The 93,919-nt window shown below is 61.9% G+C and carries 91 protein-coding genes; 69 read left to right on the top strand and 22 right to left on the bottom strand.

All coding sequences use genetic code 11. The annotated features are described in order from the left end of the window. The 6 genes from JHD67_RS06590 to JHD67_RS06565 all read left to right on the top strand — a co-directional run. Nucleotides 1–551 (top strand): lytic transglycosylase domain-containing protein (locus JHD67_RS06590; protein ID WP_199098374.1); only part of this gene is annotated, 551 nt, incomplete at its 5' end. A gap of 2 nt (nt 552–553) precedes the next feature. After that, the gene (locus JHD67_RS06585) at nt 554–1,279 is read left to right on the top strand and encodes a hypothetical protein (RefSeq protein WP_199039879.1); all 726 of its coding nucleotides are present in this window, start codon (nt 554–556) and stop codon (nt 1,277–1,279) included. 54 nt (nt 1,280–1,333) lie between these two features. Beyond that, nucleotides 1,334–1,639, top strand: coding sequence for an HU family DNA-binding protein (locus tag JHD67_RS06580; protein WP_199039876.1), 306 nt, complete (start codon nt 1,334–1,336; stop codon nt 1,637–1,639). Continuing rightward, on the top strand, nt 1,632–2,249 hold the full coding sequence (locus JHD67_RS06575) for a RusA family crossover junction endodeoxyribonuclease (RefSeq protein ID WP_199039873.1): 618 nt from the start codon (nt 1,632–1,634) through the stop codon (nt 2,247–2,249). The genes JHD67_RS06580 and JHD67_RS06575 overlap by 8 nt, the downstream gene beginning before the upstream one ends. An 87-nt stretch (nt 2,250–2,336) precedes the next feature. Further along, nucleotides 2,337–4,097: a DHHA1 domain-containing protein gene (locus JHD67_RS22865; protein WP_199098373.1), complete on the top strand. Its 1,761-nt coding sequence runs from the start codon at nt 2,337–2,339 to the stop codon at nt 4,095–4,097. A 15-nt stretch (nt 4,098–4,112) separates the two neighbouring features. After that, a complete protein-coding gene (locus tag JHD67_RS06565; protein ID WP_199039867.1) occupies nt 4,113–4,781 on the top strand; it encodes a DUF6694 family lipoprotein in 669 nt (222 codons plus the stop codon). Between the two features lie 133 nt (nt 4,782–4,914). Here JHD67_RS06565 and JHD67_RS06560 read toward each other — a convergent pair whose 3' ends face one another. Continuing rightward, nucleotides 4,915–5,655, bottom strand: coding sequence for a thermonuclease family protein (locus JHD67_RS06560; protein WP_199039864.1), 741 nt, complete (start codon nt 5,653–5,655; stop codon nt 4,915–4,917). Nucleotides 5,656–5,849: 194 nt separating this feature from the next. Here JHD67_RS06560 and JHD67_RS06555 point away from each other — a divergent pair, with 194 nt between their 5' ends. Next, nucleotides 5,850–6,914, top strand: coding sequence for a hypothetical protein (locus JHD67_RS06555; RefSeq protein WP_199039862.1), 1,065 nt, complete (start codon nt 5,850–5,852; stop codon nt 6,912–6,914). Here the strand turns inward: JHD67_RS06555 and JHD67_RS06550 are convergent. The 3 genes from JHD67_RS06550 to JHD67_RS06540 are packed head-to-tail and all read right to left on the bottom strand — an operon-like array spanning nt 6,904 to nt 9,978. Then, the gene (locus tag JHD67_RS06550) at nt 6,904–7,584 is read right to left on the bottom strand and encodes a hypothetical protein (protein WP_199039860.1); all 681 of its coding nucleotides are present in this window, start codon (nt 7,582–7,584) and stop codon (nt 6,904–6,906) included. The genes JHD67_RS06555 and JHD67_RS06550 overlap by 11 nt on opposite strands. Nucleotides 7,585–7,631: 47 nt before the next feature. Further along, nucleotides 7,632–8,594, bottom strand: a complete 963-nt coding sequence (locus JHD67_RS06545) for a hypothetical protein (protein ID WP_199039858.1) — start codon at nt 8,592–8,594, stop codon at nt 7,632–7,634. A 49-nt stretch (nt 8,595–8,643) separates the two neighbouring features. After that, nucleotides 8,644–9,978 carry a HAMP domain-containing sensor histidine kinase gene (locus JHD67_RS06540; protein ID WP_199039856.1) on the bottom strand — a complete coding sequence of 445 codons (1,335 nt, stop codon included), beginning with the start codon at nt 9,976–9,978 and terminating at the stop codon, nt 8,644–8,646. A 117-nt stretch (nt 9,979–10,095) separates the two neighbouring features. On the opposite strand from JHD67_RS06540, the gene JHD67_RS06535 reads away from it, so the two are divergent. The 22 genes from JHD67_RS06535 to JHD67_RS06430 all read left to right on the top strand — a co-directional run bounded on the left by JHD67_RS06535 (nt 10,096) and on the right by JHD67_RS06430 (nt 37,721). After that, complete coding sequence (locus JHD67_RS06535; RefSeq protein ID WP_199039854.1) at nt 10,096–13,233, top strand: DEAD/DEAH box helicase; 3,138 nt, start codon at nt 10,096–10,098, stop codon at nt 13,231–13,233. Continuing rightward, entirely contained in the window at nt 13,223–13,471 is a 249-nt protein-coding gene (locus JHD67_RS06530) for a hypothetical protein (protein ID WP_199039852.1), read from the top strand. Before JHD67_RS06535 ends, JHD67_RS06530 begins: the two co-directional genes overlap by 11 nt. A gap of 55 nt (nt 13,472–13,526) precedes the next feature. Continuing rightward, nucleotides 13,527–14,621 (top strand): WGR domain-containing protein, encoded by a 1,095-nt coding sequence (locus JHD67_RS06525; protein WP_199039850.1) that lies wholly within the window; start codon nt 13,527–13,529, stop codon nt 14,619–14,621. 78 nt (nt 14,622–14,699) lie between these two features. Continuing rightward, a complete protein-coding gene (locus JHD67_RS06520; RefSeq protein ID WP_199039848.1) occupies nt 14,700–15,305 on the top strand; it encodes a hypothetical protein in 606 nt (201 codons plus the stop codon). Further along, the gene (locus JHD67_RS06515; RefSeq protein WP_199039845.1) at nt 15,302–15,715 is read left to right on the top strand and encodes a PRTRC system protein C; all 414 of its coding nucleotides are present in this window, start codon (nt 15,302–15,304) and stop codon (nt 15,713–15,715) included. Before JHD67_RS06520 ends, JHD67_RS06515 begins: the two co-directional genes overlap by 4 nt. A 3-nt stretch (nt 15,716–15,718) precedes the next feature. Continuing rightward, on the top strand, nt 15,719–17,047 hold the full coding sequence (locus tag JHD67_RS06510) for a hypothetical protein (RefSeq protein WP_199039842.1): 1,329 nt from the start codon (nt 15,719–15,721) through the stop codon (nt 17,045–17,047). After that, entirely contained in the window at nt 17,016–17,789 is a 774-nt protein-coding gene (locus tag JHD67_RS06505; RefSeq protein ID WP_199039839.1) for a PRTRC system protein B, read from the top strand. Before JHD67_RS06510 ends, JHD67_RS06505 begins: the two co-directional genes overlap by 32 nt. Nucleotides 17,790–17,799: 10 nt before the next feature. After that, complete coding sequence (locus JHD67_RS06500; protein WP_199039837.1) at nt 17,800–18,414, top strand: DUF2016 domain-containing protein; 615 nt, start codon at nt 17,800–17,802, stop codon at nt 18,412–18,414. Then, nucleotides 18,414–19,217, top strand: coding sequence for a PRTRC system ThiF family protein (locus tag JHD67_RS06495; protein ID WP_199039835.1), 804 nt, complete (start codon nt 18,414–18,416; stop codon nt 19,215–19,217). Before JHD67_RS06500 ends, JHD67_RS06495 begins: the two co-directional genes overlap by 1 nt. A 131-nt stretch (nt 19,218–19,348) precedes the next feature. Then, the gene (locus JHD67_RS06490) at nt 19,349–19,600 is read left to right on the top strand and encodes a hypothetical protein (RefSeq protein ID WP_199039833.1); all 252 of its coding nucleotides are present in this window, start codon (nt 19,349–19,351) and stop codon (nt 19,598–19,600) included. A gap of 182 nt (nt 19,601–19,782) precedes the next feature. Further along, complete coding sequence (ssb, locus tag JHD67_RS06485) at nt 19,783–20,487, top strand: single-stranded DNA-binding protein (protein ID WP_199039831.1); 705 nt, start codon at nt 19,783–19,785, stop codon at nt 20,485–20,487. A 54-nt stretch (nt 20,488–20,541) separates the two neighbouring features. Next, on the top strand, nt 20,542–20,703 hold the full coding sequence (locus JHD67_RS06480; protein WP_199039829.1) for a hypothetical protein: 162 nt from the start codon (nt 20,542–20,544) through the stop codon (nt 20,701–20,703). Next, complete coding sequence (locus JHD67_RS06475; protein WP_199039826.1) at nt 20,703–22,715, top strand: DEAD/DEAH box helicase; 2,013 nt, start codon at nt 20,703–20,705, stop codon at nt 22,713–22,715. The genes JHD67_RS06480 and JHD67_RS06475 overlap by 1 nt, the downstream gene beginning before the upstream one ends. A 54-nt stretch (nt 22,716–22,769) precedes the next feature. Then, nucleotides 22,770–23,720 (top strand): hypothetical protein, encoded by a 951-nt coding sequence (locus JHD67_RS06470; protein ID WP_199039823.1) that lies wholly within the window; start codon nt 22,770–22,772, stop codon nt 23,718–23,720. Between the two features lie 120 nt (nt 23,721–23,840). Continuing rightward, nucleotides 23,841–24,938 carry a tetratricopeptide repeat protein gene (locus tag JHD67_RS06465; protein WP_199039820.1) on the top strand — a complete coding sequence of 366 codons (1,098 nt, stop codon included), beginning with the start codon at nt 23,841–23,843 and terminating at the stop codon, nt 24,936–24,938. A gap of 53 nt (nt 24,939–24,991) precedes the next feature. Then, nucleotides 24,992–29,899 carry a YadA-like family protein gene (locus JHD67_RS06460; protein ID WP_199098372.1) on the top strand — a complete coding sequence of 1,636 codons (4,908 nt, stop codon included), beginning with the start codon at nt 24,992–24,994 and terminating at the stop codon, nt 29,897–29,899. A gap of 332 nt (nt 29,900–30,231) precedes the next feature. Beyond that, the gene (locus JHD67_RS06455) at nt 30,232–30,963 is read left to right on the top strand and encodes a complement resistance protein TraT (RefSeq protein ID WP_199039814.1); all 732 of its coding nucleotides are present in this window, start codon (nt 30,232–30,234) and stop codon (nt 30,961–30,963) included. 183 nt (nt 30,964–31,146) lie between these two features. Then, entirely contained in the window at nt 31,147–31,683 is a 537-nt protein-coding gene (locus JHD67_RS06450) for an HAD domain-containing protein (protein WP_255556867.1), read from the top strand. A 121-nt stretch (nt 31,684–31,804) separates the two neighbouring features. Then, nucleotides 31,805–34,588: a MobH family relaxase gene (gene mobH, locus JHD67_RS06445; protein WP_233171681.1), complete on the top strand. Its 2,784-nt coding sequence runs from the start codon at nt 31,805–31,807 to the stop codon at nt 34,586–34,588. After that, nucleotides 34,585–36,501 carry a conjugative transfer system coupling protein TraD gene (traD, locus tag JHD67_RS06440; RefSeq protein ID WP_199039795.1) on the top strand — a complete coding sequence of 639 codons (1,917 nt, stop codon included), beginning with the start codon at nt 34,585–34,587 and terminating at the stop codon, nt 36,499–36,501. Before mobH ends, traD begins: the two co-directional genes overlap by 4 nt. A gap of 18 nt (nt 36,502–36,519) precedes the next feature. Further along, nucleotides 36,520–37,071, top strand: a complete 552-nt coding sequence (locus tag JHD67_RS06435) for a hypothetical protein (protein ID WP_199039792.1) — start codon at nt 36,520–36,522, stop codon at nt 37,069–37,071. After that, complete coding sequence (locus JHD67_RS06430; protein WP_199039789.1) at nt 37,068–37,721, top strand: DUF4400 domain-containing protein; 654 nt, start codon at nt 37,068–37,070, stop codon at nt 37,719–37,721. Before JHD67_RS06435 ends, JHD67_RS06430 begins: the two co-directional genes overlap by 4 nt. Before the next feature lie 272 nt (nt 37,722–37,993). Here JHD67_RS06430 and JHD67_RS06425 read toward each other — a convergent pair whose 3' ends face one another. Genes JHD67_RS06425 through JHD67_RS06405 form a run of 5 tightly spaced genes read right to left on the bottom strand, consistent with a single transcriptional unit; the run spans nt 37,994 to nt 42,097 of the window. Next, nucleotides 37,994–38,506 (bottom strand): hypothetical protein, encoded by a 513-nt coding sequence (locus tag JHD67_RS06425; protein ID WP_199039786.1) that lies wholly within the window; start codon nt 38,504–38,506, stop codon nt 37,994–37,996. Beyond that, nucleotides 38,499–39,113, bottom strand: a complete 615-nt coding sequence (locus tag JHD67_RS06420; RefSeq protein WP_199039784.1) for a hypothetical protein — start codon at nt 39,111–39,113, stop codon at nt 38,499–38,501. The genes JHD67_RS06425 and JHD67_RS06420 overlap by 8 nt, the downstream gene beginning before the upstream one ends. 23 nt (nt 39,114–39,136) lie before the next feature. Next, the gene (locus tag JHD67_RS06415) at nt 39,137–39,547 is read right to left on the bottom strand and encodes a hypothetical protein (RefSeq protein ID WP_199039782.1); all 411 of its coding nucleotides are present in this window, start codon (nt 39,545–39,547) and stop codon (nt 39,137–39,139) included. A gap of 28 nt (nt 39,548–39,575) precedes the next feature. Beyond that, nucleotides 39,576–41,309: an ATP-dependent helicase gene (locus tag JHD67_RS06410; RefSeq protein WP_199098370.1), complete on the bottom strand. Its 1,734-nt coding sequence runs from the start codon at nt 41,307–41,309 to the stop codon at nt 39,576–39,578. Then, nucleotides 41,309–42,097, bottom strand: a complete 789-nt coding sequence (locus JHD67_RS06405) for a hypothetical protein (protein WP_199039778.1) — start codon at nt 42,095–42,097, stop codon at nt 41,309–41,311. The genes JHD67_RS06410 and JHD67_RS06405 overlap by 1 nt, the downstream gene beginning before the upstream one ends. A 747-nt stretch (nt 42,098–42,844) precedes the next feature. Here JHD67_RS06405 and JHD67_RS06400 point away from each other — a divergent pair. The 8 genes from JHD67_RS06400 (at nt 42,845) to JHD67_RS06365 (ending at nt 49,025) form a co-directional block, all read left to right on the top strand. Next, nucleotides 42,845–43,150 (top strand): hypothetical protein, encoded by a 306-nt coding sequence (locus JHD67_RS06400; RefSeq protein WP_199039776.1) that lies wholly within the window; start codon nt 42,845–42,847, stop codon nt 43,148–43,150. Between the two features lie 150 nt (nt 43,151–43,300). After that, nucleotides 43,301–43,480: a hypothetical protein gene (locus JHD67_RS06395; RefSeq protein ID WP_199039774.1), complete on the top strand. Its 180-nt coding sequence runs from the start codon at nt 43,301–43,303 to the stop codon at nt 43,478–43,480. 278 nt (nt 43,481–43,758) lie between these two features. Continuing rightward, a complete protein-coding gene (locus tag JHD67_RS06390) occupies nt 43,759–44,382 on the top strand; it encodes a hypothetical protein (RefSeq protein ID WP_199039772.1) in 624 nt (207 codons plus the stop codon). Between the two features lie 89 nt (nt 44,383–44,471). Further along, complete coding sequence (locus JHD67_RS06385) at nt 44,472–45,611, top strand: hypothetical protein (protein ID WP_199039770.1); 1,140 nt, start codon at nt 44,472–44,474, stop codon at nt 45,609–45,611. A gap of 13 nt (nt 45,612–45,624) precedes the next feature. Continuing rightward, the gene (locus tag JHD67_RS06380) at nt 45,625–46,563 is read left to right on the top strand and encodes a PD-(D/E)XK nuclease family protein (RefSeq protein WP_199039767.1); all 939 of its coding nucleotides are present in this window, start codon (nt 45,625–45,627) and stop codon (nt 46,561–46,563) included. Between the two features lie 173 nt (nt 46,564–46,736). Continuing rightward, the gene (locus tag JHD67_RS06375) at nt 46,737–48,077 is read left to right on the top strand and encodes a hypothetical protein (protein ID WP_199039764.1); all 1,341 of its coding nucleotides are present in this window, start codon (nt 46,737–46,739) and stop codon (nt 48,075–48,077) included. A 349-nt stretch (nt 48,078–48,426) separates the two neighbouring features. Continuing rightward, the gene (locus JHD67_RS06370; protein WP_199039761.1) at nt 48,427–48,666 is read left to right on the top strand and encodes a hypothetical protein; all 240 of its coding nucleotides are present in this window, start codon (nt 48,427–48,429) and stop codon (nt 48,664–48,666) included. Nucleotides 48,667–48,737: 71 nt separating this feature from the next. Next, nucleotides 48,738–49,025, top strand: a complete 288-nt coding sequence (locus JHD67_RS06365) for a hypothetical protein (protein WP_199039759.1) — start codon at nt 48,738–48,740, stop codon at nt 49,023–49,025. On the opposite strand, the gene JHD67_RS06360 is transcribed toward JHD67_RS06365, so the two are convergent. After that, nucleotides 49,002–49,238, bottom strand: coding sequence for a hypothetical protein (locus tag JHD67_RS06360; RefSeq protein ID WP_199039756.1), 237 nt, complete (start codon nt 49,236–49,238; stop codon nt 49,002–49,004). The two genes, JHD67_RS06365 and JHD67_RS06360, sit on opposite strands and share 24 nt — an antisense overlap. A gap of 111 nt (nt 49,239–49,349) precedes the next feature. Here JHD67_RS06360 and JHD67_RS06355 point away from each other — a divergent pair, with 111 nt between their 5' ends. The 3 genes from JHD67_RS06355 (at nt 49,350) to JHD67_RS06345 (ending at nt 51,247) form a co-directional block, all read left to right on the top strand. Continuing rightward, nucleotides 49,350–49,640, top strand: coding sequence for a hypothetical protein (locus tag JHD67_RS06355; protein ID WP_199039753.1), 291 nt, complete (start codon nt 49,350–49,352; stop codon nt 49,638–49,640). Nucleotides 49,641–49,849: 209 nt separating this feature from the next. Then, the gene (locus tag JHD67_RS06350; protein ID WP_199039750.1) at nt 49,850–50,497 is read left to right on the top strand and encodes a hypothetical protein; all 648 of its coding nucleotides are present in this window, start codon (nt 49,850–49,852) and stop codon (nt 50,495–50,497) included. 87 nt (nt 50,498–50,584) lie between these two features. After that, nucleotides 50,585–51,247, top strand: coding sequence for a hypothetical protein (locus JHD67_RS06345; RefSeq protein WP_199039747.1), 663 nt, complete (start codon nt 50,585–50,587; stop codon nt 51,245–51,247). 112 nt (nt 51,248–51,359) lie between these two features. On the opposite strand, the gene JHD67_RS06340 is transcribed toward JHD67_RS06345, so the two are convergent. Further along, nucleotides 51,360–51,749, bottom strand: coding sequence for a hypothetical protein (locus JHD67_RS06340; protein ID WP_199039744.1), 390 nt, complete (start codon nt 51,747–51,749; stop codon nt 51,360–51,362). Between the two features lie 293 nt (nt 51,750–52,042). Between JHD67_RS06340 and JHD67_RS06335 the strand changes: the two genes are divergently transcribed. The 16 genes from JHD67_RS06335 (at nt 52,043) to JHD67_RS06260 (ending at nt 70,942) form a co-directional block, all read left to right on the top strand. Next, entirely contained in the window at nt 52,043–52,894 is an 852-nt protein-coding gene (locus JHD67_RS06335) for a hypothetical protein (RefSeq protein WP_199039742.1), read from the top strand. Nucleotides 52,895–52,962: 68 nt separating this feature from the next. Continuing rightward, nucleotides 52,963–54,051: an AAA family ATPase gene (locus tag JHD67_RS06330; RefSeq protein ID WP_199039740.1), complete on the top strand. Its 1,089-nt coding sequence runs from the start codon at nt 52,963–52,965 to the stop codon at nt 54,049–54,051. A gap of 9 nt (nt 54,052–54,060) precedes the next feature. Next, a complete protein-coding gene (locus tag JHD67_RS06325) occupies nt 54,061–54,747 on the top strand; it encodes a hypothetical protein (RefSeq protein ID WP_199039737.1) in 687 nt (228 codons plus the stop codon). Nucleotides 54,748–55,029: 282 nt separating this feature from the next. Next, nucleotides 55,030–56,037 carry a DUF3150 domain-containing protein gene (locus JHD67_RS06320; protein WP_199039734.1) on the top strand — a complete coding sequence of 336 codons (1,008 nt, stop codon included), beginning with the start codon at nt 55,030–55,032 and terminating at the stop codon, nt 56,035–56,037. Between the two features lie 13 nt (nt 56,038–56,050). Then, a complete protein-coding gene (locus JHD67_RS06315; RefSeq protein WP_199039731.1) occupies nt 56,051–57,898 on the top strand; it encodes a hypothetical protein in 1,848 nt (615 codons plus the stop codon). A gap of 258 nt (nt 57,899–58,156) precedes the next feature. Next, nucleotides 58,157–58,879, top strand: a complete 723-nt coding sequence (locus JHD67_RS06310) for a hypothetical protein (RefSeq protein ID WP_199039728.1) — start codon at nt 58,157–58,159, stop codon at nt 58,877–58,879. Between the two features lie 8 nt (nt 58,880–58,887). After that, nucleotides 58,888–60,153, top strand: a complete 1,266-nt coding sequence (locus tag JHD67_RS06305; RefSeq protein ID WP_199098369.1) for a toprim domain-containing protein — start codon at nt 58,888–58,890, stop codon at nt 60,151–60,153. Then, a complete protein-coding gene (locus JHD67_RS06300; RefSeq protein WP_199047341.1) occupies nt 60,153–60,449 on the top strand; it encodes a hypothetical protein in 297 nt (98 codons plus the stop codon). The genes JHD67_RS06305 and JHD67_RS06300 overlap by 1 nt, the downstream gene beginning before the upstream one ends. A gap of 130 nt (nt 60,450–60,579) precedes the next feature. Beyond that, nucleotides 60,580–61,341: a DUF6338 family protein gene (locus JHD67_RS06295; RefSeq protein WP_199047339.1), complete on the top strand. Its 762-nt coding sequence runs from the start codon at nt 60,580–60,582 to the stop codon at nt 61,339–61,341. A 489-nt stretch (nt 61,342–61,830) separates the two neighbouring features. Beyond that, nucleotides 61,831–64,221, top strand: coding sequence for an ATP-dependent helicase (locus JHD67_RS06290; protein ID WP_199047337.1), 2,391 nt, complete (start codon nt 61,831–61,833; stop codon nt 64,219–64,221). Nucleotides 64,222–64,311: 90 nt separating this feature from the next. Further along, nucleotides 64,312–65,697, top strand: a complete 1,386-nt coding sequence (locus JHD67_RS06285; protein ID WP_199047335.1) for a hypothetical protein — start codon at nt 64,312–64,314, stop codon at nt 65,695–65,697. A 47-nt stretch (nt 65,698–65,744) separates the two neighbouring features. Further along, nucleotides 65,745–66,254, top strand: coding sequence for a hypothetical protein (locus JHD67_RS06280; RefSeq protein WP_199047333.1), 510 nt, complete (start codon nt 65,745–65,747; stop codon nt 66,252–66,254). Nucleotides 66,255–66,330: 76 nt separating this feature from the next. Continuing rightward, nucleotides 66,331–67,215: a hypothetical protein gene (locus JHD67_RS06275; RefSeq protein WP_199047331.1), complete on the top strand. Its 885-nt coding sequence runs from the start codon at nt 66,331–66,333 to the stop codon at nt 67,213–67,215. 375 nt (nt 67,216–67,590) lie between these two features. Next, nucleotides 67,591–68,982 carry a replicative DNA helicase gene (gene dnaB, locus JHD67_RS06270; RefSeq protein WP_199047329.1) on the top strand — a complete coding sequence of 464 codons (1,392 nt, stop codon included), beginning with the start codon at nt 67,591–67,593 and terminating at the stop codon, nt 68,980–68,982. Nucleotides 68,983–69,137: 155 nt separating this feature from the next. Further along, entirely contained in the window at nt 69,138–69,776 is a 639-nt protein-coding gene (locus JHD67_RS06265) for a hypothetical protein (RefSeq protein WP_199047327.1), read from the top strand. Nucleotides 69,777–69,826: 50 nt separating this feature from the next. Beyond that, nucleotides 69,827–70,942, top strand: coding sequence for a toxic anion resistance protein (locus tag JHD67_RS06260; RefSeq protein ID WP_199048720.1), 1,116 nt, complete (start codon nt 69,827–69,829; stop codon nt 70,940–70,942). Nucleotides 70,943–71,191: 249 nt separating this feature from the next. On the opposite strand, the gene JHD67_RS06255 is transcribed toward JHD67_RS06260, so the two are convergent. The 4 genes from JHD67_RS06255 to JHD67_RS06240 form a co-directional block, all read right to left on the bottom strand. After that, a complete protein-coding gene (locus JHD67_RS06255; protein ID WP_199048706.1) occupies nt 71,192–72,622 on the bottom strand; it encodes a UvrD-helicase domain-containing protein in 1,431 nt (476 codons plus the stop codon). Then, complete coding sequence (locus tag JHD67_RS22860) at nt 72,615–74,324, bottom strand: AAA family ATPase (protein ID WP_199098368.1); 1,710 nt, start codon at nt 74,322–74,324, stop codon at nt 72,615–72,617. Before JHD67_RS22860 ends, JHD67_RS06255 begins: the two co-directional genes overlap by 8 nt. A gap of 13 nt (nt 74,325–74,337) precedes the next feature. Then, complete coding sequence (locus JHD67_RS06245) at nt 74,338–74,862, bottom strand: hypothetical protein (protein ID WP_199048622.1); 525 nt, start codon at nt 74,860–74,862, stop codon at nt 74,338–74,340. 133 nt (nt 74,863–74,995) lie between these two features. Next, complete coding sequence (locus tag JHD67_RS06240) at nt 74,996–75,973, bottom strand: DNA-binding protein (protein ID WP_199098367.1); 978 nt, start codon at nt 75,971–75,973, stop codon at nt 74,996–74,998. Nucleotides 75,974–76,143: 170 nt separating this feature from the next. Here JHD67_RS06240 and JHD67_RS06235 point away from each other — a divergent pair, with 170 nt between their 5' ends. Continuing rightward, the gene (locus tag JHD67_RS06235; RefSeq protein WP_199098366.1) at nt 76,144–77,289 is read left to right on the top strand and encodes a tyrosine-type recombinase/integrase; all 1,146 of its coding nucleotides are present in this window, start codon (nt 76,144–76,146) and stop codon (nt 77,287–77,289) included. Next, a complete protein-coding gene (locus JHD67_RS06230; RefSeq protein WP_199048656.1) occupies nt 77,286–78,449 on the top strand; it encodes a HEPN-associated N-terminal domain-containing protein in 1,164 nt (387 codons plus the stop codon). The genes JHD67_RS06235 and JHD67_RS06230 overlap by 4 nt, the downstream gene beginning before the upstream one ends. Before the next feature lie 121 nt (nt 78,450–78,570). Here JHD67_RS06230 and JHD67_RS06225 read toward each other — a convergent pair whose 3' ends face one another. The 4 genes from JHD67_RS06225 to JHD67_RS06210 all read right to left on the bottom strand — a co-directional run bounded on the left by JHD67_RS06225 (nt 78,571) and on the right by JHD67_RS06210 (nt 81,123). Beyond that, on the bottom strand, nt 78,571–78,930 hold the full coding sequence (locus tag JHD67_RS06225; protein ID WP_199048659.1) for a metalloregulator ArsR/SmtB family transcription factor: 360 nt from the start codon (nt 78,928–78,930) through the stop codon (nt 78,571–78,573). 70 nt (nt 78,931–79,000) lie between these two features. Further along, the gene (locus JHD67_RS06220; RefSeq protein ID WP_199048654.1) at nt 79,001–79,513 is read right to left on the bottom strand and encodes an arsenate reductase ArsC; all 513 of its coding nucleotides are present in this window, start codon (nt 79,511–79,513) and stop codon (nt 79,001–79,003) included. A 12-nt stretch (nt 79,514–79,525) separates the two neighbouring features. Further along, nucleotides 79,526–80,608 (bottom strand): ACR3 family arsenite efflux transporter, encoded by a 1,083-nt coding sequence (gene arsB, locus JHD67_RS06215; RefSeq protein WP_199048371.1) that lies wholly within the window; start codon nt 80,606–80,608, stop codon nt 79,526–79,528. Further along, on the bottom strand, nt 80,605–81,123 hold the full coding sequence (locus JHD67_RS06210; RefSeq protein ID WP_199048364.1) for an arsenate reductase ArsC: 519 nt from the start codon (nt 81,121–81,123) through the stop codon (nt 80,605–80,607). The genes arsB and JHD67_RS06210 overlap by 4 nt, the downstream gene beginning before the upstream one ends. 96 nt (nt 81,124–81,219) lie before the next feature. Here JHD67_RS06210 and arsH point away from each other — a divergent pair, with 96 nt between their 5' ends. The 7 genes from arsH to JHD67_RS06175 all read left to right on the top strand — a co-directional run bounded on the left by arsH (nt 81,220) and on the right by JHD67_RS06175 (nt 87,388). Beyond that, nucleotides 81,220–82,047, top strand: a complete 828-nt coding sequence (gene arsH, locus JHD67_RS06205) for an arsenical resistance protein ArsH (protein ID WP_199048363.1) — start codon at nt 81,220–81,222, stop codon at nt 82,045–82,047. Between the two features lie 11 nt (nt 82,048–82,058). After that, entirely contained in the window at nt 82,059–82,478 is a 420-nt protein-coding gene (gene arsC, locus JHD67_RS06200) for an arsenate reductase (glutaredoxin) (protein WP_199048373.1), read from the top strand. A gap of 14 nt (nt 82,479–82,492) precedes the next feature. Beyond that, complete coding sequence (locus tag JHD67_RS06195; RefSeq protein WP_199098365.1) at nt 82,493–82,684, top strand: hypothetical protein; 192 nt, start codon at nt 82,493–82,495, stop codon at nt 82,682–82,684. Continuing rightward, entirely contained in the window at nt 82,671–85,631 is a 2,961-nt protein-coding gene (locus tag JHD67_RS06190) for a Tn3 family transposase (RefSeq protein ID WP_199098364.1), read from the top strand. Before JHD67_RS06195 ends, JHD67_RS06190 begins: the two co-directional genes overlap by 14 nt. Before the next feature lie 142 nt (nt 85,632–85,773). Next, entirely contained in the window at nt 85,774–86,649 is an 876-nt protein-coding gene (locus JHD67_RS06185; RefSeq protein WP_199098363.1) for a hypothetical protein, read from the top strand. After that, the gene (locus JHD67_RS06180) at nt 86,649–86,918 is read left to right on the top strand and encodes a hypothetical protein (protein ID WP_199041319.1); all 270 of its coding nucleotides are present in this window, start codon (nt 86,649–86,651) and stop codon (nt 86,916–86,918) included. The genes JHD67_RS06185 and JHD67_RS06180 overlap by 1 nt, the downstream gene beginning before the upstream one ends. Next, on the top strand, nt 86,918–87,388 hold the full coding sequence (locus tag JHD67_RS06175) for a hypothetical protein (protein WP_199041317.1): 471 nt from the start codon (nt 86,918–86,920) through the stop codon (nt 87,386–87,388). Before JHD67_RS06180 ends, JHD67_RS06175 begins: the two co-directional genes overlap by 1 nt. Nucleotides 87,389–87,704: 316 nt before the next feature. Here the strand turns inward: JHD67_RS06175 and JHD67_RS06170 are convergent, their stop codons facing one another. Together JHD67_RS06170 and JHD67_RS06165 are read right to left on the bottom strand one after the other, a co-directional pair. Next, the gene (locus JHD67_RS06170; RefSeq protein ID WP_199098362.1) at nt 87,705–88,484 is read right to left on the bottom strand and encodes a hypothetical protein; all 780 of its coding nucleotides are present in this window, start codon (nt 88,482–88,484) and stop codon (nt 87,705–87,707) included. A gap of 70 nt (nt 88,485–88,554) precedes the next feature. Further along, a complete protein-coding gene (locus JHD67_RS06165) occupies nt 88,555–89,007 on the bottom strand; it encodes a glyoxalase superfamily protein (protein ID WP_199041308.1) in 453 nt (150 codons plus the stop codon). A 251-nt stretch (nt 89,008–89,258) separates the two neighbouring features. Between JHD67_RS06165 and JHD67_RS06160 the strand changes: the two genes are divergently transcribed. The 3 genes from JHD67_RS06160 (at nt 89,259) to JHD67_RS06150 (ending at nt 90,954) form a co-directional block, all read left to right on the top strand. After that, entirely contained in the window at nt 89,259–89,720 is a 462-nt protein-coding gene (locus JHD67_RS06160; RefSeq protein ID WP_199041305.1) for a hypothetical protein, read from the top strand. 153 nt (nt 89,721–89,873) lie between these two features. Beyond that, the gene (locus JHD67_RS06155) at nt 89,874–90,437 is read left to right on the top strand and encodes a hypothetical protein (RefSeq protein ID WP_199041302.1); all 564 of its coding nucleotides are present in this window, start codon (nt 89,874–89,876) and stop codon (nt 90,435–90,437) included. A 79-nt stretch (nt 90,438–90,516) separates the two neighbouring features. Beyond that, nucleotides 90,517–90,954, top strand: a complete 438-nt coding sequence (locus JHD67_RS06150; protein WP_199041299.1) for an H-NS histone family protein — start codon at nt 90,517–90,519, stop codon at nt 90,952–90,954. 357 nt (nt 90,955–91,311) lie between these two features. Here the strand turns inward: JHD67_RS06150 and JHD67_RS06145 are convergent, their stop codons facing one another. Further along, nucleotides 91,312–91,806 (bottom strand): hypothetical protein, encoded by a 495-nt coding sequence (locus JHD67_RS06145; RefSeq protein WP_199041296.1) that lies wholly within the window; start codon nt 91,804–91,806, stop codon nt 91,312–91,314. Nucleotides 91,807–92,266: 460 nt separating this feature from the next. Between JHD67_RS06145 and JHD67_RS06140 the strand changes: the two genes are divergently transcribed. Continuing rightward, the coding region (locus JHD67_RS06140) for a PHP domain-containing protein (protein ID WP_199098361.1) at nt 92,267–93,919 on the top strand (1,653 nt) is incomplete at its 3' end.

The raw sequence follows: 93,919 nt of genomic DNA, 5'->3' as shown, positions 1-93,919 counted from the left end.
TCGCCTCGGTGCCGAAGACCCTAAGGCTGACAACGCCGCCGGCCGAGCAAGTCCCGACGGAGCCGAGACCGAAAGTGGTCCCGGGCATCACCTTCCTCACCAAGAAGCCCCCGGCCAAGCCGAGGCCGTTCCCAGAGGATGACCCCCAGACTCGGATGTGCGTGGAGAAGGCCTCGACCATCTTCCACGTGGAGACCATGCCGCTTTACGTCATTCTCGACGTCGAAGGCGGTACCGTCGGCGAGAACTCCAAGCTAAACAAGGATCTCTCGTACGACATCGGAAAGGCCCAGATCAATTCTCAGCATCTGGGTAAGCTCGCAGCGCGGGGAATCGACGAAGCGACGCTACGGAACAATCTCTGCGTCAACATCTTCGTCCAGGCATGGCTATACAAGGATGGGAGGAGTCGGAGCAAGACCATGGCTGAAGCGATCGCGCTCTACCATTCGCCGACACCAGAAGTGCAAGCCGTGTACCTGCAGTTAATCGAACACGCCATCGAGCGCCGACAGGCGCGGATGGCCCAGCAATCCTCGGAGAAGATTTGATCATGGCCTATAAGCGTTCTGACATCTTGAGCCACCTGGCCATCATCCAGCACCACATTCCGCAGGCAATGTCGGTGACCACCGACATTGTCGGCAACGTCGTGAGCCAGTCCCAGAACTCGCTGACGATCCAACGCACGACTGGCGCAAAGAATCTGCGCTTGGACCTCACGCCGCATGCCATGCACGAAGGCCGCGCTATCGAGCGCCTCGTCGCTGCAACCAGCCTCAACAAAGCTGCGGCGGAGGAGATCTACTGGGCCGGACGGGAGCTGTTCAAGCTCAACCCGCGCGGCTCCTGGTGCGCAAGCACCACCGATGCCCCCGCAAAGGATTTCGGCACCCCGGAGTCCGTGACGGACCTGCACCCCTATGTGCGCGAATGTCTCGCGCGTCTGAGTCGCATGGTTCCGGCGGCTGATCTGATGATCTGCGACTCGTCGACCAAGAAGGGTCAGGACGGACGCCCTCGCAAGCGCCAATGGATCCGGTTCACGAAGGGTGACAAGTACGAGCTGGCTGCCATCGACACGGCTTCGATCTCGGCGCACGTCGCTGACGGGTTCGTGCCGCGCCCGAGCGAGTTCCTGCAGGCCAACCAGTTGCGCATGGCTGCATGGGCCAAGCAGCTGGAAGTGAGCCTGGACGATCTGCCGGAGATCTTGCACGTGGCCGGCTTTGCCGCGGTGCAACTGGGCTTCGAAGAAGTCGCTCTGCAGCGAGCCTAACCATCAACCGATGTTCGCCGTAAGGCCGCAGGAGGCCGGCCTTCAGGGGAAGAGATGACGAAGTCCGAGTTAGTAGAAAAGATCCACGCAGCAACAGGAATGAGCCGTTGCGCCGCTATGAAGGTGGTCAACGCGATGACGAGGATCATCACGCAACACGTCGCTGAGGGTGAGTCGGTCCAGATCTCCGGCTTTGGGCAGTTCCAGGCCAAGGCATGGCCCGCCCGTTCCGGGAAGGATCCGCGCACGCGCGAACCCGTATGGCTCCCGGAAACGAAAGTGCCAGCGTTCAAGCCCAGCGCACAATTCAAATCGGCCGTGCGCCTTGGCTACGCGGTCACGGGGGACGAGGATGGCTAATCGAGCGGGACACCGGCAGGCCTGGGCAGATTTCCTGCGCGAGTCGCATGGCACGTGCACGGCCGCGCGCGCGCCTCAGCCGGCAGTAAAGGCCGTTCGCCCGACGGCGGGTCCGCAGCGCTTACGCAGTCGTGCCACCGCTTCGTCGCTGCTTGCGAACCTCTTGAGCGCGACACGCGAGGACGCCGAGATCCCCGAGATCCAGGTTGTCGACGTTTTGGTGGTGGGCAAGCCGCGTATGACCCAACGCGATCGCTGGCAGAAGCGTCCTGCCGTGCTTCGGTACCGCGCCTTCTGCGACGAGCTGCGATTGCGCCGCGTTCGAGTCCCGAACCGGTCTGGGGCGATCTGCATCCTCCCGATGCCGCCGTCCTGGTCCGAGAAGACCAAGGCCGCCATGAACGGCTTGCCGCACCTGCAGAAGCCCGACAAGGACAACATCGAGAAGGCCATCGCGGACGCATTGAAGGCCAACGACCAGACGATCTGGGACGGCGCCGCGTGCAAGTACTGGGGCTATGCACCCAGGTTGATCATCGTGCGTAGGGACGCCGCCTCAACGTGGGTAGTGCCCGATAGATGCGATCCCGCGTGGTTGCCGGCGAAATGACGTGCCCACCGAACGCGATGCTGACCTTCTTTGCGCAACTGCGGTGCCGGGCAAGCTGACGTTCGGTGCCATCCCGAGACCCATGCCGTGAACGCAGAGCTTCGAACCCGACCCGTCGACAAAGCCGTGATGTACACAGCACTGCAGCAGGGCTACACGCCGTTGCAGGCACGCGTGATCGCTGGCCGAGTAGCAGGTGTCCAGGATGTGGCGGGTTTGATCAATCCGGCGGTGAAGTCGCTTGATCCGCCGGACCTGTTGCCTGACATCGACATCGCCGCGAAGGTGCTCGCGGACGCGGTGATGTGTCCCGACACGACAATCGTCGGTCTCACCGATCACGACTGCGATGGATCAACCAGCGGTAGCGTTTTTCGCTTAGCGATGATCGACTACTTCGGTGTTCCTGCTCACCGCGTCGTCAACATGCAGTCCCACCGCATGCGCGAAGGCTATGGCGTGAGTGAATCTGTGGTCGAGCGACTGCTGGAACGAGTCAAGTTGCCGTGTGTTGTGTGCACCGGAGACCAAGGCTCGGGGGATGAGCCGCGGATTGCGCAACTGAAGGCGGCAGGGATTCCTGTTGTGGTGACCGATCACCACGGGGTTGAAGGCAAAGGGCCGCCGTCTGCCGCTGCTTGCGTCAACCCAGCCCGTGAGGACAGCATTTTCCAAGACAAATTGATTGCCGGCGTCCACGTCATGTTTCTGGTGATGTGTGCAGTTCGGCGAGAGCTGATCGCACGCGGCGCACTTCCGCAGAGCGCGCCATCGCTCGCCCCGCTCCTGGCGTGGAGTTGCATAGGAACGACTGCTGACGCTGTATCGCTCGGCAAATCTCGGAACAACCGCGCCATCATTCGTCATGGCCTTCACCTCATGAATTCATCTGCGCGCGCGCCGTGGATTGCGGCAAAGCGCGTGCAGGGCAACGACGGTCCTTTTAAGACGAAGGACTTGTCCCACTTCTTATGTGCCATGGTGAATGCGCGCGGCCGCATGGGGGACGCAATCGCGTCTATCGATTTCCTCGTATCCAACGATCAGGCGCAAGCGGACTATCTTGCTGAGCTGCTCAAGGCCGAGAACGAGTCGCGCAAGCTCGTGGAGCGCGAGATGACGAAGGTCGCGCGCGAGATCGCAGAGGTCCAAGCAGAAGCGGGTGTTCCCGCTATCGTCGTCCACCTCGCCGACGGGCACAGCGGGGTGCACGGCATCACCGCCTCGCGCCTTGTCGAAGCCTTCGGCCGTCCAGTGTGCTGCCTCTCGCCCAAGCAGGGGCATCCCGGCCTGGTAACCGGATCGCTGCGGACCATCGAAGGTGTACACGTGCGCAGCGCTCTCGCTGAGGTGGACCGTGCTGAGCCAGGCTGCCTTCTCGGATGGGGTGGTCATGCCGGCGCTGGAGGCCTTCAGATGCAGGAGGCCAACATCGAGCGATTCCACGAAGCCTTCTGTCGCGCGGTGCTGAAGCAGCGGGACACCACGAACGCACAGCCGGTGGTTTGGTCGGATGGCTCCTTGGGGCGCCCGCCAACACTTGATGTCATCGCTGAGCTTGATGCGCTTGAACCCTATGGGCGTGAGTTCGAGTCGCCGAGCTTCACGGACGCGTTCCGCGTGCTGAGCGTCAAGCCGGTGGGAGACGGGTCCCACTTGAAGTTGGAGCTCGTCGATCAAGACGGCGTCGCTCAGCGCGGCATCTGGTTTCGGGCGATGGAGCCGGGGCACGAAGCGCCCGTCGCCGTGGGACAGCACATTGAGGCCACGTATCAGGTGGCCGCCAACACTTTTCGTGGGCGCACGTACGTCGACCTTCAGGTCGCACACGCCCGCGTGATCGCCTAAAGGACGGAGAGAGAGATGAGCAAGGGAAAGAAGCGGAAAGGGGCTGTCAAGTCACCTGCGGAGGCAGTGCCTGCGCCGACCCGCAATCGCGGTTGGATGCTCGTCGGTGCAGGGTTGGTGGCGGTGGCTGCGTGCGCCGCTATTGCGCTCTGGCCAAGCCCGGCGCCGGTAGCAGTGAGCAGCGCGGCGCCCGAGCGCCCGATTCGCGACACACCGTGGCCAGCGGAACACACGGACGTGCAGGTCGACTTGGCGAGCGGTTTGCGCCTGGCGTCGCCGGCGGTTATCGAGTCTAGCGAGCGGGACATCGACGCATCCGTGTCGAGGGCCGACCTTGACCAACCGGGTTTGTCCATCCGGATTGATGGCTCCTCTGTGGATACCATGGTCGACTCCATCAACCAGATCACCGCTGCCCTGCCGGAGACGCAGTCGAAGGCATTTCAGAAGGCTGTGCGGCTGATCATGGTGGCAAACCTGCCCATCGAGCAGATGCGCGCGCAGCACATTCTTCCCGAGACGGTGCCGCAAGAGAAATTGATCGCGGGGGCTCGCCGAGATCTCTCAGGTCGAAATGCACTGGAGGTTCTCCAGATCGCCCAGGCGAAGCTTGAGCGCTACCGTGCCCAGCAGAGTCAGTATGCCGCCGGCGAGATGCCAGCTGGTGCGGGCGGTGGGCAGTAATCGAGAAGGACCGTGAGCAGCTCGTGGGGCATCATGGCCGAGCTGCGGGTCCTAGTCGGACCGGATAGCATAAAATCTATTATACAATTTATGCTATCCGCGTCCGGCTCGTAACGTACGGAATTGATTGGGTTTACAGAGGAGCACCGAACGCGCCGACGAACGTCGACCGGTCGAAGTTCCCCGTCCAGATTCCTCGGCGCTTGAACTTGGCGTCCGACTCCTGCGGTGTGTAGGCCCGCGTGTAGTTCGAATCAGCAATCGCCCACCCGTTGCGCACCAGGTCGCCGGCCACATCCAGCGGGCCTACGAAGCACTGCGCGACCATCCGGCCGGCGTTGTCGTTGCCCTTGTCGAAACAGGCGACTTCGTGCAGGCCGAGGAACTGGCGGAGAGCGGTAAGCGACTCGGTCCCGCACGACCAGGAGACCTGGCCGGTCACGCACGGCACCTGGCTCTGGGGCACGGCAACTCCCCACAAGACGACGGTGCGCCCCTGCAGCTGGAAGCTGTTCGCCGACACCACTGCCGGTAGGCCAACGATGGCGCCGCGCTTGGCGTTCTCTCTCGTCTGCTTGTCCGTGGGGTCAACAGGTGCCGGTGGGGCGACCTGGCGCGTCACCGCCGAGCCGCCGCTGCTGGTCGACGAGCTGCGGGTGGCAGGCTGTACCACATCCTTGAGGGCACGACCCACGGCATTCGTGTCGTCGATACGGTCAAGCATGTGTTCGTCGGCCGCTACGGTGCCGTCGCCCGAGGGCAAGCCGTCATGCTTCGTCCATTGCTGGAACATCACGAAGCCAAAGACGGCAGTGCCCGCTAGCGCGAACGCGGTGAAAAGGCCCCGGTTCTGGGGCTTCGACTTCTTTGCCATTTCGTCCTTTCCTGTGACCAAGTGAAGAAAGGGTAGACGCGGAGGCTCCACGGCAAATGGCGAAACGGCGCGTTCTTTCGGGGGGTTTTTCTGTGGTCGTCGTTTGACTATTGCTGCATTATCGGTTCAGGAAAAGGCAAGCCGAGGCGAGCCTTTTCCGCGTCAAAACGGAAGCTCACCAAAGGAAGACAGGTATGTCCCGGACCAGCCGTGCAACGAACAAGAACGGCGAAACCAAGCGAGGGGAAAGTCGCCTGCCGATACCCAGCCCTGCCGAGGCGTACTACCTCGCCCAGGTGATGGATTCGCGCGAAGTGGCGACTCGCCTTGTCGGGCTCCTGCCGACCGACGGCCCGGAGACCGACTCGCATCGCCACATCCGCCGCGAGATCGAGCGCCTGCATACCCGGTCGGGCACTGCCTGGGACTCGTTTCTCCTGCAGGCCTGTTCCAATCCTGCCGAGCGCTCCGCACTAGATGCCATGGGCATGCCGGATCAGGTGGAGATCAGTGCAGACGATGGCATGCCAGTGGCGGTGTGGAACGACCTTGAGGAGGGTGCCGCTGGGATGTGGAACAACGGGCTGACGATCGCGGTCGCCGCTGGCGCCACGACCTTCACTCCGACCGTGCCCTTTCGCGAAGTCCGAACGGCTTCGCTTCCTGAAGGCACGGCGTTCATCCGAATCACGGATCACCGGCATGCGGCAACTGCCGCTATCGAGAACGTCCTCGCGGCGATGACGGTCGATATCGACACGCATGTGCGCAACTGCCCCCCGAACACCGCGTGGCGCCGTCTGGCCCACTTGGTTGGGTTCTACAACAAGGCGGTCCGCCTGACCGCCAAGTCGTTGGGCGAGGACGAGTACCGCGACTGGGAGCGTCGAGCGCCCAAGTCGGTGCAGATCGAAGTGATGGCGCAGGCGGTGGTTGCCGGCGCGTGGACCGCGCGGGCGCAGCAGATCGTGGCGCTGCAGCTGGTCGCCCAGCTCTTGGCCAACACGATGTCCGAATGCGAGCGGGCAGACCTGGAAGGCGGTGAGGAGGCATGGGTACCGGCCACTTTGGATGCCATGGACCGGTCCACCCGAGTGATCGCCGACATGATGCGCGGCTACAACATGGTGCTGATGGCCTGCAACGGGAAGAAGTCGCCGAACTTCGAGCCGATGACCATCGCCCGTCCGCTGCCCCGCGGCTTGCCGCTGCTTGCCGTCATCCCGAAGTCGGACGCCGTTACGCCGATCAGTCGGTAACGGCTCCCTTGATCACCACGCGCCGGAGCAAGTCCACGCGCACCCGCCTTGACTGCCGGCGGCCCGTCATCACCGTGATGATGTGGCCGCCGCGCTCTGCAGCATCGACCGTTGCCCGACGCTGAGCCGCTCTCCCGCGCGCTTGGATCCTCTCCGCACTTTCCCCAGTCCCAATGAGCGGCACCAGGAAGAGACGAGAGAGATCCTCCAGCTCGCCAGATCGGCGGGCGTCTGTGGCCAGCAGCGTGCGCCCGCCAAGGGTGATCTTCTGGGTGTAGGGGTCGAATCCCGTGATGTGCCACGGCGCCGCCGGTTCGGTCTCCAAGCGCTTGCGCGCGTCCGCGACCTGATCCTGTACTTCTTCAACGCGCTGGCGGATCTCGCGCGCCGCGGCGCTCAGGAGTTCACCCCACGCCCCGAGCGCGGCAAATCCGCCGAGTGCGTCGTCCGGTAGCGACAACGCGATAGCGAAGGTCGGATAGTCGGCGATTCCCAAGAGTTCGTTGGCCACTGTCGGGTGCCCAGCAAGCGAAAGGCCGTCTGGCACGAAGTCGCTCGACCGGATGCCGATGACGACCTTTGGCCCTTCCTCCTGGATGACTCGCACGCCGGGGAGCCCGGCGCGGGTCAGCAGGTGGCGGATATCTGCGCTGGAGAGTTGCTCAAGCATGGCCATAGATTACCCATGCGCAGGCTCCCGCCCAAGCCAGGGGCTGCTCAGCGAAAGGCGGGGTCGCCGGCGTTGTCACCCTCACGCTCGTCGAGCCAGCGCTCGTAGGGCATCACTTGGTCGAGCTGGAACCGTGCCAGATCCGCCAAGCGGCCTATGTGGTAGCTGCCCTCCCCAGTGCGGAGGGTTTCCACGGGGATCATGTCGTAGTTGACCGGGTCGGCGCTGTACGCCTTCTCGCCATTGTGCAAGACCGGCACAGCCTCTTCGCTGCCCATCCGCGCGAGATCGTCATCGGACATCGACTGCTTCTCGCCCTCGTCGATCATCTTCATGAGTTGCGTGTCGGACACCACTACAACGAACTCGGCTTCGCCGTGCCCGTCGAGGAACAGTAGACCGGTGGGCTCTGGCACGAGGTACATCTCGACGGGCTCGATGTTCAAGGACTTGATGATGGTCTCCATTGCCTCGCGGTCCCAGAGCACTCGGTAGTCCTCACGAGACAGCGCATGACTCACAGTCGAGAAGGCGCGAGCGAAGTACCGCCACTGCAGGTCAGCGATCGTCTTCATCAGAACGTCGGGCGCGTTGGAGTCGGACTTCTCTATGTAGCGATCGATCAGACCGTCGTTGAAGGCCTTGATCACCGTCGCCTTATCCGCCTGGCCAGTCAGCAGCACGCGGCCAATGTTGGCGGTGCCGCAGGTCTGTAGGAAATTGAGGCCGGTCATTTCAGGCATCGCATAGTCGGCGACCAGGACGGACGGCATGGCGAATCGGCGCTCGTCGTACATGATGCGCTTGATCATGGCCACATCGAGAACGAGCTCGTTGTCCGTGCCGTGCGCGTCCTTGCGGTGGTGGACTAGGCCCGCGAGCGCCGCCGGACCACCACGGGCGCTGTCGATGGCGTCGAGCGCGTCGCCTGCGGACGCGAAGCCCTCAACGAACACATCAGGTTCGAGGTGCGGACGCATGACGCGCAGGTACGTCTCGTGGTCGTCCACGTGGATGACGCGTGTCGGGAAGAAGAATGGCGGGACGGGGCTAGGTAGGTTACGGAGCACCGGTGTCGGCCTTGTTTGAGGTTGGGAAAGTGATGTCAAAGCGGGTGAAGATCCCGCTCTTGGAGGAGCACTTGATCTGCCCGCCCATCTGGGCCACGGCCTCCTGGCAGTAAGCGAGACCAATCCCCAAAGCGGTTTCTGGTCGTTCCTTACCGGACACGAAGCGATGGAAAATCCGAGGCAACAGCTCCGGAGAGATGCCTTGGCCCGTGTCGAAGATGGTGATGCGGCCGACGCCGGCATTGGGCCGGTCGACCTGGATATGCACGAGCGCTTCCTGCTTGCGCGCGGTGTAGTGAAGCGCGTTCTTCACGAGGTTGAAGATAACGTTCGTGAGCGCTGGCGCTGATCCGGTGAAGACGAAGGTGTCCTTGACGGCCACACGCACGCGATCGCGCTCTGTGGCGGATCCATAAGGGTACCGGTTCAGCGCAGCCTCGACCGTCGCGCCGGCGTCTACTTCCGTGTCCTTCCCGCGCTCGGCAAATTGCGCCGCGGCGAGCAACATCTCGATGGTCACCATCGCGTGCTCCGCCTCGTTGGCCACCGTATCGGCCATGTCGCGGATGACACCAAACGTGCTCGATCGCATCTTTGGCTTGATGAGGCCGGCCTTGACCGCCGCCTCGTACCCGCCCAGTAGCTCCGGGAGGTGTTTGGCCAGGCCGGTACCGGCCAGCCGGATGGACGCGAGCGGCGTGCGCATTTCGTGGGCGATGGTCGCGCTCGTCGCGCGTAGGCTGTCGCCGCGGGAGTGCTCAGCAATAGATCGGCTCAAGTTACACACGATGGCTGTGATCAAAGCGAACCCCCAGACCATGAAGAGTGGTCCGAGCGGATGCATGGGTACGTCGGGGTGGCCGCCGAGGAACCAGCAGAGCCCCGCAAGGAACCAGCCGATCAGAAGGGCGTAAATGCTCACCCGCACTTCAAACAGAAGGAAGACCAGAAAGGTAGATGTGAGCTGAGTCATCACCCACACCGTGGTCATGCCGTTCATCAGCATCATGTAGGTGGTGAAGAGGGGCAGGCTGACGATGATGCAAGGCAGCCAGTAAAGGGGCAGCAGGTCGCGCAAGCGCGGCGGCAGGTAGCCTGCCAGAAGGAGCGGGAGACTCAGGACGGCCACGACCAGGCGCCATCCGAGGTTCTCGTAGGGCTGCGGGAAGACGTAGCCCCAGATCAGGTAGAAGAGGGGGAAGGAGGCAACAGTCACCGCGCCGAGAAGCGGCATTCTCCGCTCGGCGAATCGGGCGCTGTGACGCAGGGTCGCGTTCAAGCGCATGAGAGCGCCATGAACCCGCGCCTTCAATCCTTCCAACACCAGCAGCTCCCTTGGCGGCCATCGGCGATCCTGGCGGGCCAGGACCCGCCGCGGCGTCCATTGTCGCCAAAACCGGCCGAACTTTGCCCGCCGGGCCCCGGATTCATGATCTGAGGGATGAACGAGACCGCCCCGCACCCCTCCGACTGGTACGCCCCGCTGCGGGACGTGCGCTCCCTCGGCTCCATGGCCCGCCGCCCGGGCTCCCTGGCCGGCCTGCACCTGGCCCGGCAGGAGCACCTGTCCCAGTTCTTCACCCCGGACAACGTCGCTGCCTTCATGTGGCGCCTCGCCCAGCCCGCGATGGCGGCTGCCCTGGAGCGGGCGCCGGGTAGCCGGGTGGCTGTGTTCGACAACTCGGTCGGCTCCGGACGGTTGCTCCAGTTCGCCGACCCCGAGCGGCACGTCATTGGCGGCGCCGACATTCACGCGCCCACCGTCGAGCAGCTGGTCGACCGGGCGACCTCCGCGGGCTTCGAGATGGAGCTGCGGACGCTTGCCCTTGAGGATCAGCGGGCCTCTGGTTGGGGGGTGGGTCTCATCAACCCGCCGTTTTCGGTACATCTGGAGTCGCCTTTGCTGGTTGGCGGCGAGACGACGTGCGCCGGCCGCTTTGGCCCGCATACGTCCGCCATTAGCCACGCCTACGCCCTCGAGCGAGCCCTTGACGCGTGTGATCTGGTGATTGCCCTGCTGCCCACCTCGTTCGCCGCCACCCTCAAGGGGCACGCGGCGTTCGGGGAGAAGCTCAAAGCGATATATCGGCTGGGTGGTTCAGTTTTTAAGTCCGAGACCGCCGTTGTTGACGTTTCGGTCGCTGTCTTCGGTGCCGGCCCGGCGCTGCCCGTGATGATGGACCTGGTTTCCCTGGACGCCGATCTGCCTCCGCTCCCGATCCGCTGCTCAAACACCCATGAACGGCCGCCCGAGCTGCGATCCATCCGTGTAAATCCGTCGGAGCCGGTGATCACCCTCGCCCCGACTGGCACTGACGCTGTACGCCTGACCCACAGCGGCCGAAAGCTGCAGCTGCATTTCCGCTGCGGTCTGGTCCAGGCGAAGGTGATGAACAGCCTGCTCCGATCCGTCCTGCCGCCTCGTTTGCCGGAGGAGGGCCGCTACCCAGTGGGCGTGAAATATGCCGGGCAGGGTGTCTTTGACCTTGAGCTCGTCCTTGCCCAGCCTGATCCGCTGGCGGCGTGGGGAGATATCCTCGAGGCAGTCCGCGCCGCCGGCGGCCGGCCACTCCCCGACCCGGGCATTTTGGGGTACCTGCGCCGCCGTCGCCGACTCTACGACCGCGCGGCTACCCCTCTGGGCCGTGTGGCGCTGATCCATGGGCCGGGCGCCAGTGGCAACCTGACCGCGACCCCGAAGGAAGCCATTCAATGTAACCCCGCTCGCTGGGGCTCCGGTCTTTTCCTGCCGGGACAGGAGGTCAGCTTCGCCTATGAGGGCGGCGTCTACACGGCCACGCACCCGACCTCCGGCGAGGTGCTCTCGCTCGAGGAGAGCGCCTTCTTGCGCAGCTTCCGGATGCTGAGCGAGGTCTCCTCTGGTCCGCAGTGGACGACGATTCACGACAGCCGCGAGATCAAGTACCCGGAGCTGGCCAAGCAGATCCGCTTGCGCCTGGAGCGGACGGGTGGCGCGGCGGTGGCGAGCTGGACCTATCAGCAGGCCGACGTCGTTGAAATGCTGGTGGCCCGTTCGGGCATCGTGGCCTTTCAGATGGGCCTGGGTAAGACGCGCGCGGCGATCGCGCTTTGCCTCGCGGGCGGCAAGCGCAATCTGATCTGCGTTGAGGCTCACCTCATCGACGAGATCCTGACCGAGCTGCGCGCGGTCGGCGTGCCGGCGGACGAGTACCAGGTGATCCGGTCACCGGAGGACTGTGCAAACCTGCGCCGAATTAACCTGATCTCGTATTCGCGCCTGCGGATGCCGATCAGTGATGCGCACGCCCGCCGCACCTATGCAAGCTTGCTGCGCCGTCGCATCGCGACGATGGTTTGCGACGAGGCGCACCTGTTGCGCAATCGCTTCTCGGCGCAGACGCGCGCGGTCTACATGGTCAGCCCCAAGCGTCGCTACGGCATGACCGGGACGCCCATCGCGAACATGCCGCGCGACCTCCTTCCCCAGTTGCAGTGGGTCGGCGGCGACGGTACGGCGATCCAGCCGTTCGGCTTCTATCGCCCCTACCTCACGCCTGATCTCCTGCATTCGATGCACTCGGCGCGACGCGGCACGGATGTCTTTCGTGATGAGCACGTGGTCACCGAGTGGGTTACCGCGCAATTTGAGGAGGATTTCACTGGCGGCAAGCGCGAGGTTCCGAAGCTGGCCAACCTCGCCGCCCTCCGAGCTTGGACCGCGCCTTTCATCAAGCGTCGCATTGCGCAGGAACCGGAGGTGTCGTCGTACATCAGAACGCCGGCCTACGATGTGCTTCACCACGAACTGAGCTGGGATGACAACCATCTCGGCTACTGGCTGACGATCGCTGATGACTTTGCCGCCTGGTATCGCGACATGCGCGCCAGGTCGGGGGACAGCGGCAAGCAAATCAACCTGGTGGCGCTGCTCGCGCGCATCGGCGCTGTGCTGATGGCCGGCAACTATCCGCAGTACGGCATCAAGGGGTTCCCGACGTACGGTCAGATGACCAGCAAGCAGCGCTTCACCGTGGAGCGCGCCGTGTCGTGTGCACAGGACGGTCACAAGACGATGGTGTTCGTGGAGAACCCAGGGCTTGCCGAGTGCTTGGCCCGCTCGATCAATCAACAGGGTGCGCTGGCCCGGGCGTTCCACGGAAAGATGTCGATCACGGAACGCAATCAGCTGCTGGCCAAGGGTTTCAGGCGTGGCCCAGTGGAAGTGTTGGTGTGCACCTATGGCGTGGTGCAGACGGGGCTGAATATCCCCGAGGCATCCCGAGGCATCTTCGGCTCCCGTGCCTGGACCACAAAGACCGAAATGCAGGCGCGCTACCGCATGCTCCGTCCGCAGCAGACGCAGCGTTGCCAGTTCGAAACGCTGGAACTGCCGGGGAGCCTCGATACCTATCAGGCAATGATGCTGGCCTTTAAGCAGGACGCCTCGGGTGCGGCGGTCGATTACCTCACGCCTGAACTCGACGATGCCGAGTTCCTTCACTTGGACACCGTCGTTGAACGCTTTGTCGAAGGCCTGGCCGCGCGCCGCGGGCTTAAGTCTCACGACCTCAGGGAGAAGTTGAAGCATGCAGCATAAGAAGAACACAGGTCGCGTCGTCCTGGGCGAGGACACTGCCACCTTTTACCGCCACGGTGTGTCGTCTCCCGACGTGGCGAAGATTCTCGGTCGCGAGACGACACAAGAAGCGGAGACGATCTATCTGGATCGCCGGGTTCACTTCGATGATGGCGCGGAATTCAGTGACGGGTGGATTGCGGCGGGTGCGTTCGTCACGCAGTTGACGCGGCCCTTGCAGAATCTCGCTCAACTATGAGAATCGCACCGCCGGGCCATTGTTGGGTCACTTCCCAGCAACATGGTGCCCGCGAATGCTCTCTGTCCGCCTCGAAAATACCAGCAACGGCAGCTTCAAGTTCTACGGCCTTTCGATAGCGACCGTCGCCGGTGGCCACGAAGTCAAAACCGAATACGGGCGCATCGGTGGTTCATCCAATCACGGGTCGGCAGGCATCTTCGCCAGCCACGCTGACGCGGTGCGCGAGCTTGAGAAGGTAGCCAAAAGCAAGGTCCGCAAGGGGTACGTGGAGACCGAGCGCACGGACGCGGCCGGTGTGGCCACCACGATTCCGAAGCCCGCCGCTTCGATGCAAGACCTGATCTTTCAGATTGACCTGCAACTGCTCGCACCGTCGTCGGTGGACTCAGAAGCGCTGATCGCCGATCCGGCTTACATGATGCAGGAGAAGCACGACGGCGAGCGCTGCCCGATTGGCTTCTGGCCGGGGGAAGTCCTCGCCGCCAATAAGAAGGGCAAGCAGCGCATCGTCCCAACAAAGGCAGTCGAGCTATCCAAGGTCTTCAACTTCACGGGTGAGACCGTCATCGACTGTGAGGTGGTCGGAGAGACCATCTACGTTTTCGACCTCCTCAAGTTCCAGGGCGAGGACATTCGCCAGCTTCCATTCCGCTCGCGCTACGCGAAGCTGGAACAGTGGATTCGGGAGGTTGGGGACTATCTGGTGCTAAGCCACGCGACGACGTTCACCGCGTCCAAGCGCCGAACCTACGAAGCGCTCAAGGCGGGCGGTGCCGAAGGCGTGGTGTTCAAGCGGGGTTCTGCTGCCTACATCGCCGGCATCAGCAAGTCCGATGGCGACGCGCTCAAGGTGAAGTTCGTCGAGTCTGCCACCGTGCGCGTGTGCAGCGTCCATCCGACTAAGCGCAGCGTGGGCATCGAAGTCCATGACGGGCAGACCTGGATCGACATCGGCAACGTAACCATTCCGCCGAACCACCAGGTGCCCGCAGTCGGTGCGCTTGTCGAGGTGATCTATCTCTACCTCGCGAGACAGGGGGGATCGCTGTACCAGCCCGTCTACAAGGGCGAGCGCGATGACGTGTCCGTTGACGACTGCACGCTCGCGCAAATCAAGATCAAGGGCGAGGCGCGCCAAGCCGCCTGATCGGCTCCGCAGTTTTGCTTGCATCTTTTTTCCGGGCTTCGGCGCGGTGAAATCAAAACACTTCCAACGGAGCTTGCCATGTCCTTTCTCAACTCTCTCAAGCCGCTGCTCAAGGGGCAGTCGGAGGTCACGATCACGCTGAAGCCGACCGACAAGGGCTTCAGCCTCCTCGTCATTCCGAAGCTGGCCGACATGCAGGCGGAGACGAACGACGACGAACTCGCTCACCTGCAAGCAGTGCTCGCGCTGCCCTTTGTCATCACCGCGCCCCAGGACGCCGACCTCGACGATCAGATGGCCTCCGCCATCGCGCTGTACGACGCAGAGCGTCAACCGGCGCTGACGGCCATCGAGGCATATCGCCAGAAGGTTGCCGAAGCCAAGGAGGCAGCAGCGAAGGCAGCGGCGGAAGCGAAGAACAAGCCCAAGCCGGGTGTGAAGCCCGCCAAAGCCTCGACACCCGCCAAGACCACCGCAGCGGCACCGGCACCTGCCGCACCGCCGGCAGCGGACTTGTTCAGTGTCGCGGCCGACGCGGCGGCGACGGCACCGGCTGCGGCGGACGCGACCAGCAACGAATCGTCCAGCAACAAAGAAAGCTCCGAGGCCGATCCGGCTGAAACCGCGACGGAGTCGTTGGACGAAAGCACCGATCAGGACACCGAGGAGGAGACCGAAGAATGAACACCGCCATCGACCCCACGCTCTCCCAAATTCAGCGCCTGCCGCGCCGATTCCGTCTCCCGACCGGCACGACGTTGGAGGACATTGACCCGAGCATGTCGCCTGAGCAGGTGCTGGCCGCGTTCGTCCCGAACTATCCCTACCTCGCGAACGCCACGCTCGGCGAGCCGAGCGAGGAAGCTGGTGCGCTCGTCTACTCGATCCGCAAGCCCACGGTGCAGACCAAGGGCGCACCGGGCAGCCGCGAGAAGAAGCGCGTGGCGGACACCATTGCGCGCCTAAGCAACTGGGCGGGTACGCCGCAGGAGGTATCCCGAACCTCCGCATGGAAGGCGGTGTTCGACCGTTGCCGTCACATCGCCGAGGAAGCCCCTTCGCCCGTCAAGTCCGCCTATCTGCCCTTGGTGTAAATCATGCTCTTGTCGATCCCCCGCCTCGACGCAGGCGCATACGTTCACACGCTGCGCATGTCCTCGGAAGTCCTCAGTGGCGTCTCAGACAACGCTCGCGCGACGGCTGCACGCACGGTCATCAAGGCCCTGCACGCGGGCGTGGTCAAGCCGAGTGACGTGGACCGCGCCCTACGTCAGCGGGGCAATCGACTGTTCGCACTCATGGCCGCGCACGCAACCCTGCCCGAGGTTCCCGCGCTGCCGCGCAAGGCGCTAAAGGCGACGAAGGACGTTAGGGTACTCACGCAGCAGGTCGTGGACGGGCTCGCGGCATGGCTGCGCGCGTTCCACCTGTCGGGTGACTTGACGGCGGAGGAGGTGACCGAAGCCGTTGAGTCCGGCGCGGACCAGAACCTGGCCGAATGTGCCATGCGAGGTTGGACGAGGTTCTTCGAGCGCACTTGCACGGAAGCCGCTATTCCTCATCCCGAGAAGGTCTATAGCTGCTACGACGTGCTGCCCGCGCCGTTGCACCGAGCTTTCGCGTGCATGAAGGACAGCTATGCCATCGACGGGGCGTTCAGCAATAGCGAGGGCGACGTGGGCGACGGCATCGTGGTGTTGATGGATGACACGCCTTTCGTTGGGTTCCCGGTGAATCCTGCGACTGAACCGGCTCTCTACGCCGAGGTGCATCGCCTGTGGGACCACATTTCCGCAGGCGGGCATGGTCTGACAATGATGGAGACTCAGCACGCCGCCAATTACGTTCTTGGCTCGATGGACGAAGGTCTGAGCGACCTTGAGCAAAAGGTGACGTGGGAGGGAAGCGAGCCGTCGTATGACGCCGACGCTTTGGAGGGCCTGACCGACTGCTGGGGATGGGGTGGCCCTGACGACATCGACCGGGACAATCTGCGTGAAATCCTGAAGTTTCGCCGCGCAGCCAGAAAGGCCGCTGACCGAGCGGCTGATGCCAACCGAAAGCCTCTGCCGAAGCGAGGGGCGGGCGCGCGATTGCTGAAGGGGTTGAACGCCGTTGCGGAAGCCGTGCACGCGACGGAGCGCACGCGCATCGACCGGGTGATACGCGACCACGCGGACGGCATGGCGTTCTACGCCACGATCACCCCAACGCAATGCGCACTGGACGAACTCTATGAACACGCGATGCAGGGGCATGGCGAGGAAGCCCATGCGGTTCACCTCGCGCCGAGCAGCATGAAGAAACCGAGCGAACTTTTGGCTGTGGCGAAGGCGGCAATTATCAGTGCGTCAGCCGCAATTGCCGCCATCAGCTACCTCGTGGAGTTTGAATATGCCCAAGGCCCTCGTATCGACCGCATCTGAGGAACAGTTCAAGAACTGCGCCGCCAAGTCCATCGCAACAAAGCTCGCGCTGCTCTTTCACTGCCGCCCCCACACCAACACCCTGGAGCTGGTTACGTCGCACACCGTGACCGACGTGAGCGGTGCTCCGATCATTGGACCAGGCAGCCCGCTGACCCGCGCTGATGAGGCCGAAGTCATCAAGCTTCTCCTGTCCCGTCTGGACGAGATCACAGAAGCGACGGTGTTCCCCGACTACCTGCTTTACAAAGACCCCTACAACCTCGTCTGGTGGTGGCCATCCACCCAGCGCGCGATGCACGTCCGCGACCCCGAGGGGAACCCGAAGACCCTCAACGTGGTCTGGCCGAATCTCGTGTTCAAGGTCGTCGAGCGCACTCTCTACATCGCTTCGTTCGCCGGGGATGGTGCGACGCGTCCCACCGGCGAGACGGAGCTGATGCAGTCGGCCCTACCGAACATCTACGCCGATGGGCGAGTGTGCACGGGCGACGCGGTTCTGCCACTCGGCTGCACGCTGGCGGACATGGAACAGTGGGAGGCGGTGATCTTCGACACCGCCTTCACCCATTCGAACAATCGCCACGCGCTGCAAGCGGACAAGCAGGGTGTCACGCAGGACGTGTGCGACTTCTGGGCGAAGCTTGACGGTGTGAATCAGCCGTTCCCTGAAGATCGACCCGCACCGTTGGGCGTGCGCCTGAAAGACTGGCTGGTCGGCAAGCCCTCGGATCACCACTGAGGGCCGCGCCATGACGACTGATAAGCGCGACGACGTGCTCGTCGCAGTGTGTCCTCCCATTCCGATTCCGCGATTCGGGTCGCTGGACGACCTGGCAGTCGGTCGCAAGCGATTCCTCTTGGCGGCGGACGGAGTGTATCTGGAGGTTCGCAGCGAGGCGCTCCACGCCCGTCTGCGCATATCGGCAGTGGCGCTTCCCTATGGGCCGACTGAGGAGTTCTTGCGCCCAACCGGCGGTCCGTTGGATGTCTCGTGGCTTGGCCAGCTTGCGAACATCGCTCTGCGCGACGGCACGCAGGAGGTGGCTGCGGGCGTGGTGCGGGGGGCGAATGGTTGGACGCTTGTGCAACCGCCCGTGCTCTCAGCTAGCGGAAGCCATGTGCGCTACATGGACGTGTTCGACGACAAGTCGCTCCTGATCGACATGCACAGCCACGGCGCGCACGCCGAGTATTTCTCCGCCACCGACGACCTGTCCGATCTGAGCCGTGAGGGTCCGTACATTGCGGTCGTTCTTGGGCGCTGCGAATCACGTGAGACGCTCAAATCGTGCATTCGGTTTGTATGCCCTCCCTATCTGATTCCTCTTTCGTCAGGCGATCTGACGCGCCTCGGAGTGCTCTGATGTCGAACGTGTTTCCAGCGCCCACGTCTTTGATTGGCAGCGAGCGCACCCGTGTCACCGTGGTAGGTCTGGGTGGCACTGGTAGCCACTTTGCGGAAGGGCTGGCGCGCCTTCAGCACACGCTCATGGCGCTCGGGCATCCGGGGTTTGACGTGACGCTGATGGATGGCGACACCGTGGGGCGCGCGAACGTGGGGCGTCAGCGCTTCTACGAGGCGGACATAGGTGCATCCAAGGTCATGTGCTTGGTCCAGCGCATCAACCAAGCGTATGGCTTCGCGTGGAAACCGGAGCATCGCTTCTTCGCTCCGAACGAGTTGCGCACCACGTACCGCGTGCCGGACCTTCTCGTGACCTGTACGGACAAGGCGGCCGTGCGCGCCGCCATCGGCCAGATGGGTACGAAGGCGGGGAAAGGGTTGCTCTGGCTCGACTTCGGCAACGGCCCGAAAACCGGGCAGGTGATGCTGGGGCACCTTGGCGACTGCGAAGCGCCGTTGCGCTTGCCCAACGTGTTCGACCTCTACCCCGAGCTGGCCAGCATGGAGCAGGTGGACAGCGAGGAGCCGTCGTGCTCAATGGAGGAGGCGATTACCCGGCAGGAGTTCCCCATCAACCAGCAGGTGGCCATGCTGGGAATCTCAATGCTGTGGACGCTGATCCGGCACGGTCAGCTCGACCATCACGGCTACCACGTCGAAACGCACCCGGCGGTCATCACGCGGCCGATGAAGATCGACCCGGAGGCATGGGCCTTCTATGGCTACCAGCCGAAGCCGAAGAAGGGAAGAAAGAAGGATTGAGGGCTGACAACCCGCGCGGCTGTCGGCTCGCGACGGGAAACCCCCGTTTAAGGACGGGGAGTTTTGGGCATGGATGACGAGGGGCGGCGGAGATACTGCCGTCGCCTCCGGACTAGGTAGAGGAGAGAGGAATGTCAGTGAGCGTCACGGTAATTCGCGCGGGTCTCCCCAAGACCTGCACCACCCAGGCCGAGTTTGCGTCGGCGCTGGGCATCGCCTGCACGGCAGACAACGGGCTCGGCGTGCCGCGCGCGTCACTCGACGACGTGGACGTGGAAGCCATCGCTTCTGCTGCAGGGTTTCGTGTAACCGATGAGCCGTATGGCACGGACTACACGCTGCGACCCGATGTCCAGCGTCAGCCGGCCGCTAGGGCCGCGTAGTTTCGATTCGAATTTTGCGCGGTGGTTTGATACCGCACGATGCTATTCAAGTGGTGCGGCGTGCCGGATCGTCCTTAGGGCACGAACTTTCCCGTTTCCATCAAGAGAAGGTCGCGTCGGTTGCTCCAACAAATGGAAGTAACCATTGCTCTAACAATTGGCACGAATGAGGAAAAATCCCTATGTCGCGTGGCATCAACAAAGTCATCATCGTTGGCAACCTTGGCGCGGACCCCGAGACGCGCTACACCGGGAACGGCACTGCGATCACCAGCATCCGCATCGCAACGTCCGAGAACTGGACCGACAAGCAGAGCGGCGAGAAGCAGGAGCGCACCGAGTGGCATCGCGTGAAGCTGTTCGGCCGCTTGGCTGAAATCGCTGGCGAGTATTTGAAGAAGGGTCGCCAGATCTACGTCGAAGGGTCGCTGCGCACTGACAAGTACACGGACAAGGACGGTGTTGAGCGCTTCAGCACTGACATCATCGCCAATGAGATGCAGATGCTTGGTGGTGGCCAGGGTGACGGCGACGGCCAGCGTAGCAATGGCGGCGGCAATCGCCAGCAGCACAGCAACAACGGCGGCGGCAATCGCCACGGCAACGGCGGTGGAAACGGCAACGGCAATGGCGGCCACCAGCGCCAGGGTGGCTACGGCGGTGGAAACGGTGGCGGCAACGGTGGTGGCCAAACGCGCGGTGGCGACAACTATGGCGGTGGTCAGCAGCGCGGTGGCAACGGCGGTGGCAATGGCGATGGTGGGAACTACGGCGGTAACACCCGCTACGGCAACAGTGGCGGCGGTGGCGGTGGTGGCGGTGGTGGCGGATTTGGAGAAGACGACATTCCCTTCCACCAACATGCCTTTCGCTCGCTAGTTCTCTAACAATCCATTAGGTGTGGGCTTCGCGGCCCGCACCTTTTTCATGCGTGAGTCCTTATGTCATTCCTATTCTCTGTAGTCGTGGTGGCACTGCTGATTATCTTCGGCATTGGCATGCTGCTCGGGTTCGCGCGCCGTGAAGTCAATCGGCGCACACATGGCGCAGTTGCACCGTGGCAATCCAAATCGCCCGCGCCACAGGACGAGAAGCGCCAGTAATGGACAGCGCGACTGCATCTAAGCCCAATGCGGATAGTGCGGCCATCGCTGCGCTGCAGGCGTTTGGCGTCGAGCGGCCTTCGCAGATTCCCTTGCTCTTGCCTGTTGGATACGATGATTTTGCAGCACCGTACCGGACCGTTGAGTCATTGGAGCATGGCGTGCCTACAGCGGTCGAGGTTGTCGCCGTTGATTCACCGACGCGGTGCAGCGGCGGCATTGATCGCGTGCGCTTCAAGATCGTCGACGAGACGGGAAGCCGCTACACGGTCACGCTTTACGGGGAAGATCCAGAACTCGGCAAGGGCATCACGGAAGGCGTTGAGCTGTTGATGCTCGTGGTCGCGAAGCCCTGGCAAGGTGGACTCCACCTGACATGCAAAGAGATCGTGGATGCCCACTGGCGAGGTCATGCGCGGCCAACGTATCCGGGCCGAAAGGGCGGCGATACGCGAGAGCGAGTGCGCGCGGTAGTCGCCGGCTACCTGCGCCCGAACGTGCCGCGCGCCACGCAGCACGTCATCAGTCAGCTTGAACCCATCGCACCCATTTCAGACTTGCTCACCTCTGTTGGCTGTCCGGACTGGACGATCGAAGGGCTGATCTGGGAGACGCACCGACCCTCGAGTGCAGCGTCCGGTGAGCACGCTCGCCGCGCCTACATGGAGTTGGCGGCGCTGGCTGCCATTCATCGCAAGCACTCTGGACACCAGTCGCGCCGTGCCACTGCGCACACGGTGCGCTCTCTTGGTCGCCGCGTAGCCCAGCTACCACATCCGCTGACGAACGATCAGCGCGCGGCGGTGAAGGGTATTGCAGCGAAGCTGGCAGAGCCCGTGGCGATGCGCGCGATCCTCGCTGCGGATGTCGGTACCGGGAAATCCTGGGTCGCCCTCGTTCTTGCAGCTGCGCTTGCCGATGTTGGCGCCCGCACGATCATCATGGCCCCGACATATCCGCTGGCCGTGCAGCTCGCGGAGGAGTTCGCGCGTCTCTATCCCGACATCACGTCTTGCCTGGTCGCCGACAACCACGACGACACGCATGCGAGCACAGCAATGGTCGTCGTGGGAACCAGCGCCGTGCTTACCCGAGAGCTTGGCCAGTTCGACTTGGTGGTCGTTGACGAGCAGCAGCGATGGTCCCGCGCCCAGCGCGAGCATTACGTCGCCGCCAACACGCACCTCCTGGAAATGTCCGCGACCTGCATTCCTCGGACGCAGGCGTTGATCCAGTTCGGCAAGGTTGCGGTGTTCCCGATGCGTGAGACTCACGCGCCCAAGACGATCCACACGTACCTTTGGGAAGGCGATGGCGCGGAGATGTTCCGGCAGGTGGCCGGCGCTATCAATGCAGGGCGACCGGTGATGGTCATCTATCCAAAGCGCGAGTCCACTGACGACGGCGCTCTCAAGGGTGCGCGAAAGGACAGGGGGAAGAAGACGCCACAGGCCGGCGGCATCGATGACAGGCACAGCATCGAGAAGGCTCTGCCCCGCTGGGAGGCTAAGTACCCTGGTCGCGTCCGTGCGATGACGGGTGAGGATCTCAATGAAGTCAAAGCGGCAGCGATCGATGACATTCGCGATGGCCGGGCGCAGATACTGCTGACGACAACCGTCGTCGAGGTGGGCATTTCGGTGGCCAACCTGTTCGACATCGTGGTGGTGCATCCGGACCGGTACGGCGTGACGACGCTCCATCAGCTGCGCGGCCGCGTGGCGCGCAACGGTGGGGAGGGGCATTGCCACCTGTGGTGCCCTGGCCCAATCTCGGCAAAGACGCGTGACCGCCTGGATGCCGTGCTGTCCACGACCGACGGCTTCAAGCTGGCCGAAATGGATCTCCAGCAGCGGGGCACCGGCGATCTGGGCTCCGAGTCCAGTACCCAGTCCGGCGCGGACCAGACCATGCTCTTCGGTGTGCCCCTGACGGTGGAGCTGATCGAGTCGGTGATGCCGCACTGGGACTACTTCTCCGGGCGGTCAGTGTCCAGCCAGCCAGGCGACTAGTTGCGCCGGAGGGGCGTTGGCTGGCAGAAAGGGGCTCCACCATCGGAGTAACCCATGAGCATCTTCCCGGTCAGGCCGCGAGAAATTCGCTTTATCAAGCTTGGATCGGGAGGGAAGTGGGAGGCGGGTTGCCGAAAGGAGGGCATCATCCGCTTCGGGTTCGAGACGGCGGATCCGGAGTCCATGGCCATGTGCCGCGAAGGTCGCTGGGACGACTTGGCGGCGGCGTGGCAGGCGGCACGAAAGAGCAAGGGTAGGGGAACGACCGACGCCAATGAGATTCGTCGGTTCTGGACTGATCCTGGCGACATCCTCTGGGTAACGTTCGTTGGGGAGGATCTGTGCTGGGGGTTCCTCGAGCCCGGTGAGCCGGAGCCGTATTCGCCTGGAGACGCAGAAGACCTGTCGACCTTCCGTCGGATCAAAGGCGGTTGGCGTAGCGTCGACGCCGCCGGCGTGCGCCTCGGCAAATCCAACCTACCTGGCTATGTCACGAAGGTCACGGGCTACCGCGGCACGAGCTGCTCCATCGAGGGAAGTTCGCGTCTGCTCGGCCGGATCAATGGGGAGCGAGCGGAGGACGTGGAGAGGGTGGCTGTCGCGCGCCATGAACTGCGCGAAGCGCTCATTCCTCTCATCCAGCGGTTGAACCCGATCGACTTCGAGGTGCTGGTGGACATGATGTTCGCCCGAGCTGGCTGGCGTCGTGTGGGCCACATCGGAAAGACTCAGCGCGACAAGGATCTCGATCTCGAAATGCCACTCACCGGCGAGAAGGCAATCGTGCAGGTGAAGACACAGACGAGCGCAAGTGAGATTGAGGAGTACATCCAGCGCAGCCGAGAGTGGCTCGCATACTCGCGGCTGTTCCTGGTATTCCATTCGCTGAAAGGACAGTTCGCCGGGACGGAGGAGGATGGCGTCACCATCATGGACGGTACCGGTGTTGCTGACCGTGTCGTGGAATTCGGCCTGGTCGACTGGGTGATCGATCGGGTGTTCTGAAGACCACGGGTCTTGACTGGACGGAGGGGGAAACCCAGCCCGAAGATGCAGGTGTTTCCGCCCTCCAGACGAGGACGGGACCCCTAGCCTTGCCGAATCTCCACTCGGCACGGCTATCCCATGCGGAAAACACTGCTCGCCTTGGCAATCACTCTGTCGTTGCCGGGCTTCGCGCGTGCAAGCGCTTTCCTCAACGAAGCGGACGCCGCAGTCCCACCGATCTCGGCGGGTTCCCCGCGCCAAGAGGGCCTGGCTGAAGCGCGGGAGGCTATGGCGCAGGGCACTGATCCCGCGTCGGCAAAGCTCCATGCTCACCGCGCCGAGGAATTGCTCGCCCCCTACGTGTCCGATGGCGACTCAGCGGCATGCTGGCACCTTGGGTACCTCTATGCCTCTGGCCAAGGCCTGCCGCTGGACGTCCGCCGGGGAGAGGCGCTCGTTCGGGTGGCCGCCGACGGCGGTGACGCGGCGGCCGCCTACTGGCTGGCCTCGCGTGAGGTGGAAAGGAAAGGCCACCAGCAGGAAGCCATCAGGCTGTTCTCGCTTGCCGCCGTTCAGGGCCACCTGGGTGCACGCGAAGCACTGAATCGACTGCAGCCCGAGGGCCCTACACCCGAAGCACTGGCACCGACGCCAGCGGCGGTGAGCAGCGCCACCCCGATTCGCTACGAGCTGCCACAACACGCCGACCCGCTGCGCGCGCCGGTGGTGGTTCCCACGGTCCAACCCACCGCGGTAGCACCGACGGCCGCCTCGGACAGCGTGTCCCAGCAGCTGCTTGCGAAAGACGCGCGCATCGCACAGCTGGAAGCCGAAGTAGCCCGCCTCACGCAAAAGGCCGCACCGACCCCGCCCAACGCGGCAGACCTCAATCAGCGCGGCCTCGCGGCCGTGGCGATGGGCGACTACGACGGCGCCGTCACCTTCATGCGGCAGGCGGCGTCGATGGGCGACAGCAGTGCGCGCGCGAACCTCGCCGCGATGTACCTCAACGGTACGGGCGTTCCGCAGGACGCCCGTCTTGGCATCGCGCTGCTCGAAACATCCGCGAAGGACGGAAACGCCGTGGCCGCGGAGAACTTGGCCACCCTCTACGAGTACGGCATGGCCGGCCAGGCTGTCGACTTGGCCAAGGCCACGCGATGGAACAAGCGAGCCGCAGAACTCGGCAGCGGGAAGGCCCGCGCAGCCCTGCAACGCCTGCGCGCCCAGCTCTAACCCACCTACTTGAAGCCCCTCCGATGCACACTTTCGCTCGATCGATTCTCGCCGTGTCCGTTCTTCTTGCCATCAACGCGATGGCACAAGGAGGGACGGTGGACACTGGAACTGTGGCAGGCGCGGGCGTGCCAGATGCCAATGGCAATGTGACGCTCGGACAGTGCGCGGACGTCGGCGGTACATTCAACTTCGCCCTCTGCAGCAACGCATCGGTGGTGGTCCAGGCGTCCGGCACCGATGGGACCAACAACACGCTCATCGGCGGCACGCTGACTGCCTCCGGCAGCAATAACATCCTGCTTGGGCAGAACATCAGCTCCCTGGTGAATTCTGGCAGCACCACGGCCGACTGGAACGTGCTCGTCGGTAACAACATCAACGTCCAAGGGTTCGCCAATACCGGCCTTGGCAACGGGGTCCTGAGTTCGGGTCTTGCTGGCTACTCAACCGCTCTCGGGTGGGAAGCACTGAACGGGAGTACCGGCGGCAGCTATAACGTCGCCGTCGGCGTCCGCGCTGGCTATCAGGCAAAGAACGTCCAGATCTCCGACATCATCGGCTCGAATGCAGCGAACAACGCCCAGAGCGTTAGCGCAAGCACTGTCATCGGGTTCCAGGCAGGCTCCGGAGCGCCAAACATCTCGTCCAGCCAGATCATTGGCTCGGGGGCGGGCGTGGCGTCGAACGTGTCTCTGTCCCAGCTGATTGGTCTCAATGCTGGGCAGATGGGCCAGTTCACGAACAGCGTCGTCATCGGGTCGAGCGCCGGGCTGTACGGCACCGCGAGCTACTCGGTTCTCATCGGCGGGAACGCCAGGGTATCGAACGGATCGAATGCCACCGTCATCGGCTACAACGCGGCAACCGGTGACGGTGCCACTGATGGAACTGCGGTCGGCGCGGGCGCAAAGGCAGGCACAAACGGATCAAACGCGTTCGGCATGAACGCACAGGCTTCGGGCTACCAGTCGGGCGCGCTGGGTTACCAGGCATCTACGTCGGGCTATCAGAGCACCGCCATCGGAGCCTGGTCTAACGATGACGGCCGCAACAACGTAGTCTCCATCGGCTCGTCTATGCAGGACCGTCAGTTGATTCATGTCGCTGCGGGCAAGCAGGACACTGACGCGGTGAACGTCGCGCAGATGAATGCTGCTATCGCTGCGAATCCCGGGTTTACCCAGTACGGCTGGAACGTGATCGCGGGTTACTGCGGGCCACTCGGCAACTTCAGTGCTGGATTCAATTTCGCCGTGTGCTCTGGTGCGACGACAATCCGCCCGGGCGGCAATACCACTGGGAACAACAACACGGTTGTGGGATGGGGCGCTGTTACCGGCGAATCGAACCTCGCCATTGGCACCAATGTCGCGATTGGGACGGAGGGTGCAGGGTCCAAGCAGAACGTCGCCATTGGCGACAATATTTCCATTGATCCGTTTGCGGATAACAACACCATTGTTGGCCAGAAGGCGTACTCAAAGTTGCTGGGTGGCAACAACACTGCCATCGGTAGTGGCGTGCTTGCTGGTGCCACCACGATGCAGGACCCCTGGGGAAGTAGCGGCGGAATTACAGCGCTGGGAACGAACGCCGGCAACGGAGCGGCGAAGGTCGTCGATTCAACTCTCGTCGGCTACCAAGTGGCGATGGGTGCGACAACGCTGAGTCTCAGCGACGTGATCGGCTACCAGGCGGGCCAAGGGACATCAGCGAACCAGAGCCAGTTGCTTGGTACCAATGCCGGCGCGCGGGGCACCTTCGACAGCGCTGTTGTCATTGGCAACGGCGCTGCAACGAACGCCACCAGCAACAACAGTGTGTTAGTGGGCTCTGTTGCCGGCGGCAACATGATCGGTGACTTGAATGTTGCTGTAGGCCAGAGGGCGGGCTTCGGGGTGAACGCGAATAAGGCGATCATGGTCGGGCAGGGCACCTACGTTGAGCCAGGCGGCGACGGTGGCGTCTCAATTGGATACCAGGCCCACACGGGTTGGCAGGGCGTAGCGCTTGGTGCTCAGGCTTCTGGCGCCGGAGGTGGTGTCGCAATCGGTGGCCAAGCCACTGCGGCCGGCGGCGGAGTGGCCATAGGCGGTGGCTCGAGCGACGGAGGGGAAAGCTCCGTCGTGTCTTTCGGCAACAAGGATATGCAGCGCCGCTTGATCAACGTCTCCGACGGCACGGGGCAGTACGACGCGGTGAATCTGCATCAGCTGCAGACTGCGCTGGCCAACGTGAGCGATCCCAACGCCGTGCATTACGACGATGCAACCCGGGCGACGGTCACGCTCGCGGGTCCTATGGGCAGCCGCCTTACGAATGTCGCAGCGGGCGCGCTGGCAGCCAATAGCGTTGACGGGGTAAACGGCGGCCAGATCTATGGCTCTCTTACGTCGCTTGCGACCGTCATTGGCGGTGGCGCAGCGGTCAAGCCGGATGGCACGATTTTCGCGCCTAGCTATTCGATAGGCGGGACACCGCATGGTGACGTGGGTTCCGCGCTGGGGGCTCTCGACGAGGCGAACACCGCAAACGCAGCCGCGATTGCTGGCCAAGCGACGAGCATAACCGGCATGGGCGCTCGCGTGAGCGAACTCGGCCAGACCGTTAGGTCATTGCAAGGCAACGCGAGCGACCTAGCAGCAGCGCTCGGCGGCGGAGCTACTGTCGATGCCAACGCCACGCTCTCCGCACCGACCTACACCGTGCAAGGCACCGGTTACCACGATGTCGGGTCGTCGCTGTCGGCGCTTGACTCGAGCCTCACCGCTAACAAGGGTGACATCGGCCGGTTGCAATCTGACCTCGCGACAATCAACGGCAAGCTCGACGGAACGTCGGTTGGCCTGGTCCAGCAGCGCGCACCGGGTGCCAACCTGACAGTCGGGTCAGCCACAGATGGAACAAGCGTTGATTTCTCCGGCAGCGCCGGGGCACGCGTCCTCACCGGTATCGCGGCAGGCGCCTTTAGCTCCGGAAGCACGGACGCAATCAACGGCGGGCAGGCCTACAACTCGGCTGCGTCGATTGCCACCGTCCTCGGTGGCGGCGCAGCGGTCAGAGCGGACGGGACGCTAAGTGGCCCCTCGTACACCATTCAGGGAGCAGCTGCGTCGTCTGTTGGCGAAGCGCTGGGCAAGGTAGACGCGGCGCTCACCACCAATGCGGACGCCATCAGCACTCAGGCGAGCGGACTGTCGTCGCTTTCGGGCCGCGTCTCCCACGTCGAAGCAGATGTGTCGGCAATCAACACGCAGCTTGCTGGTTCGGGTATCGGCATTGTCCGGCAGTCCGCTGCTGGGGAGCCTATTACAGTTGGCGCAGGAATCGACGGTGCCGTCGTGAGCGTCGCTGGGACAGCGGGCGACCGAACGGTCACGGGCGTCGCGTCCGGCGCCGTGACGTCATCGAGCACAGATGCCGTGAATGGCTCGCAGCTCCATGCGACCAATATCAACTTGGCCGCTACGCAGACATCAATCGCGGGTGTGGTCCGGGATCTCAGCAGCCTGCAGAGCAGCTCGCTCCAGTTTGATTCGGTTGGTAGCGTCTTCGACGCCACACATGCTGGTGCGGACACACGAATCACACATGTCGCCGCCGGCATGGACGACACCGACGTGGCCAACGTCGGTCAGGTCCGTCAGGCGGCAGCAAATACGGTTCAGTACGCCGATGCGTCGCACTCCGCCATTTCGTTTGGCAACGTGGGGACGTCCGTCCGTCTGACAAACGTTGCAGATGGACAAGCACCGAGCGATGCAGTGAATCGCTCACAGCTTGATGCTGTAGCGAGCATGGTGGGATCCGGGTCCACGCTCGGCGTTGGGTACACGGACGCGGGAAAGGGGCGAGTCGAGCTGGGCGGAAAGGTCGGCACCGTCATTGGCAACGTAGCCGCTGGTACCGCCACGACAGACGCCGTGAACCTTGGCCAACTCTTGTCGGTGCAGCAGACGGCGGGCTACAGCCTCAGCAGCATCGGTGAATGGCTTGGCGGCGGAGCATCCATTGGGTTCGGCACCTTTGTCCCTCCGAGCTATCGCTTGCAAGGTCAGACATACAACAACGTTGCCGACGCTCTGTCCGCCATCGACACCGTCCTGTCTCGCAACAGCAACCGCCTGGGTGCGATGGAGAGCTCGCTCGCCGCTGGTTCGTCGATTGGAGATACCGGAACTCCGGCAAAGACTCAGCCGAATACGAACGCGGTAGCTGTCGGTGGAAGTTCTTCCGCGAATGGCATGAACGCCACGGCTCTTGGTTCTTCAAGCTTCGCCGCGGGCAATGGCGATACCGCCGTAGGAAGTGAGGCTAATGTTGCAGCTGACTACTCCACCGCCGTGGGGAGCAATGCTCAGATCAAGGCCGTGGCGGACCACTCCGTTGCGGTCGGTGCTAACACGACGGTCAACGCCGATCACTCGGTGGCTGTGGGCGAGGGCGCAACGGTCGACGCACAGAATGCCGTGGCGGTCGGCAGTGGGTCTGTCGCCAATCGCGCCAACACCGTCTCTGTAGGTGCCTCTGGCGCCGAGCGCGCGATCACAAACGTTGCCGCCGGTACCGCGACGACAGATGCCGCGAACGTCGGCCAGGTGGACGCAGCGGTGCAGCAGGCCATCAACACCGCTAACGGCTACACGAACCAGCAGATGACAAATCTGCAGTCCGGACTGAACACGTTTGCGCGCTCGGTTGACGACCGATTCCGTGACATGAAGATCCAAGTGAACCGCAGTGGAGCGATGGCCACCGCCATGTCGCAGATGGGAGCCGCATCTGCCAGCGCAACGGGCAACGGCCGCCTCGCAGCTGGTGTGGGCTACCAAGGTGGTAAGTCCGCAGTGGCAGTCGGCTACGCAACGTCTGTAGGCGACAAGGTGCACATCAACTTCGGTGGTGCCGCGACGGCAGGCATGACCACGGTCGGTGCAGGTATCGGCGTCGACCTGTGATTTTCACAGTGACGGTCGTGCAGAACCAGACGTGGTTTTGGACGGCCCCGTTTCGCGTGAGAGCTTCAAGACGTGGGCAGGACGCCCTGCCGGCAAAAGCTCCACGCCAGCGAATACAGGAAGTAGAGGAAGCGCATCCCAAGGGATCGGGATACGTCGAGCGTTCGAGGCAGGAGCTGCGACGCAAGACGGAGCAAGGAGCGGCGCATGTGTCCAAGGAGGGCCGACTGGAAATTCCGATCGCGTTGAGAAGGACTGCGGCGCGATCGCATCACCGCTACTCACCCAGGACCGGGATGAGGGCAATCAGCAAACCACAAAGGGGATTTACCATGAATCTGATCCGCGGCCTCCTCCTCGCCGTTGCACTCATCTCTCTCGGCGGCTGTGCCGCCGGCTCAGTGGCCATCAGCAAGCGCAACCTGGACGTCCAGAACAAGATGTCCGAAACCGTCTTCCTGACGCCGTCGGCAACCAAGACGGTCTACGTCGACGTGCGCAACACCTCTGACAAGCCGAACTTCAATTTCGGCGCGCAGCTGAAGGCCTCGCTGCAGGGTCGAGGCTATACGCTGGTGGATGACCCCGAAGCTGCCCAGTACCAGTTGCAGGCAAACATCCTGCAGGTTGGCCAGGTGAGCCAGACCGCAGCCCAGGCTGCCACGGTGACCGGCTTCGGCAGCCCGCTGGATGGTGCCATCGCTGGCGCGGCCACGGCGGCAGCACTGAATGGCAATCTGAGCGGCCGTAGCATCGGCGCGGTGGGCATCGCAGCGGGTGCCGCAGATTTTATCGCCAGCAATATGGTGAAGGATGTCTACTTCTCCGCAGTCGTCGATGTGCAGGTGTCCGAGCGCACCAAGGGCCCGGTGCACGTCAACGGTGAGCAGAACCTCAAGCAGGGCACCTCAGGCGGCGACCGCGTCACCTACGACGAGCAGACGAACTACAAGCGCTACCGTACCCGCGTCATCTCCACGGCCAACAAGGTTAACTTGAAGTGGGACGAGGCAGAGCCGGTCGTCCTCGGCGGGCTGACGCAGAGCATCAGCGGCCTGTTCTGATCGGGAAGCGGAGCAATTGCGAGCGAAGGTGAGAGATTCCTCGCTGCAACAGCAACTTACTCCGCTCGCCGTGACTTTCAACGATACCGTTTTTGCAGCGCTGTTCCCCCTGTCCTCAGTGCTGCAAATCTGCCCGGGCCGCGTTCGCGCCGCCCGGGCTTTCTTTTTGCGTGAGGCTCACAGATGCGTCTGTTGAAGTCGTTTCTTGATCTCCTCTTAGCCCGACCTCCCCACACGAGAGCTCTTGAGCCAAAGTACGACACGCGAGGGTGGCCCGGCGTTCGCGGTAGGCCGATCCTGTTTTGTGACTGGGACGGCGTGTTGCACCATAACCAATCGGGCACGTTCTGCTGGTTGCCCGAGCTGCACACCGTCCTTGAGGCGTGTCCGTGGTTGGACGTCGTGCTGTCGACGAACTGGCGCACAGGAAGCCGGTCGTACCTCCTGCAGCAGCTCGACATGAATGGCGTGGACACCGCGCATCTGGCCGAGCGCGTGCGCGACGTGACTGGCCCTGAGCTTAGCGGGGCCTATGCGAGACATGACGAGGTCCTGGCATTCGCGCGCTCGCGCGGCGTGGAGCGATTTGTTGCGCTCGACGATGCTCCTTTTCCAGAGAGCTGCGACTGGTTGTTCCGGACAGATCCGAATGAAGGGATTGGAGGTAAGCGCTGCGGCGAGCTGATCGCCTTTCTCCAGCAGAGACTGGCACCCCGATAGAGACGGGAAACCCCTACGCAATACGAGGTCCTTTCGAACCTAGAACGCGCGTCCCGGATTCCAGAATGCACTGAATGACGGACGCGACGCAGGAGCGACAGTGCTTCAGTTCTTGAGGAAGATGCTTGGCAAGGGCAGTGGGCCCTCAGCCCCGCCGGTAGCAGCAGCGCCTAACCCAAATCAGCCAGCCGGGCCTGCGAGCGCGGTGCAAGCCACGGGTGCGCCGCCCACCGGGGCTACGCCCTCTGCGGCAACAAACACCCTCGCTCCGGCGGTCCCCGCGTCGACCGCGCCGCTGTTCAACGGCCAGCCGATCCCGACATATCCAGACGTCGGGCTTGCGGTTCCTTCGGCTCCCCCTGAGGTGCTGGTGGCAAGCCAGCAAGGTCTGGTCGACGATCTGCACCGAACCTCGGGCCTCTCGCACGAAGAGTTCAAGCGCATCTTTCTGCCGGCGGTATATGAGTACGCACGATACGTGCACCTTCTCCCGGCCTCGGAAACCCATCACCACTACGGTCAGGGCGGCCTGTTTCGACACGGTCTGGAATGTGCGTTCTATGCGGCGCTGAAGTGCGAGTCAGCGGTCTTTGCGCTCGATCACCCCCCGGTCGTTCGCAAGCAGCTGGAGCCGCGTTGGCGTATCGCCGCGATGCTCGGTGCGATGATTCACGATATGGGCAAGCCCATCGTCGACGTGGGCGCGCTGGATGCCAGCGGGAACTTGAGTTGGAACCCGCACACCTCGTCGCTGTACGACTGGCTCCAAGCTCACAATCTTCCTTACTACAACATCCATTGGCGCCCGGGCGCGCGTCATAAGCGCCATGAAGCGTTCACCGGCGCGCTCGTCTACCGGATCTTCCCTCAGGTCACTTTGGATTGGCTCGGCGCGCATCATGGTCAGGAAGCGATCGATGCCATGCTCATGGCGTTGAACGGTGGCGTAGACCCTCGCAACCCTCTCTGCGCAATTATCAAAGCCGCCGACAGTGCGAGTGTTGAGCGCGACATCAAGGAATCCCGCAAGCGCCAGGCGTCGGCCGGCATGGGTGGGTCCCGTGGCCTGGCTGCACGAGTCGTGCGCACGATCCACGATCAGATCGAGAGCGGCGACTGGGTCATCAACGACATCGACAGCGGGATCTACATGACCACGGAAGGTGTCGTGGCCGTGTATCCGGGCGTGCTGGCCAACGTGATCGGCCTCCTGAAGGATGCGGGCGAGACGTCCTTGCCTACGGACGTGCAGAAGATCGTGACCGTCCTCTTGGACCACGGGATGGTGCGCCCGAACATCATGCCGGACGGTCGCCAGTATCAGAACTGGAATCTGGGTATCCAGATCGAGGATCGCGGCAAGACGAGCATTGCGCCGGTCCTCGGCGTCGTGTTCGCTCGCGATGAGGTCATCCCCAGTTCCATCGTGCAGCCGAAGGCACTGCTGGTCGACGTGCTTGATCCGCAGGGCAAAGTCATCTCTAACGGCGGCGTGTCCGTCGGCGCACCGAAGGCCCCTCCAGCAGCACCCGCACCGGCGTCCGCTGTGCAGCCCGCGCCGGATGCGGTGGCCGCCGGCACAGACCCTGCCACTGCGGAGCCAAACCAAACCCAAGCCGGAGCGACTACACAGTCCAGTGCCGACACGGCCGTCGCGCCCGAGCCGAGCACGAAGGCGCTGGCAGCAGATGCTGTCCCCGGTGACCCGCCTCGTGACCGGTGGGGCTCCATCATTGCAGGCGGCGCGCCCATTCCCGGCGCGGCCGGAACGCCGCTCCCTGACGTGGCCACCGCGTCGGCTTCGTCGCCTTCTCCTGGCGAAATGGCAAGGGATGCACCCGCACGGGAGAGTAAGCGCTCAAATGCGGCGACGCCTAAAGTCGCGCAGGGCGCGAGCGCGGCTGCCCCAGACGACGATGGCATCCCCGGTGAACGCGCACTCCCACCTCAGCTGACCTTCGACAGCGAGCCAGAAGACAGCGACGACGACCTGCCGCAGCAAGGGAGCGCTGGGACCACCGAAGTAGGTGACCAGGGTGAACTCCGGGACCGTCGCATGGAGCGCGACCTGCGCGATGAGGAAGTCCGGCAGGCGCAGGCTCGGGCCGCGCGTACCGACTGGCCGCCTGCAACGCCGGAGCTGGCGCGAGCGTGGTTCGAGAAGTCCGACAACTTGGCCGCCGGCATCTACATCCTCGCGCTGGCTGACCGCATCCGCGATGGGTCGCTGAAGGAGGGCACGCACGTCTTCGAAGAGGGCGGCCACCTCCACATTGCCTATCCGGCGGCTATCAACAACCTGGGCATTCCGCCAGGCGACCTGACCAAGCTGCTCGAGAAGAAGGGCTGGATGGTGCGTGACGCGAAGTTTGCGACCCGAAGCACCGTGCCGCTGCAGGTCGGCAACCAGACCGTCAATGTCATTCGGCTGTCTGAAGAGGTCACGGAAGCGATGCGACTCCTGCTGCCCATTGCCGTTCAGACCTCCAAGGGGCTTCAAGCCGGCGTGCTCCCGCTGGGTCCGTACATTCCCGCGACGGTGGCAGCGCTCATCAAGAACCCAAGGGCAATGGAGCCATCCGACGGCCCTCATCTCCGACTTGCATTCGATGACTTCATGGGTGAGCACCTGGAGCGGAACCAGGTGCTGGTAGATGACATCACGCCGAAGGAATGGCGCGCGCTGCTCAAGCAGTTCTCCAAGCAGCACGACTTTGTCGGGACGATCTTCCAGCTCCACATGCAGGCGACGGCCGACGAAAACGCATACCTGATCGACTCGCGCGGCGGCAATGCCATGACCTCGCCCTCGTCGGTACCCCTGACCAAGAATCCGAGCTGGGATCGCGAGCTCGATATGCGCGCCGCCGCAGCCAACGTCGCGGTGAAGGAGCTGAATGCATGAGCGCAGCCGTATTTCGCTTTGAAGATCCCTTCCGCCCGGTCTACGAGTACTACTCGACCGCGGCGTGGGGCGCAGCCCTTGCCATCATGGGCTTGATGGGGGCGACGTCCGACATTCGCTCGCCGGCGTTTGTCGCATTCGCCTCGTTCTGCCTGATGATGCTCATCGTGCGCGGCCGGAAAGCCTTGCGCCGGTACCGACAACAGAAGTTCCTCGCCGGCGTGGGCGTCACCTTCCAGTCGCGCCAGGAACTAAACGACCGCGTCGCGTTGAGTCAGCGCACAATCTTCCTGGGCTACGGGTTTGATTGGACCCAAGCCGAGTGCCAGCTGACGCACATGCTTAGGCGGCAGGATCCGCAGCGCCTGTCGGCACCAGACCAGCCTGCCGATGCCTTCATGGGTCAACCATGGATCCACGGCATCGGCATGGAGCGCGAACGCCCCATCGAGATCCCGCTCGACCACACGGCTGGCCACATCCTTCTCGTGGGCACGACGCGCGCCGGCAAGAGCCGAATGCTCGACACCATCATTCACCAGGCCGTGGCACGCGGCGAGGCGGTGCTGATCTGGGATCCGAAGGGAGACAAGGGTCTGGCCGAGTCCGCGCTGCAGGCCTGCCACCTGCAGGGCCGTCCGACCGACTTCGTCTTCTTCCACCCTGCTTTCCCGGAAACCAGCTGGCGCATCGATCCGCTCAAGAACTTCAACCGCGCGACGGAGCTGGCCACGCGCATCGCGTCGCTTATCCCATCGGAGACCGGTGCGGACCCGTTCACCGCGCACTCGTGGATGATCCTCACGAACCTGATCGAAGGTCTGCTGCTGATCAACTCCAAGCCGACGCTTCGCCTCCTGAAGCGCTTCGTCGACAGCGGACCGGACTGGCTGGTCGTGCGCGCGTGCGAAGCCTACTTCGACAAGCACGTTCCCAACTGGCGAGAGGACGTTAAGGGATACACCAAGAAGGCCAAGGGCACGGACGATCTCAACGTCGCGATCGCGTACGCTGCCTTCTACAAGGCCTTGGTGCAAAAGACGGCGCCGTCCGGCGTGCTTGAAGGCCTCATCAGTGACCTTGAGCACGACAAAGCCCATCAGCAGAAGATGACGGCTAGCCTTACCCCTGTGCTCACGATGCTCACGGCAGGCACGCTAGGTGACTTGCTGTCGCCGGATACGTCGGATCTGGACGACAAGCGCCCGATCACCAACTTCGCCAACATCATCCGCAACGGCCAGGTGTGCTACCTGGGCCTCGACTCAATGTCCGACAGCATGGTGGCCTCGGCTATCGGCTCGATGTTCATCTCCGACATGACCTCAGTCTCCGGCGATCGCTACAACTACGAAGACAATGTCGACTTCATCGAGTTCATCAAGCGCCGAGGCGAGCAGCTGGAGCGGGAGCGCTCGTCCGCCAAGCTGCGGCCGGTCACCCTCATCATCGACGAAGCGGCGGAGCTGGTGAGCGACAAGCTGATCCAGCTGCTCAACAAGGCCGGCGGCTCGGCCATCCGCCTGGTGATCGCCACCCAGACGTTCGCTGACTTCGCGGCCAAGGTCGGCAGCGAAACGAAGGCGCGCATGGTGCTCGGAAACCTCAACAACAAGATCGTCCTTCGCACCATTGACGGTGGAACCCAGGAGTACATCGCTGAGACGTTCCCGACCACGGTCGTGCGCCACATCGAGTACTCGCAGGCAACCGATGCAAAGTCCGACTCGCCGGGCGCGTTTGGCTACAAGATCACCGAGGCAATGAAGGAAACCGAAGCACCGATGGTCGCTCCGGACGTACTGGGTTGCCTTCCCAACCTCGAATTCTTCGCGCAGGTATCAGGTGGCAGGCTAGTAAAGGGCCGCATCCCCATCCTGAAAGATGCTCTCGAATTGAAGAAGGCCGCATAAGGAATGCAGAGGAACTTCATGGAAATGACCGCACCCACCTCCATCGTCCCGCCTGACGAGGCTCAGATCTTGCTCAAGCGCTCGCTGGACGTGCTCCGCATGACCGACATTGCCGCGGTCCTTTTCAGTCGTGTACCGCGCCTGCGGGACGTGGCGCTCCGGCTCGCCTGGTTCATGCCACCGCACATCGTTTATCCCTTCACGCAGAAGAGCCTCCTTAGCCATTTCCTCGAGGAAGCGATCCCCGCAGCGTCCAGGGAGGAGGGCGAGGCGGCGGCGCGCGCGTTCATCAACCTGGTGCTCGCCAACGTCAGTCGCCTGCTGGAGCTCGAGATTGCGGCCAATGGCAGACGGTGGGACCCGCGCTCGGATGCTCCCTTACAAGAATGGATTGAGATCAACGGTGAGCCGACAGTTTCGCTCCTGCAGGGGGACGGCTTCGAGCTGCAGTCGCCACGTCGCTTTGCGGCGGCGATCGCTTATCGGGTCCTCGAACCTGATGACATGCACTTGCTCGAAGCATCCGACAACGACGCACAGTACGACGTCTTCGGAGAGGTAGCGGCATGAGTTCGACAGCCACTGGCCGCGAACTCACCCTTTGGAAATGGGGGCTGATCTTCATCGCCTGCTGGACCATGGGCTACGTCTTCCTGGTCAAGGAGGACTGGCTGGTGCGCCAGGTGGAAGAGGAGAGGGCGCAGACGCGCCTGGTGCTCGGCGAGGGCGCGGCTGCGCGTGCCGAAGGCAATGCGCGCTCGGTGTGGGAGGCTACCTTTGTGCATTCCCACGTGATCGAGGCCACCTTCAAGATCATGGAGCCTGGCAAAGAGGCCGATGACACCGACGCGAAGGTCAACGGTTTCCTCAGTCCCGTTCGCGATTGGGCTGCAACTCGGCTGCGGGTCTGCTGGACTCTCCTCTATCAGCTCTTTGTTCGCATCGCGGTGGCGTCGACCTGGTGGACGTATGCGCTGGTCGTGGCCGTTCCCTTCATCATCGACGCGTTTGTGTCCCGTAAGATCAAGGCTGCAGGCTTCGGCATGACATCGCCCCACATGTACGTCCTTGGACGACACGCCATGTTCGCGATGCCCCTGTTTGCCTTCCTTCTTCTCCTCTCCCCTATCCAGCTGCCGGCGACCCTCACTCCAGTCCTGATCGTGCTGATGAGCATCGCGCTCTGGACCTCGATCTCCATGTTCGCCAAGCGCGCCTGAGAACGGCTCTCGCGGGGCGGCACGACCGAAGCTGAGATGGGCGCCGATTGGCGCCCATCGCTCTTTGTGGGTCCACGCAGACCTGCGCCGGCGTACTTGCGTGTTGCGTGGAATCGCTTCGACCATGGCCAGCGTGCTTGGCGCCGCCAGGCCACCGACCGATCGCCGGCGGCGCGCAACCCTGGCGAGTAGACCACAATTTGCTGCAGCAATAAGAAAGGCCCGTCAGTGACCTGACGAGCCTGGACGCCACACGTCGTGCTTGCCGTGCGCTAGTCGTCGTCGGAAGAGTCCGAATCGGCGGACGACGAGCACGAATCATTGTCCTGATCGCTCCAGCTGTCGCGGTCTTCGGCGGTCGTGCACTGATCGTTCAATCGGCTCTGACGGTCGTCGTCTGTAAGTGCGCTGCCTACCAGCGCCCCAGTCAGCGAACCGCCGGCGAGAGTGCCTGCGACGGCGCTGTGCGTCGCCGCGGCCACCACCATGGAGGTAGCGAAGTCCTCCCTGTTGTCATCACGCGATCGCGCCATTCCGATACGCTGCGGCGGTACCGGCTTGCGCAGCAGAGCTTCGCCGGCGTCCGCGCGGCGGTCCACAACCGTGGTGGCGGCCTCAGGCGCGGCTGTGATGGAAGGATCTCCGTCCTTGGACGCCGGCGCGGCGCCGGCCAGCAATCCTGCCTTCTCAGCGTCCGCAAGAGCGCCCGCGCCCCTCCCGAGCACGGCACCGATTGCGATGCACAAGTAGGGCAGGGCTTCAATGAAGCCGAATTCCTTAAACATGGGTAGCTCCTTGGTTGCGGCGCGCACGCGCGGTGCCCCTTAGGGCAAGAGCGTAGACACCATAGAAAGTGATGAGGATGGCCGCGACAGCCAAAGTGGACTGGGCATTGGACCAGTGCTGGTGCGCAGAGAGATCCATCCAAACGGGCTGCTCCCGCGCCGCCACGAGGAAGAACCCCCCGCACGCGAATATGTAGGGCACCTTCGCGGCGAGGCGCCGGGAGAAAGTGTGCCCGTAGGTGAAGCCAAGCGGACTAAAGATGATGCTTAGGATGAATGCCGGCGCCCCGATCACGACAGCCCCTGCAAAGGTGGCCGGCACCTGTCCGAGGATCGCCAAGGCCGCGTACCAGCCTTCCGGTTCGGGCTCGACGGGGTCGGCGGGGACTGAGCAGATGTCTCCGCGCGCGGGCAGAAGGTCGCGGATGGACCAAACACCGAGCGACGTTTCTACGAAACCCAGGCCAATGAACCCGGCAAGGCTCAACCCAACGAGGACGAGCGCCAACGGAACGGAAAGGGACGTCCGCGCCAAGACCAGGTGGGCTAGCGGCAGCACAGCTGCAGAGAAGAAGAGAAACCGTAGGGCCAAGCGACTGCGATTCATGGAACGGGCTACTCCGTGCTCGATTAGTGGATGTCGTGGTCGATGTATCGGGCGAGGGGTGCATACGTGCGCTCGAAACTCGCGTCCTTCGCAGGCATGGCGGCCTGTGTGGGAAGACCAACCGTGGCGCCGACCGCCTGCAGGTAGCGATCGATCTCACGCAGTCGCCACGCGTTCTCTGGCGATCGGTTGAGGAAAGCGGCACCGAACTGGCCAAGGTCTATTGCGATGCGTCGTGCGTGGGAGATGGGCCGGGCGATTCCGCCGTCGGCTGCAAGAGCGCGCTTGATCTCTCGCAGGTATCGCTCGGAGACGACAAGCTGAGTGCGGTACGCAGTAATTACCGCATCGCGCCGGCGAATCTCCCTACGCGAGTACCAGAGCGCGGTGCCCAGACCGGCGACAAGGATCGCGGCTGCAAGCTCAATCACCATATGGTGTCCCTCCCTGATGGCTGACGCGTCACTTCAGTCCTGCCTCTGCGATGAACCGCGTCGGTGGGGCCTTCTCGTCCACGACGTACGAAATCGTCAGGTTGAGTTTCGCTCGGGTCATGCCGACGTAAAAAAGCCGCCGCTCCTCCTCGAGGGGACTATTGGTGGAGGGAATCACGCCTTCCTCGCAGCCCATGATCCAGACGTTGGGAAACTCCAGTCCCTTCGACGAATGAAAGGTCAGCAGACGTGCGGCGCCACCTTCCTCGCGCTCTTCCTGGAGCACGGCGCGGATGCGTTGGACTAACGGTCCGCGAAGCCGACTCAGTGCCGCTGCACACGAGTCCAGTCGGGACTCATCCTTGGCAATCTCATCGGCGCGGCGCTCTTTGTCGTAGAGCTTCACGTTCGTCTTGATGTAGTTGGCGATCCCATGAAGAGCTAGGTTGATCTCGGTACCACCGAGCATCCCGGACCACTGGCGCATCAGGATTCGTAAGCGTTCGACTGGCTCCTTCGTGGACGCCTTCTTCGCCCCGTTGATGAAGCGATGCACCGCGCCTGGCTGTCTGCTCTGGCACTCCTCATGCAGCGCCTCGAGCTGCGACTCACCGACGCCGGCCCGGACAAGAACCTGGTCAAGGTCGGCCATGCTGCCGCTCGTGAGTGCGCCGCAAATGGCGAGATAGATGGCCGGGCCCCGCAGGTCCCAGAAATTGGTGCCGCCGGAACGGATGGTGGGGACGCGTCCGGCGATGTACTGCTCCAACGCCTCCAACTGAGCGTTGGTTCTCGCGAGCACAGCCCAGTCGCCGGGCGAGCCCGACGCGGCAATGGCCGTGGCAATAGCGAGCCACTCTTCCTCTTTGTCGGCACACGGCTTCACCACTGTGGAGCCTCGGGTGGTGTTCGCTGTCGTCAGCGACTTCACGACGCGCTCTTCGTTGTGCGCGATGAGAAGGGAAGCTGGCTCCATGATCTCGCGAGCGCACCGGTAGGTCGTGTCGAGACTTACGTGCGGGGCGTCGGTGAGGCGACGGAAATCCTCAAACCCGACATATCCCATCGCGTGCCGCCACTCATAGATCGACTGGTCGTCGTCACCGACTACCGTGACCTTAGTGCCCTGGCTGACGTGCTCGGCAATCCATGCGAGCTGCACTTTGTCGGTGTCCTGAAACTCGTCGACCAGCATGAACGGGGTCTTGAACGGGGCGACGCTGCCATCGCGCATGCCTCGAACGGCTTTGAGCAGGAGGTCGGCGAAGTCGGACGAGCCAGTCTGGTCAAGCAGCTCCTGGTATTTCAGGAACATGTCGACCTTTGGGTTGTTGCGCCGATCCGGGAGGAGGGGATCGACGGTGGCCTTCGTTTCCTCGACGAACGCCCGGGCATCCTCGAACGAGATGCCGTCGTCGGGGTTGATTGTCTCGCGGTACGCGCGCCGAAGGAGGTCGTTCTGGCGCATGGCGTTGATCAGCTGCACGCGTTTACGCGCCTGTTGCAGCTGCCGCTTGGCCAGCGCATGAAACGTGCCCGTGAGTAGCCGGTTCCGCGCGTTGGGCGCCTGATGCCGGATGCGGTGCTCCAGCTCCTGGGCCGACTCCGACGTGAACGTCACGGCCAGCACTTTGTTTGCCGGCGGTTCCAGCAAAAAAGCTGCTCGGTGTTCGAGCAGCTTTGTCTTTCCGGAGCCCGGGCACGCTGTCACCAGACAGTGCCCCGGCATCCTTACAGCTTGGAGCTGGGCCGGATTAAGCATCAGGCCTCAGCGCTGGCAGCCTGTCCGCGCTTGGAGGCCTTCGCGGGAGCGGGGGCGGCGTCCACCTTCGGCTCGGCCACGACCACCTCGCCATCACCGCGACGCTGCCCAGTCGCCTTGACGCGCGCGGTCTCGATGCGACTGGCATCGCGCAGCATGCGATGCTCGCGCACAGCGTTCTTGGCGCGCCGACTTTCGACGTAGATCCACCGAGAGAACGAGACCAGAAGGTTGCGGTACTCCTGAACCTTCTGGGCGCGTACCTTGCGATTGAAGTGGGCCGCAAACCACAACACGTCCAGGAGCTGGACCATTTCGTCGTAGCTCTCGACCAGCGTGGCGAAGCGCTTGGCCTCTGGCGTGTACATGGCCACCTCGTGCACGTCGATGTCACCCGAATAGCCGGCGGGCTGATCCGCGCCGATGCTGTCAACGATGATCTTCAGGCGGCCGATCTCGTCCTTGAGCTGCTTCTCGACGGTTTCGAAGCGCGTGCTGATCGCCGATTCCGCAGCGGCCATCGCGTCGATGTTGTCGGGAAGGGTGTGATAGAAGAAATACAGGGACTGCTGAGCCATGACCAAGGCCATGTGGTAGACGTAGGAGGCCTGTTCCGTCTTCAGCTCGAGCTTGTGGGTCCAGTAGGGGGTCGAATGGTCGGGACGCCACTTCGCCGCCTCTTCACGCCGACGCTTCTTAGCGGCGGTGGCGGCTTGGCGGTCGACGTTGGGGCGGGCTGGCGCAGCGGCGACGGCCGCTTCTTCTTGACTCTGGAGAACAGCGCTCACGTGGGCACTCCTTGGCTATGGTGAGGTCATTCTCAAAGCCCCTCTCGCCAACGGCCCCTCGAAACGCTCCCTTTATCGGCCATCGTTTCCGGTCCGGAGCGGACGGTCGCGCGTGAACTTGTTACGCGGCACTCACGGCGCTTGACAGCTCTCGGCACACACGCATAACCTCACCTCACCGATTTTCGAGAGTCCCATGCATTGCATGAGCGACTCACAAGTGACGAGGCCCACTTCGACTGGCCGTTCCTGTTCCTAGAGACAGGTCTTACAAGGCTCTAACGCCTCCCTCTCGATCCATCGGATCAATCCCTCTCGTCGCTTCGCCTTGTCGCGTGACGACCGTGCAGCTTTGCTGCCCTTAAGCCCGGCTCTCTGCCGGCCATACGTGTGCGAGCGTGCGCCCATTCCCACGGGAATGACGCTGCCCCCGACGTATGACATCGACCTGCGCACCCCGGACAGCTCCGGCCAAGTGTTGCGTTGGTCTAGGTGATTTCTCCCGTTTGCGAGCCCGACGTGACCTCTGGTCGCCGGTCGCCCACGCGCGAGATTCACCTCCGCAGATTTTGTCTTCGGACAGCGCGCCCTCGCGGCGACGTCTGCGCAGATTCCATTCCTCCTGGGGATGCTTTGCCATCCTCACGGATGACGCATGCATGCCCGGGAAGCTCATTCCTTCCCGAAGTGCCACGGGGAGTTGCCTTTTCTTCTACCCGCTCGGCACGGCGGGATTGGAGTTTTCCCATGCGTCGTAACAATGGTTCGTTCTGGATCGCTGACACCAACGCTCACGCTCGTACTGCTGCAGGCTCCAGCCTGTGGACCAGCCCGGCTCTCTGGGTGTTCGTTCTCACCGTTCTGCTCGTCGTCGGCGCCGCCAAGGTGCTGATTCACTCGCATCACTCTGCCGAATCCGCCGCAACCAGGAATTGCAGCGTTTCGGGTCTTGTTGCCTATGCCTCTGGCCAGACCAACAAGATCGACGCAGTCGTCGAAGCGGCCGCTACCGGTAACGTCCCGGTGGAAGCTGCAACTTGCTCGAACGACTGATAGCAGTCAGCCCGCTCCGTGGTGAATGGAATCCATTCGCCCGGAGCCGCGCTCACCGACACCTCCACGGTGACGACCAGGTTCCCACCAAAGCAGCTGCTCGCGGCTCCTTTGGTGGGGACCTGGCCCCGTTAACGATGGAGATTCCAAATGATGATGGTCACTTCGCAGAATTCCCCGCGCCGTGAAGAGTTTGCTCGCCAAAGTGCTGAAGAGCTGATCCGCACTTCGGAAGAGAGCATTGAACCGGGCGTCGTGATGCGCTGGGCGCGCCACGCGGGATTCATGGATCACCTCCGCGAACCCGCAGTGATCGCGCCGGCCGCATGACGCAAGGCGCACCGCTTGACCCAATCACCCGGTGGGACGCCACCGGGTGTTCTTCCTGGAGAGCCTGATCGGCAGGCTCTGTACGAAGAACACCCATGCACGAATCGACAGGTTTTCGTGGCAATCGCCACAAAAGGGGTCAGAGGGAGCCTTCAATTCCCCCATCAACTTCTCTTCGCCACCAGAGCTGTTCAACTGGGACGGAGCAGAGCCCAAGCCTGCCGATAAATCCAAATCAATCGTCGGGTCACCATGGAACCATCGCGGAGCAAGACTCCATGAGCGTGATTCAAGACACCAACATCCACACCGTTTCCGGCACCGTTTGGGAAGACGCCCAGTTCAAGGGATTTCCCGAAGGTTCGGCCACTCCAACCTCCTATCGCTTCAGGCTTCGCATTGGCAGTCGCAAGTTGTACCGCCGTGGCAACGACCTTCGCAGTCGCATGACCTGGTTCAACATCAAGTTCGAGGTCCCGGCTGACGGCTTTCCCTACTACAGGGACAAGCTCAAGAAGGACGCACGCATCCTCGTGTCGGGCGAGCAACTCGTCGACGAGGACGACGGCCCGGCTGGTCGTCGCTACTGGCACTTCATCCGCGCAACCACCATCAACGTTCTCGTCGAGGCGTCGGTGACCGCAGGTGAGGGCACCCAGGAACCGGCCCAGCAGGAACCGGCTCAGCAGAGCCAACAGCCTGTCCAGCACGCTCCCGTGCAGAAGGAACCGCAGCAGCGCATGCCGCCCCCGCCACGTCAAAGTGCGCAGGGTCCGGAACAGCCGTTGAAAACCTCCGCACCGTCGTTTGCAGACGCCAAGGACGATTCCGCGACGAAGAATCGTCACAAGCACATGCCCGAAAACGCCTTCGAAACCCACTTTACCGCTCGCAACTGGTAATCCACCTCTAATCCCCCGTCCGGGGTTTCTTGCATCACGTCGGGACAGGACACCGCGCCTTTGGCCGGACCCGACTGAGGAGTACACCCATGAAAATCGCCTTTGGTCCCTTCAAGGACGTCGAACCCACCGAAGATGAACTGCGTCCGATGACGGACCGACTTGGTGTCCAGATCGTGCGTGACGGCGTTCCCGTCCACATCTTCGGGGTTCATCACCGCACCCAGCGCTTCCTCGATGTGTTCGACCCTCTCAAGGGTTTCGCAGTGGAAGTGACTTCCGAGATGGGCAAGATCGAATTGCCCGATCCGGATACCTACGTGGACGATGGCAATGGCGGTCAGCGCATGGCCATCCAGCCGACGGTCCTGTTCAAGGCGTTCCTCCGGGACCCCGAGCAGCGTCTGATCGCAACCGCGGAGTTCTTGAAGATCATCAACTCAGCCTCGTCGTTCTCCGAGGGCCACTCGCAAGTGCGCGGCAAGCTCTATGAGGCACTCGGTCTTCCGGGTTCCACGTTGGGTGAAGACGCACCGCGCGGCGAGCAGAAGCAGGCACCGGCTCCGGTTGTCGGCAATGCTCACGTCAATGGCGTTTCGGCCATCTCGACGCCGGCCGAAGGCAGCCGCAACAAGCTGCCCGCTGAGGCGCAAGCTCTTCTCGAGCAGGCAAAGCAGGCAGGCGCGCAGGCTGCAACCGCACAGGCACAGAGTGACGCTCAGGTTGTTACCGAGGCTAAGGAAGCAACAGGGGACGGCAGCGACACCGCTGCATTCGAAGTCGCTGAAGCTCCGAAGGCCGACGAGACCGCATTGACGGTTGCCAAGCAGAGCCGTTCCAACGCAGCCCCCGCCAAGTCAGGCAAGGGCACCGCGAAGGACCCTGCGACGCCGGCGACCACCGACGCAACGAACGAAGCGGTCGACCAGGGCGGTAGCGCCAAGGTCGACGTCACCGCAGCGTCCGAGGCTGAAGTGGTTGTCGATGGAACCCCGACGCAAGCTCCGACACCGACGGTAGCCTCCGCCGTACCGGCCGCCATCCAAGGCGTTCCGTCTGCGCCGAAGGCCGCCAATGGCGAGGAGCTGAATGCGAATCTGCTGCGTCAAGCCCGCAACCGCGCCCAGGCAAAGGGCGTGCCCGTGCCGGACGTGTTCGATTCCGCACTTCACCTCCGAAACTTCTACAAGCAACTCTGCACCAACACCCAGGCATCTGCCGCAGCCTGATAAGGAGCTAACCATGACTACCGCCGTTGTTTCGCAAGCATCGGTAGCGTCGGTTCGGCCACCTGTCTCGGCTGAATACGATGTCTACCTGTCCCACTCCTCATCGACTCTGATGGAGAAGTGCGGCGCCGCATACGCCTACCGTTACCGTGACCGTCTCGAATCCGTGACGAGTTCCGTGAACCTTGGCTTCGGCTCCGCGTTCGACCAGGCGGTCTCCGCCTTCGTCATCGCAGACCTCTACGGCTTGTCCGTCGACGTCAACGCGGTCTTCGTCAATGCCTACAAGGAATGGGCGGCCACTCGCGTGGTCGACTTCAGCACGCGCTGGAAGGGTCACGACGACATTCTCGCGACGGGAGAGCTATTGCTCTCTCGTTTCGTTGAATGGTGGAAGGCCTCTGGCCTCAAAGTGATGGTTGACCTTCAAGGCATGCCGATCGTGCAGCGTGAGCTGCGCGTTCGCCTTCCACGGAATGTCATCTACAGCTCGATCCTCGATCTCGTTGTAATGACGCCCGACGGTGAAGTGGTGATCCTCGACGTGAAGACTCCTTCCCAGGACTCCACGGAGTTGTTCGCCCTGAACTCTGGCCAGCTCACCGGTCAGCAGTTGGTGCTCGACGCCCACAAGGAATCCTTGGGGATTACGAGCATCGACAAGGTCGGGTTCCTCAACGCCGTCAAGCGGCCGGTGCCCCAGAAGAAGGACGCTGAAGGTCCGGTTGTTGCACCGATGCATCTCGTTCCGGCACGTACGCCGGAGCAGGTGGAGGAGTATGTTCAGTCTCGCCTGTGGATCGCCGACGACATTCGCCGGAAGCGGTTCGCTCGTCGCAGCCTGGACTCATATTGCACTCCGTGCACAACCATGTGCGATTTCCATCTCTGGTGTTCCAAGCAGATTCGCGATGGCCTGCATGTCCGGCCCCCGCGTTCCCGCACAGCCTAAAAGCTTGAATTCCGCGCCCAAAAGGTGGGAATAAAGAGCCTAAAAGGCTGGATACCTGATCCACGCACCATACAACCAGCTATATCGTTCCTTTCGCCACTCTCTTTTGAGTGGCCTTTTTCGAGGGCATGCTTGATGCGCGTCTTCGAACCAGGCCATTTGACGAGGTCTTCATGACCAAGTTGCGCTTACACGACCGTTCCAATGTTCTCGGCGAAGTGGAGCCTGCATTATCGGCTTCTCTGGTCCGTTGCTTCGGCAATCATCCGGCTCCCAGCGAGGCGGATCGACAGCGTGCGACCAAAGGGTTAATGGATCTGCGTGATCAACAGCGCTGGCTGGCATGCGGCTGCCGCCCAGCAGACATCGACCCGCCACCACTTATGGCGCCACGCCTGCGCGAGGGGCAGATTCACATCTGGCGGCACGGAGCGACACCGCATGCCGACACCTGTCCCTTCTGGGTTGAGGTACTCGAGTCCGAGCGCGCGGCAACCGAAGGCGTAGATGGCGTCATGAAGCCTTGGCAAGGCCGATGGCTGCTACTCAATCAGGTAGCGCAGGACATCTCACAGAGCGCACCTGCAGCACCCTCCCAGGCTCCCCGCACTCCAAGCTCCAACGTGCCCGCAATTGCGCGCCTTCTCTTCACGGCGCTGACGGACGTGGGTTACACGACGGTGCTTCCGTCCGACGTGATCACGCGTAAGGGCCACAACGCGCTCAGCAAATCCAAGAACGCCTATGCCGGCCTGGACGTATTGCTCGATCAGCCCGTGGCGCCCGGTCTCAAGCTACGCGATGTTGGCTGCACCTTCCTGCCGGGACTGCCGAAACTGCTGCAGAACATGCCGGCGATCGCATCCCGCTTCCCGGCAGGCACACGCCCGCAAGGCCTGTTCGTCGGCATCGTGCACGAGATCGCCAAGGTGAGTCCGAACGAGACTCAGCTTGTATGGCGGGGCACCAGCGAGGACCGCGTCGCCGTGGTCAATGTCCGAGGCGCTGTGAAGCGGCCGGGGTACACGAAAGGGAATGCCGGCCCCTTCTGGGTGATTGCGCAGATTGCCCAGCCGCGCGGCGAGAAGGCCTTCAGCTTGGTTAACGCATACGCGCATCCGTGTCTGAGCAAGTCGGTGTTGTTGGCAGTCGATAGCGGACTTGAGAGGGAGACGGCCGAGAACCTGCTGTCGCTCATGACGTACTGGGCCAAGCCCGATTCCCTCAACGTAGAAGTGCAGCTGCAGACGCCGCTGTTCCCCGAGGTCCTTGCCGACGGCACCAGTTGCCATCCGGACTTCGTCCTCTGGCTCCCTGGTGGGAAGCGCCTGATCGTGGAAACTATGGGGCTCGACAAAGATCCCGACTATCTCGCGTCCAAGGCGATCACCCACCCGCGTATGAAGTCACTACCGGGCGTTGTCGGCCTGGTGGAGCACCACCCGAACGATGATCCGAACCAGTTGCGCAAAGTGCTCACGGCTGCCGTGGGCAGGGTGGTGCGATCTAGTTGACACGATATGGCGCTGTCGCTACGGTTCCATGCACGGCCACAGCGCCGAAGATTTTTCGAGTGTGTGTTCGCACCACTCAAGGTGACGAGGCCCGCCTAAACGGCCGCTCCTGTCTTCGAGACAGATCCTCAGAATGGTTTCCCATTCGATCCTCTCTCAGTGATCTCTGATCACACCTAAGCAGTCTGGCCACGCGCCGGACTTCTCAACCTTTCTCCCACCGGGAACGCATACGCCTTCCCGATGGGGTTGGTCGTGTTCGTTTTCCGGCGGGTGTCACACCTCCCCGCCGTGCCACGGGGAGCGTTCTTCTTGCACCCGACCGGCACATCGGGATGGAAACGCACACATGTCCATCAATCTCGACTTCGACCTCGCTTCGTTCCAATCCATGGACCAGGACGACTTGCTCCAGCGCCACGCGTGCCTGGAGGAAGTGATCACCGTCTTGCGCGGTGAAACACCGTCGTACCGCGACGCGAACTTCCTCCTCGACAAGGCCGAGCAGGAGCTCGTCCGCCGAGCTGCCTACGGCAAGTTCGAACTGCGTACCAAGCGAATCCGTTCCTCGATGCCCACCGCGGGCTGATAGGCGACCACCACCACCCTGACGGGAATCCCTTCCCGTTGGGGAGGGACCGTCGCCTAAAGGAACGCACCATGAAAGACATCAACAAGCGTCCCGTGCATCAGCACGAACTGTGGGACGACGGCGCCATATCTCGCCAGTTGGCGGAGGCGCTACTCAAGGTGATCTTCGGAGATCACAACGACGTCAAGAAGGGTATCCAGATCTTGGTTGACGTGGTTACCACCGACATCCGCATGGCCAAGCGCGTCATGCTGATTATGGAAGGCACGCCGATGATCATGGAGGCATGCCCAGAGCTGTACGAGAAGTGCAAAGCCCAGTGTCAACCGGGCCTAGCAAGTTCCAGACAGCACTGACTCGTTGGCTTCGGAGACGAACTGTTCGAGTAGACCGAGTGCAATTGCGTGGTCGACCCGCAGCTCAGGCGAAAGCCTGCTGCGGGCGTCCACCAAGCATTCGTTGAGTTCGAGCGCGGTGGTTGCCTGGCCAATCCATGGCCGAGCGAACGCCTTCACGACCTGCCATTCGGCATCGTCGAGGTGAATGCGTCCGTTACTAAGACGTTCCAAGGTTTCTTGCCTCCATGCAGGGCAGAGGAGCCTACCCGCCGCATCACCTTCCCACAAGCGTCGTCCAGTGTCGACCAAAGGTCGTCCGGCGCGCGCACAGGAGCACCTGAGATGCACACCAACTACCACCACGGCGACTGGGTCCCCACCAGTGACGGCAAATGGGAAGTCACCACCGAGACCACTCTGAAGCCCTTGCCGAATAGCGGCGACGCGCTGGCTACCTTCATGGCCGTGGTTGCCCGCGAAAAGGGGCGCCCGCCGTTCGCCCCGGCTTACACGCATGGTCCGTACAGCGGACCCACCGAAGCGCTGCAACATGCAGAAGCCGCCATTCACAACTGGATGGCCTTCTACGATGAGCAGGCCGGTATTCCCGAAAAAATGCCTGTTTTCGATTGACTTGGTCATTTCCAATTGCCTTTTTGGCACACCTCTCGCCACGAGAGGTCTTCCTCGCTGGTCTGCATGTCGGGCCCGCCAGAAAGACCTTTCACCGCCTGCCACGCAGGTAGCCATATCCGGGGCTCACAGCCGGGTTTACCCACGCGCCCGAGGGCTTCACGCCTTCCAGCGCGAAGTCCAACGGTGACCAACCTGAGGACGTAACCTTGATTTCCATCGAACGTAAAACCGCAATCCTGAAGTTCGACCTGCTACCTGCTCAATCGACTGTTGCGAAGTACTGGCCAGGCCGCGCCGATTCCATTGGCTATGGCGACAACGTGGTCTACCTGACTTTCTCAAAGATCGAGCAGAACGGTGTGGCGCGATGGGAGTGTGGCGAATTTGGCAGGGCCTACCTGCTGATGCGCCGTGCATGCAACCGCAGTGCTGAAACCGTGCGCGGGAATCTCCGTGTGGGCCTCTCCGAGTCCGGCGAGGTCATCCAACCGGAGGACTACATCTCCTCGCATCGCAAGAGCATCTCGGATGCCATCGAAGGGCAGGCCGCAATGGACTTGGTCCGTGGCCTGGCGCTCGCCGTGTCGTTTCGCGACGAGTTCATCTACGCTCCGGAACTGACTCACGCGTGGCTCAACCACCGTGGCGCCGCTCCAGTCGCTCACGAACTCAAGAAACACACCTGGACGGCACAACTCGGCAATCTGAGCGACGACCGCTACGAGCTTTTCGCGGACGTCTTCGGCATCGTTGAACTGGCCAGCTATCAGGACTTCTCGGCTAACGTGCTCCCGAGCTTCGCTGCTCGTTTGGACGAGGCGACCGCGTCGCCTACGATGGCTCAGTTGTTCTAAAACACCTGTAACTCAACCCACCCTCTGCGGGCACCAACTCCCGCAAAGGGGGTGTGCGCGCGGATTTCTCGCAAAGGAACCAGCACCATGAGCACGCACATCGAGTACAAGCACCTTGCCCTGTCTTTGAACATGGCAGCACTCCAGAACCTCAACGACTGCTCCGTCCCGCCGGCGATCAAAGACCAGCTGCTGCTGGTGCTGTGTGAAAGTGGAGACAGCAACTGCACGACTTTGCAGCGGGGTAGCGACGGTCGCACTCGCGAGGTTCGCTCACGCTCCTGGGGCCTCCGTGCCTTCGGCAGCGAAGACGACATCATCGAGCACATCGCCAAGGCGTCTGCGGACGCGGAGGGGATGATGATCGCCATCGGCAATATGGGCAGCAGCGGTTGCGTTTCGGCTGAGTCATACATCAGAAAATATCGGCGCACTTTGCAGCGACCCGTGGGTCACTACGACGCCCTTGTGCCGCTGATGCACTCGCTGCTGACGCTCTACGGGGCGGAGGAAGCCATTGCGGGTTCGGAGTACTTCTCCGCGCTCAAGCGGGAAGGCGCTCTCACCGCGTGCGCGTACGGCGGGTACAGCATCCGTCTGACGCCTCAGGACGATGAATGCGTTTCCATTCTTCGTCACCTGGCCATGGCCTACCAGCTCTGGAAGGACAACCCGAAGATCTGGGTTGGCTTCGAAGGTCTGGGCTACTTGGATCACTTTCTGTCCAAGTATTTCCGTCGGGCCGCCTGACCATTCACCCCACGTACCGCGCCGTATCTACGGCGCAGGACACTCACCTGATTCACCTATCGTCGAGCTGGCCTCTGTCCGGGGCCAGCTCGATGGTTCTTCCGCCGGGCCCTTATTCCAGCCCTGGTGCGCGCGTGCGCCCTGGAATGCCGTACAGCGCGTCTAAGACGACATCCTGATCCGCAGACAGCTCGGGCAACTCCGCAAGGGGCGGAAGCATCCTCGATTGCCCGGTGGGCATGAAACAGTTTTTGCCCGACCGGTGAAACGCCGTCCCACCGCTGAAGCCAGCGCGCGAGAGCACAACGCGCCGCTGCTTGCCGACATTGACCGCCTCGACTTGAGCAAAGAGGTATGTCGTTATTCCACCGTGGGTATTGACCACGGTCATGTGGTCACCGACCGCGAGAGGCTTCTCGATGACGTACGCCTTGACCTTCTCTTCCGTCCAGCCAAAGTGAGGGAACCCATCGGGCGCAGGGACTGTTACTTGACGCGGCATGTTGTGGCCTTCTCCTTGAACTGCATCAGGCGAGGATAACGGCCGGTGCCGCGCCACCTAAACGGGACGCGTGATGCATTGCCCAGGCGCCGCCTATGTGGTAATAATTTGGCCACCGAGCAACCCTCCTCTGGCTGCTTCGGTTCGATTTCTACCTGCCTAGCAGGTGATACCCACGCTGAGGGTCATAGTCAGCACGTTGGAAGCCTTTTCAACGTAACCCCACCCGGCCGGGCTGAGTTCCCGCTCCGGGACTCCTCTCGGCCGTTCTTGCAGCCAGAGGAGATCCACCCATGTTCAAGTTCGCGACCCACGTGGTTGCGCGGCTTCGCACGCCCGTTCTGGTCCGTGCCCGCCGCATCGTTGCTGCCCACCGTCTGGAAGAAACCCCGACCGAGCAGCACCGTATCGAAGTCCATCAGCTCCTGCTGTTCGCCAGCGAAGGCGGCAAGCAGAAGCGTCAACGCAAGGCAGCTCCGAAGCAGCGTCGCATCAAAGGCAAGCAGTACAGCCTGAAGTTGAAGTGCCGCGCCAAGCCTCGGAAGATCGCCTACCGTCCGCACGCGACCAAGGAAGAATCCAGCAACGCGCACGACTGGAGTGAGCAGGGCATGTACCGCCTCCATTCGATCCTTCTTAAGGAATCGATGGAATCGCTCAAGGCAATGTGTGAGAAGAAGTCCACTCGCGCTGCTGAAATTATCGCCTGGATGTTCCGCGACGAACCGGGTGCCACGTTCTCGTTTGAGGAGTGCTGCCGGCTGTTCAACATGGAGATGAAGGACCCTGATTCGGGCGAACTCATCGACGTTGGCCAGCAGGACCCGGACATCCTTCGAAGCATGGCCAAGCGCTGGATCGCCAACGCATACGGTGCAGCACTGCCGCATGCCCAGGTGCTCCGCGAAGCCATCCTGGCTGCCGAATCCGGTGACCACGACGCAATCGAATGGATCCTGTCCGATCAGCAGACTCCGCTGTCGTACGTTGAATGTGCCGATGCTCTTGGCTTCGACCCTGAAAACGCACGCACCGAGATCCGCTTGCCTCAACCCGAGCTCAACGTCGACCCGCTCGACGCGGGCATCCAACGCATCATCGACCGCGTGTTCGGTCATTCATCCCGGGCAGTTCTTGCTGCCTGACAACCCCAACGGGGAGATTACTCCCCACCAGGGCGTGATCTCTCCTTTCTAAATTCCTGGAGAGAACCATGTACAACCCCGCCCTTGCCACCCTCACCCTCACTGACGCGGCAATCAAGGCTCAGCAGCAAGACCTTCCCGAGCTGTTCGCCGCCAACTCCGAAGGCCGCCCCTACCAGATCACCACGAGTGACCTCGGTACCCTGGGGATCGCACAGTACGCCGACCAAGGCTGCTACGTTTACGCCGGCACGAAGGGTCACAAGCACCTCAGCCCCATCAACGACCGCTACGTCTTCGATGATCTTGAGCTTGATCGGCTCATCAGCATCGTGATGAACCGGGAGTGGGAGCGTCTGCCGTCCCAGCCGCGCCGTGGAATCCTTCTCATGGGTCCCAAGGGCGTCGGCAAGACGACGTACATCCAGCAGCGTCTTGCGCGTCAGGGCATTCCCTGTCCCAAGATCAGCTGGGGTCCGAGCATGACCGCTGGTGACGCCATCTATCAGCGCACACTGATCGACGGTGACATCGTCACCGAGCCCGGCACGCTTTGGATGGCTGCCGAAGGTGGTTACCCGGTGTGTATCGAAGAGATCGATCTGTCCCAGCCCGGTGAACTGGCTGCGCTGAACGAACTTATCGACAACGGCACCTACACCATTCCGGAATCGGGTGATGTCGTCGTTGCCAAGCGTGGATTCTGCGTCTTCGCGACGTGCAACTCGCGCTTCATCGAGGATCGGGATGGTGGCCACGCCGGCACGCGTCAGCAGAACGTGTCGGTACTCGACCGTTTCTACAAGCATGTGATGGAACATGCGACACCGGAACGCGAGACGGACTTCATCCTCACGATGTTTCCTGACACCGACCCCGACGTGGCTAAGCAGTATGCGAAGTTCGTCGATCACCTCCGAAAGGCGAAAGGGGATAGTGGCTTCGTCGACAAGACCAACAGCAAGACGCACAGGCTGACGCTCGACTTCGGTCGTCGCAACCTGATCGACTGGCTGGAAATGGTCGAGATGATGTCCTACCTGGAGAAGCCCGGCTTCAACGTGCCGATGTATGCACTGAAGCCTGTCTACTCTGCGGTCCTCGCCGATGCCGAACAGCAAACCGTGAAGGCGCTGTTTGACCTCGCAACGGCCTAAGGGGACGACATGATCGAACTTCGACACGAAGGCGGTTCCAAGCCGATCGTTGCCCGCGTTGTGGTGGAGCCCGATGGAAGCGTCAGTGTTGGAGAGGGTTCGACCCTCACCAAGATGCGCATCCAGACGACACCACCCTCGCTGGTCACCGGCTCGGAGGCGGAGTTCGTACAAACCAAGGTCCAGGAACTCCTGGACCGCGGTTTCTACGTGAACAACACCAACGACCAGCCGCAGGATCAGATCTCGTTCTCTTTGACGGGGTCCGATCCGGTCAATGACCCGGCCGCCGGCGATTACCGCGAAGCGATCTGGGAGAGCCTGGCTCTCCTTGGTCACGACGCGGCGACAACCGGTAACAGGGACGCGACCGACTCGAAATGGATCGTTGGTGGTGTCATGGTCAACTACAGCAACACGCCACAACGGCATAAGCTGACTTGCCTGGCTCCTCGCCGGTTCGCCGACTCCGTGGCCATCCTCTTCGGCCTTACGGCGGGAACGACCCCCACCATAGTCGACGGGACCAACTCCCGCGTGACGATCGGGGATCTCCTCGCAGCACCGACCGCCGTCACGCTGCTGACAGACGACATCCTCGAACGCCTCTACACGACTCGCGCCCTCAAGCGGCCGATGCGTGTAGGCAGCGGCAGGGGACCCGCCCGTCGTCCTGGTCTTCGCATGACGCTTTAACCCACGCGACAGAGGTGCCTTCGGGCACCTTTGTCCACCTTTTCACTCCTTCGCAGTGCGCACCCGGGTGGCGCGCACCGTCAAGCAGTGGCGGGACCGATTTTCGCAAGCGTCGCTTGCAGAAACCTACGCAGGAGGTCACAGCCTGCATTTCACCTTTGCCCTCATCGGGACGAGTCGTTCCTCCCGATAAGGGAGAACCTCGTCCCGAGACCGGCACATCCGGCTCGCGCATCCGGATGCAATTTCTTCTAGGGAAGCGCATCCCAGAGGTTCAACACCATGATCAACGCAACCACACACCAGAGCATCCCTTCCAACCACCTCGTCATCATCAACAGCAACCTCCAGATCTGGAGCGGTACCGTCAAAGTTCAACGCGAGCAGGACCTGCCCGACGTTGACAAAGACAAGTTGCCGCCCAAGACCCTGGTATCCGACGGCCGCAAGGTCCTCATCGATCCGAAAGAGCTCGCCGCCATGGAGAGCGTCCGTAAGGCGATCGAGCGATTCTTGAAAGAGGAGGGCTTTTCCTTCCGCGGCGCCGGCGGCATTGCTGTTACGCACGAGCGGTATGAGGCCTTCATGGCCAAGTCCCCCGAGTTCGAACAAGACTTTAAGGATGCACTAGAAACCCTGATCAAGCGCCTCCCCGATGCCTATCAGGCTCAGGAAGACAAGTACCCCGATTGGGCCTTCATGCTCGCTCAGTCCCGACCGACCGACACGCAGATCCGCAACCGCTGCAAATTCGGCCTTGGCATCTTCCAGCTTGCACCGCCTGACCCTCAGAACCCCAGTAGCGCAGGTAACGCGTACTACCAGGACATGCTGGGCCAGGCTCTACCGGAAATGCTCAAGTCGATCAGTAGCGGGGCGGACAAGCTGTTGGAAAAGGTTCGCGGCAAGTCCCGCATGTTGCAGTCCCAGCTCGACAACGTCCGTCGCCTCGTCAAGAAGTTGAAAGCCTTTGGCTTCCTGCACGAGGACATCGCTCCTGCCGCGAATGCGCTGGATTCGATGCTTACCAAGCTGCCGGTACAAGGCACGCTCAACATGGCCAACACGCTTCTCTGCGTCACGGTCCTGGAACAGTTGGCCAACCCTCACCAGCTGCTCGCCAACGGCAAGGCAGCCCTCGAGGATCACCTGCAGCAAGCGGAAGATCTCTTCGTGCAACCCGAGCTGTCGATTCCGGCCACCGACGACACCACTGTCGCCGACCCGGCTCCCACCACCCCCGTAGTGTCCGCACCGGCTCGCCGCCGTGGCCTGACCATGACCATGTAAGGAGACCCAAATCATGCAGATCCAAGACCACAAGCAGTATCTGCGTGACGTGTTCCTCGGTGCCGCTCTGCGGCCCGAGGACATGAAGCGCTCCTGTCGCGCCGTTCTCGGCTCGCTACCCATCCTTGCCAATGCTCTGATGGGCGACCTTGGCAAGGCCGTGCGCATCCAGCACGGGCACCAGCTGGGCGCGACGGATGGAAGCACGATCTACCTTATGGACCTTCCGGTTCCGACTGACGAAACAGACGTCGACACGTTCGTACTCATGCTGGCGTTGGCCTATGGCCTTCTCCACCACGAGCTGGGACACGTCGAGGATTCCGATTTTGAAGTCGTCGGCAGGGCTCAGAAGGGCGATCCGCTCACCTTTCGGATCCTTGGCATCATTGAGGACGTCCGCGAGGAGAACGAGCACATCCGCAAACACGGCGGTGCTCGCAAATACCTCGATGCGCTGAACCACGCCATGTTCGTTACCGGGCACTACGCCGACTCCACGCCCACGGACGCGCCCATCACCGCGTTCACGAGCTACCTGGCTCATCGTGCATGGTGCGACCATCGGGGAACCCATTCCCTGGCGAGTTCAGCCATGGCTGCAGAGGAAGTGGTGAAAGGAATGTTCCCTGCCACACTCCTCACCCGTCTCGACGCGATCCTGCCTCGTGTGGGATCGCTCATCGACACGGAAGACGCCTATGCCCTTTCGGGGCAGATCCGTGACCTTCTCGTCGAGGAAATCGAACAGGCAAAGCAGCAGCAGTCCCAGCAAGCCGGTCAATCCGGCCAGGCCGGGAACGCTGGCGATGACCAGGGTCAGGGTGACCAGCAACCTTCGTCCGATGGCGACGGTGGCAGCTCTCCTGAGGCCGATCAGGACGACGGTGACGCCCAGCAGCAAGGTGGCCACGATCAGGAGCCGACCAACGGTGATGATCTGGCAGACCAGATTGCTGCAATGGAAGCCGTACTGCAGGGTCAGGACATCGACCAGGCATATGGCGACAAGGGCGACCTCATCCGTGCCGCGCTGAAGCAGATCATCGCTGAGGTAAAGGACGATGGGGACGGCGACTGCGACATGCTGCCGATGACTGGCCAAGCGCTCACGGTCGATGTCACGTCCTCCACGGACGGCATCGAGCTCGCCGCTGAACCGTATGACATGGGTCAGGCGCTCGCAGTGACGGGTCCGCTCCGCATGAAGCTTACTGCCGAAATGCAGGCGAACGCGCACCGCAACGCGAGCATCCACTCCAAGGGTCGCAAGATCTCCAACCGACACCTGGCCCGTGTGGGATCAGGGGATGGAAGGATCTTCAAGCACCTTTCGGAGGTCATTGAGGTCAACACCGCAGTTGCGTTTGCTGAGGACATCTCCAGTTCAATGCGAACCCAGCAGCGTATCGTCCTCAGCTCGCAGGCGCTTTACGCGAGTTGCGTTGCCCTGGACGGGATTGATGGCGTCGATTGTGGAGCGATCACCTTTCCTGGCAACCAGATCCTCAAGCCTTTCGGGAAGAAGGCCCGACATTGCATGGACCAGTTCAACCTTGCAGCGCCCGGGTACTCAACCCCGATGCATGAGGGCATCACGCTCGCACACCGCATGCTCCTGAAAACCGGCCGCGACCGCATGGTGTTGATCGTTAACACCGACGGCGAACCGGACTCACGCCAGCTCACGCAGATGGCTATCGAGACTGCAGAAAATGACGGCGTCGAGGTCTACGGCCTCGGTATCGGCACCGACGCAGGAAAGGGGCTCTTTAACCACTGGCTCTCGATCACGGACGTGAGCGAATTGCCAAATACACTGATGCAACTACTCAGACAGCGCTTGCTTCACGCTGCCTGATTGCGAAGGCCGCTCCCCAGACTACCGGGGAGCGGCACTCGCTCTTATGATGGGCCTAGAGCGCATCGGGAAGGGCAGCCCCTTCCTCATGTTCTTTACGTGGCATGCCACGAGAAGGTAGTCGGAACCTCACAGTCCGAATCGCAACATCCGATCTGGCGACGCCGGATCCATTCCCAACTCGCGCCCACCGGCGCTCACCCTCTGCGGGCCATATCGCCCGTCCGGGCATTGGTCCGCTCCTCCTAGGAGTTCCCCATGTCCCATCAGTCCCTGACTGACGCACTACTGCGGCTGTTTGATGCCTTTGGTATTCATCTCGACAGCCTGACCGTCGATCCGTCGCGTTCGCCGTTCCGCCTCAGCTTCACCACCGCTTCGTTCTCCCGGCTCCACCTGGCCAAGCAATTGGCCACGATGGGTTGCTTCACTGCCGTATCGCTCCTTCGCAACTCCCGCGTCCAGTACTGGTGCGGCGATATCGAGATCGAGGGTGTCTGCAGCGACGCGATGCCTGGCCACCCGGCCAATCATCCCGCCAAGGTCGAAGCCATCAAGGCAGCGGCAGCCAGCATTTTCAACGAGGCGCACAGCCAAGCTGAAATTTTGCTTCACCGCTTGGCCAGCCATCTCAAGATCAACCGCTGTCAGGTCGCCCGTAGGGCTTCCCGCGACGGGCACGTGATTGAGGTTGCATATGTCAGCAGCCTGAGCGATCCCCTCCACGGGGCAAGCTCGGGAGCCGCATTGCAGCAGTTGGAAGCACTCGCTTCCGCTGACACAGTGTTCTGCGACATGGTCGTAAGCGTACGCGATCCCCTCGGCGAGCCTCTCTCAGAGGTTCGCTGCGAAGGTCTCACCATCCATCTCGATCCGGATTCCCCGTCTTTCCGGTATGCCAATGGTCTGCGCCGCGCTGCGGTTCACCAGGCTGTACAGACGGCTCACTTTGCGCACGCAACCTCGCGCGCGGCTCACTAGGAAAATCTATGTACCAGAGCGAAGAGGCTATTCGTCGCAAGCGTGAAGAGAACTACAACCGAGAGAAGCAGATCACTGAGGAGCTGTTGAGGAACCTCAAGGGTCGATGGGGTGCTGTATTGGGGGGGATCATCCCCGGCATGCAGGACGCCATCAGCGCTGGTCCGCGCAAGAAGGTCAAATGCCCCATCAATCATCATGGTGATGGCAGGCCAACCAAGAAGGTACTGCCCGACGGCCGCGTGATTGTCAAAAAGTCCGAACCCGATTTCCGCATCGGCAAGGACTTCGAGGACACTGGGCACTGCATCTGCACCTGTGACAACACGATGGCCAACGGCTTTCGCGTCATCATGGTGTACTACGGCTGCACGTTCATGGAGGCGAAGCAAAAGGTCATCGACTTTCTCGGTGGTTCGCTCATCGCGGATCACGTCAAGAAGGTGGTCCGACCTGAGCCGAGCCCTGAAGAGATCGCACGGGCAGACGCAAAGATCCGCGATAGGTTGAAGTGGATGTGGGAAGGGACGTTCGACCCGAACCACCCACGCTCCGAACCGATGCGCAACTGGATCGAATCGCGTGGTCTTCCTGACTGCTCGGACATCAAGAACGTTCGTTTCCACCCAAGCCTTCGCTATGTGGATCCGAAGCCCGTGGGCGACCTCGGTAAGTTTCCAGCTCAGGTTGCACTGCTGGAAGACATCGACGGTCGGCCGGTAACCCTCCATCGCACCTACCTTAAGCCCGATGGGCGAGGGAAGGCCGATGTACCCAAGGCACGTAAGCAGGAGACCCATGTCTCGGATCGTGCACCCGCTGGCTGCGCCGTTCGTCTGGATACTTTTCAGTTTCCCGTCTTGGGAATCGGAGAGGGCCTAGAGTCGTCCTACGCAGCACGGGCCATGATCCGTGAGCTTGGTATTCCCTTGTGGTCGACACTAGACGCCGGCCTTATGCGACACGTTGTTCTACCCGACTGGGCCAAGGTCATTATTGTGTTTGGCGACCGAGACCGCGGCATGGCAGGGCAGGTGGCAACGTACGAGCTGGTTGAACGGGCTCGCAAGGAAGGGCGGCGCGCGACGGGTTTGCTCCCGCCGTTTGCTATCCCCGAAGAGGCGAAGTCCATCGACTGGGACGATGTCGTGCGCGTCATGGGACTGGAAGCTGCAAAGCGACTTCCCATTTACCTGCAGTGGAAGATGAAGCTGCGCCAAGTCCTTCGGGAAATGGGGCAGCCGATCGAAGCACTTGAACGGATGGCTGCGTAATGATTCGGGACTATTCGCGAATCGACACAGCACCGGGCGCCGAGGGCGAGAACGCAATGTTCTCGCCCCCGGCGAACTTCGCTGGTGAACGTCGTGAATACCTGGCGTGGCTGAAGGCAGAGCGTGAGCAGCAGCTGCGATTTATGGGTCGCCTGTACACGGGCCCAAATCGGTGCCTGAAGCTTGCCGTCGTTGGCCCCTACAAGGAGGCCTTCGAAGCGGCGTTCGAGCGAGTGTGCCAACAACGAGAACGAGACAGCGCCGCATTCCGGCGCGGACTCACCAACGGCGCCTAGCGCGTCATTAACGGGCACGGCATCCGCTGCGCCTACACCACCACCCCACGGGGAGCGCTTTCCCCGTGAGGGGAAGGTGCGCTCGTGGGTTTCTAAACCGCCGGCATGCCGGCATTGGAGACAGAAACCTATGGAGTTCCTTACCACCCTGAAGGGCCTTTTGGTGGTCATCTTGACCATCACCCCAGGCTACGTATTCGGGCGCTGCCGTCGCCGTTTTAGCGTCGTCGACGACCCGAAGGACATTAACAACGCAGTGGTGCAGTGGCTCGTCCACAGTCTCATCATGGTCGCACTTAGCTGGGTGTTACTTTCGTGGGCGGGACTTGACCCTTCGGCACTGCTGAAGACTAAGTCTTCGGCTGAGTTGGCGCTTGCGTTGCTGAGTTCGCCGGTGACGTGGGGTCTGACTATCTTCGTGATTCCTGCTGTCGCTGGTTTCGTGTCGGCGGTCAGTATCCGCTACAACCTCGTCTCCCTTCCTTTCCGGCTGATCGGCGTGCTCGCACGACGCATCAGCAAGGGCACGTGGGATCTGCAGCGGCTCCAGCCGTTGCCGAGCTTCGTGGAGGCCTGGGCTGCTGCATGGCTCAAGCTCAACTCTGGAATGAGGCGTATCGTCATCGTGGGGCTGGAGGATGGCACCACCATCACCGGGCTCTATGACGGCCGAGCAGCGACGAGTCGTAGCGATCGATACCCCGATATCTACCTCGCCCAGCTTGGAACCTACGACGAGTCGGGTAATATCAAGCTGCAACCGGCGTCGGATGGCGTGTTCATTCGAGGCAGCCGGATCGTATGGATGCAGCTCTGGAAGCTACCCGAGGTAGGACATGGAACTCAGAACAGTGTGGAAAACCCTCAAAATGGGGGTGCACGCCATGATTGAGCAGGATAAGCGGTACGGCGATGCGCCGTTGCTCCTTCCTCGTTCATCCCGTGGCCCCGCAGTTTCGAGTTCCGAACGGGCCCCCATCCCCACCGGACTGAATTTGTCCGATGCGGGGTTGGACACCACACAGGTTGTCCGGCAGAAGTTCAACCAGGTTGCCCTCTCGGCAGCCAAACTGCCTCACTAACCAACTACCCTTGACCCCGTGGGCGCCGCGCAAGCGGCGACCCACGGCCGTCATCTCGTACAGGCAGGAATGCCCACGCGGGCGCTGATCAATGAATCCCTGTTCTCGGATTCATCGCTGAGCTTCCGCCGGAGACATACACCGGTACCCGGTACAAGTCCCACGGCAACACTTCCGTCCATTGACGTCTCAGGCCGCGACACAACGCGGCCTAATTTTTACGTCTCGCAGGCACGGTAAAGAATCCTTTCGACCTTCGCGTCCGGCGCACTTACGCGCGACCGGGCGTTTTTCTATGCATGGAGTACACGCCGGTGAGCAGTGGCGGAAAAAGGGAACTGACAGAAGAGCAAAAGGCAGTGGTGCGGCACCAGTCCGGCCACGCGCTCATCTCAGCGGGACCGGGCTCAGGAAAGACCACCGTCCTGGTGGCCAGGATGCGGCGCATGATCAAAATGGGGGCCAATCCGTCCGCCATGCTTGCGCTCATGTTCAACAAGAGCGCCCAGCTCAGCTTTGAAGCGCGCCTGCAGCGCGCCCTCGGCGACGCCAGCGCGATTCCCGAAGTCAAGACACTTCACTCAGTCGGCTATCGAATTCTTAAGCAGCTGGTCTCTAGCGGAGCGCTCCCGCGAGAGAAGCTTGTCACTTCGGGCAAGACGGAGGACGGGTTTGCGCGTAAGGCTCTCAAGGCCGCATGGCTACAGGCGGGTAAGGGCGCCTACTTCACGCCAGCGGAATTCCAAGGCTTCAAGCAGTTCATCACGCTTGTAAAAGCCCAGCTCGAGAGCGCCGACACGGTTTTCGATGAGAGCGATTTCAACCACGACTGCCGCCCCTACGTGCAGGCGTTCTACGCTCTCGTGCGAGAGCAGGAGAAGCGCGGCGTCATTTTCTTTGACGACCTCATCTATCGGCCCATGTGCTTTCTCGAGGCGCACCCCGATCTATGGCACATGTTCGCGAACCGCTACGACGAGATCCTCGTCGACGAGTTCCAAGACATCAACGCGATCAGCTTCTACATGGTGAAGGGGCTTGCCGGCACTCGGGCGTCAACGCTGGCCTGCGGTGACGCCAACCAATCAATCTACAAATTTCGTGGATCCAAGGTCACGCTCATGACCAAGGAGTTTGCCAAGCAATTCACGCCATGCACGAAGTATCCGATGAATCGCACGTTTCGTTTCGGGCACGAAGTGGCGCTCTTGGCCAATAACGCCATCACGCTCAACAAGGAGCGCGGCGATGGCCTGGTGATTGCGCACAACGAGAATCCGCAATCGCGCGTTGAGCGCATGCCCCTGAAGCCTGGCAGCGACTCGGGACTTGTGGACCTGCTCTCGGCCTACGCCGCCGCCGGCCGGCTGCGTGAAACAGCCATGCTGGCGCGCAACTTCAGCCACCTTGTTCCCTATGAAATCGAGCTGGCCGAAGCCGGCATCCCCTACCACGTCTACGGCCGCATCGGGCTTCTGTTCCTCCCCGAGATTGCCGCACTCGTTTGCGCGGTGAGCTTGGTGGCGAACTACTGGATTATCGCGCCAGATGATCGCGGGCACTTCATCTTCTCGCTGCTGACCACGCCTAGCCCGTTTGTCCCCTTCGATCTGCTCGCCGAGATCGCGGAGGAGATGGAGCCGTACCTCGAAGGTCCAGAGCGAGGCCGGCTGCCGCAGATTCTGGCCAAGGCCGCCAACGCGATGCGAGCGGAGAACCAGCGCGGTGCCAGAGCCCTCGACGAGCGCGCTGACGTGCTACGCCTCCTCACCGGTGGCGCGCTGGCCAGCACCCCAGTGGCGACCATCGTCAAGGCGTACGTCGCTCACACGCGCATGCGCGAAGTCATCGAGCGGTCGGCCGCAACACCCGAGCAGGCACAGGAATCGCTAGGCAACCTCGATGCTTTTGTGAAGCTCGCGGAGCGCGCCGGTTCGGTCGACGCCTTCATGGAGATCCTGACTCCCATGGCCGCCCTCAAAGAGGAGAAGCCACCGGAGGGTGACCACGCCATGCTGACCACTCTGCATCGGAGCAAGGGCCTGGAATGGCCGCTGGTGATGATTGTCGGACTCACGCGCGGAGTGTTTCCGTCCGGGCAGCCCGATAGCGACGAGGAGGAAGAGCGCCGCCTGTATTTCGTGGGCATCACGCGCGCCATGCAGCGCCTGGTCCTGTTCCACCCTCAGGACGAGACACTGGAGCGCACGATCCGCGAACCGGAGTGGCACCCGGGCGTCAACGACGTCCGTTCGGCCAGCCCCTACCTCTATGACTCGGACATTGCCCCCGTGATCCACGCGCGCAAACTGATCGAGGCCGACGCCGTAGGAACGATTACGATGCGCCACGATCGCGCGATGGCTGAGTACATGGCCACCACGGGCGCTCGCGTGTCGATCGAACTCACACCGGTCGCCCACGCCCTGCAGAAGCGCGCCTCCACGGCGCTGCTGCACGGTGTCATCGAGCCAGGTCACCGGCCCAAGGTCGGGGGCGAGTACTTCCACCCCGACCACGGGAGCTGCGTCGTAACGTCAGTCCTGAGCAACCCCATCTGCATGCTGCGCCGCCTGGACACCGGAGAGATCTTCACGGAGGTGTTGCAGCACGGCAGTGAGTGGACGATCCCACCCAAGCCGGCGGAAGCGCAAATCGAGCCGTCGTTTGGACTCGTCCAATCTGCCTGATATACCGGATAGGGATAGCAGGCTCATCAGTCGCATATGTTGAGACAGCCTGCTGCGACTCTGAGACACGGTAAAACGGGCGAGGCCTGCATGGATTCGATCAATCTCATCACGTTTAACAACGCTGCCACCGCCTGCGGCCTGCAGCCTATCGGAACCGACAACGGATTCCGGGCGCTGCGTCGCGCCGTCGGCGATCACCTGGCGGATGTGGTGAAGGTAGCCTGCAATGGTGGCGAGCAGGGTTCGAAGTGGCTGTCGCGCTATGTGACCGCTACGCGCTTCCTCGAGGCCTTGCACAAGATCGGCTTTGACCGCGCGACCTTTGAGCAGGCATTTCGCACCCTGATTGCGCAGGGCCCGGACCGCGTCCGCGATGTCACCACCATGGCCATGCGCAACGACGGCACGGCCAAGCGCGACATCACCCAATGGCTCCTCGACGCTGCCAGCGGCACCGATCAGCCCTGGATCCCGACAAATGCCGGCAACTCGCCGCAGGGGCAGAGCGATCAGCGCACCCAATCCACGCCCGTGCTGTCGAGCCATAACCGCTCCATGCCTCCGCCGGGCGCACCGACCGGCCAGGCTCGGCGCGCGGACGAGGGCGCAGCACCCCGCTCGCCGACGCCGCGCACGCAGGAGCGAGTAGCCAGCGCTCACCAAGCAGCCGCCCGACAGGATGGCGGTGATCACGGACAAGGCGGCCGCGCACCTCAGCGCGCCACGCAGGGGCATGGCCAGCGCCCCAACGACGCGGGGACCGGCGCGCAGCGCGCGCATCAGCGCAGCCAGGCGACGGAGCAGCCCTTCACCCAGCGCCGTGAGCCTGAACCCTCGCGCGACCGCGACGATGCTCGCGATCGCAACCCGTCTGCCGGCGACCAGCCACGAGTCTACGAATCCAAGCATGTTTACGGCGGCCGCGCCGCCCTGTGCTTCGAAGCGACGACCACGCAGGCCGGCTCTCCGACCGTGCAGATCGAGGCTGCTCCGGGCCAGAACAAGGTTTACAAGTGGAAGGACAAACTGATCTTCCAGCTCACGACCAGCGAGCTCCAGCTCGTTTGCTCGCTCCTCTATGGCCACATCAACAAGATCTTCCTTTCCGGCCACAACGATAAGTGGCTGAGTGCCGAACGTCAGCAGGGCCAGTACGCCGGCACGATCAAGTTCTCGATGGGCAAGGGCAAGAGCGCCGATAATCAGCCGCGCACAGTGCAGGTGAGCTACACGGACCTTGGCGAGGTGCACTCCCTTTTCGTGCGTCAGACTGCGAGCCTTCTCAAGCAGGACCCGGTCTTGGTCGAGCGAATCGTTCGGCAGGTTGCCCAGGCATACACCGACGCACAGGCCGCGAAGGGCGGCAACAACGGTGGCCAAGGGCAAGGACAGGGAGGCTCTCGCCCACCCCAGCAGCAGGGCGGTCGTCAACATCAGCAGCAGGATGGCCACCGGCGCTACGCAAACGGCTGATCAACCACACTTCACGGCCAGGACGGCCACCATCACGTAGGACGCGTATGCCAAGCTCAATCATCACCATTCCCTCGTCGCCGACCACCGCGGCCGGCGACGAGCTCCTTTCGAAGGCGCGCAGGGTTGCCCGCACATGGGCCGAAGTGCTCGACACGCCGGTGAATGCGCTCGACAACCTCCACTTCGTGATCCTCACGAGACAGGCCGGCGCCGTCGCCATCGTACAAACGGGCGGCATCGACGGGTCGGTCGAGCGGCTTCTGTCAGGAGTTCCCTATGCAGCGCAGGGTCCGTTCGTCGTGGTCAGTGCGGTGCCTCTCCGCGCTGGCGGAACCGAAGCTGCCCCGCATCTGATTTTCCACCTGCACGAACCGTCCGGCGCGGTCGCGGTGCACATCTGCAGCATCGAACTCGACGCGAACGTGCCAGCGCTGCGCAACGCGCGAGTTCTCCTGGACGGGGAGAGCGTTCGAGTCCCTTACTCCATCCCTTTCACACGTCCTGTCGCGACCGCCTGCGGTACTGAGCGTCAGGCCGGCGAACGCCTCCACTAAGGAATGCCTCGTCGGCGCCGATAACCACTGGTGTCGCGCCTGCGCACTCACTTCACGCCGATCTGGGCCAAGGACCATGGACGTTCAGCAGCACCCCGAACTTGACCCGATTATCGCGTCTCTGGACACCCTCTATCAGGGTGCCCTGGACGGCTTAGAGGCTTTCACGCGCCACGCGCTCGCGGTGACCGACCGGCTCTCAGATATGAAGCTGACGGTCAGTCGGCTCGACGGGCTGAGCATCGTGCCTGAGCGGGCGATGTCACCACAGGACGCATTCCGGCAGCTGGCAGACATCCTGGTCACGCGAGCTCGTCCCGTCCTCGACCCCTTTGGCCAGCGATCACGGGTGCGTGTCGAAGACTTGATCGACTGGTCCGGCGAGCCGCCACGGCACAATCTCTCTCACCTTCAGCACGGACTGCAGAAGATCGACTATGCGAGGTCCAAGTCGCTGCGCGACTTCTTCCAGCGCGTCGTCATTCGACTTACACCCGAAGCGGTTCCGGACCACGCCAAGAGCCTTGCGGCTTTCGACCTGGTCGGGTGCATCGGCGTGGCACTTCCAAACGCGCACGTCGTCCGCTACGCCAGGACCGACGCCGGCACTATTGCGAGCATGCGGCTGGGCAGAGACGAAGGTCAGATGCCGTGGCACCTCACACCCGCACACCTAATCGCCATCGACAAGATGTTCGTCGCACTGGCAGCCGTATGTGCCATCGCCGGCATGGCTGCAGAGGCCGTACAGATCACGGAGCGCGGCGAGTCCATAGTCCAACGCTTGCGCCAGTCGACCACTCAGTACAAAAGCGGCGACCAACACGTCGTGGGCCTCGCGGCGCGCATGACGCTGCACCGCGATCGTATTGACATACTGTTTGCACCCGACGTCTGGCAAGTGATCCAAGACGTCATCACCGAATGCATCAGCGGTGTGAAGTTCATCGATAACGCCTGATTCAACTCGACAAGGATTGTCATGTCACCCAAGCAACGCGCTGCGGCTGCGACCGCGGCACGAAATCGCGCGCGCGATCCCTACCAAGAGCCACTTACTGACGACGTGCACGGTTTTGCAGACGGCCGAACGATGCACGTCCTCACCCGACAGGGAAATACCGTCCACGTTGCTGCGCATCTCCAGAACGAGGCAGGGTCTAGCACAACTAAGCGCCGCTACTCGCTGGAGATCTTCGCGCGCATGGCGCGGAAGGGCTTCCTGATCCGTCGCGGCGACTCATAGGGCCGGTCCTGATCCCGCGCGGGGCGATTTGGACTCACTCAAATCGCGCCTGACACTGGCTCCAGTACGTGGTCCATGGAGCCTCAAGCAATGAATGCACGCCTCGCAGAGCTTCCCATTCGCTGGGAGGGGGAACCCTCTACACGTGTTCCGCCGCACTCGGAGTCAGCAGAGCAGGCCGTTCTCGGCGGCCTCATGCTCTCTTCTGAGGCATTCGATCTGGTCGCCGGTTCGCTCCTTCCTGAGCACTTCTACTCGAAGCGTCACCAAGTCCTCTACGAGGCTATCTGCGAGCTGGTTGAGCAAGGCCGTCCATACGACGCCGTGACAATCTCGGACTGGGTCGACAGCAACAAGCGCGTCGTCCCAATCGAGCCGTCGTACGTCATCCACCTGGCCAACACAACGCCGAGCGCAGCCAACATCGCTGCCTACGCCGAAATCGTGCGCGAGAAGGCGACACTTCGTAAGCTCCTCGAGGCAAGCGTGGGCATCACTGAGATGACGCTGAACCCGCACGCGGGGTCCGCCAAAGACGTGATCGAGCAGGCCGAACAATCGATCTTTCGCATTGCCGAGTCCGGCAAAGGGAATCGGAAGGATTTCTACAACTCGCGCGACGTCGCTCGGCAGGCCTTCGGCATCATCTCCAGCCGTTTCGACAACCGCGGCAAGCTTACCGGGGTGTCCACTGGCTTCACGGATCTCGACAAGCTCACCGCCGGCCTGCAGCCCAGCGACCTGATCATCGTCGCGGCACGTCCGTCGATGGGCAAAACGGCGTTCTCAGTGAACCTGGCTGAATCCGCCGCGATCAGCACGAAGAAGGCCGTAGTTGTCTTCTCAATGGAAATGTCGGCCGCGCAGCTCGGCTTGCGCCTCGTGTCATCCATCGGCCGCGTGGACCAACAGCACCTCCGTAACGGCGACATCCAAGAAGAGGATTGGCCACGCATTACCCACGCAACAACGGTCCTCACCGAAACAAAGATCTACATCGACGACACGCCGGCGCTCTCGCCAGCCGACCTTCGTGCCCGCGCGCGCCGTATACACCGTGAATCCGGTGGTCTCGCCCTCATTGTCGTGGACTACCTTCAGCTCATGCAGGTGCCTGGCAACCAAGAGAACCGCGCAACGGAGATTTCTGAGATCTCGCGCAGCCTCAAGGCACTCGCCAAGGAGCTGGATATTCCCGTCATCGCCCTATCGCAGCTGAACCGATCACTAGAGAGCCGCGCCGACAAGCGTCCGCTGCTCTCGGATCTGCGTGAGTCCGGAGCGATTGAGCAAGACGCGGACGTGATCATGTTCATTTATCGCGATGACTACTATCACAAGGATTCGCCCGATAGGGGGCTGGCCGAAATCATTGTCGGCAAGCAACGAAATGGGCCGACGGACACCATCAAGCTCACCTTCCTGGGCAAGTACACGTCGTTCCAGAACTACGCCGGCGACACGTTTGAGGCGAGCTTTTAACTCAGCCTTCCACGGAAAAGTCAAGCAATCCCGGAAAGAGGCACCTCAATTGACCTCCTTTCTCCGGGGCCGAGCGCCGGCCGATTCCTAGAATTTTGCCCGGGAACCACGGTGCGCCGGCCATCGGCGCGCTCACTACGAAGCAGAGGATACGCATGGGAAAGGACTCCGCCGCCGGCGAGGCGATTGCCGACCGTCCAGATCAGGCCACGCCTGACGTCAACGAGATGATCAAGGGCGCGAACGAGGAAATGGCTGCAGCGCCCACCGCGACGCTGTCGGACGCACTGGAGCGCCTCATGCAGGGCGTGAAAGCCGCCGACCCGCGCCCATTGCAGGTCAAGCCGACGTTCTGGGCTCGCTTCACGGGTGCTCACCTGCAGCAGCGCCTGGAGTACGTCCGCTCCCGCGAGGCGCTCCCCGGCCTCGCAGCGGAAGCGGCCGACGCATGCGAGCGCGTTCGTCACCTTAAAGGTGTCCTCCAAGAAGCCATCGTCCAAGCCGAGCTTGAACGCCAGCGGCAGATGGACTTGGTGGAAGAAGGTCGCCGTGAAACCGCTTCCGTCCCCTCCGAGGAACGTGACCGACACCTGCGCCGACTCGCCAATCTGGACACCTACATTATTTCCCTTGGCCTGACCGTCGAACAGATGCGTCTGGCCATCAGCAATTCCGACCACCTCATCGCGCGCTTTGAAGAAGCCCGCGGCACGCTTCTTCCCCTTTTTGACCATCACACCTTCGCCGTTGTCGCCGGAGCAGCCCAGGGCTCCACCAACAGCACGCGTCACTGATCCAACCCTTGCCTGCGCTGACTTTCCATCAATCTTCTATCGGAGCACCTATGAACAACGTCGCCATCGCTGCCGACTCCAAGGAACTGCGCAACCTCGGTCTGCGCGAGGAGGATCTGCCCGCCGTGCAGCAGCTGAAAGCTTCCATCGATGCCTCCTCTCCGGCAACGATCTCTGCCTTTGGTCTCGAGATCGGCAAACACACCAGCAGCTTCACGGACAACATCCTCGCTCAGGTCCGATCTAAGGACCTCGACAACGCCGGCGAACTGCTTAACGACCTCGCGGCGGCAGCCGGAAAGGCGAACCTGACCGCGCTGAACGGGAACCGCTCGGGCGTTCCGGTGATCGGCCCCTTGATTGACCGCATCACGAATGCCAAGGAAAAGGCGATCGCGCGCTTCAACACCGTCGAAGAGCAGGTCAGCAAGCTCGCGGCGCAGGTCGAAACAACAGAGCGGACGCTGAGCCTCCGCATCAGGGACATGGACGCGATGGCCATCTCCGTGCGCGACGAGTATCGCCTGATCGGCCAACACATCCTGGCGGGCAAGCAGAAGCTCGCCGAGCTGCAGAGCGAATACGACGCAATGCCCGACGCCGCAAACCCGGAAGAGGCGATGGCGCAGAGCGAGAAGAAGACCGTCATTCAGGTGCTCGATAAGCGCATCGCCGACATGATCGTTCTGCAGCACTCGAACCTTCAGCAGCTACCCATGATCCGCATGCTGCAGGACAACGACACGCAGTTGCTGGATAAATTCAGCAGCGCGAAGACCATCACGATTCCAAACTTCAAGCGTCAGTTCGTCCTGCGAGTTGCCCTCGAAGACCAGAAGCGCGCCGTTGATTTCGCGGAACGCATCGACGCGACCAACAACCAGCTCCTTCGCGAGAACGCGAAGCTTCTCCAGAAGAACACGGTGCGTGCGGCCGAGGCGAACCAGCGGCTCGCCATCGACGTGGACACCCTGCAGGCGGTGCAAGAAGACTTGGTCAAGACCTACGACGACGTGCGCCGCATCCAGGATGAGGGCCAACGCACACGCGCGCAGGTTGAGGAAAAGGTGCGCCTCCTCAAGCAGAACGTGCAGGCCCAGCTCGCGCGACCGTTGGACGCCGCTGCGTCCCACCGCATCGGTAGCGATCGCGCCGGCGCGGCGTGACAGCCTCCATTTCTATCCATTTTGAGCAGGCATTACGCATAAGGAAGTGGTGAGATCATGACGGTTATGGGGTTGAGCCGAGATACGTGTAATTTTGATAAGTAGGAAGCCGATTCACTCCTACTTTCAATGCGTTACAAGGAAATCAAGGTGCCGAGGCTCTCCGCCTGCCCGGGCGCGAATGAGCGGTCCCCGCACCGCTCCCCGCTCCCTACTCGGCGCCGGAGATCGCGCCGTCACCCGGCGATATCAGCCAGGCAATACCGTTTTTAGGCTTACGATCGTGACCGTCTTCGCGCCACGCGTCAGTGCGACGTACAAGTCCTTTGGAGACATCGCATCCGCCTCCAGGACGATCGCGTGTGGGTATTCAAGCCCCTTCACGAGCAAAGTAGTCCCGATGAGCTTGTTATGTCGAATTGGTCGCCCGGAGTGCCGAAAATCGCGTTGATACCGATGAGCGCTTTCGGACAGGCTCAGCCCTTCGTTAGCTTGATGCACGCGAAGGACGCTCAGAAGCCGATACAGAAGGTCGCGCCTGTAGATCGAAGTCTGAGGGTTGCCTTGAATGGCATTAATCAAACGCACCAAATTCGGCGTTGAGTCGCATGCCAGGTATTGGTTCGCAGCATGCAAGACATCTGGATATTTAGTCGCCCGAGTGGCTTTCGCCAACTCGCCTCGCTTTGTCGCCGCGCTCAGAATTTCACCGACACCGTTACAACACTTCTTACAGAACTCGATCACAAGGCAGAGTCTTTGGCCTGCCTCTTTTGCCGCTTCGAGCTTCTTGATGAAATTGAAGAGGTCCTTGCCTTCGACCTCTTCAATACTGGAAAACTTACCACCAAGGGACTGCGCGAGCTTGTGGGTCTTGTTCTTGGACTTTTGATCGCCGGCGTGAATGGCGATTACTGCTTCGTCATGATCCAAAAAGGGATAGAAGAAGTTCAGGCGTTTCATGTTCGTGAAGTCTGTCAAATCGACAGAAACCCGCTTGATGCCTTTGGGCAATGGAGCGGCGAGGGAAATTTGTTGGCCCGCACGAAGACGTTTGCCGACATCATCAAGCCAGTCCCCCAGTTCCGTGGCTCCCGCTATATGCCAGCGCCATGGTTTCGTGAGCTCACCCAGCAGCTTGTAGTGCGGGTATATCTGCTGTTCCCAATTTATTGGTTGGTCATCAAAGTCGAAGATGGCTTGCATAGGGTCGCCCAATAGACGACAAGGAAGTAGATTTGCCAACGCACTGATCAGCAGATGCTGCTGTGTGGAGCAGTCTTGGTACTCGTCGACATAGATGCCGGCATAGGAACATCGCACGAGTCGTTCAACAAACGGCCTTTCAAGCAAGCCGGCACACGCTTCGTAGAGCCTTCCCCAATCTTTGGCTTCTGGGTATTCCTTCGTCCACTTCGACGTCTTCGGGAAATACAGGCACAACCTAAGCGCCCAGCTCGCTATCGTGTCTATTTGGTAGTTCGAACTAGGAACTGCCAGGGACTGCATTTTTTTCTTGATCGCGTGGACGCCGGCATAGGTATGTGTCAGGACCAATTGCCGTTTCGATGCGGCCTTGACAGCCGATGCGATCAGGTGCGTCTTACCATAGCCCGCGGGCGCGATGACATAGCCTTTGCCGACGAACTGGGCGAGCGTGCGAGCCAGGTCCTCATCCATGGTCCACCCATGTGCGGAGCCGACTCAGTTTGCTGGCCAGCTCACGCTGTTTGAAATCCGGATCCGCGAAGGCGGGAGCAACCACTTCAAACCACGCCTGCGCATCGGAAATGGATTTGAACCACGGGGACGACTTGGACTTTGCTGCATCACCGATCGCTTTTCGAAGCTCCGGAGACTCGGGCCATTTCATGACGTCGGCATCTAGGGCTACGTCCAATTTTGAGCGGACGTTGTCGTGGACTGGATGCCCAAGATCCTGCCCTAACTTGACAGATGCAAGAACGCTGCTCCACGGCAAATCGAGCATGGCCCGCTGTTCAAGAGCAAGCTGATCGGACCAAATAAGCACTTCGATCGCTTGTTTTGTTAGATCTTCCGCATCGTTAGGCGAGAACTGTTGCGGGGCATCCCCATCGGCCACCGCAAAGACGTCGTAGTGAAGGGCTTTGAATCCCGCAGCGAGGGGTTTGATCTTGCTCGCACCGTGCGCATCCAGCAGAGTGGCACCCGCGTAGGACAATGGATTGAGGCCTTCCGCCACCCAGAAATTATCCAGGCCACGTAGAAAACCAACCTCGGTCGCGCCCTCGCAAACGATGACTTTCATCGATAGAAACGCTTCCGCGCTGGACCGGATGTGACCTTGAACATTGAGTCCGTCCAAGTCTTTTCCGGTGGTTGCGACCACCTCTACGCCGCCTTCCAATTTGTGCACGACATGAAGTTCATCAACCGTCAGCTCACGCAAGACTGAGGGCGAGTGAGTCGTCAGGAAATACTGCCCCGCTGGATCCTCTTTGATATGTCGCATCAGGCGCGCGATCCGATGAGGCTCCAAGCCAAGCTCTACCTCATCGAACAGCGTGATGTGCTGCTCGTCGAGACCTTCCTTCTGGATGCCACACAAAAGCATTCTTCGCGACCCCAGCCCGAGCTGTCGCAACGGTATTTCCCCGTCGTGCAACGTCAGACCGCCCAGCCTGATGCTGATGGATGCGAGGTCAAGGTGGGCTTTGAACGAATCGTCGACCGGAACGCCAAGCTTCTTTGCCACCGCTTCCGACTTCGCCGCTGCCGTGTCGAAACTCTTTAAAGCAGTTGCGCGCTGCCCATCGAGTGAGCTGCGCGCTGCCCGCGTCGCGTCCACAAGCGACTCGCTTAGATTGTCAGATTCCGTGATCCTGGCGAGCGCGGTTCCGGCCGCCCAAGTCAGCTGCTTTTCGCTATAGGAGCCAATCAGGCCTACGTTTGCTCGTGCACGATCAGCTGACCGAAAGTCGACACCATCGGCATTTCGGGCAGTAATAACCTGCCATTTGGGTTCCAGCTCTTTTCCCACGGTGAGGCGGACGCTCAGTACGATTTCGTCACCGTCTTCGGGCTCGTCATGAAGGCTGAATGTGGCCTTGTCCCATCCACGCAGATGCGCACCGTATTTTTGCTCGGCGCAGAACTCGTCGGGCAGATCACCGATCACGATCTCAATTTTTATCGGGACGTCGGTCTTGCAAAGATGAAAATCAGAGTCATTAAATGCGAGATTCCACTGTGGATTGAAAGCACAGCGGATTGCCTCAAGGATCGTCGTTTTGGCGGAATCGCCCTTGCCAATTAGGCAAAATACCCGCTGGTCAGGAAGATTCCATTCCAGATCTTTGATGCCCCTAAAGTTCTGAATACTGATTCTTCTTATCTTCACGATTCGACCTTATCTATCGCAAGTCTGCCCGAACACGGATATCGTTCGCCGAGGCGATCGGGAGAGCAATAAAATCTAGCTCTGCCATCTCGTCATAGGTGTTGAGGAACGGCAAGTACAACTCAACCACCCAGGCATCTCCTTCCTTCCGACCCGCGTAGGGGTGGAGGATTTCGCCATCCGGCCGACACCGATCGAAACGCAGCACGCCTTCATGCGGATAGCGGCCTCCCTTGTCCTGGTGACGCGCCTTCAGCATATGCGCGACAACCTCATTGGGATAGCCTGGATGACCTGAGGTTTTATGCTCGCGCACCGCGGCGGTGAGCGCATCCGTCTCGGTCAAGTGGCAGCGCTTGATCTCATGCTCATCGAATACCTTTTCCTTGGCGATGTACGGCGGCCCTTGATACCAAAGCGGGTCCTTGCAATCGAGCGGGATAGCCAGAATGGTTCGCGTGCCGACGTCCGTGCAGCGCCACCGAAAACCTGCGCTCCCCACGAATTCCAGGCCAATATGAAAATCTGCGTGCTTCACGGCCCCTCCGGTGATAGCTGCGTTTCCTCCGTTAAAGCATAGCCAGCCTCGGTCTCGACATGTGAGCCGCTTCGCTGCCCCGGCTGCGGGCCACGCGGAATCACCACCCCCGACCATAAGGCTGGGGCGACCCTCACTCAGATCGCCTACGTTTACGTCCTGCGGCCATTTGGGTTTCCGCTGTCACCGCCCGCGCTTCCGCCGATTGAAGCGCGGCAGTCAGTCCGGCCGTCTGGCCTCGTGCGGTGGCCAACTCAAGGGCCAATTGATCGCGCTCGACAGTCATGCTGGCGAGCGTCGCCAGGCGTGTCTCGTTGTCAGCCAACTCGCGGCGATGACGGGCAATTTCCAGGCGCAGCTCGGTGAGGCTTGTCTGCTGCTCTTCGCTTCGCTGCCGCAGCTTGGCCAGCTGTTGCTCGGCTTGCCTGAGCCCTTCGCGTGCTGCGTCCGTTTCCTGCAGCATGCGGGCCTGAGCGGCCTCCACGCGGTCGTTCGCCTTGTCGCGCTCCACTTGAAAAGCGGCATCACGGGCCGCGACGGTGGCCTGGAATTCAGTCGTCAACCGGTCGTGGTTTTGCCGCGCGGCTTCCAGTTGCTGAGCCATGTCGGCACGGACAGCCGTCACTTCCTGTTGCAGGGCCTGGACTTGTCCGAGCGCATCGCGCTTGGCTTCGGTTTCGCTAGCGAGCTGCTGCTGCAGTTCGGCGCGTTGCTCGTGCAGTCGGCTCACCTCGTGCCTTAGCTGATCGACGGCGGTCAACGCCGCGTCCCGCTCGCTGATGAGCTCATCATGGGCTTGCTGCAATACCGCCAGGTCCGACTCCAGCGCTTGGCGGTGCTCGCTAAAGACCCGCTCGCCTTGTTCGACGGCGGCCACCCATAGCGAGCGCATCGTGTCAGCAATCGCCGGTGGCAGATCGGCGCCGAGCGCATCGGCCTTGGCCTTTTCATTTTTCCACTGTTTCAGCTCGTCGTTGATCGTGGTGCGGCTGCCTTGCTGTATGGCGGCATAGATCAGGTCGACGGTGAGTTCGTGCGGGTGTTTACCGCTGGCCACCAGATTGGCGGCTGCTTCGCGGGTGCGTTGACGGGTGTCGCTGACGCGGCTCATAACGGCTCCAGTCGCTCACAAGCAGATTTGAACGGTGTGGTTTGCCGTATATCACAGTATTACGTTATATGTATAACGATATGACCAGGAAATTTACGATAATCGCTATAATCAAAAGTCTTTGCCCTGTACGCTGTGCGAGGTGACCGCCTGGCAGTGAGGAAAGCTCGATGGCCGACATGACCGTGACAATCGCTGCCGACGTGACGTTGCCGCCGCCGTTATCGGGCGCCCATGGAGCCAATCGCGCCCCATCCGGCGTGCCTCGCCAGATCGCCGCAGACACCGACGTCGCTGCCATAAGCGTGTGGTTGGCCGAATACATGGACTCGCCCCACACGTTCCGTAGCTACCGCAAGGAAGCCGAACGGCTGCTGGCTTGGGCGACTCAGGTGCGTGGCAAGGCGATCTCTAGCCTGGCCCGTGAGGACGTGCTGGCTTATGAGGCTTTCCTGGCCAATCCGCCCGCTGATTGGTGCGATGACGCATTGGCGCGTCGCGGCGACCACCGTCGCCTGTTTGCCGGGCCGCTATCTGATCGAAGCCGGCGCCAAGCCCTCGGCATTCTGGCTGGCCTGTTCAATTACCTGGTACGTGCGGGCTACCTGGCAGGATCTCCATTCGCACTGCAACCGCGTCGTCGCCGTGGGCGTAAGGCATCTCCCCAGGTCGAGCGCTTTCTGGATCGCCCCCTGTGGACGGATGCCTTGGCTCAGCTGGACCGCTGGCCCTGTCTGACGTCGCGCGAGCATCAGCGCTATGAACGCTCACGCTGGGTACTTCGCTTGTTGTACGAAACTGCGCTGCGCGTGTCGGAAGCCGCGCAGGCGCAGGAAGCGGATCTGCAACTGGTCCGCGGCCGGTGGTGGCTTCGCGTCATTGGCAAAGGCGGTGTCGAAGGCCGGGTTCCGTTGAGCGACACCTTGATGCGAGAGTTCGCGCGCTACCGCTCCTTTCTTGAGCTATCGCCCACGCCAGAGGTCGGCAGCCGGCGCCCACTCATTCTGGGTATTGCAGGGCGCGAGGACGCACTCACGCCGACGGCGGTCTACCTCATCGTCAAAGACACCTTCGCCCGGATCGCTGACGACTGGGAAGCTGAAGACCCGGCACGCGCCGCACGGCTCCGACGCGTGTCGACCCACTGGCTTCGCCACACCGCTGCCTCGCACCAGGCGGATGACGGCAATCCCATTCACCACATCCAACAAAACCTACGCCACAGCTCCATTGCTACCACGTCGATCTATCTGCATGCGGAAGACGATGCCAGGCATGCAACGACAACGGAGCGGCAACAACGATCGGAGGCATGATGGGACTGGTCAAGAGCGAATGGATGGAAGCCCAGGAGCGAGGTTGGTCGGCACCGGACACCTTCGTGTGCGCCGACTGTGTCGACGACCCGCATCTCAAAGATCTGATCAAGCGCGCCGCCTGTGCTGACACCTGCGATTACTGTGGCCGAAGCGACGTGGTGGACATTGCGGCCGAATCCCATGTCGTGATGGAGGCTGTCTACGACACGGTCCATACGTACTACTGTGAACCAGCGGCAGGCGGCGTGCCCTATGACGGCGGCTTTGTCGTGCCGCCGATCGATGTGCAAGAGGTCCTGGACAATCTGGGCTTCGATGGGCATGCAGATTTTGTCGAGGCGGTCGTCGATGCCGAAGTCAATGGGGACGCCTTCGTCCCCGCTGCTAACGGGCATTGGGCAGGTAGCCATCCGCACGAAGTGCTTTCGTCAGCATGGAGCTTGTTCACGCATACGGTGAAGCACGAGACGCGCTTCCATTTTGCGGACGCACCGCGATCCGAATCCACGTCGCCTTACGAAATCGACGTGGCCGACGTCTTGCCCGCCATCGCGCAGCGCCTTCGCCCGTTGATTCGCACCCTCCCGGCGGGGACTGACGTCTATCGCTCACGGGTGCGTTCCCGTGGTCAGGCCTGGTTGCCCGGTGCAAAGGAGTTGGGGCCGCCTCCGAAAGACAAAACGTCGGCGGGCCGGATGAACCCGGCGGGCATTCCTTACCTCTATACCGCTTTCGACAAACCAACGGCTCGTCGCGAAATCGGAATCACCGGTCGGACGAGCCACACCGTATTCACGGCCACCTTCACGTTGTCGAAGCCGCTAGAAGTCATCGACCTGACCCAGTTGCCGCCTATGCCGTCGCTCTTTGACGTGGCCAACAAAGAGGCGCGCGAGCAGGCCTTATTCATTCGGGCGTTTGTCGACACCCTCAGCAAGCCGGTGATGAAGGACGGTCATGAGCACATCGACTATGTGCCCTCCCAAGTCGTTTGCGAATACTTGGCCCAGGTCTTTGAACCGGCACCGGGCACCAAGCTCGGCGGCCTGATCTATCCGAGTGCCGTGCACCCTGGCGGGAAGAATCTTGTGGTTTTTCCCGAGGATCGTTATTGGGGCACCTTCCACGGGGTCACCTTTGCCCGCGCCGGGAAATGAAACCGCGCCGTCCTGAGCGCCAATCAGCAATGGCGACCGAACGGGCAAATCATCATGATTTGCTAGACGGGCAGATGTTTGGCTTCCGCCTTCGTGCGTCGAGGTCTAGCCGTGTTGCGCCCTAGGCTGTGCGCTTCCGAGGACGCGCGGTATTTGCTACGGACTTGGGCGCGGAAGCCGGTGTGCAGGACTGACCGGTCGCGCAGCAGCAATTCTCAGTTAGGTAGCCCACCAATTCATTCATGACCTCAAGGATGGGCGAGTAATAGATGAATCGGCTTTCTTGTCGGCTGGTGATCAGCCCAGCATGAACGAGTTCCTTCAGGTGGAAGGAGAGAGTGGCATTGGCTAGCCCTAGCCGTTCGGCGATCACGCTAGCCGCTAAGCCATCGGGAGCGTGCTCCACAAGCAGGCGATATACGGCCAATCGCGACTCTTGGGCGAGAGCGGATAGGACGGTAATGGCTTGTTTGGTCTGCATTGGCATAGGAGGAACCGGAGACTTCGTAGAGAACACACGCAGTGTAGGAAGAATGCCGTGGTCGCGGCGGTTAAGACTGACCAGATGCTTCTGAGATCTGCCCGATTGCAGCAAGCCGGCTAGAGAGTGCCAGGCGGTCCAGTGCCTCAATGCGCAAGTTCATCAATAAGCTAATGCGTTGCTGGAGCAGACTTTGTGCGAGCAGAAACGCCTTGTAGATGACCTCGTCGTCGCCCGTCGCTTTGGCTGGATCAGGAATGCTCCAGTGCGCTGTGATGGGTGCCCCCGGCCATGCAGGACAGACTTCGCCCGCGACCTGATCGCACACGGTGATCACGAAATCCATCTCTGGCGCACCAGGACGGGTAAATTCTTCCCAGCTTTTGCTTCGCAGTGTCTCCGTCGGTAGATCAACCGCTCGCAATACCTCAAAGGTTTGCGGGTAGATGAACCCCTTGGGCTGACTGCCCGCACTGAAGCCGTGAAACTGGCCCTTACCAAAGTGGTTGGTGATCGCCTCGGCCAGGATGCTACGGGCCGAGTTTCCGGTGCAAACGAACAAGACGTTGTAATGCCCCTGCATGGCAGTCTCCGCTCAGGCTGTGCGTGCTTCGTACCAGTGCTTACTTACCGTGACGATGCGAACCACTGACAGCATCACCGGCACCTCGATCAGGACGCCTACAACGGTGGCCAGGGCGGCCCCCGAGTGCACGCCGAACAGTCCCACGGCCGTGGCCACCGCCAACTCGAAGAAGTTGCTCGCTCCGATCAGTGCCGACGGCGCCGCAACACAATGCGGCACACCGAGCTTCAGATTGAGGAGGTAGGCCAGGCCGGAGTTGAAGTAGACCTGGATCAGGATGGGTACCGCGAGCATCGCGATGATCAGGGGTTGCGCAAGGATCTGCTGTCCCTGGAAGCCGAACAGCAGCACCAAGGTCAGCAGCAAGGCGCCCAGCGAGATCGGTCCGAGCCGAGTCAGGAGGCGCTGGAGTGCATCCTGACCACCATGAGCCAGCACGACCCGGCGCAGGACGACGCTGATGAGCACCGGGACGACGATATAAAGCACGACTGAGAGAATCAGCGTGTTCCACGGGACGGTGATGGCCGAGATGCCCAGCAACAACCCGACGATCGGCGCAAAGGCAACCACCATGATCGCGTCGTTCACGGCGACCTGACTCAGGGTGAAGTTGGGCTCGCCGCCGCACAGGTTGCTCCATACGAAGACCATGGCCGTGCATGGGGCTGCCGCAAGCAGGATCAGGCCGGCCACATAGGAATCGAGCTGATCGGCCGGCAACCAGGCCGCGAACACATGGCGGATGAAGATCCACCCCAGCAACGCCATCGAGAAGGGTTTGACCGCCCAGTTGATGAAGAGCGTGACACCGATGCCTTTCCACTGATGGCGCACACCCGCCATCGCCCCGAAGTCGATCTTCAGCAGCATGGGAATGATCATCAACCAGATCAGCACCGCCACCGGTAGATTGACCTGTGCGACCTGCATGTGACCCAAGGCTTCGAACGATCCGGGCAGTAGATGGCCGAGCAAGGTGCCGGCCACGATGCAGAGCAGCACCCACACGGTGAGATAGCGTTCGAAGAATCCGATGCGGGCTACCTTGGATGGTGGCGTCGCGTCGATGGTGGTCGTGGCCTGGTTCATGCCGCATCCTCGTTGTCGTCTTCACCACTAAGCGCGCCGATACCATCGAGCGCCCACTTGAGGTCGTCCTGACTCATCGTCTCGACAGGCAGGTTTAACAACGCCATGAGTCGGTAAGTGATCAGCATGTGCGCCTTGCGGAAGGCTTCGTTGATGGCGACGGGACTGCCCTTGACCGCCGCCGGATCCGGCAGGCCCCAGTGGGTGCGTACGAAGTCGCCAAAAAGCACCGGACACGGCTCATTGGCGGCGCTGTCGCAAACGGTCACCACGATGTCCAGCGGCGGCGCGCCTTCGCCGACAAAGCGGTCCCACGACTTGCTGCTCAACCCATCGATGGGAATGCCTGCCGTCGCAAGCTCTTCCATGGCATAGGGGTTAACGTGGCCGGTCGGTTTGCTGCCGGCGCTGTAGGCCTCGAATCGGCCTTGACCCAGGTGGTTGAGGGTGGCTTCGGACAGGATGCTGCGGGCCGAATTGCCCGTACAGATAAAGAGAACGCGACAAGGGTGCATGGCGCCGTGGATCCAGGGCTGGCTGCGATGGTTGTAATTCTATATTTCCATAATGATAGAATCATGACATCAACGCAACCGGTCCGGACCCTTGCCATGACGCTGCATGACTTACCCCACATCACCGCTGATGTGCTCGACAAACCCAGCCTGGACAAGCTGGCCCTGCCAGCGGGTTCCACTCATCCGCCGAGGATCTTGATCCTGTACGGTTCGTTGCGCCCGCAGTCGTTCAGCCGAAAGTTGGCTCTGGAGGCCGAGCGGATTCTTCAGCAGTTTGGCGCCGAAACCCGGGTGTTCGATCCTCATGAGCTACCGATGCTCGACAGCGTGCCCGCGAGCCACCCCAAGGTGCAGGAGCTGCGCGCACTGTCCCTGTGGTCGGAAGGCCAGGTCTGGGTGAGCCCGGAACGTCATGGCTCGGTGACCGGGGTGTTCAAGAATCAGATCGACTGGCTACCGCTGGAAGATGGCAGCGTGCGCCCCACCCAGGGACGAACCTTGGCCGTGATGCAAGTCAGTGGTGGCTCGCAGTCCTTCAACGTGGTCAATGCGCTGCGCGTGCTCGGTCGCTGGATGCGCATGGTGACCATCCCGAACCAGTCGTCGGTGGCAAAGGCCTGGCAGGAGTTCGATGACCAAGGTCGCATGAAGCCGTCGGCGTTTTACGATCGCGTCGTGGACGTGATGGAGGAACTGTTCAAGTTCACGCTGATGGTGCGCGATCGCAGCGACTATCTCGTGGACCGCTACAGTGAGCGCAAGGGTGCGGCCGAGGCCCTCGCGCTTTCCGCCGCTGCGGGAGTCACGGAGGTGATCGTTGCCCCCACGCCCGCACCGTTGCCGGCGACGGATTCCGCAACAGCGCGCACGCCTTCCGCGCGTCCGGCCTGCTGCAGCAATACCACGGAGGCCTGTTCATGACGTCCACGCCTGTGCCGGTCACCATCTACCACAACCCTGACTGTGGTACCTCGCGCAACACACTGGCATTGATCCGCCATGCAGGCATCGAGCCCACCATTATTGAGTACCTGCAGCACCCGCCCACGCGCGAACGGTTGATCCAGCTGATCGACGAAGCCATGCTGCGACCGCGCGAAGCGGTGCGTGAAAAGGGGACCCCGTTCGCGGCGCTTGGCCTGGGCGAGCCTGGCGTCACCGATGAGATGATTATCGACGCCATGCTTGCGCATCCCATCCTCATCAATCGGCCCTTCGTGGTGACGCCGATGGGGACGCGGCTATGCCGCCCGTCCGAGGTGGTACTGGACATCTTGCCGCCGGTCACGCGTCCCTTCACCAAAGAGGATGGCGAAGTGGTGATCGATGCCCAGGGGCAGCGCGTCCGATAGCGAGGCGCCGGCGGATGGTCGTTCTGTCACCACCATGCGCCACTTCCTGTTTTAAGATCCGACGCTTTAAGGCGGTGGGGCTCGACGCGATCGTCGGCCCCGTGGGCGGCGGTGCCGGTCGCAAGAACATTGGCCACGCGCGCTGTGCCGTTCTGCCGCACTACAACCTAGCAGTCAACATCGAGGAATGGCATGGCTTCGATTGACCGGACGGCGTACCCGCAATTCAAACGCAATCCTGTAGTTCGCGAGCTCGTCGCGTTCTATACGCTCTCTGATACCGAGCTCGCGTTCGTCACGCAACATGCCCGACAAGCGCCCAGCCGCCTAACGCTGGCCATCTTGCTCAAAAGCTTTCAACGCCTGAAATATTTTCCTGCGTTGGATGATGTACCCCTCGCCGTGATTCGCCACATCCGGGCATCCTTGAAATTCAGGATGCAGATCAAGCCGGCGACTCCCAGCACCGTCACGCTCTACCGCTATCACCAGCTCGTTCGTAAAAATCTGCAGTTTCAGGCGTTCGAGCATGGCGGGTTAGATGTCGCCGCCCGCGCCATCCAAGACGCCGCAGCGGTCATGGACAATCCGCCCGACCTGATCAACGTCGGCATCGAACAACTGGTCAAGGATCGTTTCGAGCTTCCCGCGTTCAGCACACTCGACCGCCTTAGCCGTCGCATTCGCACCCTGGTCAACGGTCGCTTCTTTGCCGAGATGGAACGGCGCCTGACCACGGAAGAGAAAGAGCGCCTGGATGCGCTTGTTCAGTCGAAAGGATCGGCGGCCAAAAGCCCGCTCCACGAGGTGAAGCGGCTACCCAAGCGATCCTCCCTCAAGCACTTCCAAGAGTTGCTCGACCACATGGCGAAGCTCGACGAGCTCGTTGCCACGGAGCAGCCGCTGGCCGGCATTCCTGAACTCAAACGCAAGCATTTCGCCGCAGAAGCACGAGTCTTGGATGCGGCGGAGCTAAGGGACTTTCGACCCGCCAAACGCCGCGCGTTGCTGCTGTGCCTAATCCATCGTGCTCGCGTCCAAGCGCGCGATGATCTCGCCGACATGTTCATCAAGCGGATCGGCAAGATCCACAACCACGGCAAGGAAGAATTGGAGCGTCTGCGTATCCGCTACCGTGAAAAGGCAGAGACGCTAGTGGCCACCATGTCCGATGTCATCCGTGTACTGAGCGAACATCACAGCGACACCACAGCCGGGCGCGAGATACGGCGTCTGGTGACGGCGCGCGGGAGCATCGAGACCTTTCAGCAGGACTGCAACGCGATCGCAGCCCACAGCGGCGACAACTATCTGCCGCTGCTGTGGCCGTACTACAAGTCTCATCGCGCCACCATTCTTCGCATGGTGCGGCTGCTGGATATGAAGTCGACCACAGAGGATCAATCGCTGATTGATGCGATGGAGCTCGTGCTTGCCCAAGAGCGCAGTCGCAGCGAATGGCTGGATGAGCCCGTGGACCTTTCGTTCACCACACACCTTTGGCGGAAAACACTGATTCACCGCATGGAATCGGGGGAGGAACGGATCCATCGACGCCATTTTGAGGTCTGCGTGTTTTCATCGCTGGCCAACGAGCTGAAGTCAGGCGACGTGGCTGTTCGCGGCTCGGAAGCCTATGCAGATCAGGGCGAGCAACTGCTGACCTGGGAAGAATGCGAGCCACAAGTGGAGGACTACTGCCGCACACTTGATCTGCCGTCGAACCCGGTTGCGTTCGTCAATGCACTGCAATCGCGCCTGATGGCAATGGCCGAGCAGACCGATCAGGAGTATGTCGACAACGGCCAGGTCGTGATCGACGATCAAGGCATGCCCGTCCTGAAGCGCAACAAGGCCAAGGAAATGACGGGCAGCGCACGTGCCCTTGAAACAGCCATCCATGAGCGCCTGAAAGAACGCAGTGTCATTGATGTGTTGTGCGACGTCGGGCACTGGACCAACTGGCACCGTCACTTCGGACCCTTGTCGGGCTCCGATCCTAAGATCGACCAGCCGGCCGAACGCTATGTGCTGACGGCCTTTACCTACGGATGCAACCTGGGCCCGAACCAGGCCGCCCGGCATTTCCGGGGCGCGGTATCGGCGCACATGCTCTCGTTCGTCAATCGCCGGCATATCGATGCCAATAAGTTGTCAGCTGCCTGCCGGGACATCATCAATAGCTACGCAAACCTGCAGCTCCCCAAGCATTGGGGCGATGGCAAGCGCGCGGCGGCGGACGGCACAAAGTACGAGATGTACGATCAGAACACGCTGGCGTCGTATCACATTCGCTACGGCGGCTATGGCGGTATTGCCTACCACCACGTCTCTGACACATATGTGGCGCTCTTCAGTCACTTCATCCCGTGTGGCGTCTGGGAAGCGGTCTACATCATCGACGGGCTACTGAAGAACACGTCCGATATCCAGCCAGACATCGTGCATGCCGATACGCAGGGCCAGTCATTGCCCGTGTTTGGGTTGTCCCATTTGCTGGGCATCCAGCTCATGCCGCGTATTCGCAACTGGCAGGACTATCGGTTCTTCCGACCAGAAGCCGATGTGACCTATGAGCATATCGACGCGTTGTTCCGCGATAGCGTCGACTGGGACCTCATCGAAACCCATTGGAAGGATCTCATGCGGGTCGTTCTGTCGATCAAGGCAGGCAAGATCGCCGCATCAACCTTGCTGCGGCGGCTGGGCAACAACAGCCGCAAGAACCGGCTATATCACGCTTTTCGCGCGCTGGGGTCCGCGGTGCGGACATTGTTTCTGCTTCAGTACATTTCCGATCAGGACCTGCGCGAGCAGATCACCGCGTCGACCAACAAGGTTGAGGCCTACAACGGCTTCTCGAAGCACTTCTTCTTCGGCGGGGAAGGGGTTATTGCCGACAATGATCCCGTCGAGCAAGAAAAGGCCGTCAAGTACAACGACCTGGTCGCCAACGCAGTGATCTTCCATAACGTCGTGGAGCAGACCCGCATCATTAAGTCCTTGATGCGGGATGGCTGGAAAATCACGGCAGAGGATGTTGCAGCCTTGAGCCCCTACGTAACGGCGCACATCAAGCGCTTCGGTGACTATCTCATCGACATGGATGCCATCCCGGACCCGTACGAGGGCGACCTGGCTTTGGCCGCCTGACGGAAGGGCGGCGAACTCACTAAAAGACCGGCAAGTTATTGATCTATAAAATGAATTGGCATTCTACTTATCAAAATTACACGTATCTCGGCTCAATCCCGTTATCTCTTCAGGCAAAACTGGCAAGTCCGCGCTCATCGACATGGCCGGCGACATCGCCAACGACGCCATCCAGCTCTCCGAGCGCCACAGGAAAGTGAAGCTCCTTTCCAGGCTCCTCTCCGGAGGGACCGTCGGCGTCTTGGTCTCGTTGGGCATCATGGCCATCTGGCAGTACTTCGCGGGCCCGTCCGCGTCGTTTAGCTCAATCGACGTCCCGTCGAGCATTGTCGAGGCCGCGCGAGAATCGGCAAGTACCGCGAGCGTTCTCGGCGGAAGCCCGTTCGACTCCGTGGCGTCCCTAGTGTTCAACGGGCCGGTCCCGCTGGTCCTGGCGACGCTCGCGCTCACGTGTGGCATCGCCCTGGCCTTCGTCCGAGGAACACTGGCCCCTCTGATTTCCGCAGGTGCCCTCGCATTCGCGATGTTCTTCGGCCCGCAGCTCCTCGGTGCCGTGTTCGCCAGGGACGGTGGTGACCACGGATCGGCGGCAGCTGTGTCAGTTCCCGAGAATCCGGCTGAATGGCAAGCGTGGCTGAAGGATCATCCGAAAGAGGCCAGCACCGACGCTGGCCGTTACGTCGCTGCGCAGGTCGCGTACCTGTCGCGCAACGGGGCTCTCAAAGGTGTGCTTTCCGCCTGGCCGGGCAGGGTGTCAGGCGTATCCGGGGTCGACGCGTCGCGTCTCATCATCATGGAGCGCAGCGCATTCAAGGAAGCGAAATCCTTGATGGCCACCGCGAAACTCGCTCAGGTTCAGCGCACGCGCGATCGCCTGAGTGCTGCCTCGTCCTCTGCGCTCCTGTGGCTCATTGGGCTGCTCAGCGCAACCCTCGTGACCGTGCGGCTTCGCAAGACGATGGGAGGCCGCGTTGCGAGCGCTATGGAATACCTTGCGTCGCGCAAGGCGCAAGCCTGATGCGAAACGTCAAGGGGCTTTCGCTCTGCGTTGCTGGCATCGCGATGTTCGTCGGGCTTGGCATGGTGCTGTTCAACCCGGCCCGGCCAGAGTACCTCCGTGCTGCGGTCACGCTTCACGGCAATATCGACGGCAATGGTGGAGTGCATGACCTGCAGCTTGTGGTCGGTGACCACGCCATCCCGTGTACGCCGGCTAAGGCCGTGGTGTACTGCGCGACGCGAGATCCTGCCGTGCAATCACTACTGCAGAATGCCAGGAAACCATGATGACCCAACCGACCACTGAACCCGCGTTCCGCTCCATCAGATTTGGCCGAGCCCATCTCGCCACTGCGTCGGTGCTGGTGTTCGTCATTGGCTTTGCGCTGGCCTATCTTGGTGACATGTTGCTATCGCCGCTCACGGTGGGTGACGTGCTTCCCTTCGCACTAGCTGTAGTTCTTCTTTACTGCGTCGCGGTGCGCCCACTCAAAGAGCAGGCGTCTGCTCATGTCAGGGAGCTGCGCGGATTGGTCAAGCGCACGGTGCCAGTGACGGTGGCTGGCATCCTCGTAGCTCTCGCGCTCACGCTGGGCTTCCCTAAGGGAAGTCTCGAAGGGAACTCTGCGGCCGTTGGAGCGATCAGCGCCCTGGTCGTGACTGCGCTAACGCTGCCGTGTTGGGCCTTCGTCTATCACACCACCGTCATCCTGTTGGCACGCTGGTCGTGGTGGCGTCTACGCCATGACAACGCCTGAGCCCTATTCCGTGGTGTCCGTCACCGATCAGGCACCGCACGATCCCTCGGGTCCTAACGGGCCTGCAGGTACGAGTGTCGACACGGGCGGCGGGAAGGCCCAACGGACCGCGCCCATGTCAGACAGAACGAGGGCTGCCTTATACCGCGCGCGGCAAACGGCAAATGGCGGCCGCCGAGCAACGGTAACACCACCCACGGCGGCCCTGCTGCGCGAGCTTCTTCGGGAAGCTCTGCAGCGGGACACGTGGACGACCGACGACCGCAAGCACCTCGAGTCCTTCCTCGGACAGCTCAAGCGCGACTGATCGCCTCGGTCACCCGCGCCATGCCGCCACGTGGCGCAGCACTTCGTCGCGGCCGCGATCTATCACTTCCGCGTTCGTCTTCTTCGACAGGTCTTCCTTCGCCTTTCGGCGCAGGAAGTACGCGATCCTTTCTCCGTTCGAGCCCGCGGGGTGCGGCAGTCCGGACAGGATCTGTTCCTGACGCAGGTGGCCAGCGCGCGCCATGAATTCGCAGGCCTCCATCGCGGCAGCGCCCAATGGCAAGAACAGGGCGCGCGTCAGCCCACGGCACTCAGTCGCGAACCAACGCTCGATCTCTGCCCTGAGCAGCGGCGATCGCGTGATCCCAGAGCCACCGAAGTTCTCGCCGTTCCGGAAAACCGGGTACCGGAGCGAGGACGTGAAGTGCACGAGGTCCGTACGCGTCGTCCAAAGGACGCTCGTCGACTCGATGCCCATCCGCTCGGCCAGGCCGACGTGGTCAAGCAGCTTGATCAGGTTGGCCCGCGTGGCGCCGGCGAAGCTTGCTGTCGACTTTGCGATCTCGCAGGCCTCTGCCTCCGACTGCCCGCGCAGGAGCGCGCTGCGCGCCGTGGCGATGGCCACATCAGCCTGCTCCTTGCCCGGGGTTATGCCGACAAGCACCAGTCGCGCAGTGGCCACCACGTGGTCAAAGGGAGCGTAATACACAGCGTCCCTCTCATCACTCGCCATGCGGAGCACGGTGGGCAGTGTTGGAGCGCTTTCGAAGCGCGCCGGTAAGGCGGCAATCGCCGGGGCAAAGCGAGAGAATTGTGATGCAAAAGGCATTGCTGTCTTCCTGAAGCTTGTCCCGTGATGTCCCGCCAACGCTGCTTCCAACCGCCTGCGGCCCGCTGAACTATTCATGCTCCGGTGCCGTCGCGCCGTCGAAATCGAGCACGTTGGCCAGCACCGACATACCGGCTCTTCGGCTGGATGAAGTGCGCAAGTCAAAGGAGCTCCGCGGCTCTGATCGGTCGGGTTCAGGGAATACGCGAACACCGTCACCCGTGAGAATAGTGATCCGATCCTCGACTGGCATCATGGCGAGCTTCGTCGCTCCGACCTGTGTGGTTCCGATCAGCGGCAAGCGTGCTACTCGCGTGTCCGCAACAGTGACCACGCCCTCTGACAGTGGCCCGCCCCCGCTCGCGGCTCGCAGGTGGGCCGAGTAAGTATTCCAATCGCGAAATCCTTCTATTACCGCAAGCGCCTCGTACGAAGCCGACAACGTCAGGTTGAGGCCGTGCACATCACGAACGTGCTTTTGTAGCCGACGCACCCGCGCCTTCTGAGAGTCCTTCGTTGACATAGCAATTTCCTCGGCAAGGCATCCAATCGAGCGGCTCGCGTTGTCGATCTCTGCACCGTGGAAGAGTGTCAGGACTCAGATATCTGTCTTCACCATCCCTTAGGGGCGAGCGCGGCAGGCGACAGACGGCCATCCATAGAAGTAGCACAAAGGACTTTGCCCTCCAAGGCAAACGGGGCCAGGCTCAAGACGCTGAAGTCCGGGCCGATAGGGCAGCATAGGGCCACCGATAGAACGAAGAGGACCAGGGAATGGGCACAAGGCTGACCAAGCGAGAGAAGCTGGACATCCTGATTGACATCGGCGGGGTGGGCGCCCAGTTCTGCCTCACTTTTAGCGCCGCGACTGCGATCTATGCTGCGCAACCTGATGTGGTCGAGCCCGCCGCGAGCCGGGCGATCTGCACTGCCGAACATTTTCTATTCGTAGGAGGCGCGCTGGCTCTGGTCAACATGATCGGACTGCTAGTCGCGAGGAACAGCACTCGGACTATCCCCACTTTCGTCGCTTACTACCTAACGGCTATAGCCACACTGGTCGCCTACTACGGGAACAACCCTGTCAAAGGGCTGTTCGTGGCTGCAGCGATCGTGATCTGTTCCGTGGCAACGGTTGTGGCTGGTTACCTCTACTATCGGCATCGTAGAAGCAAGGACACGCCGGACCCACCCACGGCGCAAGCGGTAGCGGGACCGGACCAAAGCCAGAGATAGTCCCGCCCTGCTATAGTGGTCGCAGGGCTGTCTGCGGCCCTGCAATCGCCCGCCACTGGGCGAAGGCCCCTTCACGGCCAGCAGATTTCTTCTCAGCCAAACGGGTTGCCGTGGCTGCGGATGGCGGGCTCTGCAGCTCATGGAATCATCGCCGTGAAGTCCTCTGACGACTCTCTCGTATTTCCCTCTGGGCGCTCCGTGGCGCGTGCCCGGCAGGACGCCAAGGCTTTGGCCAAGGCCCAGGGCATTCCGCTCAATGAAGCCCTTGATCGCGTCGCCTTCGAGAACACCCGCTTGCTCGGCTACGGTGGATGGACCGAACTCTTGACGCTACTGCGCTCCGGCAACATGCCGAACGCTTTCCCCGTGCCCATCGGTCGCGCGCCCAAGGGAGCCGAGCTGGACATCTATTCGATGGCCAGCCTTGCGCCGCGCCAGTACCCATGGGATCACTGGGAGCGTGCCGCCCTTGAGCACGGGGTCAGCGAGGAGCTGGCGTCGTTGGGACGCGCCATCATGCGGGAGCACTACAACCACGCGTGGGATAGGTTCGACGAGGAGGTCTCGATGCGAGACCCGCGCGCGCCGCGCCGCATGATCGACCAGGCGCTCACCCAACCGGAGGCCTGCCGCGCCCGCTGGATCTGGCTCCTAGCAACCGATGGCGATCGCGTGGACACCGACGAGCCTTGGGCACCACCGGTGGGCGAAACCTGACTGGACCGAGTTCGCGACGTGCCGGGCCTAGATGCTCAATGGCCTACACTACGCCGGGGAGCCACACACAGGACCAAACATGGCAATTGATCTGAAGAACTTCTCTCCGAAGGAATTGGAAACCCTCATCGCCAATGCGAGCGCCCAGCTCGGCGCGGCTCGCACCGCCGTCATCAAGGCGGCCAGGCAGAAGATCGACGCCTTGCTGGAGGCAAACAACCTCTCGATCCACGACGTGTATCCAACCCGTGGCAAGAAGGCGGTTGTCGGAGCGGGCGCGGGGAAGAGCGGGGCGGTCGCACCGAAGTACCGTAGCCCCGAGGATCCGAGTATCACCTGGTCCGGCCGCGGCAGGGCGCCGGAGTGGTTCAAGAAGGCGCTGAAGCGCCGCGGCGTCACGGCTGAAAAGCTGCTCATCGATGGCGGCTCCGCGCCGGCGGCACCCACGAAGCGCGCGGCAGCCGCGAAGAAAGCGGTGCGGAAGGGCGCTAAGCGCGTCGTCCGTAAGCGCAAGTAGAACGGAGCGTATCTTGGTGTGAACGCGGCCACGGTCAAGAATAGTGCGTTGCAGCCGATAGATTGATTGCTCACGCTGGGCAACCAAGAAGGGCGGTCGCGAATGGGCCGCCCTTCAACTTTTCCACTAGATTGTCACCGCGTCTCGCTGCTGCTTTGTAACGCCTCTTGCAAGGCAGTGACAGCCCACTCGGGACAAGTCCTAGAACTGGGTTTGTCGGGATCATTGAGCCACGACCGGACAGTGCGTACCGAGCATGGACGCCTAGTAAAGGCACAGATGAGCGCCGCACTTTTTGCTTGGGTGAGGCTGTGTTTGTGAAGCAGCGCCTGAAAGGCTTCGCGATTGTCCATTGGACTACGCGTGCGCTGCTGATGGCGCAATGGTGACGGTCATATCGCCTTCTGCGGGAACTTCCAGAAGGGCCCGTATGCGCCGATTGATCTCTCGATCAAACACCGCTGGAAGTTGCCTGCCATTCGTCTTAAAGGCCCGCGAGCGTAGCGAAACAAGTCCCAAGGCAAGCACATAAGCCAGCGCAGAAACGACCGACATGACGATCACGACCATGCGCAAGGCATGGGCGATTTGCTGCGGAGTCGCTTTCATAAGGGCGGCCAAGGCGTCAGCCACCGTCTCGGGCTGAAACACGATGAGTGCCATTCCCGCCATCACAATCATCACCGGCAGAAAAGCGATCAAGCGGCCCACAGCGACGAAGGCCGTCCGCAGTTCTTTGAGATAGAGACTCTTGTCGCTGCGCACCTCTTGGACGATGCCGTTATATAGATCGACCGGCAGCGAGCCGACTTCGATGCCGTTCACTTCTACGCGAGCAACAGTTGCGGTCATAGGTCAAACCCTGGTGGTTGAGAAAGAGGCACACGTGCCTACAACTCAAACCATAGGCACATGTGCCTATGGTGTCAACGCCGCGTTCGAGTGTTTCTACCAACTGACCCACCACTCAACAACATCGCCGGCACCAGCGGTGTGTTCAACGCTGGCCGGAATGGGTGTTCAGATCGACCGGAATCCGCACGCACGCTCTGCGAGCGCCCGGACTACGAAGCGCTGATCGAGTCGTACGGCCGTGCTTGGCCAGCGCGGCCCAAAGATACCGACGCCAAGCGAGGGCAGCGCCAGACGCGCAGCCAATCCCAGCATAGGGCAAGAACGCCGCGTATCTCAGGCGGTGAGACCACCTCGGGGGTAGAGTTTGCCCCCTGACCCAAAACTCAAGCTGACCTTACGGCGGCCCGCCGGGCGGCCTAGACCGCAGCGGGACACCTCGGTCGAAGGTGTATGCGCCGTGGTACCCGAGTACGCCGAACTTCACTGCCTGTCGAATTTCAGTTTTCAGAGAGGCGCCTCCAGCGCACTGGAGCTGTTCGAGCGCGCGAAACAATGCGGCTACCGCGCGCTGGCCATCACCGACGAATGCTCCCTTGCCGGCATCGTGCGCGCCCTAGAGGCCTCGCGGAAGACCGGTGTGGCGCTCATCGTCGGCGCTGAGTTCCAGCTCGAGGAAGGCCCGAAGGTCGTCCTGCTCTGCGCAACGAAAGAGGGCTACGTCGGCCTCTGCGCACTGATCACGCGCGGCCGCCGCGCGGCGGAGAAGGGCGAGTATCTGTTGCACCGGCATGACCTCGCCGGCGGATTGCCCGGGACAATCGCCCTGTGGGTGCCCGGACAGGAGATCAATGAAGAAGAGGGGAGATGGCTCAAGGCAACCTTCGGCGATCGCCTGCGCCTGGCCGTTGAGCTCCACATGGGTCCAGACGACGCACGCCGCCTTCGCGCCCTCGGAGAGGCTGGCCACGCCCTGCAGATTCCCCTCGTAGCCGCCGGCGACGTCCACATGCACGTCCGGCGCCGACGCGCTCTGCAGGACGTCCTCACCGCGATTCGCGTTCACTGCACGGTACCGGAGGCAGGGGCATTCCTGTTCCCCAACGGCGAGCGTCACCTCCGCCGACGCGACGCACTGGCCAACGTGTACCCGCCCGAGCTGATCGCTGAATCGGTGAGCGTCGCTGAGCAATGCACCTTCTCCCTCGAGGAGCTCAAGTACCAGTACCCGTCGGAGTTGGTTCCCGAGGGCCATACGCCGATGTCATGGCTGAAGGAGCTCACGGAGGAGGGCGCAAAGCGCCGGTGGCCAGAGGGAATGTCCGCAAAGGTGCGCGCGCAGATCGACCACGAATATGACCTGATCGCCCAGCTCGAATACGTACCCTACTTTCTGACCGTACACGAAATCGTCGACTTCGCACGGAGTCGCGGCATCCTCTGCCAAGGCCGTGGCTCAGCGGCCAACTCGGCAGTGTGCTTCGCTCTGGGGATCACTGAGGTAGATCCACAGACCAACCACCTGCTGGTCGAGCGCTTTATGAGTGTTGAGAGGAACGAACCACCCGACATCGACATCGACTTCGAGCACGAGCGTCGCGAGGAAGTCTTCCAGCACATCTACCACAAGTATGGGCGAGATCGCGCCGCACTCGCTGCCACGGTCATCTGCTACCGCGCTAAGTCAGCCGTCCGCGATGTCGCGCGCGTCCTGGGGCTTCCCACGGATCAGATTGATCTGCTGTCCAAGGCATTCGCCTGGTGGGATGGTGAAGAGCGCCTGGACGACAGGCTGCGCGAGCGCGGTTTTGACCCTGAAACGCCCCTAATGAGACGGGTTCTGTACCTGACTCAGGAGCTGCTCGACTTCCCACGGCATCTCTCCCAGCACGTGGGTGGCTTCGTCATCTCGGATCTTCCTCTCTCCCAGCTGGTGCCCGTGGAGAACGCAGCCATGCCGGACCGCACGATCATCCAGTGGGACAAGGATGATCTCGACACGATGGGCCTCCTCAAGGTCGACTGCCTCGCGCTCGGCATGCTGACGTGCGTGCAGAAGTGCTTGGATCTCTTGCTCGCGCACCACGGCCGCTCGCTGAGCATGGCCTCCATC

Origin of the sequence: Dyella sp. ASV21, from assembly GCF_016428975.1 — a bacterium.
Classification (GTDB): domain Bacteria; phylum Pseudomonadota; class Gammaproteobacteria; order Xanthomonadales; family Rhodanobacteraceae; genus Dyella.
The sequence above is the reverse complement of the archived record's forward strand: the minus strand, read 5'-3'. Positions and strand labels throughout refer to the sequence as shown.

Bases quoted from the DNA above. Each gene is read 5' to 3' on its own strand.
- arsB (WP_199048371.1), bottom strand. From the start codon at position 80,608: ATGAACCAGGCCACGACCACCATCGACGCGACGCCACCATCCAAGGTA.
- JHD67_RS06450 (WP_255556867.1), top strand. From the start codon at position 31,147: ATGCGTCTGTTGAAGTCGTTTCTTGATCTCCTCTTAGCCCGACCTCCC.
- JHD67_RS06225 (WP_199048659.1), bottom strand. From the start codon at position 78,930: ATGCAGACCAAACAAGCCATTACCGTCCTATCCGCTCTCGCCCAAGAG.
- JHD67_RS06150 (WP_199041299.1), top strand. From the start codon at position 90,517: ATGGCAATTGATCTGAAGAACTTCTCTCCGAAGGAATTGGAAACCCTC.
- JHD67_RS06585 (WP_199039879.1), top strand. From the start codon at position 554: ATGGCCTATAAGCGTTCTGACATCTTGAGCCACCTGGCCATCATCCAG.
- JHD67_RS06555 (WP_199039862.1), top strand. From the start codon at position 5,850: ATGTCCCGGACCAGCCGTGCAACGAACAAGAACGGCGAAACCAAGCGA.
- JHD67_RS06420 (WP_199039784.1), bottom strand. From the start codon at position 39,113: ATGAATCGCAGTCGCTTGGCCCTACGGTTTCTCTTCTTCTCTGCAGCT.
- JHD67_RS06560 (WP_199039864.1), bottom strand. From the start codon at position 5,655: ATGGCAAAGAAGTCGAAGCCCCAGAACCGGGGCCTTTTCACCGCGTTC.
- arsH (WP_199048363.1), top strand. From the start codon at position 81,220: ATGACGCTGCATGACTTACCCCACATCACCGCTGATGTGCTCGACAAA.
- JHD67_RS06185 (WP_199098363.1), top strand. From the start codon at position 85,774: ATGGCCGGCGACATCGCCAACGACGCCATCCAGCTCTCCGAGCGCCAC.
- JHD67_RS06305 (WP_199098369.1), top strand. From the start codon at position 58,888: ATGTACCAGAGCGAAGAGGCTATTCGTCGCAAGCGTGAAGAGAACTAC.
- JHD67_RS06500 (WP_199039837.1), top strand. From the start codon at position 17,800: ATGACGACTGATAAGCGCGACGACGTGCTCGTCGCAGTGTGTCCTCCC.
- JHD67_RS06370 (WP_199039761.1), top strand. From the start codon at position 48,427: ATGTCCATCAATCTCGACTTCGACCTCGCTTCGTTCCAATCCATGGAC.
- JHD67_RS06565 (WP_199039867.1), top strand. From the start codon at position 4,113: ATGAGCAAGGGAAAGAAGCGGAAAGGGGCTGTCAAGTCACCTGCGGAG.
- JHD67_RS06520 (WP_199039848.1), top strand. From the start codon at position 14,700: ATGTCCTTTCTCAACTCTCTCAAGCCGCTGCTCAAGGGGCAGTCGGAG.
- JHD67_RS06230 (WP_199048656.1), top strand. From the start codon at position 77,286: ATGATGGGACTGGTCAAGAGCGAATGGATGGAAGCCCAGGAGCGAGGT.
- JHD67_RS06355 (WP_199039753.1), top strand. From the start codon at position 49,350: ATGCACACCAACTACCACCACGGCGACTGGGTCCCCACCAGTGACGGC.
- JHD67_RS06195 (WP_199098365.1), top strand. From the start codon at position 82,493: ATGGTCGTTCTGTCACCACCATGCGCCACTTCCTGTTTTAAGATCCGA.
- JHD67_RS06345 (WP_199039747.1), top strand. From the start codon at position 50,585: ATGAGCACGCACATCGAGTACAAGCACCTTGCCCTGTCTTTGAACATG.
- JHD67_RS06510 (WP_199039842.1), top strand. From the start codon at position 15,719: ATGCTCTTGTCGATCCCCCGCCTCGACGCAGGCGCATACGTTCACACG.
- JHD67_RS06490 (WP_199039833.1), top strand. From the start codon at position 19,349: ATGTCAGTGAGCGTCACGGTAATTCGCGCGGGTCTCCCCAAGACCTGC.
- JHD67_RS06180 (WP_199041319.1), top strand. From the start codon at position 86,649: ATGCGAAACGTCAAGGGGCTTTCGCTCTGCGTTGCTGGCATCGCGATG.
- JHD67_RS06310 (WP_199039728.1), top strand. From the start codon at position 58,157: ATGTCCCATCAGTCCCTGACTGACGCACTACTGCGGCTGTTTGATGCC.
- JHD67_RS06340 (WP_199039744.1), bottom strand. From the start codon at position 51,749: ATGCCGCGTCAAGTAACAGTCCCTGCGCCCGATGGGTTCCCTCACTTT.
- JHD67_RS06275 (WP_199047331.1), top strand. From the start codon at position 66,331: ATGGACGTTCAGCAGCACCCCGAACTTGACCCGATTATCGCGTCTCTG.
- JHD67_RS06575 (WP_199039873.1), top strand. From the start codon at position 1,632: ATGGCTAATCGAGCGGGACACCGGCAGGCCTGGGCAGATTTCCTGCGC.
- JHD67_RS06525 (WP_199039850.1), top strand. From the start codon at position 13,527: ATGCTCTCTGTCCGCCTCGAAAATACCAGCAACGGCAGCTTCAAGTTC.
- dnaB (WP_199047329.1), top strand. From the start codon at position 67,591: ATGAATGCACGCCTCGCAGAGCTTCCCATTCGCTGGGAGGGGGAACCC.
- JHD67_RS06435 (WP_199039792.1), top strand. From the start codon at position 36,520: ATGGAAATGACCGCACCCACCTCCATCGTCCCGCCTGACGAGGCTCAG.
- JHD67_RS06425 (WP_199039786.1), bottom strand. From the start codon at position 38,506: ATGTTTAAGGAATTCGGCTTCATTGAAGCCCTGCCCTACTTGTGCATC.
- JHD67_RS06290 (WP_199047337.1), top strand. From the start codon at position 61,831: ATGGAGTACACGCCGGTGAGCAGTGGCGGAAAAAGGGAACTGACAGAA.
- JHD67_RS06550 (WP_199039860.1), bottom strand. From the start codon at position 7,584: ATGCTTGAGCAACTCTCCAGCGCAGATATCCGCCACCTGCTGACCCGC.
- JHD67_RS06465 (WP_199039820.1), top strand. From the start codon at position 23,841: ATGCGGAAAACACTGCTCGCCTTGGCAATCACTCTGTCGTTGCCGGGC.
- JHD67_RS06240 (WP_199098367.1), bottom strand. From the start codon at position 75,973: ATGAGCCGCGTCAGCGACACCCGTCAACGCACCCGCGAAGCAGCCGCC.
- JHD67_RS06260 (WP_199048720.1), top strand. From the start codon at position 69,827: ATGAACAACGTCGCCATCGCTGCCGACTCCAAGGAACTGCGCAACCTC.
- JHD67_RS06235 (WP_199098366.1), top strand. From the start codon at position 76,144: ATGGCCGACATGACCGTGACAATCGCTGCCGACGTGACGTTGCCGCCG.
- JHD67_RS06395 (WP_199039774.1), top strand. From the start codon at position 43,301: ATGATGATGGTCACTTCGCAGAATTCCCCGCGCCGTGAAGAGTTTGCT.
- JHD67_RS06320 (WP_199039734.1), top strand. From the start codon at position 55,030: ATGATCAACGCAACCACACACCAGAGCATCCCTTCCAACCACCTCGTC.
- JHD67_RS06400 (WP_199039776.1), top strand. From the start codon at position 42,845: ATGCGTCGTAACAATGGTTCGTTCTGGATCGCTGACACCAACGCTCAC.
- ssb (WP_199039831.1), top strand. From the start codon at position 19,783: ATGTCGCGTGGCATCAACAAAGTCATCATCGTTGGCAACCTTGGCGCG.
- JHD67_RS06410 (WP_199098370.1), bottom strand. From the start codon at position 41,309: ATGCTTAATCCGGCCCAGCTCCAAGCTGTAAGGATGCCGGGGCACTGT.
- JHD67_RS06300 (WP_199047341.1), top strand. From the start codon at position 60,153: ATGATTCGGGACTATTCGCGAATCGACACAGCACCGGGCGCCGAGGGC.
- JHD67_RS06160 (WP_199041305.1), top strand. From the start codon at position 89,259: ATGGGCACAAGGCTGACCAAGCGAGAGAAGCTGGACATCCTGATTGAC.
- JHD67_RS06315 (WP_199039731.1), top strand. From the start codon at position 56,051: ATGCAGATCCAAGACCACAAGCAGTATCTGCGTGACGTGTTCCTCGGT.
- JHD67_RS06265 (WP_199047327.1), top strand. From the start codon at position 69,138: ATGGGAAAGGACTCCGCCGCCGGCGAGGCGATTGCCGACCGTCCAGAT.
- JHD67_RS06365 (WP_199039759.1), top strand. From the start codon at position 48,738: ATGAAAGACATCAACAAGCGTCCCGTGCATCAGCACGAACTGTGGGAC.
- JHD67_RS06280 (WP_199047333.1), top strand. From the start codon at position 65,745: ATGCCAAGCTCAATCATCACCATTCCCTCGTCGCCGACCACCGCGGCC.
- JHD67_RS06475 (WP_199039826.1), top strand. From the start codon at position 20,703: ATGGACAGCGCGACTGCATCTAAGCCCAATGCGGATAGTGCGGCCATC.
- JHD67_RS06515 (WP_199039845.1), top strand. From the start codon at position 15,302: ATGAACACCGCCATCGACCCCACGCTCTCCCAAATTCAGCGCCTGCCG.
- JHD67_RS06535 (WP_199039854.1), top strand. From the start codon at position 10,096: ATGAACGAGACCGCCCCGCACCCCTCCGACTGGTACGCCCCGCTGCGG.
- JHD67_RS06580 (WP_199039876.1), top strand. From the start codon at position 1,334: ATGACGAAGTCCGAGTTAGTAGAAAAGATCCACGCAGCAACAGGAATG.
- JHD67_RS06380 (WP_199039767.1), top strand. From the start codon at position 45,625: ATGACTACCGCCGTTGTTTCGCAAGCATCGGTAGCGTCGGTTCGGCCA.
- JHD67_RS06170 (WP_199098362.1), bottom strand. From the start codon at position 88,484: ATGCCTTTTGCATCACAATTCTCTCGCTTTGCCCCGGCGATTGCCGCC.
- JHD67_RS06385 (WP_199039770.1), top strand. From the start codon at position 44,472: ATGAAAATCGCCTTTGGTCCCTTCAAGGACGTCGAACCCACCGAAGAT.
- JHD67_RS06145 (WP_199041296.1), bottom strand. From the start codon at position 91,806: ATGACCGCAACTGTTGCTCGCGTAGAAGTGAACGGCATCGAAGTCGGC.
- JHD67_RS06190 (WP_199098364.1), top strand. From the start codon at position 82,671: ATGGCTTCGATTGACCGGACGGCGTACCCGCAATTCAAACGCAATCCT.
- JHD67_RS06325 (WP_199039737.1), top strand. From the start codon at position 54,061: ATGATCGAACTTCGACACGAAGGCGGTTCCAAGCCGATCGTTGCCCGC.
- JHD67_RS06430 (WP_199039789.1), top strand. From the start codon at position 37,068: ATGAGTTCGACAGCCACTGGCCGCGAACTCACCCTTTGGAAATGGGGG.
- JHD67_RS06255 (WP_199048706.1), bottom strand. From the start codon at position 72,622: ATGGATGAGGACCTGGCTCGCACGCTCGCCCAGTTCGTCGGCAAAGGC.
- JHD67_RS06390 (WP_199039772.1), top strand. From the start codon at position 43,759: ATGAGCGTGATTCAAGACACCAACATCCACACCGTTTCCGGCACCGTT.
- JHD67_RS06505 (WP_199039839.1), top strand. From the start codon at position 17,016: ATGCCCAAGGCCCTCGTATCGACCGCATCTGAGGAACAGTTCAAGAAC.
- JHD67_RS06530 (WP_199039852.1), top strand. From the start codon at position 13,223: ATGCAGCATAAGAAGAACACAGGTCGCGTCGTCCTGGGCGAGGACACT.
- JHD67_RS06495 (WP_199039835.1), top strand. From the start codon at position 18,414: ATGTCGAACGTGTTTCCAGCGCCCACGTCTTTGATTGGCAGCGAGCGC.
- JHD67_RS06455 (WP_199039814.1), top strand. From the start codon at position 30,232: ATGAATCTGATCCGCGGCCTCCTCCTCGCCGTTGCACTCATCTCTCTC.
- mobH (WP_233171681.1), top strand. From the start codon at position 31,805: ATGCTTGGCAAGGGCAGTGGGCCCTCAGCCCCGCCGGTAGCAGCAGCG.
- JHD67_RS06285 (WP_199047335.1), top strand. From the start codon at position 64,312: ATGGATTCGATCAATCTCATCACGTTTAACAACGCTGCCACCGCCTGC.
- JHD67_RS06295 (WP_199047339.1), top strand. From the start codon at position 60,580: ATGGAGTTCCTTACCACCCTGAAGGGCCTTTTGGTGGTCATCTTGACC.
- JHD67_RS06335 (WP_199039742.1), top strand. From the start codon at position 52,043: ATGTTCAAGTTCGCGACCCACGTGGTTGCGCGGCTTCGCACGCCCGTT.
- JHD67_RS06480 (WP_199039829.1), top strand. From the start codon at position 20,542: ATGTCATTCCTATTCTCTGTAGTCGTGGTGGCACTGCTGATTATCTTC.
- JHD67_RS06220 (WP_199048654.1), bottom strand. From the start codon at position 79,513: ATGCAGGGGCATTACAACGTCTTGTTCGTTTGCACCGGAAACTCGGCC.
- JHD67_RS06415 (WP_199039782.1), bottom strand. From the start codon at position 39,547: ATGGTGATTGAGCTTGCAGCCGCGATCCTTGTCGCCGGTCTGGGCACC.
- JHD67_RS06330 (WP_199039740.1), top strand. From the start codon at position 52,963: ATGTACAACCCCGCCCTTGCCACCCTCACCCTCACTGACGCGGCAATC.
- JHD67_RS06470 (WP_199039823.1), top strand. From the start codon at position 22,770: ATGAGCATCTTCCCGGTCAGGCCGCGAGAAATTCGCTTTATCAAGCTT.
- JHD67_RS06210 (WP_199048364.1), bottom strand. From the start codon at position 81,123: ATGCACCCTTGTCGCGTTCTCTTTATCTGTACGGGCAATTCGGCCCGC.
- JHD67_RS06375 (WP_199039764.1), top strand. From the start codon at position 46,737: ATGACCAAGTTGCGCTTACACGACCGTTCCAATGTTCTCGGCGAAGTG.
- traD (WP_199039795.1), top strand. From the start codon at position 34,585: ATGAGCGCAGCCGTATTTCGCTTTGAAGATCCCTTCCGCCCGGTCTAC.
- JHD67_RS06175 (WP_199041317.1), top strand. From the start codon at position 86,918: ATGACCCAACCGACCACTGAACCCGCGTTCCGCTCCATCAGATTTGGC.
- JHD67_RS06165 (WP_199041308.1), bottom strand. From the start codon at position 89,007: ATGTCAACGAAGGACTCTCAGAAGGCGCGGGTGCGTCGGCTACAAAAG.